The organism is Bacillus sp. FSL M8-0049, from assembly GCF_038593355.1.
Lineage (GTDB): Bacteria > Bacillota > Bacilli > Bacillales > Bacillaceae > Bacillus > Bacillus safensis.
Window position 1 is genome coordinate 170771 of record NZ_CP151986.1, and the last position, 115343, is coordinate 286113.

Here is a 115343-nt window from a genome sequence, read left to right on the forward strand (position 1 = left end):
AATGCCAATCGAACCTGGAGATAGCTGGTTCTCTCCGAAATAGCTTTAGGGCTAGCCTCAAGGTAAGAGTCTCGGAGGTAGAGCACTGATTGGACTAGGGGCCCCTACCGGGTTACCGAATTCAGTCAAACTCCGAATGCCGATGACTTATCCTTGGGAGTCAGACTGCGAGTGATAAGATCCGTAGTCGAAAGGGAAACAGCCCAGACCGCCAGCTAAGGTCCCAAAGTATACGTTAAGTGGAAAAGGATGTGGAGTTGCTTAGACAACCAGGATGTTGGCTTAGAAGCAGCCACCATTTAAAGAGTGCGTAATAGCTCACTGGTCGAGTGACTCTGCGCCGAAAATGTACCGGGGCTAAACGTATCACCGAAGCTGCGGACTGTTCTTACGAACAGTGGTAGGAGAGCGTTCTAAGGGCTGTGAAGCCAGACCGGAAGGACTGGTGGAGCGCTTAGAAGTGAGAATGCCGGTATGAGTAGCGAAAGACGGGTGAGAATCCCGTCCACCGAATGCCTAAGGTTTCCTGAGGAAGGCTCGTCCGCTCAGGGTTAGTCGGGACCTAAGCCGAGGCCGAAAGGCGTAGGCGATGGACAACAGGTTGATATTCCTGTACCACCTCCTCACCATTTGAGCAATGGGGGGACGCAGGAGGATAGGGTAAGCGCGGTATTGGATATCCGCGTCCAAGCAGTTAGGCTGGGAAATAGGCAAATCCGTTTCCCGTAAAGGCTGAGCTGTGATGGCGAGCGAAATTTAGTAGCGAAGTTCCTGATTCCACACTGCCAAGAAAAGCCTCTAGCGAGGTGAGAGGTGCCCGTACCGCAAACCGACACAGGTAGGCGAGGAGAGAATCCTAAGGTGATCGAGAGAACTCTCGTTAAGGAACTCGGCAAAATGACCCCGTAACTTCGGGAGAAGGGGTGCTTCTTAGGGTGTTAAAGCCCCGAGAAGCCGCAGTGAATAGGCCCAGGCGACTGTTTAGCAAAAACACAGGTCTCTGCGAAGCCGTAAGGCGAAGTATAGGGGCTGACGCCTGCCCGGTGCTGGAAGGTTAAGAGGAGCGCTTAGCGTAAGCGAAGGTGCGAATTGAAGCCCCAGTAAACGGCGGCCGTAACTATAACGGTCCTAAGGTAGCGAAATTCCTTGTCGGGTAAGTTCCGACCCGCACGAAAGGCGCAACGATCTGGGCACTGTCTCAACGAGAGACTCGGTGAAATTATAGTACCTGTGAAGATGCAGGTTACCCGCGACAGGACGGAAAGACCCCGTGGAGCTTTACTGCAGCCTGATATTGAATGTTGGTACAGCTTGTACAGGATAGGTAGGAGCCTTGGAAACCGGAGCGCTAGCTTCGGTGGAGGCATCGGTGGGATACTACCCTGGCTGTATTGACCTTCTAACCCGCTGCCCTTATCGGGCAGGGAGACAGTGTCAGGTGGGCAGTTTGACTGGGGCGGTCGCCTCCTAAAATGTAACGGAGGCGCCCAAAGGTTCCCTCAGAATGGTTGGAAATCATTCGCAGAGTGTAAAGGCACAAGGGAGCTTGACTGCGAGACCTACAAGTCGAGCAGGGACGAAAGTCGGGCTTAGTGATCCGGTGGTTCCGCATGGAAGGGCCATCGCTCAACGGATAAAAGCTACCCCGGGGATAACAGGCTTATCTCCCCCAAGAGTCCACATCGACGGGGAGGTTTGGCACCTCGATGTCGGCTCATCGCATCCTGGGGCTGTAGTCGGTCCCAAGGGTTGGGCTGTTCGCCCATTAAAGCGGTACGCGAGCTGGGTTCAGAACGTCGTGAGACAGTTCGGTCCCTATCCGTCGCGGGCGCAGGAAATTTGAGAGGAGCTGTCCTTAGTACGAGAGGACCGGGATGGACGCACCGCTGGTGTACCAGTTGTTCTGCCAAGGGCATCGCTGGGTAGCTATGTGCGGACGGGATAAGTGCTGAAAGCATCTAAGCATGAAGCCCCCCTCAAGATGAGATTTCCCATTCCGCAAGGAAGTAAGATCCCTGAAAGATGATCAGGTTGATAGGTCTGAGGTGGAAGCGTGGTGACACGTGGAGCTGACAGATACTAATAGATCGAGGACTTAACCTATATTCTAATGTGAAGTTTGAATATTGTTATCTAGTTTTGAGAGAACATTCTCTCCATCAGGTTTGGTGGCGATAGCGAAGAGGTCACACCCGTTCCCATACCGAACACGGAAGTTAAGCTCTTCAGCGCCGATGGTAGTTGGGGGTTTCCCCCTGTGAGAGTAGGACGCCGCCAAGCTTTTTATTTATATCCTTCCAATGGAAGAAGTTACTTTATCATTCCGCAGTAGCTCAGTGGTAGAGCTATCGGCTGTTAACCGATCGGTCGTAGGTTCGAGTCCTACCTGCGGAGCCATGCTTCCATAGCTCAGTAGGTAGAGCACTTCCATGGTAAGGAAGAGGTCAGCGGTTCGAGCCCGCTTGGAAGCTTTCCTCTATATGTTGATATGACAAGGTTTCTCGATGATGAGAAGGCTTTTTTTGTTTGTTTACATATATATTGAACTGCTCGATGATCAATAGACTGATGACTTTAGGAAAGCGAATAAAACGGCTTGCACAGCATTGTTGCATCGCTTTTTTACTTATCTCCTTCTTTTTGTTCTTGATTCTTCAGTCTCTTTCTTTTATTCTTACTAAAGTGATATCCTCTATATCAAAAGACTCTGTACGTTCCTCTTTTCCCCCGAAAGTGAAGTATCGTTTGTTTTTCCTTTCTTCATCTCCAGGTATAGTTGATCTTCTTTTTCCATGTACGGAATGTATATAAAAAGGAGTAGATGGTTTGAAAGATTTATTTGCAAAGCAAGAATGGTTTGGACATGTACGTCAGGACGTTCTTGCGGGTATATTAGTCGCACTGGCTTTAATTCCTGAAGCTATTGCGTTTTCGATTATTGCGGGCGTTGATCCGAAAGTCGGGTTGTATGCATCGTTTTGTATTGCGATTGTGATTTCGTTTGTTGGTGGACGCCCAGGCATGATTTCGGCTGCAACAGGGGCTATGGCTCTCGTCATGGTTCACTTGGTTGCTGATCATGGGTTGCAATATTTGTTTGCAGCTACGATTTTGACGGGTTTGATTCAAATTGTGTTCGGATTGTGCCGAGTATCTCGTTTGATGAAATTTATTCCGAGGTCCGTCATGGTTGGCTTTGTCAATGCGTTGGCTATTATGATCTTCATGGCTCAGCTTCCACATTTCGTTGGGGAATCATTAGCCATGTATATGATGACAGGTGGTGCCCTGCTGATCATTTATTTATTGCCTATGGTGATAAAGGTGATACCTTCCCCACTCATTGCCATTATTGTAATGACGATATTGGCTGTATTTGGACATATTGATGTTAGAACAGTTGGAGATATGGGAGAGCTTCCTAGTTCTTTGCCTGTTTTTCTGATTCCTCAAGTTCCGTTTAGCTGGGAAACACTTGCTATCATTTTTCCTTATTCTTTAGCACTTGCGATGGTTGGTTTACTTGAGTCTCTTTTAACCGCACAGATTGTCGATGATATGACAGAGACGTCTAGTAATAAGAACAAGGAAGCGAGAGGTCAAGGGATTGCCAATGTGGTTGCGGGATTCTTTGGCGGTATGGCTGGTTGTGCGATGATTGGCCAATCTGTGATTAATACGAAGGCAGGAGGACGAGGCCGGCTTTCTACCTTTGTAGCGGGTGCTTTTTTAATGGTGCTGATTTTTGTACTAGGTGATGTCGTGGTTCAAATTCCGATGGCTGCTCTTGTGGCTGTGATGTTCATGGTTTCCATTGGCACATTTGATTGGAGTTCCTTTCAGCAGCTAAAAAAGAATCCGAAAACAGATTCTATTGTGATGGTTGTCACGGTCGTGACGGTGGTGTTGACTCATGATTTATCAAAAGGCGTTTTTGCAGGTGTACTGCTTAGTGCGGTATTCTTTGTCGCAAAGATATCGAAGCTTCATATTACGTCTAAAGAAAGCCAGGCAGGTACTTGGGAATATCGAGTTAAAGGACAAATTTTCTTTGCTTCTGTCACTGACTTGATCCAAGCTTTCCATCAGGGGAAAGAACTCCAATCTGTTGTGATTGATTTGTCTGAAGCACGTATATGGGATGAATCAGGTGTATCAGCGATAGAACGTATAAAGGAAAGGTATCAAGCAAATGGCGTCCAGGTGGACGTAGTTGGAATGGATACATCAAGTCAAAAGCTTATGAAACAGGTGAGTGGTTCTTAAAAAGGCCTTTCTGTCTGTTACAATAGAAAAGGCAAGAAAGTGAAGGGATGGAGGTGGCCGGCATGCTTGTGCGTTTGAATCAAGTACTCGGCCGGATGATGCCGCTCATTACACCTTTTAGTGTGTTACTCGGTGTTTTATTGGCGGCCTATTTAAAGGATTTTACGTTTTTAGTGCCATGGGTATTTGCTGTTATGACCTTTGCAGGGAGTTTGTCTTCTACTTTTTCGGCTTTAAAGCATACAGTGATGCACCCATTGCCTTTGATTTTATCGTTTATGATTTTGCACGTGTTGATGCCTCTTTATGCTTGGTCAGCGGGACATCTCATATTTGCGGGTGATGCTATGACGATCACCGGTTTGACACTTGCAATGGTGATTCCCACAGGAGTTTCTAGTTTAATATGGGCGGCAATGTATAAGGGGAATGTTGGGTTAACGTTATCCATTATTTTAATTGATACATTGCTTTCGCCATTGATTGTGCCAGCCAGTTTGTCACTTTTGGCCGGTACACAGGTTCATATGGACATGGCCGCGATCATGAAAGGGCTGTTTGGGATGGTGGTGCTTCCATCTATTTTAGGGATGCTCGTTCGTCAATATGCAAAGCCTGCTGTGACAAAAATGATTAGTCAGACACTGTCACCTTTTTCAAAAATAGGCTTGTTTGTAGTGGTGTCGATTAACAGTTCTGTTGTTGCGCCATACTTGCGTGAACTGGATGCCGCATTTTTTAGCAAGGCAGCGACTGTGTTTCTCATTGCGATGAGCGGATATGCGTTTGCATGGTTGATTGGAAAGACGATGAAATGTACTCAAGGAGAGATTGTGGCCATCGTGTATACGGGCGGTATGAGAAACATTAGTGCGGGGGCTGTGCTTGCCATTAGCTTTTTCCCGCCTGCTGTCGCTGTTCCTGTGGTGATTGGCATGCTGTTTCAGCAAGTGCTTGCTGCCTTGTTTGGTTTCTTACTCAATCGTTTTGAGCTGAAAGCACCTGCTGTGACCAAATCTTTCTCATGAAAAAACCTCCATCCTTTGATAGATGGAGGTTTTTTTGTGATCTTAATAGATGAGATATTTTTTTCGTTTCTTTTCGAATGTTTTGAGGTCGTGATGATAGCGTTTCATCATATGTTTGACGGAAGTTCCTTTATTGATTTCTTCTTTCATCCAGCCATTCCCGATGAGTTTATCAAAGCTGCCTGTTTGAAGGAACTCAAAGTCATTAGGGTATAAATCATGTATTGCTTTGATAATGGATAACCCCGTTTTCACCGCTTCGAAGGATGAGCGGTCTGTGACGTATAACTGCACACCATGAGATAGTGTACCGGCATGTTTAGAAAATGTGGGGGTGAATGACACAGGTCTAAATTGAACGCCTTTTAGTTTTAGCTTATTTAAATGATCTGCCAGCTCGCTGCTATTGATATATGGTGCACCAATGAGCTCGAATGGTTTTGTCGTTCCTCTGCCTTCAGAGACATTTGTGCCTTCAATTAATCCTGTGGCAGGATATACAAAGGTACTATCCACTGTTGGCATGTTAGGAGAAGGAAGGACGAACGGCAGCTTTGTATCATCGAATGTCATGGACCGCTTCCAATTTTTCATTTTGATGACTGTTACATCAGCATTGATATGAAACTCTTTGTTAAACAGTTTTGCAAGCTCACCAGTAGTCATTCCATGTCTTAATGGGATGGGATAGAGCCCTACAAATGAGGCGTGTTCAGGCTCTAAAACAGGTCCTTCTACTTTTAGTCCGCCAATGGGATTTGGGCGGTCTAGGACAACAAAGGGAATGTTGTTTTCTTTAGCGGCTTCCATCGCATAGGCCATCGTGTAAATATAGGTGTAATAACGAGTACCAACGTCTTGAATATCAAACAGCAGGACATCTACATTTTTCAGCATTTCAGGAGTTGGTTTTCTTGTTTTTCCATAAAGAGAGTAAACAGGAAGCCCTGTTTTTTCATCGGTATAGGATTCGACGCCTTCTCCTGCTTGTGCATCGCCGCGTACGCCGTGTTCAGGTCCATATAAAGCAGTGAGCTTGATATTTGGATGTTCAAAAAGGAGATCGACACTGCTTTTCATATTTGCATCGATGCCAGTCGGGTTTGTAATGAGACCAACTCTTTTCCCTTTTAGCCATGAAAGATTGCTTGAGAGTAGTGTTTCGATCCCTGTTTTGACTGATGCTTTTTTCCCTTTTGTGACTGTTCGTTCTTCTGCGGGAGAGGCAGCGGTCAATGTGCTCATCATGAGAAAGCTTGCGAGTATGAAACTGACTGTTTTCTTCAAGAGAATCCCTCCTATTTGATCTGTTTCCCTTTCAAGTTGAGGCCATAGCCGAATGGGTAAAGGGTTTGATTTGGATGAGTGACAGATGGGATATCAACTGGCAGTTTCCCTTTAGGTGATGCAGCTCCAAATATCACTTCTAGTCCAGCAGGAATATTTGGCTGATTGAATTGTCCGTTTGAGTAGCCTTTAAAACCGTACACAGCTAGTAAGGCATCGGCTTCTTCAAAATTTGCCGCATCATAAGGATTTCTAAGACTCATGATGACCATTTTTTTGTTTTGTGCTGCTGCTTCTTTCATGACAGCACGAGGAAAGGCGGTTGCCCATTTTTTCGGATCCTGGACATTGTCATCAATTACGCCATCATTCACTGCTGGATCATTTTGGACAACGTAAGAGCCAGTGATGACATAGTCAGCTTCTTGAATCAGTTTGGCTGTATCTTTGGTGAACGTTTTATCCGCAAAAGCATATGACTGGATGCTTACAGGCTTGATCTTTTTTTGTTTCATGAGAGATTCGACTGTGACAGACATTGCTTTTGTCTGATCTTCGTAAGGTGCCATGACCACGATTTTGTCATTCTTTTTAGGCTTGAAAGGTAAGGTTTTTTTGTTGTTTTTAAGCAGGGTGATCCCTTCACGTGCCATTTTTTGTTCTGCTTTAAGGTGCGACTTTTTCCCAACGACTTGAGTGGCTTTTTTGATTTTTTTCTCAAGATTGATTGGTTTTTTGGAGGAAATAATGCCGCGTTTGATTTTCAATTGAAGAATTTTTTCGACAGATTCGTTGATCTGCGACATCGGAATCTCTTTCTTTAAAATCGCTTGTTTGACAGCATTGAATACATTCTCTAGGTTTTTCTCTGTTTTTAATGAGGTGACTGGTGCTGGCATGAGAGCGATGTCGACGCCTGCTTTAATGGCCATCACGACGGCTTCTTCCTGTCCGAAATTATCTGCAATCGCTTTCATATTTAGAGCGTCTGTCACAACAACACCTTGAAAGCCCATCTCTTCTTTTAATAAGTGTGTGATGACTTTTTTTGATAAGGTTGCTGGAACCATGATGTCCTCGCCATCTTTTTTGCTTCGATACGTTGTGTCATCAATGGCAGGAAATTGCACATGAGCGGTCATGACCATATCTGCACCAGCATTGATCGCTTGTTGGAACGGATACAGCTCAACCTTTTTTAAACGATCTAGGTCATGCTCTACGAGCGGCAAGCCGTAGTGACTATCGACGGCTGTATCACCATGTCCCGGGAAATGTTTTAGTGTGGAAATGGTCTTTTCCTTTTGAAGTCCTTTCATGGTTTGAAGGCCAAGTCTAGAGACAAGAGCAGGATCAGAGCTAAAGGAACGAACACCAATGACGGGGTTGTTTGGGTTATTATTCACATCAAGCACAGGAGAGAAGTTTGTATTGATGCCTAAGGCGTTTAATTCTTTTCCGATGATTTTTCCTGTGTCATATGCATTTTTTTTGCTTCTAGAGGCACCAATCGACATATTTCCTGGGAAATGTGTTCCCTTTTGTAACCTTGTGACGATTCCGCCTTCTTGATCAATGGAAATGAGTAAAGGAATGTTTGGTGATGCTTTTTGAAATTCATGGGTTAGTTTCACGGTTTGTTTTGTATCAACGACATTCTCGGCAAATAAGATGACACCGCCTAGATGATATTTTTCTACTAGGTGAGATACTTCGTTATTCATCTTTGTGAAGCCTGTAGGTGCGGATTCATCTTTTGTTTGCCAATTGCGAAAGTCCGGCATGAGCATTTGACCTATCTTTTCATCCAGTGACATGTCTTGAACCATTTGTTTAGCGGTTGGCAGAGAGGCAGAGCTAACCTTTTCCGTTGGAATGGAAGAGGTTAGCAGGGCTAAAACCAGTGCAGCGGGGAAGAGAGCTTTCAACATCGAATTCCTCCTTTTACTGAAAAGATTCGTAGATTGCGGTCATGATGCTTCCATAAGTACCAGTTGGGAACAGGTCACCTTCAAATTGATTAGGATTTGTTTCTGGTGAAACAACGGGTGAATGTTTCTTATTCGTCAGCAACACGACACCTAAATTGTGTTTAGGATCAATCAACGTCATGGTGCCGGTCCAGCCAGTATGCCCATAGGCTTCGTTACTTGCATATTTTCCAAACATCCATTCCATGTCAGTATGACCGTTTTTCCGCCAGCCTAGCCCGTAAGTTGGGTTCGTATCAGATGAGGCTGTAAAGAGATCGATAGAAGCCTGATCAAAGATGGTTGTTTTTCCATAGCCTCCTTTATTAAGCATCAGCTGAAGCAGCACGGCCATGTCTGAGGTATTCGAGAAAAGTCCAGCGTGGCCGGAGATACCTGCCATTGAGTAATATGCTTTCTCGTCGTGTACTTCACCTAGCAGGGTGTACCGTCGGATGTTTTCAAAATCGATGACACCGTCTCGTGAATTGCCTAAACGTTCAGTTGCTGCAAAATGCTTCGGCTTGAACCCTTTTTGCAGTGGATTGAACATTGTATGTTTGAGACCTAGCGGCCGATAAATCGTTGACTCGACATATTGATCAAGAGGCATGCCTGTTTTCTTCTCGATGATCATGCCTAGCAGCATGTAATCAATGTCACTATAAATGTGCTGAGTACCTGGCTTGTATTGCAGCGGTACCTTTGGCAGCCATTTCATCGTTGTTTTTCTGTCTTGAGAATAAAAAGAGCCAGCTGATTCTTTGCTATAAAATAAAACACTGGAAGGGAGACCCGCAGAATGGGTGAGAAGATCTTTTACCCTGAGCTGGTCTTTACCGGTTACTTTTGCATCAGGTTCATCCTGAAAATCTGGAAGGATGGTCTGTATTTTTTCGTTGACATCAAGTTTTTTCTCGTAGACAAGCTTTTGCAGGGCATAGTTGGTCGCATACATTTTTGTATTGGATGCCAAATCGAATAGTGTATCCTTTTTCATTTTTTTATACGATTTGAGCTCTGTTGTGCCATCGTATTTTTGCCGATAGCCATAGGCTTTTTGATGGACGATCTTTCCGTCCTTGATAATGATGAGAGCGGCTCCTGGAAATCCTGCTTTGATGTCATTTTGAATCATTTGATCAACCTTCCTCAGCTGCCTGGAAGAAAAACCTACTTGTTCCGGTCGTTTTGCTTTTTTTAAAACGGGATATTCTTCAGGTGCTGTTTTAGACAAAGACGATACAGGATGGGAGCTAGTTGCAAATGTTTGTACTGGTAACCCAAGGAGCATGAGCAGACATGTGATCAAAAGAAAACATTTCTTCAAGGTCTAAACCTCCTTATTGATTGTGATCCTCGAATTCAACAGCCATATCATCATGAAATCCAAATAAGTATGTGAAGAAAAATCCAGCAACATATGCGATAAATAGTCCAATTAAGTAAAGAAGCATTTGATGTGTGTGAACAATAAAGGTTAATGGAAGACCGGATACCCCGATGGCTTTCGTCGCAATTTGGAAGTAGGCTTGAAATGCGCCGCCGATTCCTGCACCAAGACAAGCGGTGAGAAATGGTCGTCCCAGCGGGAGTGTGACACCGAAAATGAGTGGTTCGCCAATCCCCAGCATCCCTGAAGGAAGTCCGCCAGCGATGGCTCTTTTGAGCTTTTTCTTTTTTGTTTTCATATAAATGGCGAATGCAGCGCCGACCTGTCCTGCACCGCCCATAGCGAGAATTGGCAGAAGCGGGTCATCTCCAATTGAATTGATGAGTTCCATATGAATTGGTGTCAGCCCTTGGTGAAGTCCTGTTACAACAAGTGGGAGGAAGGTAGCACCAAGAACAAATCCTGCGAAAATTCCGCCCATATTCAATAGATAAGTCAGTCCTGAGGTGATGGCATCAGATATAAATCCGCCGACTGGCATGAAGACAACGTACGTGAAAATGCCTGTAATGAGCAGTGTGATGGTTGGTGTGACGATGATATCAAGTGATTGCGGGACGAAGCGTCTAATTCGGGTTTCCACAAGTGCCATAAAGATGGCGGCTAGAAGAACACCGATGAGTCCGCCTCTGCCTGGTAGAATATTTGTGCCAAATAACATAATGTCTGCGGAGGCTGGGTTAATAATGAGGATACCAGCTAATGCGCCTAATGCAGGAGAGCCTCCAAATTCCTTTGCGGCATTTGTTCCGACTAATATCCCGAGATAAGCGAAAAGTCCAGAACCGATAACCGTTAAAATAATCGCAGCTTGAGATTTTTCGTCAAGCCAGCCTGCTTGCACAATTGCTTTTGTTATTCCGGTAATCAGACCTGAGGCAACTAGTGCCGGAATAATTGGAATGAAAATGCTGGCAATCCGACGTAAGAACAGCTTGAACGGTGTGCGGTTCTTTTGTGAAATGGCTTGCTTGTTTTTTTGTGCTTCGTTGTTTAAATCATAAGAGCCAGAGGCATTTAGCAGCTCTTCAAACGCACTTGATACTTGGTTGACAACGCCAGTGCCTAAAATGATTTGAAGCGTTTCTGCTTCGACGACGCCAATGACGCCATCGAGTTCTTTGATTGCTGTGATGTGAACTTTTTCATTGTCGATCGGTGTAATTCGGAGCCTTGTCATACAATGTGTATGGGAAGAGATATTTTCAGAACCACCACAGAGTGAAAGAATATCTTTCGCCAACTGCTGATATTTCTTTTGATGACTCATGTTGAATCCCCCTTTGATTTTCGTTTCATGGAGCGGATGGCATGCCTTGTCTTGTCAATATATTGCGCTGTCTCTTCATATTGACGAGAAGCTAAACTGAGGAACAAGACATCAATTAAGTAGAGCTGTGCCATTCTAGAGGAAGTGGCAGCACTGCGAAAAGGTGCTTCATTGGAACCGGACGTCGATAGGTGAACATCACATAAAGCAGAAACGCTTGTATGACCTGGATGTGTTAAAGCAATGGTTTTCACTTGGTTGTCTTTTGCAAGCTGAAGGGCTTGAATGATGTCTAACGTTTCTCCTGAAAAGGAGATACCAAACATAATGTCATTCTCTCCCGCATTTGCAATGACCGTAGATGCAATGTGCATGTCAGTGAAGGCTGTCGCTGCATAGTTAATTCTGAGAAATTTCTGCTGGGCATCAGCTGCGACGATGCCAGATGCACCAACTCCGATAAAATGAATTTGATTTGCATGCAGCAGTAATTGAACAGCCTTTTCTAAAGCTTCTGGATTTAAAATAGAAGCGGTGTCCTTGATCGATTGAATTGAGTTTCCTGCTGTTTTTTGAATAATGGATTGAAGCGGTTCATCTTGTTCGATATCTCTGTAGCCTTGTTTATCGTCATGCATCAAGTCTCCAGCGATCCGCATTTTTAAATCGTGATAGCCATCCAGCCCGAGAGATTTACAAAGACGGATGACTGCAGAGCTGCTTGCGCCGGCTGCCTGACTGATTTCGTGTACTGTGCTTTTAATGACTTTGTCAGGATGGGCAAGGATATAGTCTGCAATGATTTTTTCAGATTGGGGAAGCTTTGATTTGATTGTGTGTAGTAGGGTAAGTCCACCTGCTGACATGAGCTCTGCCTCCTTTAGGATTGATAACGTGAGATCGCTTTGTCAATATGGCCATTCGTTTTGTTGAGTAAATCTTTGGCTGTTTTCTTGTCTGTGTTTGTTTGGAGCATGACGATGGCCGTTTTGACTTCTAAGTCTGCTGCTTCAAGAGTCTTCACGGCTTGTTCGTAGGAAGCGTTGGTCACATGTTGAATGATGGTGATGGCGCGTTCTTTTAATTTATGATTGCTGACTTTTACATCAACCATCAGGTTTTCATATACTTTGCCTTGTCTAATCATGACAGACGTGGAAAGCATATTTAAAATCATTTTATGAGCGGATGCTGCTTTCATTCTTGTTGACCCAGTGATGGCTTCTGGTCCTACAATGACCTCAATGGCGCAATCTGCAAGCTCGCTAATTTCTGCTTGTTCATTGCAGCTGAGTGCTACTGTTTTAGCTCCAATCGACTTTGCATAGTTTAAAGCGCCGATGATATAAGGTGTCCTGCCGCTTGCGGCAATACCGACGACTGTATCTTTTGATGTCAGGTGGATGTGTACTAAATCCTGTTTGCCGGCTTCTTCACTGTCTTCCACATCTTCGGCAGCTTGAGAAAAAGCTGAGTCTCCGCCTGCCATGATGCCAACAATGACATCAGGTGAGACGCTATAGGTTGGGGGACATTCGACAGCATCCATTACGCCAATTCTGCCGCTTGTTCCGGCGCCTAAATAAATGAGTCTGCCTCCATTTGAGATGGATTCATAAGCAAAGTCACTTGCTGTTTTGACATGTGGAAGTACAAGGTTGACTGCTTGAGCGACCTTCATATCTTCTTCATTGATCATCTGGAGTATTTCAAGCGGATCTGCTTGAGAAATTCCCATTGTGTTGGGGTTTCTTGATTCTGTTGTCAAAGAACGCAGTTGAGATGGCTGCATGTGACATACCTCCTTATTTCTTCATTTTCAGTATATTGAGTATGATATGAAATTTCAATATTATATTTGAATATTGAAATTATATTTCAGTCAAATTGTTGAACGAATAGGGAGTAAATAGTTAGAAAATAAAAAAAATAAAAATCCCCTTTACAAAAGGGGGACAACCTGTATATAATAACTTTTGTCAGCTTCACGGAAACAACAAACTTGACAAACTGGCCCGTTGGTCAAGCGGTTAAGACACCGCCCTTTCACGGCGGTAACACGGGTTCGAATCCCGTACGGGTCACCATGATGTGGAGGATTAGCTCAGCTGGGAGAGCATCTGCCTTACAAGCAGAGGGTCGGCGGTTCGAGCCCGTCATCCTCCACCATATGCCGGTGTAGCTCAACTGGTAGAGCAACTGACTTGTAATCAGTAGGTTGGGGGTTCAAGTCCTCTTGCCGGCACTGTTTTTTCTTTATCAATTCCATATGTGGAGGGGTAGCGAAGTGGCTAAACGCGGCGGACTGTAAATCCGCTCCCTCCGGGTTCGGCGGTTCGAATCCGTCCCCCTCCACCATTTTTGGGCTATAGCCAAGCGGTAAGGCAACGGACTTTGACTCCGTCATGCGTTGGTTCGAATCCAGCTAGCCCAGTTAAGACACCTTTTTGAAAAAGGTGTTTTTTTTTATGTTGGCAGAGGGACTGTATAACTATTCAAAATGTTGTCGAGTTGAGTCAGAAGGCATCAAGAAAGTAAAATATAAGCATGAACGGAAAGGGGATGTACATATGGGAGAGCAAAAGAAGGTCACGATTATTGGAGTTCCAATGGACTTGGGTCAAACAAGAAGGGGCGTCGATATGGGCCCGAGTGCGATTCGTTGTGCAGGCGTAAAAGAAAAATTGGAAACGCTCTCATTTGATGTGGAGGATCTTGGAGATATTCCAGTTGAACAAAGAGATGATGAGAAAGGTTTATATACAAGTGAAAAGCTGAAAAATTTGACGGAGAATGCTGGTGCAAATCAACTGCTTGCTGAGAAGGTTGACAGTATTGTGCAATCTGGTTCGTTTCCGCTCATTTTAGGCGGTGATCACAGCATTGCGATTGGCACACTTGCTGGGGTAGCCAAGCATTATGAAAACTTAGGTGTCATTTGGTATGATGCACACGGGGATTTGAATACGGAGGAAACCTCTCCTTCTGGAAATATTCATGGCATGCCGCTTGCTGTCAGTCTCGGTTTTGGGCATGCAGATTTAACGAACATTGGTGGTTATTCGCCTAAATTGAAGCCTGAAAATGTCGTTATAATTGGTGCTCGATCCTTAGATGAAGGAGAGCGGGCATTGATTCGGGAAAAAGGTATTAAAGTGTATACGATGCATGAAATTGATCGTTTAGGGATGACAAGGGTGATGGAGGAAGCCATTGCCTATCTAAAGGAAAGAACAGATGGTGTCCATCTATCACTTGATTTAGACGGGCTAGATCCAGCGGAATGCCCTGGTGTAGGTACTCCGGTAGCAGGCGGCATTAGTTACCGGGAGAGTCATCTCGCAATGGAGCTTTTAGAGGAGGCGGGTATTTTAACGTCTGCTGAATTTGTGGAAGTAAATCCGGTTTTAGATGAGAAAAACAAAACAGCAGAAGCGGCTGTTGCGTTAATTGGATCGTTAATGGGTGAAAAGCTATTGTAGAGCGGGACTTGTTCCCGTTCTTTTTTGTTTTGGGAAAATTTAAGGATATGTTAAGGTTTTTACCGGTTGATAAGCGTAACACACTGTCAAAAATTTGTTACACTATTTTTTAGAGGAGAATGAAACCTTTTGGAAAGAGGTTCGTATACATAAAGACCGGTGAAGGCAGAGGTTGAATATACTATGGACACAATGATTAAAAAGAGAATTAAGCAAGTGAAAAAAGGCGACCAGAACGCATTTGCAGACATCGTAGACCTGTATAAAGACAAAATTTATCAGCTGTGCTACCGTATGCTTGGGAATGCACACGAAGCGGAGGATATTGCGCAGGAGGCGTTTATTCGAGCCTATGTGAATATCGAAAGCTTTGATGTGAATCGTAAGTTTTCCACGTGGCTGTACCGCATTGCAACCAACCTGACCATCGACCGTATTCGCAAAAAAAAGCCGGATTATTATTTAGATGCAGAGGTGGCAGGAACAGAAGGATTAAATATGTATTCTCAAATTGCTGCTGATGGCATTTTGCCAGAAGATGAGGTGGTATCTCTTGAATTATCGAGTACCATTCAGCAAAAAATTCTAAGGTTACCCGACAAATATCGTTCGGTCATCGTATTAAAGTATATTGATGAACTCTCGTTAAAAGAAATTAGTGAGATTCTGAATATACCAGTTGGTACGGTGAAAACGAGAATACACAGGGGTAGAGAGGCTCTCCGGAAACAGTTGAGAGACCTTTGAGTGAGGTGATTTTGATGAGCTGTCAAGATAGAATCGTCCAGCTTATGCATCAGTATTTAGACGGGGACATTGAGCCCCAAGACGAAAAAGAATTAAAAAGCCATCTGCAATCGTGTGAGGAGTGCCGTACTCATTTTCAACAAATTGAGAAATCCATCGCGCTAGTGCAGAGTACATCTCATATAGAAGCACCATCTGATTTCACTGCAAAGGTGATGGCAGGTCTTCCAAAGGAGAAAAAGCGTGTGTCGGTTCAAAGATGGATCAAAGCTCACCCGCTGATGGTAGCCGCTGCCCTCTTTCTCATTTTGATGGGAGGCAGTCTGTTTACGAGCTGGAATACCGATCATAATTTCAGTGTGTCAAAGCAGCCGAATCTCGTCGTTGAAAATGATACAGTGACCGTACCTAAAGGGGAAACCGTAAAGGGTGATGTCACTGTCAAAAATGGCAAGCTGATTGTAGAAGGCAAGGTTGATGGAAATGTCACCGTCGTCAATGGGGAACAGTTGACTGCTTCTGCCGGACAAGTCACTGGTCAAATTAATGAAATTAATGAAGTATTTGATTGGATCTGGTACAAAATGAAATCAACAGCACAAAACGTAATGCGGGTCATTGGGCCAGAGGAGCAAAAGTAACTCAATCGGCTTAAAGAGCAGTCTCTAAGGGGGCTGCTCTTTTTCTATACATTGCTGAGATTCAAGCATACTAGCAAGTCAGCCAGATATGGCAACTATTTTCCTTGCTGAAACAAAATGTGGTATAATAGCCACGCTATGTATTGATACATAGGCTCTTTTTTTATTAAAAAATGCATCAAACGAAGAATAACTGAAAATTCTGGAGGACGAGGAAATGGCTTTAGGGGATATTCCTTTTTTGCAGTACCTCGGTAATGCTGTTGATATTCTCGTTGTTTGGTATGTGATATATAAATTAATGATGGTCATCCGCGGAACAAAAGCGGTTCAGCTTTTAAAGGGAATTGTGGTCATTGTTCTCGTCAGGATGGGAAGTGCGTATCTCGGTCTTAACACACTTCAATGGCTGATGGATCAAGCGATTACGTGGGGATTCCTTGCGATCATTATTATTTTTCAGCCAGAGCTAAGGAGAGCGCTTGAGCAGCTTGGGCGCGGCCGTTTCTTCTCAAGAAGCGGGACACCTGTAGAGGAACAGCAGCAGAAAACGATCGAGGCAATTACAAAAGCAATTAACTATATGGCGAAACGCAGAATCGGCGCACTGCTGACAATTGAGCGCGATACCGGAATGAATGATTACATAGAGACAGGAATTCCTTTGAATGCAAAGGTGAGTTCAGAGCTGCTCATTAATATTTTCATTCCGAATACACCGCTTCATGACGGTGCTGTCATTATGAAGCGGGATGAGATTGCAGCTGCAGCTTGCTATTTACCGCTGTCAGAAAGCCCTTTTATCTCTAAGGAGCTGGGGACGCGTCATAGGGCTGCAGTCGGAATTAGTGAAGTGACAGACAGCTTAACTGTCATCGTTTCTGAGGAAACTGGCGGTATTTCTGTCGCAAGGAATGGTGATCTCCACCGAGAATTGACAGAAGAAGCGCTTGAAGAAATGCTGATTGCTGAATTTAGTAAGAACAGCAAAGATGCTTCCTCGACCAAATGGTATTGGAGGGGCAAGAAAAATGGATAAGATTTTGAATAATCGCTGGGCCGTTAAGCTTCTTGCATTGGTCTTCGCTTTATTGCTGTATGGTGCAGTCAATTCAGCGCAAGCGCCCACGCCGAAAAAAATCGGTGAATCCTTTTTCCCAACATCGACGACAGATGAAGCAACTTTAACCGACATTCCTGTTAAAGCGTATTATGATGACGAGAAGTACGTCGTCACTGGTGTGCCGCAGACAGTCAATGTCACGATTAAAGGATCAACTAGTGCTGTGAAAACAGCAAGACAAACAAAGAATTTTGAAATTTACGCAGACATGCAGAACTTATCGACAGGTACACATAAAGTGGAGCTGAAGGCAAGAGATGTATCGAAGGGACTCACACTATCGATTAATCCATCTGTGACGACTGTGACGATACAAGAAAAAACGACAGCTGAATTTCCTGTTGAAACCGAGTTTTATAATCAAAATAAAATCAAAGACGGCTATTCACCTGAACAGCCCATTGTGAATCCGAAAAAGGTCACAGTTACTGGATCAAAGGACGTCATCGACAAAATTTCTGTCATTAAAGCTTTTGTAAACTTAGAGGATGTCGATCAGCAAATTGAAAAAGAAGCGAAGCTCACTGTGTATGATAGCAGCGGGAATGAGCTGCCAGTTGAAGTAAGTCCGTCCGTGGTGGATATTACGGTCCCAATCTCAAGCCCGAGCAAAAAGGTTCCTTTTAAAATTGAGCGGACGGGCAGCTTGCCAGAAGGGATCAGCATCTCAAGCATTGAGACAAGCCCGAGTGAGGTCACAGTGTACGGCTCTCAAAAGGTGCTGGATGCACTTGATTTTATTGATGGCGTCAAGCTGGACTTAAGCAAGATCAAAGATGATACGGAGATTGATGCCGAAATTCCCCTGCCAGATGGTGTGAAAAAGGTATCACCCGAAACCGTTAAGATCAAAGTGAAGGTTGCAACAGCTGAAGAAAAAAAGATCGATAATGTACCGATTTCTGTCGTGGGTTTGAGCAAGGATCTCACATCTGATTTTGTGAGCCCCTCTTCTGGACGGCTCACGTTAACAGCAAAGGGATCAAAGAGTGCGATTGATAAACTAAAGGCTTCAGATGTTGAAGCCTATATCAATGCAGGGGACTTGAACGAAGGAACCCATGAGGTCAAAGTTCAAGTGAATGGTCCTCAAAATGTGACTTGGACATTATCGAGATCAAAGGTCAAAGTGAAACTCACTTCTACTGAAACAGAGGATCAGCCGGCTTCGACGAATGATCGGAAGAATCAAAAAGATCAACAAGATCCATCAACTGATGACGATGATCAGGGTGAGAAGAGTAAAGAAGAATCCACGCAAGATAAAGCAAAGAAAGAATCGAGTCAAAGACAGCGGGTCAAAGAAGATAAAAAAGAGGACGAAGCGTCCTCTTGAATGGTAAAAAAGGAGCGATTGAAACATGGGCAAGTACTTTGGAACTGATGGTGTAAGGGGTGTAGCGAATAGCGAATTAACGCCAGAGCTCGCATTTAAAGTTGGGAGATTTGGCGGCTATGTGCTCACGAAGGATAAAGAACGTCCAAAGGTACTCGTTGGTCGAGACACACGTGTATCTGGTCATATGTTAGAAGGAGCGCTTGTTGCAGGCTTACTTTCAATTGGAGCCGAAGTGATGCGTCTAGGTGTGATCTCAACACCTGGTGTGTCTTATTTAACGAAGGCAATGGATGCTGAAGCGGGTGTCATGATTTCTGCTTCACACAATCCAGTTCAAGACAACGGCATTAAATTCTTTGGCGGTGACGGCTTTAAGCTGTCAGATGAACAGGAAAACGAAATTGAGCAGCTGATGGATCAGCCAGTCGATCAATTACCACGCCCAGTTGGAGCCGATCTTGGAACGGTGAACGACTACTTTGAAGGCGGTCAGAAATACCTGCAATTCTTAAAGCAGACAGCGGACGAGGATTTTACAGGTATTCACGTGGCGCTTGACTGTGCACACGGTGCAACCTCTTCTCTAGCGACACATTTATTTGCAGATTTAGATGCTGATGTGTCCACAATGGGAACATCTCCAAACGGATTGAATATCAATGATGGTGTAGGTTCCACTCATCCAGAGGCACTTTCTGCTTTTGTGAAGGAGAAGGGTGCAGATATTGGTCTTGCGTTTGATGGTGACGGTGACCGTTTAATTGCAGTCGATGAAAAAGGTGATATCGTAGACGGCGATCAAATTATGTACATATGTGCACGTTATTTGAAGGATGAAGGCCGGTTAAAGGATGACACCGTCGTGTCAACGGTCATGAGTAACCTTGGTTTCTATAAAGCGCTTGAGAAGCAAGGCATTAAGAGCATTCAAACAGCTGTTGGGGACCGCTATGTGGTCGAAGCGATGAAAAAAGACGGCTATAATGTCGGCGGTGAGCAGTCAGGTCATTTGATTTTCCTTGATTATAATACGACAGGTGATGGCATGCTTTCTGCGATCATGCTTGTGAATACGCTCAAAGCGACAGGAAAAACATTATCAGAGCTTGCAGCGGAAATGGAAAAGTTCCCGCAGCTTTTAGTGAATGTGAAAGTGTCTGATAAATATAAAGTAGAAGAAAATGAAAAAGTAAAAGCGGTGATCCAAGAGGTCGAAAAAGAGATGAATGGTGACGGCCGCATTCTTGTTCGTCCATCTGGAACAGAGCCGCTTGTACGTGTCATGGCAGAGGCGAAAACAAAAGAGCTGTGTAATGAATATGTGGCTCGAATTACAGCTGTTGTGAAAGAAGAAATGGGTATTGAGTAATAGATGAAAGCAAATCGCTAACAGCGGTTTGCTTTTTTTTCGAATAAGCGACATAAATGGATGGATTTGTACGAATCTTATAAGCGAGGGCAATTTGCCGCTGTCTTCATACATAGGAGAGCACATCAAAGGTAGAACGAGACAAGCCTCATCGCATATAGTGTATGGAGGTCTCACTTTCTCAAATGAAGGGGATTACCCGCACATTGTGATTGACGGAGGTCAGACCTTATAGTACAATCATCCTTGTGTTACTGGATTTTTATTCTATCAGGAAAGGCAGGGTAGATGTTCAGAAACTCTCTTATAATTATAGCGCCCGAACTAAGCGATCGGACGAAAGATGCTTAGTTGACGAGGATGGAGGTTATCGAATTTTCGGCGGATGCCTCCCGGCTGATCAAAAAAAGAGATCACAGCCGTAAGTGTTTCTTTAAAGCAAAGAGGTGACTCTTTGTACAAAGGGAATACACATGATCTCCCAAATTAAACATGTAGAGAGGGACGAAGAAATGTCCCTTCTATTTTAGTAGGCTTTCTTTGTCCCTTTCACATGATCGGGAGGAAGAAAATTTATGTGTGGAATCGTAGGTTATATTGGTCAGAATGATGCGAAGGAAATCTTACTAAAAGGTTTAGAGAAGCTTGAGTACCGCGGGTATGATTCAGCAGGTATCGCTGTGGCAAACGAAGATGGCGTGCATGTGTTCAAAGAAAAAGGACGTATCGCTGAGCTTCGTGAAGTCGTGGATGCAAACGTGGCATCTTCAGCAGGAATCGGACATACACGCTGGGCAACTCACGGTGTACCAAGCCATCTAAATGCGCATCCGCATCAAAGTGTTTCTGGCCGTTTTACGCTTGTTCATAACGGTGTCATCGAGAACTATGTACAATTGACACGCGAATATTTACAAGACGTCACACTAAAAAGCGACACAGATACAGAGGTTGTTGTTCAAGTCATCGAACAATTTGTAAACAGAGGTCTTGATACAGAGGAAGCTTTCCGTCAAACGCTTCTTCAACTAAAAGGCTCTTACGCGATTGCCCTTTTCGATAACGAAAACAAAGAAACAATCTATGTGGCGAAAAACAAAAGCCCATTATTGGTTGGTTTCGGCGAAGATTTCAACGTTGTGGCTTCTGACGCAATGGCGATGCTTCAAGTAACAAACGAATATGCGGAATTAATGGATAAAGAAATGGTCATTGTCACAAAAGACGAGGTTATTATTAAAAACCTTGACGGTGATATCATGACACGCCCTTCTTATATCGCTGAGCTTGATGCAAGCGACATTGAGAAAGGCACATATCCTCACTACATGTTAAAAGAAACGGATGAACAGCCGCTTGTTATGCGTAAAATCATCCAAGAATATCAAGACGAAAACGGCAAGCTGTCAGTTGCTGGCGATATCGCAAGCGCAGTAGCAGAAGCAGACCGCATTTACATTGTGGCTTGCGGAACGAGCTACCATGCTGGACTTGTCGGTAAACAATACATTGAAGACTGGGCAAAAGTACCTGTAGAAGTCCATGTAGCAAGTGAATTCTCTTACAACATGCCGCTTCTATCGAAAAAGCCGTTGTTCATCTTCCTTTCTCAATCTGGAGAGACTGCCGACAGCCGTGCTGTACTTGTTCAAGTCAAAGAACTTGGTCATAAAGCATTAACGATCACAAACGTACCAGGATCTACGCTTTCTCGTGAAGCGGACTTCACATTGCTTCTTCATGCAGGACCTGAAATTGCAGTGGCTTCAACAAAAGCCTACACAGCACAAATCGCTGTACTTTCAATCCTTGCATCTGTTGCAGCTGAATTAAACGGTCAATCTCTTGACTTTGATCTTGTGAAAGAGCTTGGTATTGTAGCAAACGCAATGGAAGCCCTTGTGGATCAAAAGGATGAAATGGAACAAATCGCTCGTGATTTCTTCACAGTGACACGTAACGCATTCTTTATCGGAAGAGGACTTGACTACTATGTGTGCCTTGAAGGTTCACTGAAGCTAAAAGAGATCTCTTACATCCAAGCAGAAGGCTTTGCTGGCGGAGAACTCAAACACGGCACAATTGCTTTAATTGAAGAAGGCACACCGGTCATTGCCCTTGCAACACAAGAGCACGTGAACCTCAGCATTCGCGGTAACGTCAAAGAAGTCGTTGCACGCGGAGCAAACCCATGTGTCATCTCACTAAAAGGCCTAGAAGACGAAGGCGACCGTTTCGTCCTTCCAGCTGTACACCCAGCACTTGCACCACTTGCATCTGTTGTTCCATTACAGCTGATTGCTTACTACGCAGCCCTTCACCGCGGGTGTGATGTGGATAAACCACGTAACCTTGCGAAGAGTGTGACGGTGGAGTAGGGGATATCTTTGCACTAAAAAATAAAACTACCAAATTTTTAAACCTTCATTTACAATAATAAGTAATTGAAGGTTTTTTTATCTATTATTTTAGTTGAAGGAGATATTAGGAATGTATATAGACAATATTTACATTAATAAGTATCGTCGTTTTAAAGATACTGAGATTAAATTAGGTAAATATCTCACATGTTTAGCTGGTCATAATGCCGTAGGTAAATCTACATTGCTTGGACTACTGGGACATTGTGGAGAATATAAAAAAAGTGATGCAATTACGGTTTTTGGACAAAATTTCAGAGCTCATTTAAATGAAATAGTGAAGTTTTCTCCTGAATTTGATTTGTCAGGTAATAATCTATACGAAGTTCATTTTAAAGAATTGCCCGAAAGTATTAATGATTTCGATTTTACTGAAGAATTATCTTTTAGAGCGTATTGGGCTGAGAAGAAAAAAAGGTATAAGTTAGTACCAATGAAAACAGATAAAAGACAAACTGAAAAGAAAATAAAGTGGCCAACGTACTATTTGGGGTTAAGCCGTTTGTATCCTATTGGAGAGTCTAGTGAGGTAAATGAAATAAAAAACACAAAAAAACTAGATGAATCAGATAAGAGTTATTTATATAATCATTATAAAATGATCTTATCAAGTGAAGAAAAATACACAAATTTAACTTCTCTAAGTATATCAGAAGTGGATAAAAAGAAATCAATAGGAGTTTCTACTGAACATTATGACTACTTGACTAACTCTGCTGGACAAGATAATTTAGGACAAATTTTAATGAGTGTATTATCTTTTAGAAAATTAAAAGAAGAGGATGAAGAGAAATGGAATGGTGGATTGCTTTTAATAGATGAAATAGATGCTACTCTTCATCCAGCTGCACAAAATAAGTTAATAGACTTCTTATATAAAGAAGCAAAAACTATAGGTATTCAAGTGGTTTTTACAACTCATAGTTTAAGCCTACTGGAACATATAAATAAAAAAATTCAGCATAATAAAGTTGAAGTAAACAATAACATTGAACTGTGTTATTTAACAGTAGCTAATTCGATTCTCGAAATTCATAGAAATCCCAAAATGAGTGGAATATATTATGATTTGACCAACACATATCAAGGTTTAGAATCTAGTAAACAAATATTAATATATTCTGAGGATGAAGAGACACGTTGGTTCTTTAATAAAATAATGGAATATGCAGAAATAAAAGATATCTATAGATACAGTTTGATATCACCCTATTTAAAGATGTTAAAAACAAAAATCGGTTCAAATCAACTACTTACATTATTAACACAGGACTTTGATTATTTCAGTCAATGTATATTTTTATTAGATGGAGATGTTGATAGTAATGTTATAAATAATAAAATAAGGGAATTGCCTTTTGGATATAATGATCATGCCGAAAATAATCAAGTAATTGTTAAATTACCTTGTTCAGAGTCACCCGAAGCAATTTTATATGATTATATTGAAAAATTAGATGATGATACTAATATATTTAATGATTTCTTTCAGTATGGATACTCTAAACGTTCATTAGTAAATAACGGCCCAAAATCAGAAAAATATTCTCGTTTTAAAAAAGATAGAGAGAAATACAAAGAGTGGTTTAAAGATAATAAAATTATACTAGAAGTTATCATAGAGCATTGGATGAAAGACAATTTTAATATCGTTGTAGAATTCTTAATTCAATTTTCACGAACTTTTAATAATGCGGCTAAGAAAAACAATTTGTTAGTGACATCTAATGAGAGTAGACTTATAGAGTACAAAGAAAATAATCTTAATAAAAAAGGCGAAGAAATGCCTGTTTGACCTTAAAATGTAAGTTGTACTATAGGAAGTGAAAAAATGACAAATCCCTCCCCTTTAAGGTATCCGGGTGGAAAATTTAAGACATATAAATACGTAGAACAATTAATAGAGATTAATAATAGTAATATATATATAGAACCATTTGCAGGTGGGTCTGCAGTTTCTTTACAGTTGTTAATTAATAATAAAGTTAAACAAGTGTATTTAAATGACTATGATAGATCAATATATGCCTTTTGGTATTGTGTGTTGTATAAAAATCAAGAATTTATAGACTTAATAAGAGAAACACCTATTAGTATGGATAATTGGTTTAAACAAAAAGAGATACAAAAAAATAAGCATCAAGAATCTTTATTAAGCTTAGGCTTCTCTACATTCTTTTTAAATAGAACAAACAGGTCTGGTATTATAAAGGCAGGAGTTATAGGTGGCATAACTCAAAGCGGTAATTATAAACTTGATTGCAGATATTCTAAAGAAAAGCTTATAGAAAAAGTTAAAATTATAGGTGATAATAGAGACAAATTTAAAATATTTAATGTGGATGCAACAGAATTTATTAGCGATGTGATTGTCGATACAAAGGGCGCGTTTACTTTCTTCGACCCTCCTTATTATCAAAAGGGTCCAGGTCTTTATACAAATTTCTTTAAACATGAAGATCACTATAAATTATCTAAAGTAATTCAGGAAGCTTTAAACGATCAAAAGTGGATAGTTACTTATGATTATAATGAAGAAATAAAAAAGATGTATTCTTCATTATCATATAAAACTTATATATTGAATTATAGTGCTGACAGAAAGAGACAAGCATCGGAGTATATGTTTTTTTCTAATAAAACTAATATACCTGAATCAAAGGCGCTTAAATTTATTGATTGAGCCTATTTAAGCTCTGTAAGAAATTTGCAAAAAGAATTTTTTGTGTATGCTATCATCAGCATCTATAAACCAGTAAGCCCAGTGAACAACCTTCACTGGGCTTTTTTATATTTATAGACCATTCGACCAATAAAAATAAAATCCATTTGAACGAATTCATTCTCCATGTCGTCAAAAGAAGTGATACCAAAACAAATTGGCGTTTGAAAAGGGAGTGGCGTGGATGGATATGAAGATGATATTACCTCTTATTTTGCTGCAAGCGATTTTGATGGTGATTGGTTTGTTTGATTTGCTGAAAAGAGATCCATCGAGGGTCAGAGGAGAGGTGAAGTGGATTTGGGCTTTGGTGATTGTGTTTGTGGCAAGTGCCGGTCCTATTGCGTATTTGATTTTTGGTCGTAAACAATCTTAGTAGGGGGGATTCGTTTGAATATGTTGGAGTGTCACGGGCTGACGAAATCGTATGGACGGCATGAAGTGTTAAAAGAGGTTTCCTTTTCTGTTGGGGAGGTTGGATGTGTTGGTTTTTTAGGGGGCAATGGAGCGGGGAAGACAACGACGATTCGGATTCTGACGGGGCTTGCTCGTCCTACTTCTGGGGTCGTGAAGGTGGCTGGTTTGGATGTCGCAAAGGAGATGGACCAAATCAGTCATGTGATTGGGTATTGTCCGCAGCACCCTGCATTTTATCAGGATATGACGGGGCAGGAGTGGATGCATTGGGTTGGCGGGTTATTTCACTTAGAGAAAAAAATCATTCGCTCCAAAACAGAGGAGCTGTTGAAGCTTTGCCGGGTGTATGAGGCGAAGGATCGTGCCATTGGCAGCTATAGCGGAGGCATGAAGCAGAGGCTTGCCATTGCGCAGGCGCTTATCAACAGCCCGAAGGTTCTCATCTTGGATGAACCTGTGTCTGCACTTGATCCCATGGGGAGAAAAGACGTTCTGACATTGATTGAGCGTCTGAAACAAGAGATGTTGATCTTTATGTCGACCCATATTTTAGATGACATTGAACGTGTGGCAGATCATATTATCATGATCAACAGTGGCAAAATTGAGATGTCTTCTTCCATGAAACAGATCAAAGAAGACTATATCCAGCCAGTGATTGAATTTCAATTAGAACAACAGGATACGAAATTATTGGCTTTGTTAAAAGAGCGGGATTGGGTGGAGGAATGCTTTGAGACAGGAGATGCTTATCAGCTGCGAGTGAACGATCAACAAATAGCATTGAAGGAGCTGCCTCGTCTCATCACTGAATCTGGCGGTGTTCTCCTCCATTATCGACTATCTAAGCTGACGCTTGAAGATATTTTCATGAAGGTTGTGAATGCATAATGATGTTGAAAAAGGAATTTAGGGAGTTATTCACTAGTTATAAAATGTTGTTTGTGCCAATCATTTTTACGATTTTAATGATTACGCAGCCTATTACGCTCAAAATGCTGCCGGATCTTCTATCGAAATCAGCTAATTTACCTGAAGGGTCTACATTTTATATACCAGAGCCTAGTGCAGGAGAGGCTTTGGCGAGTGCATTGAGTAAATTTGATTCGCTAGGTGTGTTTATCCTGATTATGATCGTGATGGGGACGATCGCTGGAGAGCGTGCCTCTGGAGTGACGGCGATGATTATGGTGAAACCGATCAGTCGAACGAGTTATTATGTCTCGAAAATATGCGCCTATGCCTGTTTGACTTTGTTTAGTTTGGTGGTGGCGGTGCTTGCCTCTGTTTATTATGTGGACATTCAATTTGGGCATGTGAATTGGGTCAATGTGTTAAAAGGAACACTTCTTTATTATCCAAATTTATTGCTGATTGTGGTATCGACCATTTGTGCTTCGGCGTTCTTTCAACGTTCTGTCACAGCTGGCGGTGTGTCGCTTTTGATCAACCTTATTCTGTTTACCGTCCCTTCATTTTATGAAGAGACATTAGGGAAGTTTGCGCCTAAAGGCGTGACAAGTGCAGCCGAAGAGATGATTCATAAGGGGACTTATTCGGATCAGGTACTTACAAGTTTTTTAGGTGTATCGGTATTGATTGTTTTCTTTTTTCTCATCGGATGGTTTCTTTTTAGAAAACAAGAATTATAGCAGGCTGTTGCGATTGCTTCTTCAGGTTTACTATGAGCATAAAAATCTGAATAAGGTAGAAAGTTTGATATGATGATAAAAATTGACTGTTTTTTCAGAAAAGGGGTTTTTATTCATGAGAATATCACGTAATCCTGAGACCATTCACCCGCCAGTTGCACCATATACCCATCAAATAGAGACAACAGGGCCACAGCGGTGGTTAACCTTATCAGGTCAAGTGGGGATGGAGGTGGATGGAACAATTCCCGAGAGCCCGTTGGAGCAGCTCGAACTAGCATTAGAGAATGTGAAACGAAATGTAGAAGCGGCAGATATGGCCGTCGAAGATATAACGAAACTAGTTTTTTATCTCGTGGGAGAGTTCGATGCTGAGAGCAGGAAACGAATCATGGGGCAGTTTTTAGGCGATCATCTGCCTTGTATGACAATGATTTATGTGGTGGCATTGGCTTCTCCTGCTTTAAAGGTAGAGGTGGATGCTTGGGCGTGTCAGGAGATCGTTTTGGGTTAATAGATAAAAGATTGGGATACTGCAACCCAATCTTTTTTTATTTTGTACATAATCTATTTTCTTTTTCCGTTGTATATAGAATAGATTACCTCATTCCTATTACCTTGTTATTCTCTATATGGTAATATTAGGGTTAGGGGTTAGTAGGTCTAATGACATTCGTTTTTTGATTTTATAACACACCATAGATAAGCATACATCACTCTAATCAAAGGGAGAGATTTGATGCCATTCATGGAGGTTCAGAATGTAAGCAAACGATATAGCAATGGTGATGGGATAGAAGGTCTGTCGTTTTCCATCGAAGCAGGTGAGGTTGTGGCACTGCTTGGGCCTAATGGTGCCGGGAAGACGACAACGATTCGATGTTTAACGGGTCTATATAAACCAGATGGAGGGGAGATTCTCATTGAGGGTTTCCCGCCTGGTCATGCCCATGTTCAAAAACAAGTCGCGCTTATTCCTGATCACCCCTATTTGTATCCAGACCTAACGGCTGCTGAACATGTTCAATTCCGTGCTCGTGGATATCATAAAGGCTTAAAACAGATCAAGGAAAAGGTATATGAAGCGTTGAAAGAAGTACATATGAAAGAGAAGATGAATGAACTGTGCGGAAGGCTTTCAAGAGGCCAAAAGCAGCGTGTCGTCTTAGCAGGAGCGATTGTTCAAGATGCCTCCCTTTTTATATTAGATGAACCGACTGTCGGGTTAGATATTCCGTCTAAACAGTGGCTGTCGGATTGGCTGAGACAAAAAAGCAGTCAAGGTGGGTCGGTCTTTGTGTCGACTCATAGTCTGGAGTTCGTTCTCGATACAGCCAGTAGGGTGGTATTGATTCGAGACGGTGCCATCATGAAGAGTATGGATGTTCCTCAAATAAAGGAAGAACAGGTTGAGTGGAGGGCAGAAGTCATTCAACTTCTGGGGGAGTGGTCAAGTGAATAACACACTCTCCCTTTTATGGATGAAATCTCAAAGGCGCTTGATCAGTAAAAATCAAGAAAAGAAAATGCCTTTTCTGATCTTACTTCTTTTCATAGCGGCAATTGGTTTTCAGCTAAGCGCAGTTTCAAGTATGGGTGATTGGGATACAAGTGCAGCAGGATGGATTATTGTCTGTTTGTTTGTTCTTTATACGGGTTTTGGTTTGTTTACGAATCGGCTGCCTAGTCAGATGAACGATATCATTTGGTTATATGGAAATGGCGCTTCTTTATGGACGGTTGTTATCAGTGTGTGGATGTATCACATTTTCTGGCGAGGGGCTCTTCTCATTATCTCTGCTTTGGCTGCGGACCTTCTTCTGTTTTTTATGACGCAGCAGTACCCGTTTCTGCTTGGCAAATCACTCATCCTGACAGGGCTGTTATGTATGGTCGAAACTTGGATGATTGCGGTGTCTTGTGCTAGAACCATTCGAGTATACAAGCGTTTGCTCTTACTCGGTTTTGTCTTGATGTTTTTCAGCTTTGCACTGCTTGTTTTGAATCAATTGGTGATGAAACAGCCTTCATTGATGAACATTGCTGATTCTTTGATGTTTCAAGCTGGACGTATGATCGAAGAGTTCTCCATTCTTTCTGTCTTTATTTTTATTGGAGTGATGTTTCTATCTTTCATGATGATGTACAGGGCTAGTCATCGTTTAGAGATGAAGGAGTCTTTAGTCAAAGAGGCAGTATTTTGGGAGGAATTTGAGGGGAAACATATTCAATCAAGTCCAATGGTTCAAAAAAAGGGCAAGACATGGTGGGGACTTCCAGCATTAACGGGCATCTGGGCTTTTCTTTGGATTGAATTATTGCTGATCAAAAAGTATAGGACCTTCCATTTGTTATCTACCATGCTGTTAATTAGTACTTACTATGTCGTCTTTACTTATTTTTCAGATTGGCTGAATCTATTCTTGATCGTCATGGCGGCATCCGTTCTTTTTAGTTCATATTATGCAGGGATTGTAAGACACGCACAAACAGGAGTGCTCTACCTTTTTCCAGGAGCTTTATATCAAAAAATCATTCTGTTAGAAGTGTTTCAAACCTTTTGGCTGTATGCTTTCTACTTGATTTCTCTTTATTTGGTTGAGATTCAGGATGTATTGTATTGGATCTTATTTGGTGGAGGAGTTTATATATGGTTTTTGGCCATACGGCTCTTTGCCTTTATGCAGCCTCTGAGACGAGAAAGGAGTTTTGCTTTGGCCATCTATTATCGATCCTTGCTATTTGCGTCTGTGATCAGTGCTATGGTCATTATTATCGTTCATCTCATCACTGATGGCTTGTTGACTACAATTGTATCCCTAGTGGCTGGGGCTGGATTTTATGTGCTTTGTTATCGATACCGTGCGGTTCATTAAAAAGAGGAGTTGATTGTAAATGAAACCAGAAAATAAGCTGTCTCAATCAGTTCAACAATTGGCCAATACAAATGAAGTAACGATCGTTCAAGCAATAGGAGATTTAAGAAAATATGGAAAAGATGCAGTGCCCGTCCTTGTTGAGGCTTTAAAAGAAAAAGGCTCTCTGCGGAACATTGCAGCAGCTGTACTTGGTGAATTTGGAGCAGATGCGGGGGACGCAGCAGAACCGCTAGCTCGGCTATTAGAAAGTGACGAAGAAGATACAAGAATGGCCGCTGCCATGTCACTCATGAGGATTGGGCAACCTAGCTTGCCATTTCTTCTGGCACTTGCTAAACGTTATGAGGGACCTACTTGTTTCTGGGCATCATGGTGTATCTCTTGGATTGATCCATCAAAAATTGAAAAAAACATGTACGAGTGCTTAAAACAAGAACAAGAAAATCCAACAGGCAGCGTCACTCCTTTTGCTGCTGAGGAAGCATTAGGAAAAATCATCGCCTTTCACCTAAAAGATAAGGGGGATGTATAGTGGGAACGCAGAAACTCAACTGGCCTGAGAATCTTCCTTGGATTTACCCTTCAGATCAAAGGAGTGTACCTAAGGGACAGCATCAGCTTCTTTATTTTTGGTCAGTCAATTGTCCTCATTGTGAAGAATTAACCAATCATATCCTACAACGTGTGAATGAGCTGGGTATTCATTTAACCTGTGTCCATGTTCCATATACAGAAGAGGAAAAATCGGCAGGTGTTGTTTCAGAGTATGCAGAGGAAAAGAATATGAACGCTCCTATTGTATTGGATCAAGATTATGAGATTGTTGCAAAGTATAAGATTCAAGGATTACCTAGCTTTTGCCTCTTTGATCAAGAGGGGCAGTTAATAGATCGAAAAATGGGAGATACCGGCTGGGAAAGAATATTGAAAAAGTTAGAAAAACATTCAATTGGATAAACAGTGGAGGAGAGAGTGTTGTTTCAATCAAACAAAGAATTAAAAAGAAACGTCATTTTTTTCGCAGGTGTTGGAGCGGTTTTGCTGGTTTTAATGATGCTGAAATGGCTGCCGATTTCTGCAGACTTGGAAATGGCGTTGATTTTATTCGGTTTGGGAATTTTGTTTTATTTGAAGCGTGTGTTGCGGGAAGAAGAAAGTCATAAGTTATAAGTATTCAGTATGATACCTAGAATATAGATTCTAGGTTTTTTTATTAAATTTACCTTAAAACGCACTTTTTCACATGGGGATGGAAACCATTTTTTTAAAAGTGTGGTAGGATAAATATGCTTTATCTTTATATTGTCCGAAGGAGCTGTCGTGTTGAAGGGATCTAGAATTGAGTTGATTGATAGTTTACGTGGTTTTAGTTTATTAGGTATTTTGATTGTGAATATGCTTAATTTCCAATATGATTATGATTTTGAGAGAATGTTTGATTCGAGTTTTTGGGGACAGGAATTCGGTGTATATGTGACGGAAATTTTGTTCCAAGGGTCTTTTTATCCGATCTTTTCCTTTTTGTTTGGGTATTCTTTTATCAAGCTGATTGAATCGACGAAGGCCAAGGGATTAAATACGAATGCCATAGTCGTTCGCCGAGGTTTTGGTCTGATTGTGCTTGGGATGCTGCATTACATCTTTATTTGGAATGGTGACATTCTTCTTTATTATGGAGCTTGTACGTTTTTCTTAATGATGTTTTTGAGAAGCCGGATTAAAACAATGCTTATTTGGTCTGGTGTGTTAGGGGCGTTATCTTTAGTCGTTGTGCCATATATGATGAACCTCGTTTATGGGACCGATGAGCTTTTAACTGATGTGTATGCGAAGGGGGCTTATGGGGATATTTTGCTCAGCCGGATTACGGTTGAAGACGATATGATGATTGTGACTATTATTCTGGCGATCGTGACCATTATGTTCATGCCAATACTAGGGTTTCTTTTCGGTACTATGATGGTGGGACCGTTCACCTTGCTAGGCATGGTGATTGGTAAACGAGGGCATCTCACAGAAGAAGATCGAGGGATGACCTATCGCAAAGGCTGGGTCTGGGTCATTGTCGTCGGCCTTGCACTAAAATGTGCGACGTTCATTGATGCGCCTTGGAGTGAATTTGTGATGATTCTTGGTGGTTATGTGCTGGCGATTGGGTATATTCAGGCTTTTATTGTTTTCTACTATTCGAAGGCAGCCGACGGCCTCAAACGTCTGCTTGCAGGACTTGGCCGTTTGTCTCTCTCAAACTATTTGGCGCAGTCGATTATTTGTACAACGATTTTCTATTCTTATGGACTTGGTCTATTTGGACAATTGGGGTCAATGTTTGGGCTGCTGCTTGCTGTCGGGCTGTACACAGCACAGCTGTTCTTCAGCTATCTCTATTTGAAAAAATGGAGAAGAGGTCCTGTGGAGTGGCTAATGGGAAAATGGGTATATTGGAAATAAAGCATTTTGTTAAAGAACCGCATGGCTTAAGGGCTGTGCGGTTTTTTATTTTAAAAAAATGAGGAGAACACTTTTTAAAATGCTTGAATATTCTTTTAGTGTGTATATAATGTATATATAGTGTATATACAATATTTTGTTTCAACTATCTGAAAAAAGAGGTTTTTATATGCAAATTACGATTTCAAACCATTCTAAGGAGCCTATCTATGAGCAAATTACGAATCAAATCAAATCGATGATTTTAACGGGTGAGCTTGCGGAAGGTGCAGCGCTGCCGTCTATTCGAAAACTGGCGAAGGATCTACAAATTAGCGTGATTACAACAAAGCGAGCGTATGAAGAGTTAGAGAAAGCGGGATTTATTTATTCGATTGTAGGCAAGGGATCTTTTGTTGCGGAACAAAACTTAGAAGTGATGAGAGAGAAGAAATTGAAGGTGATCGAGGAACAGCTTGGAGCGGTTGTTACAAACGGGAAAGAATTAGGCTTATCTTTTGATGAATTGCAGCAGTTATTAAAGTTCTTATATGAGGAGTGAGATGAGTGGAGCATGTGATTGAATTCAAAGGAGTATCGAAACGATTCAAGGACTTTTCCGTTCAGGATCTTGATTTACGGGTTAAGAAAGGCTTTGTTACAGGGTTTATTGGAGAGAATGGAGCGGGTAAGTCGACCACCATTAAAATGATCATGAATTTGTTAAAACCCGATTCAGGTGACATAAAGGTCTTTGGATTGGATTATCATACTCATGAAAAAGAGATTAAGGAACGAATCGGATTTGTTTACGATGCCAATGTTTTTTTTCCAGGATTGAATTTAAAGGACATCAAACGGATTGTGGCTCCTGCCTATAAACGTTGGGATGACCAGCTTTTTGATCAATATATTGAACAGTTTGGTCTGCCGCTGAATAAAGCGATTAAAACATTTTCAAAAGGGATGCAGATGAAGGCTTCACTTGCGATTGCGCTGTCACATCATGCAGAGCTGATTATCATGGATGAACCAACTGCTGGTTTAGATCCGGTTTTTAGAAGAGAGCTGCTCAGCACGTTACAAGAATTGATGATTGATGGAAATAAGACGATCTTTTTCTCGACGCATGTGACGACTGATTTAGACCGGATCGCGGATTATATTGCGTTTATACAAAATGGAAGATTGGTCTTTCAACAGTCGATTCATGAAGTGGCAGAAAGTTATACGCTTGTGAAAGGGAGCCTGGAGTTATTGGATCGAGACACAGAAAAGGCGTTTATCCATATTCAGCGTACATCAGCAGGTTTTGAAGCATTATCAGATCGGATTGATGAGGTGAAACTTATTTTTGGGGATGCTCTTGTGATTGAACCGGCGTCGCTTGAGGATATCATGTTTTATTTGAAAGGCGGGGTTGCGCATGTTTCATTTAATTAAGCGTGATGTGATTTTGCAAAAGAAGCAGTTACTTATTTTTATTCCGTTTATCTTATTTTTTATTTTCATGGATGTCCATCCAGTATTGACGTTTCTAGTCGCTAGTGTCTTCATTCCATTTAACACATATGCGTATGATGAAAAGGCAGAAACGAATATTCTATTAAACTCCTTGCCCTATACACGTAAAGAAATTATCGCATCACGTTATCTTGGCGCCATTTTCTATATGAGTATTGCGATCGTGCTGACAAGCGCTGCATTATTTGTGTTTGGGAAGCTGTTTTCGCTGTCAGATATTGCGATTGGCAGCGGGTTGTTTTTATTGTTCGCGGCGTGTACGTTTCCATTGTTTTATATCTTAAAGTCTGGTTATATCACAACGGCAGTGATCATTGGCTTTATCGTATTATCTGCTATGGGACCGCCTGTTGTTCTCTATTTAGCAGAGCAATTTAGTGGGATCACTGATTTTATTATGAATTTATCGATCCCTGTTTTATATACGGGGTCAGCTGTGCTGATTATGATCTTCTACTTGCTGTCTTGGGGACTTTCTACTGTGATTTATCAGAGGAAAGTGTTTTAGGAAAGCAATTGCTGATGTTCCTATAAATTTACAGTTTGAGCTTAGAAGACCGTGTGAGCGGTCTTTTTTTGAAGATTTTTCTGGTTATTGATTATATCAATATAAAACAATTTGAACTTAATTTTATGTCGGAATATTTTGTTAATAGTGTTTTCCTCAAAAAAACAATTGTTTTTTAAGGGTAGATTTATTATGATAATATACATCGAAAGATTGATGTTTCTCAATCAGAATGAAAATTCTGATTTTTATTTTTTATGTTGTTTGTTGATGAGGGGGAAGAAAAGTGGCTCAAAAGGAATTAAAGAGAGGGTTAAGTGCCCGCCATATTCAAATGATCGCTCTTGGCGGCACAATCGGTGTTGGCTTATTTATGGGGTCAGCGAAGGCCATTCAGTGGACAGGTCCATCGGTTCTTCTAGCGTACGCAGTGTGTGGTATTTTTATCTTTTTTATTATGCGTGCGATGGGAGAAATGTTATATCTTGAGCCGAGTACAGGGTCGTTTGCTACATTCGGGCATCAATATATTCATCCGCTTGCAGGGTATATGACGGCTTGGAGTAACTGGTTCCAGTGGGTCATTGTCGGAATGTCTGAAATTATTGCGGTTGGGGCTTATATGAAATATTGGTTCCCAGAGCTGCCTGCGTGGATTCCAGGGTTAATTGCGATGATCATTTTAGGAGCGGCCAACTTGATTTCGGTTAAGTCATTTGGTGAATTTGAATTTTGGTTTGCGATGATCAAAATTGTGACGATTATCTTGATGATTGTTGCAGGTTTAGGCATTATTTTCTTCGGTTTTGGAAATGGCGGAACTCCTATTGGGCTGTCTAACCTTTGGGCGCATGGCGGGTTCTTTACAGGTGGGTTTAGCGGATTCCTGTTTGCATTGTCTCTAGTTATTGCTGCTTATCAAGGTGTCGAGCTGATTGGGATTACAGCGGGTGAGGCGCAAAATCCGCAAAAGACGCTGACAAATGCCATCAAAAGTATCATCTGGCGTATTTTGATTTTCTATATCGGTGCGATCTTTGTCATTGTGACTGTGTATCCTTGGGATCAGCTGAATACCCTTGGCAGTCCATTTGTGGCGACGTTTGCGAAGATCGGGATTACAGCAGCTGCTGGTATTATTAACTTTGTTGTCATTACAGCAGCGATGTCCGGCTGTAATAGTGGTATTTTCAGTGCGGGCCGTATGCTTTATACATTAGGTGTGAATGGTCAGGCGCCTGCTTTCTTTACGAAAATTTCGAAGAACGGTGTACCGTATTTTGGGACATTCGCTGTGCTGATTGGTTTAGCGATAGGAGTGGTCCTGAATTATGTTTCTCCGCCAAACATTTTCGTCTATGTGTATAGTGCGAGTGTCCTTCCTGGGATGGTGCCTTGGTTTGTCATTTTGATTAGTCATATTGGCTTCAGAAAGGCAAAGGGGGCAGCACTTGATCAGCACCCGTTCAAGATGCCGTTAGCACCGTTTTCGAATTATCTCACAATCGGTTTCTTACTGATGGTGCTTGTGTTTATGCTCATTAATCAGGATACTCGAATTTCTCTCATTGTGGGAATTGTGTTCTTGATTGTAGTGGCACTTAGCTTTTTTGTATTTGGGATTGGAAAACGGAAGCCGATTGAAACAGCTTCTACTGATCAAGCGGTGAAATAATCAAAAGCCTTGCGTGATGGACCGCAAGGCTTTTTTTATTTAGAGTGAAGCTTTTACACGGTTAAAGACATCTGGATAGTTGGTGAAAAGACCGGTGACGCCGTATTGCAGTAGACGGGTCATGTCTGCTTCGCTGTTGACTGTATATGGATGAAGGAGGAGTCCGTGGCTTCTGACCTGCTGGACGTTTTCAGGTGTTAATGCTCTGAAATTCGGTCCAACACCCACGGCGTACGTTTTGATAAAGTCGAGCTGATCGTCTGTGATGGATGTCATTTGGTTTCTGTCTAATAGCTGTACTTTTGGCAGGCGTGGAGCTAATTTCTGCAGCTTTATCAGGCTGTCCTGACTAAAGGATTGTATGATAACCTGCCCTTTTCTTGTGTGTTTCCCAAGAAGATGATGTTTCTTTAAGGCGGCCAATAGTTTTTCTTCCATTTGCGGATAAAGGTCTGGTTTTTTTGTTTCAATATAATAATTCTCTCGTTTGCCGAAATAGCGCAGCACCTCATCTAATGTAAGGACTCTCTGTCCGATATAGTTGGCATTTTGTCTGTCGGGATTGGCTTCGTTAAACCATGTACCAGCATCAAGCTGTTTAATTTCAGCAAGTGTGAGGTCTTTGACCCAGCCTGTTCCGTTTGTGGTCCGGTCAACGGTTTCATCATGCATCACGATGAGATGCCCATCCTTTGTCATTTGAAGGTCGAGTTCGAGGTAATCTGCATTCATCTTTGTGGCGAGCTTGTAGGAAGCCAGGGTATGCTCTGGTGCATACCCTGATGCTCCGCGGTGTGCAACGGTTAAGATGCGATCTGGAGATAAAAGGTTTTCATGTGCCGATACGGTGGCCGGCACCCACGCAAAAGACAGTAAAGCAAAAGAGAGCAACACGAAAGCAAGTAATCTACTTTTCTTCATATTTTATCCTCCTTTTACGGTAACTGCCTCCATCATAAGAAATAGATGTAAAGAGCATGTTGGGCGGATATGAATCTTTTATGTGATTTTCATTAAGCTTGCTCTACGCGCTTTCCTGTATTCCATGTCATGGCGAGGAAAACAATCGCAAGCACACAAGAACCAACCAGTAAAATGAAGCCTCCTGTCCAGTCATAGTGATCCACGACGACACCCATCATGGCATTGGCAAAGGCAGAGCCGCCAATGTAGCCGAAGAAGCCTGTCAGTCCGGCTGCAGTGCCAGCCGCTTTTTTCGGAGCGAGATCAATGGCTTGAAGTCCAATGAGCATGACAGGTCCGTAAATCAAAAAGCCGATGCTGATAAGGGCAATGTTATCGACCATTGGATTGCCTGCAGGATTTAGCCAGTAAACAAGAACGGCAATTAACACCCCGGCCATAAAGATGACGCCAGTTGGTGCGCGGCGGCTTCTGAAGAAGCGGTCACTAATCCAGCCGCACAATAATGTACCGGGAATGCCTGCATATTCATAAAGAAAATAAGACCAGCGTGAATGCTCTGGTGAAAAGCCTTTTGCTTCTGTTAAGTAGGTCGGCGCCCAGTCAACAACACCGTAACGGACGAAGTATACAAACACGTTGGCAATGGCGATATACCATAGGAATTTATTGTTGAGTACATATTTAAATAAAATTTCTTTCACTGTTAATTCTTTTTCTTGATCCTCATAGTTTTGTGCCGGATAGTCATTTCGATATTCCTCGATTGGCGGAAGACCAGTGGATTGCGGGGTATCCCGTACAAGAAGAATGATCACGAAGGAGACGATAATGGCAATGATGGCAGGGAAGAAAAAGATGCTTTTCCACGTCGCAAACAGTACAATCCCTAATGTGATAAGCGGTGCGAGAATCCCCCCGCCGATATTGTGAGCGACGTTCCAAATGGACATTTTCGTACCACGTTCACTAACCGAAAACCAGTGCGCCATCGTACGTCCGCATGGCGGCCACCCCATGCCTTGAAACCAGCCGTTTAAGAACATGAATAAAAACATGATCCATACACTGGATGTGACCCATGGAAATGAGACAAATAGGATATTGATAAGAGCTGATAAAAAAAGTCCGGCAGCTAAAAAGTATCTGGGGTTACAGCGGTCTGAGATCATCCCCATGATGAATTTACTAAAGCCATAAGCAATGGATACGGCTGCGAGTACAAAGCCTAATTCACTTTTTGTGAACCCCTCTTCCTGTAGATATGGAATAGCAAAAGCGAAATTTTTGCGCAGCAAATAGTAGCCCGCATACCCGATAAAGATGCCTAGAAAGACTTGCAGCCGCAGCCGCTTATACGTCTCGTCTGTTTTGGCATCATCAAGCCTGTCGATATGCGGAGCAGGTTTAAACCATTTGAACATAATGATCCTCCTTTTGTAGATGTCCGATTGACTGAAGCAAAAGTACGAGAATTGCTTTTGATCCTGTACCTTTTCAGAGACAAAAGAATTGTTAGCGCTTTCTTTTGTACTCCCATCATATCGGATGGAAGAGACGTTTATGATGAGGCTTTTGTCATAAATTTGGAAAAATAGTTCATGAAGTAACAAAAAAATCCGCCATTGTGCGGATTTTTTCTTAGCGGTTATAGAGAAACATTAATTTTCGCAGATTTCTTTAGTTTTTCAATTTCTTTTTGGACTTCTTTTTGCTTTTCTTGAGATTCTAGCTGTTTTTTAATTTGTGATTTAACCTCTTTGTATTCTGGTGCTTTTTGCTTTTGTTTTTTCATTTGGTCTGCGTATTGATCATAGTACGCTTTGACGTCTTTCTCAGAGACGGAGGCTGATTTGATTTCTTTATCGACATATTGGCTGTATTTGATGCTGTCGGCAATGTCACTCTTCAGCTGATCCAATGTGAGTCCGCTCTTTTTAAGTGCTTCTTCGAATTGAGCGTTGTCTTTGAACTGTTTCTTTTCTTCCTTTAGCTGCTTATCTACCTCTTTGTCAGAGGCTTTGAAGCCCTTCTTCTCAGCATCTTGCAGGATGAGCTCTTGTCCTACGAGCGCATCAATGGTTTGTTTCTTGACTGCTTTCTCGCCTTCTTTAGAAGTTGGGTCTTGCCCGGATTGCTGAAGCTGGCCTTGAATGGTAGATAAGGCGCTATTGTATTCACTGCCTGTGATTTTGTCTTTGTTGACGGTCGCAACGACCTTTTGATCATCGATTTTTTGTGCGTCTAATTTCTTTTGCATTTCTTCCATTTGCTTTTGCTGCTCTTTTTGATCAGCCTGTGTTGTTTCCTTGTTTTTGGCTGCGTCGTTTTGCTTATCTTGTTTGGCATCGTTTGACGAGCAGGCTGCAAGTCCAACAGATAACAAACAAGCGATGAGTGTGTATGATACCTTTTTCATCATTTTCTCTCCCTTCGGTATGAGAACGTCTAGTGCGCATTCTAACCGTTTTTTAGGAAAAATAAAACCGTACAGACAATTTGTTAGCGGATTGACATGTTTTTTATCTGTTTGTCCTCATTTTGTCTTCTCATAGTCATCTCATGACAAACTCAATTGTGGAATAATTGTTCCATCACTTCGTCGATATCGGTGATTGGCTGGCGGCAGCTGTAGTTTTCACAAATATACACGGTGGTTTTGCCATCGATTGTTTTGTAATCTTTTGTAAAGGGCGCGAGCTTCGCTAATTCTTTCCCTGTTTCGGCAGTCAATATGATATCAAATGGAACGAAGCGTTTTTGAAGCACCTGTAAAAGCTGTTCTTTTTGAGGGTCGCCGTTTTTTCCGAGAATGATGATTTCTCTTTTCGCCGCATATTGACTTAGGAGCCCTTGTAGAAATGCTGTGTGTCCGCTTGGGTAGGAAGAGACATCCACATAAAAGGCTTTGAACATCTGTTCTAATGTTTTCAGCCAGTCTTGACGTCCTGTCATTGTGCTGAGTTTCAAAAGCTGATGGAGTGCGGTGCTGTTACCAGAAGGCATGGCGCCGTCGTACACTTCTTTTTCTCGAACGAGGAGCGCTTCCGCATCTGATCCCGAGAAGAAAAAGCCCCCTTTTTCCTTGTCCCAAAACAGCTCAAACATGTTCTCGGCAATGGCTGCCGCCTTTTCCAGCCACGCTAACTCAAAGGTCGCTTCGTATAAAGACATATACGCTTTTAGCATATGCGCATAATCCTCGATAAAGCCGAGATGCTTCACGTCACCTTCTCTGTAGCGGACCATGAGCCGCTCATGTTGAACAAGATGTGTTTCTAGAAAAGACATCGCCTGCTTCGCCATATGGATCGCTTCCTCTGCATCAAAGACCCTTCCTGCTTTGGCGAGAGCTGCGATCATCAGCGCATTCCAAGATGTAAGCACCTTGTCATCGACAAATGGTGCGGGTCGCTGCTGTCTGACTGATTGTAGAATTTGCTGGGCTTCTTGCAGCTTGGATTGAAGGGGTTTATCGTTGATCGAAAAAGAGGCCTTGATATCCTCAAAGGAGGTGGAAATGGTATGAGGGATGTTCTCCCCTTCAAAGTTCCCCTCTTCTGTGATGTGATAGACGTCGCAAAATAAAGCGCCAAGTTCCTCCCCTAAATGGGTGATGATCTCATCTTTTGCCCAGACGTAATATTGTCCTTCTTTCCCTTCGGAATCTGCGTCTATCGCTGAATAAAAGGAGCCGCCCTGATTCATCATATCTTGTTTAATGAATTGGATCAGGCGTTGGACAAGTTTTTCATACTCAGGTTTTGAGGTGAGCTGATACGCTTCTGTGTAAGCTTCCATCAGCAAGGCGTTATCATACAGCATTTTTTCAAAATGCGGCACAAGCCATTTTTCATCCGTCGAATAACGAGAAAAGCCCGACCCAATATGGTCATATATACCGCCATTTGCCATGCCATCTAACGTTTTCGTGACTGCATACAGCGCATTCTCCTGCCCTGTCCATTCGTGATAGCGCATCAGAAATGAGAGCATATGAGGTGCAGGAAATTTCGGTGCGGAGCCGAATCCGCCATACAGTGTATCAAAGCTGCTCATGAGCTGGTAATAGGCTTTGTGAATTGCCTCTTGTGACAGCGTGTTTTCTGTCTGCCCTGCTGCTTTGATCCGCAGGTTATTTGTCGCCTTCTCTGCCAATGATTCAATATGATCTCGGTCATTATGGTACGCATCCAGCAATTGTGTCAGTGCTTCGATGAAGCCAGGACGCCCGTATGCACTTCTTTTTGGGAAATATGTCCCAGCATAAAAAGGCTTTTGATCTGGCGTCACAAACACGTTCAACGGCCAGCCGCCTTGCCCCGTCATCATCTGACAAACAGACATATAGATCGAGTCGATATCTGGACGCTCCTCATGATCGACTTTGATTGAAATGAAATGCTCATTTAAGATGTCAGCGACTTGTTGATCTTCGAAGCTTTCGTGTGCCATGACGTGGCACCAGTGACAAGTGGCATAGCCAATGCTGACAAGCACTGGTTTATTTTCACGTTTCGCTTTGTCGAATGCTTCTTGCCCCCACGGGTACCAGTGAACTGGGTTGTGAGCGTGTTGAAGTAAATAAGGAGACTTCTCAGCGATTAATCTATTGGGCTTATTGTTAGTGGGCATTGGATCACCTTCTTTCACTTTTCATTATTTGTTTTTATGTTTACTGTACCATAGTGCAGTTTAGTTTATATCTTATTAGATTATCTAGATTAGATTTTATCTACTGGACTAAGGATCACCAGTCATTTTGCGCACAATTTTTTTGAAAAATAAAGACTTAAAAACATTTTTGGTTTCTTGTAAAGTTCTACTTAATAAAGATTTAGTGAAGTAAACCTATAAAGGTTTAATACAGTTTTTTAAGTCGTTGATTATTTATACAGGAGGAGAGAGTAACAATGGCATATTTATATTTATTGCTCGCAATTATTGGTGAACTTATTGGTTCTTCTATGCTCAAGGCTGCAGAAGGCTTCTCAAAACTTTACCCTACTATTGGTACAATTATTTCTTTTATAGGCTCCCTGCTCTTCTTATCACTTGCAATGAAGACCATACCTTTGAATACCGCCTATGCACTTTGGTCTGGTATAGGTATTATTCTTACTACAATAATCTCGATTTTGATTTGGAAAGAAAAAATTAACGTTGCCAGTGTTACTGGGATTGTTTTGATACTTGTAGGAGTTGTAATATTAAATCTTTTCGGGCCAGGTCATGGTGAAGCACATAGTGTTGAAAACGCAAGCGCTACAACAAACAATGAAGCTGAGTGATTAGAAAAGCATGAACATATATATCAAAGCGGAGGATAACTTTTGTTATCCTCTTTTCTTTTTTTTGCATTTCAACATCTATCATGTCAAGACATGAAAGTATTGCTATTGCAGCAAAGAAATGCAATCAAATTGCTTGCGCGTAGCCAAAATGTACCTAATTGTAAATGGCTTTTTGATCTAATATATTACAATTAATGTAAATATAGTATAATATTATAAATCTGTTGGGTTAATATATCAGATTGAGGCCCTTCATAATTTGTCTGTGAGGTATTCCCAAAATAAAAAAATCAAGGGCTATAAACCCTTGATAGCTACATCAATCGTAATGCTTTAACAAGATGGCTGAATTATGTCCTCCAAAACCAAAAGAATTGGATAGCCCGTATTTCAAAGGAAGCTGTCTCGCTTCTAATACAACATCTAAGTTGCAGTCTGGATCTTGATTCTCTACATTAATAGTTGGCGGAATCATTCCTCGTCTCAAACTTTCCACTAAAGCAATGGCTTCTACTCCGCCGGCAGCACCAAACATATGCCCTGTCATTGATTTGTTTGCCGTTGTTGGAATTTCACCTGAACGTTCACCAAATAATTTCTTAATAGCTAGAACTTCTGAACGATCACCTACTTGTGTACTTGTTGCATGTGCACTAATAACATCAATATCATCTGTTGATATGTTTGCACTTCTCAACGCCTTTTTCATGGCTAAGTAGGCACCTTTACCTTCTGGGTGGGATGCTACCATATGATGAGCGTCTGAACTAGCTCCGTACCCCACTACTTCACATAATATCGGCGCATCTCTAAGAATCGCGTTTTCTAATGATTCTAATACTAAGATACCTGCGCCTTCACTCATCACAAAGCCATCTCTATCTGTATCGAATGGACGGCTGGCCCGACTTGGGTCTTGGTTTCTAGTAGATAGTGCATGTGCGTTTCCAAAACTAGCCAAAGATATCTGTGAGACGGCAGCTTCTGCTCCTCCGGCAAATATAATATCTGCATCATTATTTCGGATCGCATTGAAAGCTTCGCCAATAGAGGTGTTCCCAATAGAACAAGCTGTGACTGGTGACAATGATGGCCCTTGTGCCCCTAATTTAATGCTGATTTGGGCCGCAGCTGCATTTGAAATCATCATGGGGACAAGGCTGGGGCTTACTCTTGAGGGACCACGTTTATCTAATACATTGACATTATCAACAAGCGATTGGATTCCCCCGATTCCTGAACCAACATATACGCCTAAACGTTCAAGATCAACTTGATCTAACTGTAATTGCGAATTTTTTAATGCTTGTTCGGCTGCTGCTAAGGCAAACTGGCTAAAACGATCTAAACGTTTTGCTTCTTTTCTTCCCAATATTTCATCTGCATCGAAATCACGAACGATTCCAGCTATTTTTGTTTTATAATCAGTTGTATCAAAAGAATCAATGAGAGATATTCCCGATTGTCCTTTGATTAGTTGATTCCAAAAGCTATTTACATCATTTCCAAGTGGAGAAATAATTCCCATTCCAGTAATGACAACTCTTTTCATGATCATTCCCTCCTTGTTTTTATTAACTTTATCCATTGTGTTATCCTATTACAAGTTGTTGTTTATCCTAGTATAATTAATACTCTTTTAAAGGGAGATCTAAATGAAACCTGAAACTAGACTTCAAGCGTTATCAGAATTTCTAAAAAACCAACGTTCGAAAATTACGCCCCAAATGGTTGGTTTACCTGTAGGAACCCGCAGAAGAACACCAGGACTGAGAAGAGAAGAAGTGGCTCAACTAGCCGGTGTGAGTCTTACTTGGTATACATGGTTAGAGCAAGGCAGAGATATAAAAGTATCTACTTCGGTATTAGATGCGATTTCTCGAGCATTACAATTAAATAACGATGAAAGGAGATATTTGTACGCTTTAGCGTTAGAGGAAGGAGTGAAACAATCCTTTATCATTGAGAATGAGAAGGAAATCAGTCCGGCTTTAGTGAAAATGTTGCAGGAGCTTCGTTATTGTCCAACAATTATATCTGATAGAAGAAGTCAGATTGTTGGGTGGAATCAAGCAGCAGCTAATGTATTTTTGGACTTTGAACAAATCGTCCCAGCAGAAAGGAATATCATCCGCTTACTATTCGCAAGAAAGGAATTTAAAAGTTTAGCGGTGAATTGGGAGCATTTTGTTAGAGGATATATCGCCATATTTAGAACGTATTATGGACAGTATGTGGCGGATGACTGGTATGAGCAATTTATAGAAGAAATGGAGCAGGCATATCCGGAGTTTCGTAAAATTTGGAATGAAAATGAGATCAGCTATGCGCCTGAAGTATTAATTGAATTTCGTCATGCTAAGGCAGGTAAAATGTTGTTTAATCTCACTTCATTACAAGTGTATGGGGATACTGATTTAAGATGCAGCGTCTATACTCCAGTTGAGGATACTGAAACGGAGCTTAAGTTAAAACGTTTAATTGAAGGGTAGATATCGTTTGGATGAAGTTATTGAGTGTATTTAATATAAAATAGATCCTATGCAAATCAGTGACAAGGGGCATAACCGATGCTGACAAGCACCGGTTTATTTTCACGTTTGGCATTGTCGAAAGTCTTTTTGCCCCCAAGCCTATATCGTTTCTGGTAAATGATGTTTATACATCTCAATAGCATCTGTATGTTCTTTTAAAACGCTCATTGTCTTTGGATGTGGTTTAACATATATCAAAGGATAGTCGACTTCATCTAATTCTTGTTGGGTATGAAAAGCTAATCTTTCATGATCAAGTGAAAATTGAGCATCAATTCCTGTTTTGTTGCCGCGTGCATCTAATCGAATCCATTTATTAAGTGAATGAAAAAATACAGCATTTAATGCGTGAATACAATATCCCTTATCTGGCGTATCGAACAACATTAACCGCTGGTAACAAAAACCTGTAGGTATTTCTTGTGAGCGCAATAGAGCAGCTAATAGGTTGGACTTTGCGTAGCAAATTCCCTCTTTAAATGTTAATACCTCTGATGCATGACAAGTCACTCGTTTGGATTGAATATCCCATGTATGGGGAATTTCATCTCGAACAAACTCATAGGCTACTTTTGCTTTTTCTATTTCTGTCTGCAAAGGGTTGAAAAGTTCATTTGATTTTGCTCGAATAAGAGGATGAGAATAATCAACTTCAGCTAGTTCACATAAATAATCATCAAAATTTTTAGATTCACATGTCAAGTTCATTATAATGTCCCCTTTTCTCTATACTTTTACCGCAGGAGGTCTATTTCTTCACCAACACATATTGTAAGTTTTCTAATTCAAACATATCAATCAGTTCATCGATCCCTTTAAAATCAATATGTTTTCCAAATCGTTTTTTGCTTAGGTCAATTTCTACATCCAATTGATCATCCTTTCCTTTCGTTTCGAGTCCATCTACACAAGAATAGATTTCGATGGTTTCTCCTTTTGACAGCACTTTTTCAATGAATTGAAAAAGTGCACGAAGAGAATGAATGATGTCTAATTCATAAACAAAAGGATGCGTGAATTTGTTTCTTACCGCTTCATAGACGGGATCTAGATAATCAATGTGAATGCCTTCGAAATCCTCTTCTGTTTCAAATACTTCTATCAAAAGCTCTTCTTTTTGATAGATTTTGGGCTTTTTTTGTTTTTTATCAAACGTTCTGATATTGAGTTCAGAGAACGGTTTATAGGTAGGATTTTGACCAATGGTACCAAGCGGCAGTTCTTTGTTTGATCCAATATAATGATGTAAAGTCATGGGCTGTCCTCTTTTCTTCAATGATTTCTCGTTCGTTGATTATTTTCTTTTTATCAATAAATGGTGGAATGTGCAATTCTTTTCACATACATTCTCTACAAAAGAGTAGGGCAAGTCGTTTGACTAAATACCTCTTAGGGTATACTATCTGTTCATAGAAAGAATAGGAAGGGGTACTTGTGCATGGAATATAATCAGCAGATGAAGAACCGTCTTCGCCGGATTGAGGGGCAGATTAAAGGGGTTCTTGCAATGATGGAGCAGGGAAAGGATTGCCGCGAGGTGGTGACGCAGCTGTCTGCATCACGCAATGCCATTGATCGGGCGATGGGTGTGATTGTGAGTACAAACCTTGAACAATGTGTCCGTGAAAGCCTTGAACAAGGCAAGGATACGGAGGGGCTTGTGAAAGAAGCGGTTGAGCTATTGGTGAAAAGCCGGTAAGAAATTCCTCAGCCTTTGGAGGTTGACGGATTTTTTTACTTGTTATAATATACCCTTACCGGTATGTGTATATATTTTTTGTTTTTTATATACCCCCATGGGTAATAATGAAGGAGGAGCAGAATGGAAGAACAGAAAAAACGCACAACGATTGTGCTATTTAGTGGAGATTATGATAAAGCGATGGCGGCTTACATTATTGCCAATGGTGCAGCAGCCTATGATCATGAGGTGACGATTTTTCATACCTTTTGGGGGCTGAATGCCTTGCGCAAGGATGAGATGGTGCCAATGAAAAAAGGTTTTTTAGAAAAAATGTTTGGCAAGATGATGCCGCGCGGGGCTGATCGAATGGGCATTTCAAAGATGAATTTTGCTGGAATGGGTCCGAAGATGATTAAGCACGTCATCAAAAAGCACAATGCCATGACCTTGCCGCAGCTCATTGATATGGCGAAGGAACAGGAGATTAATCTCGTAGCATGTACAATGACGATGGACCTTTTAGGGCTGCAGGAGAAAGAATTATTAGATGACATTCAATATGCTGGTGTGGCGGCGTATTTAGCAGAGGCTGAAATCGGGAATGTGAATTTATTTATTTAGTGAGGTGATGAAATGATTCAAACGATTTTGTTCATCCTGGTGATTGGCTTACTCGTGAGCCGGTTCCTACCAGTACGAGGTGTGAACCAAATGGATGCTGCCGATATGAAGAAAAAGCTGAAAAACAAAGGTCAACAGCTCATTGACGTACGATCTCCAGTAGAATTTCAAACAAACCATATAAAAGGATTTCGAAACATTCCTTTACCTCAGTTAAAAGAACGAGCTTCTCAGCTTGAGAAAAATGAAGAGATCTATGTCATATGTCAAAGTGGAATGAGAAGTATGCAGGCAGCGAAAATATTGAAGAAGCAAGGATTTACTCATATTACAAACATCAAGGGTGGTATGAATGCTTGGCATTAAGCACGCATAAAAATATACCCCCACCCCTATATAAAGGAGGACATCACATGCAGCAACCAACAGTCATTTTAGATGCAAAAGGATTGGCATGCCCGATGCCGATTGTGAAAACAAAAAAACAAATGAATGAGCTTTTGCCAGGAGATGTGCTTGAAGTGCAAGCTACCGATAAAGGATCAGCAGCGGATTTAGCGGCTTGGTCAAAAAGTGCCGGTCATGAGTTTTTAGGAACAAGAGTAGAAGGACAGGTGCTTCATCATTTGATTCGTAAGGGCGGAGCGCAAGAAGAAGAGGGGGAGCCCATGATTTCGGAAATATCTTTGAATGCCTTTCAACAGAAGGTAAAAGAAGATCAATCTCTGTTTATTTTGGATGTAAGGGAGCTGGATGAATACGAAGCGGGGCATATCCCAGGAGCCGTTCATATCCCGCTTGGTGAGGTGGAAGATCGTGCAGAGGAGTTAACAAGAGAATCGGATATCTATCTCATCTGTCATTCAGGCAGAAGAAGTGAATTAGCTGCGCAAAAGCTAAAAGAGAGAGGATTTCAACAATTAATCAATGTGGTGCCAGGCATGAATAGCTGGACAGGAGCCATTGAAAAATAGGAGCTGAATAAAACATGACGGTAAAAGCCATGACTGCAGAGCAGTTAACAAAAAAGATCGTGGGCAAAGAGCCGCTCTTTTTGCTAGATGTGCGAAACCAAGCAGATGTGCAGGACTGGAAGATTGAAGGGGAAGCAATCGTTGATATGAATGTGCCTTATTTTGATCTGCTTGACGGAGTAGAGGGCCTTTTACAGTACATTCCTAGTGACCGTGAAGTGCTGGTGGTTTGTGCCAAGGAAGGTTCCTCTATCCTGGTGGCGGAGATGCTGTCAGAGGCTGGCGTGCCTGTTCATTATTTGCAGGGCGGCATGAAGGCATGGAGTGAGCATATAGAGCCAGTGAAAATAGGTGATTTAAGCGGCGGCGGAGAGCTGTATCAATTTGTACGGATGGGCAAAGGGTGTCTGTCCTATATGATCATGTCCAATGGAGAAGCCGCGGTTGTGGATGCAGCTCGAATGACGGAGGTCTATATTGATTTTGCGAAAAAGCATGATGTCTCTGTGACGCATGTGATGGATACTCACCTTCATGCAGATCATATTTCTGGTGGGAAAAAGCTGGCTGAACTAACTGGTGCTGCCTACTGGCTGCCGTCAAAAGATGCAGAAGAGGTAACCTTTGAATATGAACGTCTTGAAGAAGGACAGCGGATAATAATTGGAACAGCTTCTATTGATATTCAACCCATTTATTCCCCGGGACATACGATCGGCTCAACATCTTTTATCGTAGACAATCAATATCTTCTTTCAGGTGATATTTTGTTTATTGATTCAATTGGAAGACCTGATCTTGCTGGAATGGCGGAGGACTGGGTAGATGATTTGAGAGAGACGCTTTATGAACGGTATATGGCGTTTTCAAAGGAATACATCGTTCTGCCTTCGCACTTCATGACCAAAGAAGAAATGAATGAAGACGGCAGTGTTTGGAAGGAGCTCGGCTCACTTTTAAAAGAAAATCATGGGCTTCATATTGAAGATCAACATGTGTTTAGAAAGATGGTGACGGAAGGTCTGCCTGCACAGCCGCATGCTTTTCAAGAGATTCGTCAAGCCAATATGGGGAAGCTGAACCCAGGTGTGGAAAAGCAGCGGGAAATGGAAATGGGTCCAAACCGTTGTGCGATTCGGTAATGTCCAATAAAATAAGAGAAGAGGAACAATCAAATGACATCAGATCAAATTTTAGACGTAACAGGGCTCGCATGCCCAATGCCGATTATTCGAACGAAGAAAAAAATGAACGACTTGGCGGAAGGTCAAGTTTTAGAAATACATGCAACAGATAAAGGGGCTAAAGCTGACTTGGCCGCATGGGCGAAGTCAAGCGGACATGAATTGATCGCGCAGACAGAAGAAGGTCACGTGCTGAAGTTCTGGGTGAGAAAAGGGTCCTAAAGGATGTAGGGGTATCTGCTGAAGATCCCCTTTTCCTTTTGCAAAGGAGGAGACCAGCGTGGATTTTGCGTTATTGATTACACTTTTTATCATCGGATGTATTGGTTCCTTCTTATCAGGAATGGTGGGGATTGGGGGATCTGTGATCAACTATCCCATGCTGCTTTATATCCCGCCTCTTTTTGGTGTGATGGCACTATCAGCACACGAGGTATCAGGGATTGGCGCCATTCAAGTGCTTTTTTCGACGCTGGGTGGTGTACTCGCTTATCGGAAAAGCGGATTTTTACATCGCTCGCTGATTTTATATATGGGAAGCAGTATATTGGCGGGCAGCTTATTAGGCAGTTATGTATCACATTTTATGCCGGAAAAAGGAATGAACCTTATCTATGGATTACTCGCCATTGTGGCGGTTATTCTCATGTTGATTCCGAAAAAAGGACAGCGTGCAGACGCAGAGGGAGAAGTTACTTTTCATAAAGGGCTGGCATCAGCTATTGCCTTTGTGATTGGCAGTGTTTCCGGGGTATTAGGTGCAGGCGGCGCATTTATTTTAGTGCCTGTGATGCTGTCTATTTTAAAAATTCCTGTACGGATGACGATTGCATCGTCACTTGCGATTACGTTTCTTTCTGCGATAGGCGCATCGACTGGAAAGGTATTGACGGGTCAGGTCATGCTTCTTCCTGCGATTGTGCTGATGGCGGCAAGTTTGGTGGCAGCTCCGATTGGTGCGAAGGTCGGTCAGAAAATCAACGCCGTCTACTTGCAATGGGCACTTGCTGTAATGATTACAGCGATAGCGGTCAAAATTTGGCTGGATATTTTATAAAGAAAAGACCAACAGAGCAAACATGTTGGTCTTTTTTATTTGACGTCATCGTGCTCGATATACGTTTCTAGTGCGGGGTGATACTCTTTTTGATAATGAAGGTTGGGACATGTTTTCACGACTTTGCCTTGCAGGGCATTGGACTTTGAGACTTCTAATGCTGTTCTACATTTAGGGCAGCGTTCGGCAAAGAATGAGGGCCAGCGTTTCATATATCACCACTCCAGTTAAAGTCTTAAAAACCGATTATATTAATAAGAATTATAGGGGATCGTGCAGGTGAGGTCAATGGGTGTTTGGGTCTTTTTAACAAAAAAAGAAGCATCATGAGAGATGCTTCTTATTGTTTATATTCTTAATAGGCTTTCGCCCAGAACACCATATCAGATGCAGGTTTTCCGCAGCAGACACATGTGTCAGAAATGGTTTCCTGTTCGAATGGAATACAGCGTGAGGTCGCACCTGTTCTTTCTTTAATGTCGTTTTCACAGGCTTCATCACCGCACCACATGGCTTTAATCAATCGGTTTTCTGCCGCAAGAATTTGCTCGATATCTTCGATTGTGTGGGCGTGTGATGTCTTTTCATGTAATCGTTCTTTCGCTTTTTCGTACATCGTCCGCTGGATGTCTTCAAGCGTTGCTGTGATGGTTTGTTCAAGTGCATCTAACGTGACAGCTTGCTTTTCACCAGTGTCTCGTCGTGCGAGCATTACTTGTCCTTTTTCGATGTCCTTTGGTCCTACTTCTACACGTAGCGGAATACCCTGCATTTCACATTCGTTGAATTTCCAGCCTGGCTGTTTATCGCTTGCATCGATGTCAGCACGTGCGATGCGGGCGAGGCGATCCTTCAATTCGTAGGCATGATCCAGTACCCCTTCTTTATGAGAAGCGATTGGCACGATACGCACTTGGGTTGGCGCAATATTTGGCGGGAGGACGAGCCCTCTGTCATCGCCATGCACCATGATCATAGCGCCGATAATTCTTGTTGTGAAACCCCAAGAGGTTTGCTGGACATGCTCTAGTTTTCCTTCACGGTTTAAGAATTCGATGCCAAATGCTTTGGCAAATCCGTTCCCGAAGAAATGAGAAGTGGCCGTTTGAAGCGCTTTTCCGTCATGCATCAAGCTTTCAACCGTATAGGTGAAGCGAGCGCCGGCGAATTTTTCCTTCTCGGTTTTTCTCCCTTTAATGACAGGAATGGCAAGGAGATCTTCGCAAAGAGAAGCGTAAGTGTGAAGCATTCTTTCTGTTTCTTCAATCGCTTCTTGCTCAGTCTCATGGCACGTGTGTCCCTCCTGCCATAGGAATTCAAGGGTTCTAAGGAAGGGACGTGTTGTTTTTTCCCATCGGACGACATTGGCCCATTGGTTATATAGCTTTGGTAAATCGCGGTAGGAATGAATAATGTTTTTGTAATGCTCAGCGAACAGCACTTCAGAGGTTGGTCTGACGCAGAGCCTTTCTTGTAATTCGGATTCACCGCCATGTGTGACCCACGCCACTTCAGGAGCAAAGCCTTCGATATGATCTTTTTCCTGCTGCAGCAGGCTCTCTGGGATAAAGAGCGGCATATAGACATTCTCATGACCCGTTTCTTTAATCTGGCGGTCAAGTTCGTCGCGAATATTCTCCCAGATTTTAAAGCCGTACGGCTGAATGATCATACTGCCTCTTACGCTTGAATAATCGACGAGCCGCGCCTTTGTGACAACATCTGTATACCACTGGGCAAAGTCGTCTTCCATGCTTGTAATTTTCTCAACAAATTGTTTTTTTGACATTGCAGGTTCCTCCTTTTTTAAAACAAAAAAGCTGTACTTTAAGTTAGGGACCATTCCTGGTGGTACCACCCTAATTTAAAGCACAGCTTTACACTCAATCATGATAACGGTATGAACCGCTGTATGAAACAGAACTAAATCGGCAGGTTCACTTGAAGATGTCAGTAGGAACTTCTCAGCACCGTTCCCTCTCTGTTAAAGATCGATTCAAGCTACTATTCCAGATCTACGTTGATCCTTGTTCGTTGATTTTTCATCAGTTTACCTGTAAATGGGGGAGAAAGCAAGCTGTTCTGATTCCTTTTACAGCGCCTTTTGTTTAGGTAACGGAATGGCAGTATTTTTCTATTTTTACAGCTTGCGAGTTATGTAAGGCTGTGCTAATATATGTGAAGAAAAAAATAGACTTGTATAACCTCAATAATATGGTTTGAGGGTTTCTACCAGGATCCGATAAATCCTGATTACAAAAGCGCGCTTTCCTTTTTTGTAATCAGGGTTTTTTTGTTTGTCTGCACCCTGTATCAAAAGTGAAAGCGATGATATACAGAAGGGATGTTAGACATGAACTGGAGAGTATATTTATTAGCCGTTTCTACTTTTGCGGTTGGATTAGTTGAGCTTGTGGTTGGTGGCATTCTGCCAAGTCTTGCAGAGGATTTGAATGTGTCTCTTGCAACAGCCGGACAGCTCATTACGGTATTTGCGATTGTGTATGCCATTTCAGCACCCGTGCTGCTGACTGCGACAGCCAAAATCGAACGAAAGCGCCTTTACTTAATCGCGTTATTGGTGTTTACAATAGGAAATGTGTTCACTTATTTTAGTTCGACCTTTGCCCTTGTCATGATATCTAGGGTGTTGATTGCGATGAGTACAGCGCTTGTGGTGGTGTTGTCTTTGACGATCACTGCCAAATTGGTGGAACCAGCACATCGTGCGAAAGCATTAGGGCTGATTTTTATTGGTATTAGCTCCTCACTTGTTCTCGGTGTACCGATCGGTATTTTTATTACAGAGAGCTTTGGCTGGAGAGTGATGTTTTTAGGAATCAGTATTCTTTCTGCCATATCGATGGTGCTGATCTATTTTCTATTGGAAAAAATGCCTGTTGAAAAAGTGACGCCTCTTAGAGAACAGATTCGTTCTTTAGGGCATCCGAAAATTTTTAGTGCACACTTGATCAGTTTGTTTATGCTTGCAGGCCATTATATGCTTTATTCTTATTTCACTCCATTTCTGATGGAAGTTCTGCATATGACCCCGTTTTGGATTAGTATTTGTTATTTGATCTTCGGACTTGCGTCTATAGGCGGGAATGGGTTTGGCGGCTGGCTCAGTGACAAACTGGGTTCAGGAAAAGCCATTTTGCTTGTGACTATGGCGTTTGCGATCGTCATGTTTATCCTTCCTTATACAGCGGGGGTGTTCGCGCTCTTTATGGTCATGGTTGTCCTTTGGGGAGCGCTCAGCTGGGCACTGACGCCTGCTTTGCAGAGTTATTTGATTCAAACAGATCCTGTCACGTCTGATATTCAGCAGAGCTTAAATACATCTGCCTTGCAAATCGGCATTTCGATTGGATCAGCGGTTGGCGGAGTCATGTTTACGATGACCGGTTCATCTGTTGATCTGGCTAAATTCGGTGCTGTGTTTGTACTGATTGCCTTTAGCTGTGCGGTGATTTCGCTGAAGAGACCGCCGCTTTATATGGATCGTCAGCATCATGCTGAATAGCTGCCTATCTTTAGGCAGCTTTTTTATGTTCATTTCAAATTCACAAGAAAAGTACCTTTCTATTCAAAGACGGCCATTTCACCGATTGGTTGGAAGCCGGCACGTTGATAAATATTTTTGCCGTCTGCTGATGCTTGTAAGATGACACATTTTTGTTTATTCTCTGTCTTGGTCAAAAGGTAATGAAACATGTCACTGCCAAGTCCTTTGCCGCGGTGTTCTGCCCTTGTTATGACATCATAAATACCGTAGCTGTCGTTTGTCTCGAATAATAAGCCTGTTGTGACCGGCTTATGGTGTTCATATCCCACGAACATGCGAGCTTTTGAGTGTAATTTTTTAATCGAAAAACGCTGGAAATAATCTTCTAAGGCGGCGGCCTCAGTCGATCCTTTGAATAGTTCAATAAAGATATGTGTGTAATCAAATAGTGTCTGCTCATCAAGTACTTCCTTGATTGTAAGTGATGAGGATGTGACTGGATCAATGTCACCTGTATGCTCAAGCATCATGATGGTATTGCGTTCGACCTCTTGAAGGTGATATTCCTTTAATAAATCAGCCCAATCAGGATGGAGTAAACGGTGATCGACCCATGTGCTGAAGATGAGTTTCTGTGACCGCATGTGTTCAATGGCAGCTTTCACCTTTTTCGGATCTTGAATTTGAGCTGATGTCGGTAAGAGCAAATTGAACGTGTCAGTCGATATTTGAGTATTGGATAGAACGAAATCGTCCGATGCAAGGAAGGTTCCGTTCACAGCAGAGGAAAACAGATGTATCTTTTCTTCTAATTGGCGAATGGCCATTAGTTGTTCAGGTTTCATTTAGCTCACCTTTTCATTATGATAATTTGGATGACATCCCCATGATTATAGCATGTGACAGGATGAGGGGAATCTAGTATAAAAGTACATATACAATTTTAAGGTCTGATGACCTATTATTTTACTAACAACCACATTTCTTTTGACTCCTTTCTTCATTATTAGTACCATTTTATTAACCAGTTAAGAGTGGAGGTTCAGATGGAAACAAAAGAGCAGATTGTATTAAAAGCGATTCAAGATCTGATTATGCATAGGGAAAAGAGACGGAATGATCCAACAGATCCACTGATTACCACGACTGATACACTCAAACAAGAATGGACACTCACACAGCTTCACATTTTATCGATGATTCAAGCCAATCCAAACGAATCAAACAATACATTTCTATCTCAACAACTAAAACTATCAAAGCCAGCTATTACAAAGGCTGTGAAAAAACTAATTGAAAAAGGCATGGTGGACTATTGCCACCGGCAGGGTGATAAGAAATCTGTCTATTATTCTTTGACAGAGGAAGGCAAGCAATTGGCAGCGCTTCATGATGAGCTGCATGAAAAAGCAGTCACGTCCTATTTAGAATTTCTTCAGCAGTTTCATGAGGATGAATTACAAGTAATTGAACGCTTCTTAAAAGCTTGGAAAGAAAAGATATAGATAAAAAACCGAAACCATCGTAAAAAGGAGATGGTTTCGGTTTTTTATGGTAAAATTAACATATATTGATGTTGTTTGAAGCCATGATGAAAGGGAGGGAGCTCATTGGAGAAAGAAATGATAGAAAATTATAAAAAATACGTATTCATCATGCCATTTGTGGGATTGTTTGTCAGCGTGCTATTATTTGTTTATTTTTTTGGTATTGCAGGAGCTGGAGAACCGATTTGGGCTGCTGCTTTGTATTGTGCTCTGCCCTTTTTGGTGAATACGATATGTTTCTTGCCTGTATGTATTTATTTTAAAGTCAGCAAAAAAAGTGAGGAACATACATGATTGTCGTCAGTGCTTGTCTTGCTGGATTGAAGGTTCGTTATAATGGCAGCCATCGATTAGATCAGCGAATTGAGGAGCTTGTTGAGGAGGGAAAGGCAGTCACAGTTTGTCCTGAGCTGCTTGGCGGCCTTTCCACGCCAAGACCTCCCGCGGAAATCATTGGCGGAGACGGACATGATGTATTACAGGGCCTCGCCTCCGTGATTGATGTACATGGAAATGATGTCACGGAGATGTATGTAAAAGGTGCGAAGGCCGCGCTGGAACAGGTTCAGTCTTTGAAAGCGACGGCGGTTGTGTTAAAAGAGTACAGCCCCTCCTGCGGCAGCCGGATGATTTATCGCGGAGATTTTAACGGGGGGACAAAAGCTGGAGATGGAGTGACATCCGCCTTGCTTAAACAGCACGGAATTCAGGTATTTTCTGAGGAGGATGATTGGACTTCACTGTTTTTATAAGTGTGGTGTGAATAGAAGGAGGAGTTAGGTTGAAAAAGTGGATGATTGGTTTAGTCGTCATTATTTTATTAGGAATTGGTATTTATTTTCTAATCAATGCAAAAACATACTCTTTTGATGATGTGGCCTCAATTGATCAAAACAAGGTGACTTCGATTCAAATTGAGCATGATAATGAGCGTGTTATGGTGGAAAAGAAAGCGGATATTCAAAAGTTACTCAAGGAATTTTCGGGTATGAAATTAAAGAAAACGAATGAAACTAAAAAAACTTCAAAAGAGTCTTATTGGATCAGAGTGTATGAGAATGAGAAGGAAACATATGGTCTGACTTTTTACGATCAAACATTTTTAGAAACATATGATTTTTCTAAAACAAAAGATCAAACCAGCGAATATCAAATCGTTGACACCAATCAAGTTGATATAGGAAAATATATCAAATAGCTCAGCCAGAATGTCATGCATGATCAATCGAAAATTCGGGTATAGTGCTTGGTAAGTAAAAAGGAAGCGGAGGTTTGTTTGATGAGTGGATTAACAGATACAGTCACATTAGCAAACGGAGTAAAAATGCCGAAGCTAGGCTTTGGTGTATGGCAGGTAAAAGATGGGGATGAGGCTGTAAATGCCGTCAAAGACGCTCTTGAAGCGGGCTACCGCAGCATTGATACAGCAGCCGCCTATCAAAATGAAGAAGGGGTAGGCAAAGCCATTCAGCAATCAGGTATCTCGCGCGATGATCTATTCATTACGACAAAGGTCTGGAATAATGATCAAGGCTATGAATCAACACTCGAAGCCTTTGAAACAAGTATGAACAAGCTGGGATTAGATGTATTAGATCTTTATTTAATTCATTGGCCAGTTGAAGGCAAATATAAAGAAACATGGAAAGCGCTAGAGAAACTATATAAGGATGGACGCGTTCGAGCGATCGGAGTGTGTAATTTCCATCAGCATCATTTAGAGGATTTATTGGAAGAGGCAGAAGTTGTGCCAATGGTGAATCAAATCGAGCTGCATCCAAAGCTGACGCAGGAGCCTTTACAAGACTACTGCAAATCGAAAGGAATTCATGTAGAGGCGTGGTCGCCATTAGGCAGCGGGAAGCTTCTAAACCATCCTGTTCTCCAGGATATCGCGAAAAAACATGATAAGTCAGTAGCGCAAGTGATTCTTCGCTGGGACTTGCAGCATGGCATTATCACCATTCCAAAATCTGTGACGAAGAGCCGAATCATCGAAAACACACAAGTTTTTGATTTCGAGCTGTCCGCACGTGAGATGGGTGTCATTGATCAGCTCAATGAAGATGAGCGCACGGGTCCAGATCCAGATAACTTTGATTTTTAATCGAAGGAAAAGCACAGGTGCGATGCCTGTGCTTTTTTATTTCCATCTTTAGACAGATTTTTGGGGGTGATAGGTCTCAATGATTTGAATGGCGTCAACAATCTGTTCTTTAGAATAGTCTCCAATCAAACAAAAGGTTTCATCTTTACGTGCCGCATGGTTTGCTACCGTAAGTGCCGCTTCTTCCAGTTGAGTTGTCATACCAAGATCGCGCATATTTCTAGGTAATCCGAGTGTTTGGTAGAGTTCAAGTAATTCCTCAACCTCGGACATTCGGTTTTCTGCGGCAAGCTGGACGAGGATGCCATAAGCTACTTTTTGTCCATGTAACACATGATGCGTTTCTTCAATAAATGTCAATCCATTATGAACGGCATGGGCTCCTGCCATTCTTCCATAGCGTCCCCCATAGCCGCCGACTGTTCCTGCTAACGTAATAATCGTATCTGTCACATCCGCGAATGCTTGGGAAAGCTGACCTGTTTTTAAGCTGTTGACAGCTTCTTCACTATGAGAAAGAAGAATGTCTCGAACATATACCGCCTGCTTTAGTGCTGCATGTACCATGAGCGGCAAGGCGCCTTTTGTGTTACGAATAATCGCTTCTGCTTCATACCATTTTGCCAGCGTATCACCAATTCCGCTTTGAAGATAGGAAAGAGGAGAGGAAAGCAAAAAAGTATGATCAATTAAGGTGAGGTAGCTGGATCGTTTATGATAATCAACTCTCATGAAGTTTCCTTTGTCATCATAAATGACGCTGAGAGGTGTAGACGCAGCACATGTGCCGGGAATCGTTGGCACCATGATGACTTCGATTTGAAGAACGTCTGCAACTGATTTTGCGGTATCTAAAATCGTTCCGCCCCCGATGCCGATGATCACATCTGACCCGTTAAGCTCTTCTGCGATCTGTGTGACCGCATTAGGTGAACTGTATCCTTTGTGCTGAATGAAAGGCCACTCGGACGGCAGCTTTGTGTATTGTGAAAAAGCTTGGTATGAATCATATCCTGTCACTACAGCAGGTGACTGAAAAGGAGAAACAAGGGATTCAAGTTCATGATAGATTCCCTTTTGAGAAATAAATTGGTTAGGGCCGCTTCTGACAATATCTTCTGGCTGGATCATGGATCATTGCTCCTTTACACATCATATTGTTCATAAATCATCTCATTTTACAGAAAGTTCTGTCAAATAGTCAAATATATGAGAAGAAAGGCCCTTCCGTTTTATGGAATTGAGCCGCCGACATTGCCTTTAGGTATGTATTTCCTGTATGATAAAGAATGGTATGTTTTGATTAAATTTAAGAGGTGTTTATATAGATGGAAAAACAATATCGCGTTTTACTTTACTATCAATATGTCCCCATTGAGGACCCAGAGACGTTTACAGCAGAGCATTTAGCATTCTGTAAGGAGCTTGGTTTGTTAGGCCGTATCCTCGTATCAGCAGAAGGCTTGAACGGAACGGTTTCTGGAACTATTGAGCAAACGGACAAGTACATGCAAGCGTTAAAAGAAGATCCGCGCTTTGCGTCTATGCCGATCAAAATTGACGAAGCAGATGGTCATGCGTTTAAAAAAATGCACGTCCGTCATCGGAATGAACTAGTGAACCTCAGCCTTGAGGATGATGTGAATCCGTTGGAATTAACGGGGAAACATCTTAGCCCGGTTGAATTTTACGAGCAAATGCAATCACCTGATACTGTTGTGATTGATGCGCGTAATGATTACGAGTTTGATGTTGGTCACTTCAGAGGGGCAGTTCGTCCTGATATTGAGACATTCCGTGAATTACCTGAGTGGATTCGTGACAATAAAGAGATTCTTGAAGGCAAAAAAATCCTGACTTATTGCACAGGCGGCGTACGCTGTGAGAAGTTTTCAGGCTGGTTAAAGCGTGAAGGCTTTGAAGATGTCTCTCAGCTTGACGGCGGAATTGTCACTTACGGAAAAGACCCAGAAGTACAAGGGAAGCTATGGGACGGTCAATGCTATGTGTTTGATAATCGCTTAACAGTACCAGTGAATCAAACAGAGCATGTGGTTGTCGGAAAAGATTTCTTCACTGGTGAGCCTTGCGAGCGTTATGTGAACTGTGCGAACCCTGCATGTAACCGTAAGATGATTGCCACTGAAGAGAGTGAGCATAAGTATATGCGCAGCTGCAGTCATGAATGCCGCACAAGCGAACGGAACCTGTATGTGAAACAGCACAATTTATCTGAAGAAGAAGTTCAAGAAAGACTAGCTGTTATTGAAAAAGAACAAGCGATTTCACAAGGATAGAGGGAACCCCCCTTTATCCTTTTTTTCTTTACATGGCGTGGGTTAGAAGGGAGAGGAAGTCATTTCCTCTATCTTTTTTGTTTTGTTTTTTTCAAAATAAGGGTAAAGGTAGTTATTCAGTCTAATAGATTGAACAGGTAAAAAAGCGCTTTCTTTTGAAATAAGCATGTTCGACTATTTCAGAAAATGAAGAATTGAGAGATAATATAACAGGCGAAAAAATGAACAAGGGTAAATGTTTATTAGAAGAAATATTTGCCAGTAAAATGAAAAGTGAGCTGCTTTGAAAGAAAGACGCTTGCTTGACACATGCTCTGTATTTTAATCGAAAGGTGTTATGAACATGAATCATTTGCATCGTAGGATGGGAACTTTCGCTTTAATGATGGTAGGTCTTGGCTCAATCATTGGTTCAGGATGGCTCTTCGGTGCTTGGCGTGCGGCTCAAATCGCCGGCCCTGCTGCTATTTTATCCTGGTTGATTGGGATGGTTGTGATTTTATTTATCGCTTTGTCTTATAGTGAACTCGGATCGATGTTTCCAGAGGCAGGCGGAATGGTGAAATATACGCAATATTCACACGGATCTTTTATTGGGTTTATTGCAGCTTGGGCGAACTGGATCGCCATTGTCTCGGTGATACCAGTGGAGGCGGTTGCTTCCGTCCAGTACATGAGCTCATGGCCTTGGGAGTGGGCAAAGTGGACATCTCATTTGGTTACAAAAGGGGTATTGACGACAGAAGGTCTTATGGTTGCCAGTGTGCTGCTTGTGATTTACTTTCTGCTTAATTATTGGACAGTTGGGTTATTTTCAAAAGCAAATACATTCATTACCGTGTTTAAAATTGTCATTCCAGGATTAACAATTGGTGCGCTCTTATTCGTAGGTTTTCATAGTGAGAATTTTACTTCTGGAACAAGTATTGCCCCTAACGGCTGGGCGAGTGTGCTGACAGCTGTTGCGACATCTGGGATTGTGTTTGCTTTCAATGGCTTCCAAAGCCCGATTAACATGGCCGGTGAGGCAAAAAATCCAGGCCGGTCGATTCCAATTGCCATTGTCGGATCGATTTTCATTGCGACTGTGATTTATGTCCTTTTACAAGTCGCCTTTATCGGTGCTGTTGATCCATCTATGATCGTGAACGGATGGGGTCATTTGAATTTCAACTCGCCATTTGCGGACCTTGCCATTGCGCTTGGGATTAACTGGCTTGTTCTGATTTTATATGCGGATGCGTTTGTGTCGCCTTCTGGTACAGGAATTACGTATACCGCAACGACGTCTCGTATGATTTATGGAATGGAAAAAAACAAATACATGCCAAGGGTGCTTGGCCGTCTGCACCCTATTTACGGCGTGCCTCGTCCAGCAATGTTTTTTAACTTAGCCGTATCGTTTATCTTTCTGTTTTTATTTAGAGGCTGGGGTGTACTTGCTGAAATTATCTCTGTCGCTACACTCATTTCGTATCTGACTGGACCAGTGACCGTCATGACGCTGAGAAAGACAGGGACAGATTTATATCGACCGCTTCGAATAAAAGGACTCAGCATCATTGCTCCTCTCGGTTTTGTCTTTGCCTCATTGACACTGTATTGGGCAAGATGGCCGTTAACAGGTCAGGTGCTGTTCATTATTCTCATTGGTCTTCCTATCTATTTTTACTATCAAGCAAAAGCGAAGTGGAAAGGCTTCGGCCGCAACTTTAAGGCGGGTGCTTGGATGGTTGTGTACCTGCTTGTGATGATGACGATTTCCTGTCTTGGCAGTGATAAATTCGGCGGTTATAACATCATTCATTATGGCTGGGACATGGCACTGATTACGGTGGTAGCTCTGCTATTTTATATGTGGGCACTCAAAAGTGGATATGAAACAGAGTTTTTAGAGGATGCGAAAAAAATCAATGATGAGCTGCGTGCTTCTCAGAAGGAAGCTGCAGCAACCAAAGAATAAAGAAACGGCTGCCTGAACACTCGGGGCAGCCGTTTTTATTTGGAGGAAAGGTGCATCACATGCCGTTTCAGCCAAGTGGTGACGCCGCGCAAAACGGCCGCTGTGACAAGTGAAATGAGCACATATCTCCAAAGCTGGCCTAAGCCTTGTCCACTCAGCCAGAATACGATGCCTAGAATGATGAGGGTAAACATGAGCAAGAATAAAAATGATGCAGACCAGAAAAAAGATTTCACAGAAGGTCACCTCCTCAGGAGTATTGTATGCAGGCAATTGAAGGAACAGACCAGCTATGAAAGGGTAGAATCATGGTGAAATCTATTGCAAAAGTCAGATAAAAGCACCAAGTGATTTGACAATTGTGTTAAGATGAGAGCATATTTTGAGTAAAGTTGTTGGTCATAGACGGAGGTGTTTGGAAATGCAGATTCAAAAGGTTCTAAACAATAATGTCATTAGTGTCATAGATGAACATGGAAAAGAAATCGTTGTCATGGGGAGAGGCATCGCTTTCCAGCGACGTCCCGGGGACCCGGTGGACGAATCGTTGATTGATAAAGTCTTCCGCCTGGAGGATCATTCCGTTCACGAGCGGATGAAAATGCTGCTTCAAGAGGTTCCGTATGATGTGGTCAAGGTGACCGAGGAAATGATCCAATATGCACATACAAAGCTGAACCGAAGATTAAACGAAAGTCTGCATGTATCGCTGGCAGACCATATTCATTACGCCATCGAACGGCTGAAGAAAAATCATCTGATTGAGAATTCGCTTATTTGGGAGATTAAACGCTTATACAAAGATGAATTTCTTGTGGCAAAGGACTGTCTTGAGATGATTGAAGAGCGTCTTCATATTGAACTGCCTGAGGATGAAGCGGGTTTTATTGCCATGCATATCATTAACGCAGAGCTCAATGAGGATATGAATACGACGGTCAATATCACAAAGGAAGTCAATGCCATTCTCACCATTGTGAAATATCACCTCAACATGGAATTTGATGAGGACTCACTCAACTTCTATCGTTTTCTCACGCATTTGCGCTTTTTCGTCCAGCGTCTGATCAATGAAACACTCCTTGTCAGCGAAGATCAGGACTTATATCAGCTGATCAAAGTGAAATATCCGAAAGCATACGATTGCGCAAAGAAAATCGCAGAATATGTCTATCAAACCTATCACCGGGATCTCACATCAGAGGAGATGCTGTATCTATCAATTCATTTGAATCGACTGATCAAACGAGAAAAATAAAGATAGATTTTAAAAGAAAGCGTTGACATGAGAAAAGGTGAGTGGTACTATTTGCTCATAAACATAAAAGAATACGGTTTCACAATGATCGTCTTAGAGGATTGTGACTGTTCGGCAGGCAAAACCTAAACGTTCACTGAAAAAGCGCAACAGCAAGCTGCGACTATTTTTGGTGCCCGTTTAGGTTTTTATTTTGCCCAAAAACGTATTTTTTTGAAAAAAAGGGGGTTTTTGCATGAGTTATCGTCAATTAGCAGAAGACATTATCAAACACATTGGTACAGAGAAAAACGTTCATTCATTGGTGCATTGCGCCACAAGGCTTCGTTTCACCTTAAATGACAGATCAAAAGCAGATAAAGCGGCCATTGAAAAATTAAATGGCGTCGTTACCGTTATGGAAAGCGGCGGCCAATTTCAAGTGGTCATTGGCAATACCGTACCAGAGGTTTATCGAGAAATTGGAGAGTTTACGAATCTATTAGAGGATTCCGCTGCTTCATCTGCAAAATCAGGTGAAGAGAGCACAAGCCTTTTCGGGAAATTCGTCGACATTGTATCGGGGATTTTCACACCACTTCTCGGTGTCATGGCGGGTGCAGGTATTTTAAAAGGTCTCTTAGGCATCTGTATCAATGCGAAATGGTTATCTCCTGAAGATACGTCGTATCAAATTTTATTTGCTGCATCTGACAGCTTGTTCTACTTCCTGCCATTATTGCTCGCATTCACTTCTGCTAGGAAGTTTAAAGCGAATCCGTTTGTCGCTGTGACGATAGCAGGTGCACTGATTTACCCAACCATTCAAGAATTGTCAAAAGGCGGCGGAGATGTGACATTCTTCGGGATTCCAGTCGTCTTAATGTCTTATACATCTACGGTCATCCCAATCATTTTGGCAGTGTTTGTCATGGGATATATCGAACGTTTCTTTAACAAAGTCATTCATGAAAGTGTCAAAAACTTTATTACTCCACTGATTTTGCTTGTCACGGTTGTTCCGCTGACACTCATCGTATTCGGACCATTTGGTGTGTATGCAGGGAATGGCATTGCAGCTGTTTTGCTGAAAGTATTCTCCTTTAGTCCTACACTTGCAGGTGCTTTAATTGCGATGGCTTGGCAGATTCTTGTCATCTTCGGTATCCACTGGGGACTTGTGCCAGTGATTTTAAATAATATCGCAGTCCATGGGAAAGATCATATCAAGCCGGCCACTGCGCCAGCTGTATTCTCACAAGCCGGTGCTTCAATCGGTGTTATGCTGAAAACAAAGAATAAAAAACTGAAATCACTGGCTGGATCAACAGCAGTTTCTGCTGTGTTTGGGATCACAGAGCCAGCTGTATACGGGGTCACGCTTCGTTTGAAAAAACCATTTATTGCAGCCGTTATCTCTGCTGGGGTCGGCGGTGCGATTATCGGTTATTCACAAAGTATTGCAATTGCGTCAGGCCTTCCAAGTTTACTGACACTGCCGATTTTCTACGGTCAAGGATTTACAGGGTTTATCATCGGAATTTCGGTCTCGTTTGTCCTTTCGATCATCTTAACTTATTTGATTGGATTTAAAGATCCAGTAGATGAAGATGAAACGCCGGCCGCTTCTGCACCGGTAATTGAAAACGAACATGGGGTCAAAGCCGCTCATGTGAAAAGTCCTTTAAAGGGCGAGGTCATCAAGCTGGAGGAAGTGCAGGATAAAGCATTCTCATCTGGTGCACTAGGAAAGGGCGCAGCCATCATTCCATCAGAAGGCAAGCTGTTTGCACCAGTATCAGGAGTCGTGACAACGGTGTTCCCAACAGGCCATGCGTATGGTCTAACTTCTGAAAGCGGAGCAGAAGTACTCATTCACATTGGACTGGATACCGTACAATTAGGTGGAAAACATTTTACCCCGAAGGTTGTTCAGGGGCAAACCATCACAGAAGGCGAACTGCTTGCTGAGTTTGACATAGAAGCCATCCAAGCAGCCGGCTTGTCCGTCACAACACCAGTGATTATTACCAATTCAGGTGAGTTTAGCGATATCATTGAAACAGAAGAGAAACAAATCACACCAGGGCAATCATTTTTACATCTAGTTTAATCAAGAGGAGGAAGAAATCATGAGATATTCAACACTAGCATCATTTCCAAAAGACTTTTTCTGGGGCGGATCTACTTCCGCCTATCAGGTAGAAGGTGCGTGGAATGAGGATGGCAAGGGGCCTTCTGTCATTGACATGAGAGCAAGTTATCCTGAAGGGACAACGGATTTTAAAGTCGCAAGCGATCACTATCACCGTTATAAAGAGGATGTGAAGATGTTTGCGGAAATGGGCTTGAAGGCTTATCGCTTTTCCATTGCGTGGACACGGATCATTCCAGATGGAGATGGGGAGATCAATCAAAAGGGGATTGAATTCTATCATTCTCTCATCGATGAATTGCGCCGCTATGGCATTGAACCAATCGTGACAATGTATCATTTTGATCTGCCTCATGCGCTTCAAGTAAAGGGCGGGTGGTCTAACCGCGGGACAGTGGATGCGTTTGAACGCTATGCAGAGGTGCTATTCAAGGAGTATGGTCAGAAGGTAAACTATTGGCTGACCATTAATGAACAAAACATGATGATCTTACATGGATCAGCGCTCGGTACACTTGATCCAAATTTAGAAAATCCGAAAAAAGAACTGTATCAGCAGAATCATCATATGCTCGTTGCACAGGCAAAAGCCATGACGCTTTGTCATCAAATGCTGCCTGAAGCGAAAATTGGACCAGCACCAAACATCGCGCTCATTTATCCGGCTTCTCCAAAGCCTGAAGATGTGCTTGCTGCGGCGAATTACAATGCGATCCGCAACTGGCTTTATCTTGATATAGCGGTGTTCGGCCGTTATAACAACCTTGCTTGGGCGTACATGAAAGAAAAAGACATTCTTCCTGTCATCGAAGAGGGAGATATGGATATTTTGAAAAGCGCGAAGCCAGACTTCATTGCCTTTAACTACTACACCTCACAAACGGTTGAAGCGAGTAAAGGAGATGGCAACGACGAATTTGCACGCGGCGGAGATCAGCATTTGAAATCAGGTGAAGATGGCGTCTACAAAGGCGGCAACAACCCATTCTTAAGCAAAAATGCGTTTGGCTGGGAGATTGACCCTGTCGGCTTCCGTTCAACAATGCGGGAGATTTATGACCGCTATCAGCTGCCGCTTATTATCACGGAAAACGGATTGGGTGCTTTCGACAAGTTAGAAGAAGATGGATCAATTCAGGATGATTATCGAATTGATTATTTAGAAAAACATATCGAGCAAATCAAATGGGCGATCACAGACGGCGTCGAGGTATTCGGATACTGCCCGTGGTCAGCCATCGACTTAATCAGCACACACCAAGGATGCTCCAAGCGCTACGGGTTCATCTATGTCAATCGCGACGAATTTGACCTAAAAGACCTCAAAAGAATTCGCAAAAAGAGCTCTTATTGGTATGAAACCTTGATTCAGCAAAATGGAGACAACATCGGGAAGTAAATGATGAAAAAGCCAATCACCTTATGCGGGTGGTTGGCTTTTTTTCTGTTCACTTTATTGGCAAGATCATATTGTTCGAGTTGTTCTAACATGATAGTCTGATGATATATTGTAAAAATTGGATAAAAATCCATTATCAGAAAGGGGTTGTTTATATGATGACGATTTTTTTTATGTTCTTCACATTGTTTTTGATTTTTTATGGTTTGAATTATATAGGACAGAAATTAATTGCGAAGGAATATCCAATGAACCATAGATTGATTGTGATACTGTCAGCTGTGGAAGGTATTCTTGTTTTCGTCATTGTTGGTGTGAATGCGAAATTTCCGTTTTTATTTACAGTACTTATGTCTGTTCACATCTAACTCTCTACTATCATTATACCCCGAATTTAATGAAATTTATAGACTGTTTCTCGCCCAGATCAGGCCGTATACTGTTATACGCAAGTCAAAAACGATAAGGGGTGTGGCTGTATGAATGACAAGCAAAAGGTGTTAGATCCCGGGCCGTTTTTTCATGGGACAAAAGCGGAATTGAAGATTGGAGATCTGCTTGAACCGCTTTATTTATCCAATTATCAGGATAAAAAATCGAACCATATCTATTTCACCGGAACACTAAACGCGGCCAAATGGGGTGCTGAATTAGCTAGGTCTGATGCGAAAGAAAGAATTTATATTGTAGAACCGTTAGGCGATTTTGAAAATGATCCAAATGTGACTGATAAAAGATTTCCCGGCAACCCAACACGTTCTTATCGATCGAAATCTCCGTTGAAAATAGTCGCAGAATTAGGTTCTTGGGAAAGACATTCCGATGAAGAAATCAATCATATGCTGAGCTCCTTAAAAAAATTAAGTGAAGAAGGAAAAAATGTCATCTACGATTGATGATGTATATCTAAATAAAAAGGCCGCCTCATGAACTGGGCGGCCTTTTGTTTGATCTTATTGAAATAACGCATCCATCAGCTCATTAAATATTTTGGCTTGCTTGAGGGCGCGAATGCGGTCTGGATTGTCTAGTAAATCGACGGCCTGTTCAAAGAATTGGTTCATGCAGGCAGCGTCATCCTTATGAATCGCTAATAAAAAGACAAGTGATACTTGGTCTCCCTGCCAGTCAATTGGCTGTTTTAAGTGTGCGATGGCTACAGAGGAGGTGCCTTCATTTGTGATAAGCGGGTGCGGCATTGCAATGCCGCTGCCAAGATAAGTAGACGACATTTGCTCCCGCTCAAACACCGAGGACCGAAAAGAAGACGATACTAGCTGATGCGCCTCTAAACGGCTGCATAATATATCTAATACCTCATCCTTGCTGCTTAGATCAGTATTCATGAAAGTCAATCGCTCTTGAAAAAACGCCATCAGCTCTTTTGAGGGTGCCCCGTGCCCATTTAATAAATGAATGACTTCATTCACACGCTGTATATCATGATGTTCAAAAAAGGCGCTGACCTGAATGACTGGTTTCCCCTTTGATGAGAGTGGAACGGTTGTGATGATGACGTCACACGGCAAAGAGGTGCTCATGAGATAATCCTGATAGGAATAGAGCTCAACGATGTCAAGCTCGTGCTGAAAGGCTGCCTTCAATTTAATTTCAAGCAGTCTGGCCGTCCCTAGTCCAGACCCGCATACGATAATAGCTTTCTTTTTTTGCGAGGTGTCGAGCTGACTTCTTTCAATTGAAGCAGCGATATGCAGGGCAACATATGCCGCTTCATCTTCATTTGGCGTCCGCACCAGCTGTAAGGCATTCAGCCCGCTGACAGCCAAATCAAACGGATAAGGATAGGACGTTTTGATCTCATGCAAAAGCGGATTTTGTAATGATACGCCATATTGGATGCGATTTAATAATGGCTTCATATGAAGCATCAAGTCTTGCTGCAGGATGCTGTCATCAGCAAAACGATGGCCGCTTGTTTTTTCAATGTGCTGTAGAAAGACTGTAACCGCCTGTTGAACTTCCACTGTCGTCTGATGCTGGGCGGCTTCTTTCCACGTTTGGTTCGCCAATAGATGCATGACTAAGTAATCTGTTTCATCCTCTGATAAGGTCACATAAAAAGTGTCACTCACCTGCTGTATGATTTTTTGTGCAATTCTCATCAAAACGGGTGATATTTGTGTGCGGACGGTACTGGCGGATATCCGCTGGTTTTTTCGTGTTTGCTGAATCGCAATGGCTAAGTGAATGACTAAATTTTTTAAGGCAATGTCTTTAATGAGCAATGACTCTTGATGCAGGTTCGTCAACACAATAGATCGAATGGTTTCAAGAGATATATCAGGAAAATGGAGCTGCTCCCGCTCGGTGATATGAGAGAGAGCAGGCTCTTCTTCAAGAAGTAAGTCTGCATAGCACGTTCTTTTTTGCAGCTCATCTCCTTCAATCTTTAAGCCAAATCCAGGCTTTGACACAAGGGTCATGCCGTAACGGGCTAACATCTCTCGTCCTTTTTTTAAATCACTGCTGACCGTCATGCGGCTGATAAACAGTTCTTCAGCCAGCTGGTCAATTTTTAAGTAATCTGATTGAAGCAGCAGCTTTCTCATCATAAATCGTACACGCTCTTCTGGCATGACGGGGACAAGAGAGCGGGCAGGAAGCTTTTGCTGATGAAGCCAAAGTAAGAAAGCGTCTTGATCACTCGTTAAAAGAGTATATCCCTTTCCTCGGATCGTTTTAATCATAGCCCCGGCTTCCTTTAAATACTCATTTGCTTCCTTGATTAAATTGCGGATAGAGCGGTCAGATAAGCGAAAAGAGGAAGTGAGCTCCTCCAGCTTCACGAACCCCTTCGTTTCAAAAAGCCGCTGAATCAGCTGATAGGTTCGAGGATCTGCCGTCATCATCATTGCGCGGCTCCTTGCGCCTGCAAGGCATCAGTTCCAAGAGCGATGGCGCCCATTAAACCAGATAATCCATCAAAGGATGGTTTTGTGATAATTTCTTGTAAAGGCTTTGGCAGCTGCAAATAGCCGCGAAGCCGCTTGTCTGTTTCATCAAGAATAAGCGGCAGCATAGCCGGCTGTTTCATCACGCCTCCACCTAGAATGATGCGTTCTAGTGAAAGGGTGAGCAGCAGGTTAGCAGTCATTTGCCCGAGATAGTAAGCATGAAGTGACCAGGCAGGATGATCCTCTGGCAGCATGGGTGCCAGTGTATGATAGCGTCCTTCTATGGCAGGTCCAGATGCCAGTCCCTCTAAACAGTCATGATGTATAGGGCAGCAGCCTCCGTAAGTGTCATGAGGATGCCGCTGAACGGTGATATGACCCATTTCTGGATGCAGCAATCCGTGAATCAGGCGATGTTCAATATAGGCACCGCCGCCTATTCCAGTCCCAACAGTAATATAGACCAAGGAGGCAGGCTTTTCTGCTTCAGTTGAAAAACGGGCTTCTCCGAGTGCTGCACAGTTTACATCGGTATCAAGCTTCATCGGGAGCCCGAGGGCTTGTTTTAAGGTAGAGAGGAAAGGGAATTGGCGCCAGGCTGTTTTTGGTGTGTCTAAAATCGTCCCATAGCTTGGGCTTTGCTCTTTCACATCGACAGGTCCGAATGCCCCAATTCCAATGGCATCGACACGATGCTTTGTAAAGTAATCGATCACTTGCCGGCATGTTTCATCTGGATTCCCTGTTGCAAAGGAAGTCATGTGTTCAATCGTTCCGTCTGTTGTTCCGTAGCCGCAGACAAATTTCGTTCCGCCTGCTTCAATGCCTCCAATTCGCATGATCAATGCCCTCCATTAAAGAGGGGCGGAATCCATTGGATCCCGCCCCTACATGTTCATTTTTTCTTTACAATGTAGGTTTGTACCTGACAAGGTGTAAGCGGTTCAATGTGTAATGATCCATGTTGTGCTTTGAGTATATGTCCTTCAGGTGTTTCTCCTAAATTCGCTGTTTCTCCGTGTTGTAGAGATGAACTATTGATTGAAGCGGCTGTTTGACGCGTTAAATATGGATTGAAGAGACGAATGACAATGCCTGTTCCGTGCTCTTCTTTTTTCAGAGCGCTTAGAATGGCTCCATCTGTCTCGATGTCAAGCAGGCTATAAGTAGATTGTAAGTCTTCTTTTTCATCTCGGAAAGAGAAAATTAAACGACCGTTTAAAAAGTCTGCCCGCTCGTAGCATTGAACAGGTGTGGTATACCGTTTGGCAAGCTGCGCTAAGTGTCCCTCGCTGACTGCATCCTTGCTATAGTGCATACCAAATGTGAATGACAGTGCACCTTGCAGCTGAGCGTCAGGCGTATCCACAATTTTTTCCCCAGATGCGCGTCCTGGACGGTAAAGAAGGTTTTCTTTCCCCATTTTCCCGAAACAGCGGAAGAGCGTATATGCAATCGTTGTATAGCCTTCCCCTGTGATTTGGTATTCTCTCACGCAGTCGGTCAACAGAGCGGCACCATATGCTTCATCACGAAGTGCGACAAAGGATTGCATCGGTTCAATGGTGATCGGTTTTTCTTCCCAATGTTCATTGTTCCACCATTCAAGCTCTTGCGTCAGCTCTGTTGGGCGTTCAATGGTACCAAACTGTTGATCGCTCAGTGATACGTTTGATGCGATGCCTGTATCAAAAAGAACGCGCAGGCGATGATCTAACGCATGGTTGTCCACATCTACATGAAAACGGATGACAGCATCGTCTTTGTTTAATGCCACCTTCGCTGTGATCTGAAGTGAAGTCCCAGCCAATTGCTTAGAGCGCTCCTCTAGGTCGTAAGGGACAGTGAGCTGAAGCTTGATGGTCAGCTCTTGCTGCAGGCCGCTTTTAGCCACTGAGATGTCTGCTGATGAAAGATCCTTGGATGACACATACAGGTCCTCACGAGGGGGTGAATAGTTGTAGGAATCCCCATCATCTCCGTTGTCTTCAAAGATCATTTGCTCAGAGAATGTCCGGCCAGTTTGCTTATCTGTGATGTCCAGTGATCCGTTGTCATTTGCCGCAATGCGGTAATACGTATTTTCAATCACTCGTCCTTCAGTTTGTTCCCATGCCGATTCGCTTGATTCATCGAAGACCATGCTGACCTGTGTATAACCAACTGACGGTAAGTTGATGGCTTCAATCAGCAGAACGGCTTTCCATACTTGCTTTGGCATGTACACTTTTTTACTTGGGTTAAGAGAAATTTGCTGTGCCAGCACATAATCTGTGACATCGGTTTTGCTTTTCACTGTGTACTGAAGCGTTCGTCCATTTGCATCCTTTAGCGTAAATGGACGTTCCGTGATAAAGGTTTCGACTTCAATGACTTCAGAACGTTTTGAAGGCAGTGTATTGAACAACGTGAATGTGATTTCTTGCTCTGTTTGCAGTCGAATAGCGATGAGACGCATGTGCAAGTCCACAAGATTCTCGGCTATTTCCTTTGCCTGTTTGTAGCGGAAGAAGACGTCTTGATTCGTCGTGTCACTATTACAGCCGCCAATGCTGTCATGCGCTGCATTTTCAAACATGAGGTACCAAATATCGCGAACCGTATCATGCGGATAGTCGTGTCCGAGAGAATAGCTGATCGTGAGGATGGGCTCCATCACATTCACGAGATAGTTTTCAATTTGATTGTTTAAGATTTTTAAATCCGCTCGTGTTGAAAAAATAGATTTATGAATCCGCATATGCTTCGCATGAATGAGCTCTCCGTGTAATGTCTCAAAAGATGTCCGCTCTTTTTTCACGGCTGCAATATAATCTTCTAAACTGCTGATTTCATAGTGATGCTCGTCAAGTTCATTGGCTTTTTCTAATAAGTCAGGCAGGTTTTTGCGAATCGGTGCTTGGTCAAAGCCATTCGGGAAATAGACATTCTTTGTGGTTGCCTTTGCTTGCAGCGCACCAATCTTTTCAGATAAAAAGGCTTGTAAGTCCTCATCTTTCTCAGGGATATTTCCACCGTAGTAGTAGCCGAATGGCAGGTTCACAGCAAAGACTTCACTGCCGTCAGCACCGCGCCAATTGAATTCAGTATGGTTCGTCATATGGTCAGAAACGCCGCGCCAAAATGCCGTATCGACAATGCCGAAGCCGCGATAAATTTGAGGCATTTGTGCGGATTGACCGAAGGAATCAGGGACATAGCCGACTTTCATCACGTGGCCGAACTGCTGACAGCGTTCAATCCCATATTGCAGGTTCCGCACAATCGATTCACCTGAAATGACGAGCTGGTCGGTTTGGGTATACCATGGGCCGATGATGAGACGTTTCGCTGTGACAAGCTTTTTGATTCGATTCTCATCCTCTGGACGCCATTTCAAATAATCATCTAATAAGGAAGCCTGGGCATCGAGCATGAAGTAATGGAACCTTTCATCTGTTTCAAGGGTATCTAAGATGTCCATTACGCTTTTCATTAAGTAAATACGGGAGCGGGAGGTGGTGAAATACCATTCCCGGTCCCAGTGAGTATGTGGAATCACATGTACATTGACAGTCATTGATCAACGACACCTTTCTTCGTTCAAATTATCCTTCTAGCACAAGGTCAAAATCGTCTTCTTCTTTCTGCTTCTGATCATGTTCCGGCGTTTTAGGCTCTTTTTTCTCAGAGAAATTCACAAGCAGGTTGGCGCCAATACCGATGACAAGTGCGCCAGTAAGGGCTCCGATTAAATAAGCCCACCAGTTTCCGACTGAGAAGAAGCCGTATAGCCCGCCAATTGGCGGCATGATGTCATGAACTCCTAATAATGCAGCGACCCCGCTTCCAGCAGCACATGCGACAACATTGAGCGGAATCAATTTCAAAGGATTGACGAGGGTAAAAGGGATCGCCCCTTCCGTAATACCGATAATCCCCATGACAAGGCCGCCTCGTCCGGCTTCTCTAAAGGTTGGGGAGAAGTTGCGTTTTCGAATCAATGTCGCAAGCCCGTATCCAAGCGGTGGAATGACAATCGCAATATTGACGAGAATGGCAGGGAGGTAGACACCTGATAGGAAGAGGGCGTTACCAGCCATCCAGGCTGATTTATTCACCGGTCCGCCAAGATCGAATCCAATCATCGCCCCTAAAATGAGAGCGAGCGCGAGTGTGCTTGTTCCATCAGCGACCATGCCTTTGATCCATTCAATTAATGCCGTGTTCAAAGCACCTAATGGTCCGCCCAGCAGAACTGACATAAGAAGCCCGGTTAAGCCAACGGTAATGAGCGGCAGGATGAGCAGAGGGACGAGCCCGGCTGCAGAGCCTTGAATTTGAATTTTTCTTTTCACAAAAAGAGCAACATATCCTGCGAAGAAGCCTGCAATGACGGCACCAATAAATCCAGCATTAGTTGAGCTGGCGAGGGCACCGCCGATAAAACCGGCTGCAAGGCCTGATTTATCCGCTATGGAATAGGCGATAAATCCAGCAAGCAGGACGTTCATTAAGCCAATACCTGTCCAGCCGACCTGCTCCATTAAATAGGCGCCGTGCAGTATGCCGCCAGCTTCCTTATAGGGGTTTAAATCTGAAACGCCAAACCCTAATCCGACCAGTTTTGCTAAACCAACGATAAGTGAGGCGCCGATGATTACAGGAAGAATATAAGAAATACCGGTCATAAGATGGCCTTCAATGACTTTTAATTTTGCTTTCATTTTGCTTTGCTCCTTTCTATATGGCATTGCTCATGTTTATTGAGATTCAGACTTTTTCTTTTCAACAAGTTCTACAGCTTTGGTGATAATTTGCTCAGCATTTTTTAAGGCACGTCCGATCTCGACACGTACAGTGGGTATGCCTGAGAAGCGTTCCGCATCGTTGATATGCTGATTTGAGGCAATGATGCATAGGTCTGCCTGCTGCGCTTCCTCTGCTGTAATGCCGTTCACCTGTCCCATAATCCCCTGCTGTTCGATTTTGATCTCGTGTCCGAGCTGTTTACCTGCATTTTCTAACGCTTTGGCTGCCATTGGAGTATGAGCTAACCCTGCTGGACATGAAGTGACACCGACAATTTTCATTGTGTAATCCCCTCTTTCAATTGTTGTTCAATGACGTCGTAATAGTAATCAGCTGTTTGACCTGGTTGAATCTTCTCGATAAAAGCAGGTTCCATTAGACTGGTCGCAATACCTGACAGTAATTTCAGATGTGTGACATTAGCTTCTTCTAGTGGAACGAGCAGTGTAAATAAATAGCTTGTGGGCAAATCGTCGAAGCTTCCCCATTCAATGGGTTGTTCAAGTTCTAAAAAAAGAAGTGAAGCCGTTTGTACAGCGGAGCTTTTTGTATGTGGAATGGCGAAGCCTTGCTGAAGTCCTGTTGAGACTTCGTCTTCGCGTGTCAACAAATCTGCTAATAGCCCCGCCTGATCGTTTGTAATCTGAAGGTCTTCAGCTTTCTCGGAAATGTATTGTAAAATCTCATTCTTTGATCGTCCGTTTACTTGTGTGAAAACATGATCTTTTTGGAACAAGCTGATCCCTTCTCTCTTGTTTGTTAAGCGCTTACAAGTTGATTGTAATGTACTTTTCAGCATGGTTAAATAGCATCATTTTCCGTTTGAAATGGCAAAAAGTTTATGAAGCTATCCGTCTTGCTGACTGAATATCTCAAATCCTAGCTTAAAACGAGTTTAATTATGTAAAAAACAGATTCTACTAAATGTATTTCTGTGATATTCTTCCAAGGTATCATAAAAGATAAGGGGGTCTTTTCATGTTCAAAAAGCAGGTCAAATCCTGTGTGATCGTACTCATGGCCATCATTCTATGTATGGCAGCATTACCTGGATACGAGGCAGCAGCTGCCACTCATGGAACAAGTGTCAATGAAGCCATTGGGTTAAAAAATGGTGAAGTTATCTCAGGTACATTACAGAACGAAAAGGAAGAGTCGTGGTATCAAATCACGCCATCTGCACAAGAGGTGGCAAAACATACCCACATGCAAATTTCTGTGAAAAGTAAACAAGTGCTGTCCGTATCGGTCTATCCAAGTAAGGACAGAGCGATGAAGGATGACACATATTCAAGATATCGCGTGGACACAGCAAGCGGAGAGACAGAGATCAACTTCCCGCATGCATGGTCAGGTCCCTATTATGTCAAAGTGCTCTACTTAGGGTCGGAGGAAGACAGCCGTGATGAGGAAGAGGATGCGGCATATACAATCGGATATAAAGGAGCTAACCTTCCGCCTTCTGAACCTGTTTTTCCTGAAGAAGATGAGCCTGAAATCATCATTATTGAGAAAAAGTACGGGCGTGAAATTCTTCAATCGATTCGTACAATTGAAGATAAACGATTCAATGAAACGGCAGAAGGTCAAAAGCTTTCACGTCTGTTCCAAAAGACAAAGCCGTTTCTCAAATCAAAGCTCATCAAACATCAAAAAGAGCAGCAAAAGGTATACAACCATCTGCTCACATTAAAAACACTGCTAAGTGACGTAGAGAAAAATGGTGCATTTAGCGGTCATATCGTAACAGAAAAAGAACAACAGGCAATCGGGTCCCTTTTTGATATGCTCAAAGAAGCAAGTCCGGCATATTTAAAAAAGGAATTAGAAGCCGTCAGTCAAAAAATGGGTATCGATCAGCTTGAAGGAAAGTCAGTTGGTTATGTATTAGAGAAACAAAAGCTTGTAAAAGAAGAGAAGGTTAAAACGAATAAGATCATTTTTAAATTAAAGGATGGCCAAACACTTCAATCTGCGAAAAAGAAAATGAAAAGCTACGGCATCCAAGAAAACCGTGTGACCTCACAGTCAGTTAGTCCTTTATTCAAAGGAATGTATGTCTATGATGTGCCAGCAGGGCAAGAATCAGCTGGAAAGACACTAAAAGCAGGCAAAGCGGTCATCAAAAGCACGGCAAGAAAGCTCTCCAGCATGCCGAATGTTGAATTTGCAGAGCCTGTTCAAACCTATCGTGCGCTAAGCAGCGACGCGCAGTATGGTTATCAGTGGCCGCTGAAAAACAGTGCGCAAAACAGCGGGAAAAAAGGCGCTGACGTCAAATTTGAACAAATGAATACACTGATTGGCACAAGCAAAATGAAGCAAACATTAATTGCTGTTGTGGATACAGGTGTAGACAGCCGTTTGACAGATTTAAACGGGACTGTTCGTACAGACTTAGGTGCGAATCTCATTGGACGAAACAAAGATGCGATTGACGACAATGGACACGGTACGCATGTGGCAGGCATCATTGCCGCAAAATCCGATAATCATTACTCAATGGCAGGCCTTAACCAACATACGGGCATCATTCCGGTGAAGGTGCTGGATGCCTATGGCTTTGGCGATACAGAGCATATTGCACTTGGTATCAAACATGCAGTGGACAAAGGCGCAAAGGTGATCAACATGAGCCTTGGCGGCTATTACAGCAGAGTGATTGAATATGCAATGAATTATGCTGCACAAAGAAATGTACTAGTGGTCGTGGCAAGTGGAAATGATGGCGTACCAGAAATGGGCTACCCTGCGACGTCAAAATACGCAATGGCGGTTGGCGCAAGCAACCGTATGGATATTGCCGCTGAGTTTTCAAGCTATGGCAAAGGACTGAGCATGTCAGCACCAGGGTCGGATATTCCGAGCCTCATGCCTGATGGGAATGTCTCATACCTTAGCGGGACATCAATGGCGACACCATATGTGGCAGCAGCAGCAGGGTTACTGCTTTCTAAAAATCCATCCTTAAAGCCAAATCAAGTGAGAAATCTTTTGCAAAGTACAGCAGATGACATCTCATTTAAATCAATCGATGGAAAAGACGACGTTTTCTATGATGAAAACGAGGAGCCAATTGTCGATCCGAAAATCCCAGGAATTGATTGGATGACAGGACATGGCAGACTGAATGCATTTGCTGCATTAAGTGCTGTCGAATTGAATGCATCAGTGAACAAAGTGGAAGATCAGCATCAAAAGGTGACAGGTAAAGCAAAAGCCGGTGCTGCTATTTCTGTGTATAGAGGAAAAACGCTGCTTGGAAAAGGCACAGCAGGCAAAAAAGGAACCTTTAGTGTGAAGATTAAGCATCAGAACAAAAACAAGGTCCTTCACATTAAAATGTCAAAAGGAAAGGCCGCTACGACGCTCAAAACCGTCGTGAAAAAAGGCAAAGCACCAGCTAAGCCGAAAGTGAGCAAAGTAACCATTAAAAGTAAAGCGGTCAAAGGGACTGCGGGTGCAGGCTTGACCATTAAAGTGAAAAACAAATCAAAGAAAGTCATCAAAACAGTCAAAACCAATAGCAAGGGCGCATTTACTGCCCAAATCAAGCCACAAAAAGCCAAAACAGTTTTGTATGTGACCGCATCAGATGTGAGAAAAAGAGAAAGCAAAGCGGTAAAAGTGGTTGTGAAAAAATAAAAAAAGGACTTCCCTTTCTAAAAAAAGGGAAGTTTTTTTGTTTTTAACTGGAAAAATACCAATTAATGTCGATAGTAAAATAGTAGGAAAAAAAAGGAGGATTTATCGATGAAAAAAATCATGTTTGCTTTCGTTCTATCATTGCTTCTCGTATTCCCAAGCTTTGCACATGCTGAAGAAACAGGGGCAGTACCAGCATCCGTTCAAGTAACAAGTGTCACAGCAGCCGATAGTGGAATAGTGAATTACGGCTATGGCAGTAAATATCGCGTGGGTTCTTATTATCCAGCTACGTTTAAAGGAACACTAAAAGATGCAAGCGGGAACCTCATGCCTAATCAGCCGATCAAGCTTTATTTTGAAGCAGCCATCAAATCATATGCTCAAACAGCGACAGGCACAACAGACGAGAATGGACAGTTTTCACTAACGTTTCAAGTTCCTGCAGGTGCAGGCTACCAATCATACAATAATGCAGGCTGGTCAACACATTACTACGATATCGTTCCAGTGACGTTTACGTCAAACGACATCAAACTATCTTCAAATGTCACAAGTGTGTACCATTTGGCATATACATCACGTTATTAATCTCATAGAAAAAAGGATGTCATCAGGTGACATCCTTTTCTTTTTGTTAGCAAACCTGCTGGGCGGCAACCGAAAGAGTCGATAAACAAACACTCATCAGCCGTTATTCCCAGATTCGATCGAGCGTTTAACTTTTCAACTTGAGCTTTGATAGATAAGAACTTTCACACTTGAACTTTGATCCTTGAACGTTCAGCTTTGAGCTTTTATCAAGGATCATCCTAAGATGATCATCAGATGAGGAGGGAATGACCTTTCCCTCGGAGGTGTTTAGTCCTATCGATTTTCGGCTCACTAACAAAATCAATTAATCAATCTGTATTTTCGTTAGTGTATTGCTTTCAGAGAAGGAAAAATCAACTTCCATTTGGAAATCTTCAATTTCTTTCGAAAGCTGTTCAATTTTCACTCGAAGGCGAAGCGGATCGATGATCACCGCCTCATTTTCAGCTAGAAAAGACTTCACGATCTCTTGGTTGGTGGCTGCTTGTGTCTTTCCATCTTTCCCAAACAAGGTCTCTAGATGCTGATCAAGTCTCATTTTCACATCTTCATTCGTTTGTTCAGCTTTGTCGACCAGCTCTTTGTACACCTGTTTCATTTTCCGTAAATAACGAATATCGTAGTCTATCGACGTCTTTCGTTCAATCGCCTCTGCCACCGTCATACGGACACCCGCCACATCAATCATTGTGGTTGCATTTGATACAACTATGGCTGATTTGATGGCATTCCGGCGTTTGATTAAAGCTCGAATCGATTGATCATCAGCCTTTGCCTTTTTTTCAATCTCTTCTTGATTCTGAAATCCGTGCTGTATATGTTTGCCGATCATCAATCCACCGAGTACGGCTTCATCAACGGTTCGGTTGATTCTTTTATCTAACATTTTCAGTTCACTTAATGCTCTTGTAATGGTCATTTCCATATTCACGACAACTCCCTTGGTTCATCCTGAAATCATAGATTCCTATCATATACCAAAGTGTGCTTCTTTTACTAGCGATATCCTTTTTTGTCAGATGAAAAAACCCTGATGTTTATACACCAGGGTTTTCGCGTTTTTTCTGAATCCAAGCTGTCACGTAATAGGCAGCATAGCAGAGCGCAATGAAAGGAATGCTGCAGATGAGGGCAATCCGCTGATTTGGATCAAAGGCAATGCCGATAACAGATGCAAGACATAGGAGGAAGGCTGCAATCGGAACTACTGGATAGAGCGGTGTTCGAAAGGATAAATCATGAAGCTGTCCGCCTTCCTGTAAAAATCTTTTCCGAAACATAAACTGTGAGGCAGCAATCCCCATCCATACGACCACAACGGCCAGTCCAGAGATTGACACAAGGACAAGGTATACCGTTTCTGGTGCGATCACGCTCGATAGCAAAGAAAGAATACCACCGATCATACTTAAAATGAGTGCATTCAAAGGAATGCCTTTTGACGTCAGCTTCGCCAGTTTTTTAGGAAGTGTCCGTTCCTCAGAAAGCGACCAAAGCATACGAGATGATGCGTATAATCCTGAGTTTGCGGCAGATAAGATCGCGGTCAGGATGACAAAATTCATGAAATCTGCGGCATAAGGAATCCCGATACGATCAAATACCACGACAAATGGGCTTTTGATCACCCCGGCTTCTTCTACTGGAATCAAGCCAGCCAACACAACAATCGTTCCAACGAAAAACAGGACGAGACGCAGGACGGTTGTGCGAATTGCTCTTGGAATGGTCTCGTCAGGATTGACGCTTTCACCCGCAGCAATCCCAATCAACTCCGTACCTGAAAAAGCAAAGTTGACCGCAAGCATCGTCATTAAAATTGGTAAAAAGCCGTTTGGGAAAAGTCCGCCTTCGCCAGTGAAATTAGAAAAGAACGGAGCGGCCTCACCGCCCTTTAATGGGATCAAACCAAACATGGCAGCTCCGCCAAGAATAATAAAGAGAATAATAGCCATCACTTTAATACTGGAAAACCAAAACTCTGATTCTGCAAAAAACTTGACTGTAAATGCATTCAGTAAAAAGATGAGAAGAGCAAAAACACCACTCCACATCCAAACTGAAGTGTCTGGAAACCAGCGCTGCATTAATAGTCCTGCGGCTGTAAATTCCGAACCGAGTGCCACTGTCCATGTCAGCCAGTATAGCCAAGCAACCGTATAGCCTGTACCAGGTCCAATGTATTTTGTTGCATACGTATGAAAAGCCCCTGTGACCGGCATTGCGACAGACAGCTCACCTAAACAAAGCATCACGAGGTAGACAATTAAAGCCCCGACAAGATAGGCAAGAATGGTCCCCGCAGGTCCGGCCTGATTGATGGTATACCCAGAGCTTAAAAAGAGCCCTGTTCCAATGACGCCGCCTAGAGAAAGCATGAACAGGTGCCGGCTCGTCATTTTTCGTTGATATTGTTGTGACTGATCTTTTGCTTGTTCCATGTCTTCCCGCCCTTTTGCTTAGAAGTATGTGTGATGATTCATGATGCTACGATGTGGTTCGTTTTAAGATGTCATTGATATCTTCTGGGGTCGTCCGGCAGCAGCCGCCGATGATATGCGCGCCGTCTTTGTACCATTGATGCGCACATTCCCCAAAAGTAAGATGAGACGTATCTCCGTTCCATACTTTTTCTTCAGGATCATATATTTCACCTGAGTTTGGATATACCACAATCGGTTTGCTCGTTCCCTTTTTCATTTCTTGAATAAGAGAAGTAATAAATTGCGGCGGCGTACAGTTCACGCCGACGGCAGCGATTTGTTCATAAGGCTCAAGCGCCTGTACACATTCTCGAATGGAATCACCTTCACTAATGTGCAGGCCATCCTTTGCGCTGAATGTGATCCAAGCAGATACCCCGCTGAATTCATCCTGCAGCAGCTTTGCGATGGCTGTTGCTTCAATCAGACAAGGAATCGTTTCGCATGCAAGAATATCTGCACCCGCTTCTACTAATGCCTGAATTCTTGGTCTGTGAAAATCAATAAGAGCCTGCTCTGAGAGTCCATAATTTCCTTTATATTCTGAACCATCAGATAAATAAGCGCCGAATGGCCCCACAGATCCAGCGACAAATGGTTTTGTCCGTCCTTCACGACGCGCTTCATCCTGCCAAAAAAGGTCGCGTGCCTCTTTCGCAAGAGTGACAGAGCGTTTCATGAGTTCAATCGCTTCTTCTTTTGTATAGCCTTTTTCAGCAAAGCCTTCAATCGTTGTTTGGTAGCTGGCGGTTGTTGCGCAGTCAGCACCTGCTAGGAAGTAGTCCAAGTGTACTTGCTGAATCAATTGTGGCTGTTCAATAAGTATTTTGGCAGACCATAAACGATCGTTTAAGTTACAGCCCTTTCGTTCAAGCTCTGTTGCTAATGCACCGTCTAAAATCAAAGGTGCGTGAGCCTGTAAACGGCTTTGAATAGGATTCATCGGAATCAAACAGCCTCCTTTTTAGATCGGAAATGATGGATATGATATGAGGCAGTAGTTTAAATGACTAAAGTGTTTTTGTCAAGGAGAGGAAAAAGCATCATAGGGCGGAAAAACCCTGAAAACATGCGGGTTTTGATGCATAAAAATGCAGTCAAAATAATAGAAAACCAAGTCATTGACAGCCTCTAAAAAGAGATATATATTATGGAAAGATTGATTTCAGAAAGCTTCATCAAAAGGCGCCGTCTTTTGATTTTTATGTTGTCCAACGACTGTCTTCTTTCGTGCAGAAAGAGGGTTTTTTATATGCTTAAAAAAGGAGGAAAGAAGAAATTGAAAAAATGTGTAAAAGATATAGCGATGATTCTAGTTGGTTCTTTTTTATTTGCCGCAGCAGTGAACATGTTTGTCATTCCGCTTGAATTTGGTGAAGGCGGCGTCACGGGGCTGTCCATTATTTTTTATTATTTGTTTGAAATAGCACCGTGGCTGACGAACCTTGTGTTTAATGCCATCTTACTGCTTGTCGGCTATAAGTATTTAGACAAGAAGACCACGATTTATACTGTGGTTGCCGTCGCAAGTAACTCTCTATTTTTGCACCTGACCACAACATGGGTCGTGAATGTTCATGAATTGATCATTGGAGCGATTTTTGCAGGAATTATCATCGGAATTGGGATTGGTCTTGTGCTCAGAGCAGGTGGAACAACGGCGGGTTCTGCCATTCTCGGAAGAATTGCGAACAAGTATTTAGACTGGAACGTGAGTTATGCCATCTTGTTTTTTGATCTGATCGTTGTATTTGCTTCCTATTTTATTATTGGTGCGGAAAAATTAATGTTTACCATTGTGATGCTGTACGTGGCGACAAAGGTGATGGACTTCGTGATAGAAGGACTTAACACGAAAAAGGCAGTGACGATTATTTCTTCATGCAAAGATGATATTGCGGAAGAAATCAATCACACCTTAGATCGAGGCGTAACGATTTTAAACGGACGCGGTCATTATTCAAAGGAATCGAAGGAAATTCTTTACGCGGTCATTCAAAAGCAGGAGCTCATGCGCCTTAAGAAAATTATTAAGAAAATAGATCGAGACGCATTCGTTGTTGTCCATGACGTACGCGATGTGTTCGGAGAAGGATTTGTGAATATATAAAAATGAAAAGACCCGAAAAAGGGTCTTTTTTTTATTCTCTATACCTCTTGTCACACAATACTATGTAATGTATAGTATGAATAGTTAGGAGTTGTAAACATGAATGCACAATTAAAAAAAGGATTACTGGAATTTTGTGTACTGGCGGTATTAAAGAAAGGCGATTCCTATGGTTATCAAATCATTAAAGATATGTCCCATTGTATTGAGATTTCAGAATCGACATTATATCCGATTTTAAAGCGTTTAGAGCAAAACAATTATGTGGAGACCTATTCTCAGGAACATAACAGTCGATTAAGAAAATACTACCGCATGACAGAAAGCGGGCGGGAGCATATGGCGCAGTTTTTAGAGGAATGGGATCAGGTGATGGCGATTTACGACTTTATTTCTGGAGGACAGGGCAATGAATAAAAAAGAATTTTTGAGCAGCCTAAAGAAGCATCTGCATCTTCTAGGCGAAAAAGACAGTGATCGGTTTATCGAATACTACGATGAAATGATTGAGGATTATCAGGAAGATGGCTACAGTGAACAGGAAGCGGTTCAGCAAGTCGGGCAGCCTGCTATGATCGCTGAAGGGATTATGAAGGAACAAGGTATAAAAACCGTTCAGGTGCCGACGTTTGGAGAAAAAGCGACGAGACTCTCCATTCTCATTTTAGGCTTTCCGTTATGGGGCAGTATTCTAGCAACAGTCTTCCTGCTGATTCTTTCTGTGTATATGGTGATTTGGTGCATTCCACTCGTGACAGGTGCATTGACGCTTACTGGTCTGCTCGGCGGTTTTTGGAGCATCATTGGTTCTCCATTTATTTTTCAGGACGGTTTGCATGTGGTGGTGACGCAGGTTGGCGTTGGTATTCTTCTATTAGGTGTCGGATTATTAAGCGGCATAGCCACGGCGTATTTGACAAAGCTATTTGTGCAAATGACTATTCAAACCACTAAGGCATTCATGGGAATGTTTAAAAAGAAGGTCGTGAGAGTATGAACGTGAATGATTTAAAAAAGCAATGCATCAAATGGGGGATCATCTTCACCGTTGCCGGAGGAATTGTCATGACAATTGGTTTTGGACTATCAGGCTTTGATTTAGATGCATATCACAACAATGACCAGAGTAACGTGTTCCGCACCATCAATTGGAGCAAGCCGTAATAAATGAAAAAACCCGCTTATGCGGGTCTTTTTTTCGCTCGGGTCACAAAGAAGAAATAACAGCAAAGTGCGCCTAGATCACAAAGCATAATGATCAGACCCATTGGAAAGGCTGTTTGGCTTCCGGCTAGTCCGACAAGAGGTGTCATGCAGGCGCCTAGCAGCATTTGCGCCACACCGATCAGTGCAGCTGCACTTCCTGCATGCGCTCCGTGATGCTGCATCGCAAGAGACGGGGCAGAGGTGCCGACAATTCCAACGCTTGAGACAACAAAAAACAGTGGAATCAGAATACCGTACAATCCTGCATCAATTAAGATCATGAAAAATAAAGTGACTCCCCCTAATGCAGCTGTCAGCAATCCAATGCGAAGGACTTTCTCTTCACCAATTTTCGCAGCAACTCGGGCAAATACTTGTCCAGCCGTGATGATCCCAAGACTATTTACCGCAAAGGCCGCACTAAATCCTTGTGGAGAAAGGTTGAAAATATCTTGAAGCACAAACGGTGAACCAGAAATATAGGCAAACATCGCTGCGAAGACTAGACCTTGTGATAGGGCATATCCAACAAAGAGACGATCGCTCGCTAGAATTTTCATCGCACCTAGGATCTGTTTGAAGCCCCCAGTCTGTCTGCGTTCCGCAGGTAAGCTTTCTTTCAATGAAAACATTGATCTTAGGAGCATTAGCGCTCCGAGGATTCCTAGAAGAACAAACACACCCTGCCACGTCGTGAACCGTAACATTTGTCCGCCCACGATAGGTGCCGCTGCCGGAGCAACCCCGTTGACTAACATCAGCAGTGCAAAGAATTTCGTCATTTCTGATCCTTCATAATGATCTCGGACAATGGCTCGTGCAATGACAATGCCAGCTGAACCAGCAAGTCCTTGAATCAATCTAAGAAGAATGAACGTCCAAATCGATGTGACCACTGTACAAAGAAGGGATGCTGCAATAAAAATGATCAATCCAATCATGAGCGGCTTTCTTCTGCCGACTGTATCACTGATTGGACCTGCAATCAGCTGTCCAAGAGCAAGTCCAATCAAACAAGCCATGAGACTTAACTGAGACAGCGCCGTGCTTGCTTCAAAGTCACGGGCGATATTAGGTAAAGCAGGTAAATACATATCCATTGCCAGCGGAGCAAGGGCTGTTAAAGATCCGAGCAATGCGGCAAGGAGAAATCGATTTTTTTTCGATTCTTGGGGATAGGATAAAGAACTCATATGATGACAACACTCCTCGTATACTTCCTCAACACAGCATAATGAATCAAGCGTTCCTTTTCAATGAAAAATTTTCAGAGATGATTCCGTGCAAAATAATTGATCTTTCGAATGAGACTCTTTACATTGAATGAGTAGAGAAAAGAGTAAGGTGATTGCATGCAGAGATTGCATGATACGTATACCCACTAATAGAGAGCAGGAGGTGCTGACATGAAGCAGCAAGAGCTGATTATTCGTCAAGCAGTCAAAGAAGATCATGAGGCCATCACACGCGTGCTGATCAAATCCTATGCACAGTATGAGCCGCAATTTACAGAGGAAGGCTGGCAAAATTATTCTGCCGCGCTTGCAGCAGCTGTAGATAATCCGAACATGGAGCTGATGCTTGTGGCGGAACATGACGGCAAGGTCGTGGGGACGCTTCAAATGTTCCGGTCATCAGAGCAAGCGTATGACAAACCCGAAATGGGCATTACATCAGCCATCGTCCGGTTTTTAGGAGTAGATCCCGATGTGAGGGGAAAAGGCATTGCAGAATCATTGTTGCGTAAAAGTATTGAACTGACGCAATCATGGGGCGAAAATGTCCTGTATCTTCATACATCTGATAAAATGCAGGCTGCCATTCGCCTATATGAAAGAATGGGCTTTGAGCGTGCGCTTGATAAAGAATTTGTGAACCAAAATGGGACACATGTCAAGAGCTATCAATATGTGATCAAGAAAGAACAGCCGGCAGGTTCATCAAATCACGCGTAATAAAAGGAAGAGCAAGTCCTGCACGGGAAGCTCTTCCTTTTTTCAATTTACGCCCACAGTGCCAGCGCCCAATAGGATACCACCCACGAGATGAAACCGAACATGACAAAGAGTTTTAACATGCGTTCATAAGGAGACAGCTTTCGTTCTTTCTTCGTTTTCACCAGCCGCCAATAAAGGACATAGCCGCAAATCATGAGGATGATTTGTCCAAGCTGTGTAAAGTTTTCAAGAATCGTGATTCCGTTCATTTCTTTCACCTCATCATAGGGCTTCCATAAGTAAATGAGGCAATCCTTTATTTCTTCAGAAAAAATCGGTGTATACTGGAAAGAAAAGAGATGTTTAGAGGGAGTTGTGACATGTTGTTTTCGCTGCATGTGGATCGTTGGGATGAAGTCATCGAGAGAAAAATCAAATACGATCAGAAAGTTGTGGAACATACCTGTCAGCTGTTAGATGCACAGGGACAGCAGGCTGTGCTGTTTCATAAGATTGAAGACCCGTTTACGATGAGGGCAGGTGCTGGTTTTCTAACCATTCCAAAAGGGAGCTATACGACCGCTTATTATTGGAAGGATCGTCCATATAACATATATTTCTGGAGAGATGATCAAGGGAAGGAACTAGGATCTTATTTGAATATGGTGGGAGATACACAGTTCAACGCCCAGCTGGTCATGTTTGAAGACCTCATTATTGATCTTCTCGTTCTTCCGAATGGTGATGTCTTTGTGCTGGATGAAGATGAATTGCCGGAGAGTTTAGCGGATTTTGAACACGGTACAGTGCGGCGGGCATTAGAGAGCGTGACAGCTTCGTTAGAAAGCATTCTCAATCAAGTGAGGGCAGATGCCGAAGGGAAATATCATCACAGCTTGTTTGAGCCGATGTTGAGATAGAAAAAAACGATTCCTCGCTGAAAGGAATCGTTTTTTCTATTAAACCTTAATGCGGTTTAATCGTTTTTGTAAATTGGTTTTTGTTTTGGAGGCTTTTAGCTGTTTGACAGCGCTTTGAGCCGCTGCTTTTGTTTTCTTTGTTCGTTTGGCTTCCGCTTTTTTGACCTTTTGTTTAGCGTCTGTCACTTTTTTTTGATAAGCGACTTGTTTTTTGACTTTGTCGAGCCGGTTTTGCAGGCTTGTTTTTTCTTTGCCTTTGTTTAGTTTTTTGATGGCCGTTTGAGCACTTTTAATAGCGCCCTGTGTTTTGTTCTTTTCGGCTGTTTTGACCTTTGCACGTGCTGAGCGGATATCAATGGCTGCTTGGACTTTCTTCACCCGTTCTGTGAGTGCTGTTTTTTGCTTGCTTGCAGTGAGTCGGCCAATTCTTGTTTTGGCTTGATTGACATCTGCCTGCTTTTTAGATGTTTCGGCTGTTTTGACAGCACTTGCCGCAGCCTTTAAAAAGGTGGATTGCGGCACATATTGCACGCGGCCATAGCCGAATTGCGGATCCTTCCCTTTTGCACCAAGATCCACTGTATAGCTGCGCAATAAAGTGCGAAGCTGTGCATTTGTTTTCTTCGGATGAAGCTGCTTTAACAGTGCCAGCATTCCTGTGACATGCGGTGCAGCTTGTGATGTCCCCGTTGCATACCAATATTCATTTTTTAAATAAGTGCTGATGACGTTCTCGCCAGGGGCAGAAAATTCAATCCCTTTCCCTGTATTCGAGATAGATGCAAGTTTGTCTTTGTCAGTCGTTGCAGAAACGGCAATGACACTATTGTAAGCGGCAGGGTAGCTAATATGATTCTTTTTTCCATCATTTCCGCTTGCAGCAACCACGAGCAGTCCTTTTTTATAGGCTTCATCTACTGCTGAACGCAAGATGGGGATATTGTCTTCAAAGCCTAAACTTAAATTAATAATGTCCATCTTGTTGGTAATCGCCCAATCGATGCCTCGAAGCAGACTATACAGGTCGCCTTCTCCCTTTTTATCTAACACTTTCACAGCATACAGCTTCACACCAGAAGCAACGCCGACTGTTCCATAATCGTTATTAAGCGCACCAATCGTGCCGGCGACATGTGTGCCATGTCCTTCATCATCTTTATAAGAGGATGTGTAGTTCACGAATGATTTACCGCCGGATACCTTTAAATCCTCGTGTGAGAAAATGCCAGTATCTAAAACGGCTACTTTTACATTTTTACCAGTGACGCCTTCTTTTATTGCTTGCTTGATATTTAGTTTTTGCAGATTGTAAGATTTTTGTACCAATGCATCCTGATTAGTAGCAGCGGCTGTTTTCTTCACAGTAGAAGCCGCGAGTTTAACCTTTACGTTTTTTGAGACGTAAGCGATGTTTGGGTCTTTTTTGAGTGAGGTGACCGCTTGTTCATCTGCTGTCACAGCGACAGCGGGAAGATGTATGTACTGTGCGTTCACTTTCTCACTTTCCTCAATCGCTGTTTGTTTTCCTTTTTGATTTTTATAGACGATGATGACATCTGTTTCTTTTGGCGGTGCAGCTGCCTGCGAATGGAAGGGCAAAGCAGTTGTCAACGCAAGAAGAAACGCAATGACGATAAGTAATTTCCTTTTCAATGCGTGGCTCCTCTCATCCGATGACCTCGGTCTTTTTTTCTCTATTATATCGGAGAAAGCAGAGGGATGGGATAGTAGAATTGTCGTCTTGTTGAGAAAGTTATTTTTACAAGTAACCTGAAATTGAAATTCATAGAATTCTAGTAGACAATAGAGACATCATGATAAGAGAAAGAAGGACATGCTGATGAACGTAAAAGAGTATATGACGTATGATGCGGCTGGCTTGGCAGCACTTGTGCAGAATAAGCAGGTAAAGCCCGAGGAGCTTATGCAGGCTGCATTTGATAGATTGAATGAGGTCAATCCAGAACTAAACGCTGTGATACGGACGAGACAAGAACAAGTTTTAAAAGACATCAAGGAGTTACATGAGTATCAGCCATTTGCTGGTGTTCCGTTTGTGCTGAAAAATATATCGCAAGGGATTAAAAATGAACCGCTGACAGCAGGAGCTTTGCTGTTAAAGGATGTAAAAGCAAATTCGGATTCGCACTTTGTTGATCGGTTGAAGCAGGCTGGTTTTCTCATGATCGGACATACAAATACACCGGAATTCGGTTTAAGAAATGTGACAGAGCCTGCTTTACATGGTCCAACGAGAAATCCTTGGAATACGGACTATTCTCCGGGCGGCTCAAGCGGCGGGACAGCAGCAGCTGTTGCAAGCGGCATTGTACCTGCTGGCGGAGCAAGTGATGGCGGTGGTTCCATCCGGATCCCAGCATCCTTTACCGGTTTGTTCGGCCTTAAGCCCACGCGGGGAAGAACGCCGGTAGGCCCAGGCGCAGGAAGGCAGTGGCAAGGGGCTTCCATCGACTTTACACTCACAAAAACAGTACGGGACAGTGCAGCCCTTCTTGATCTACTTCAAGTCATTCAACCTGAAGCTGCTTTCCAAACTCCGTTATACGATGGCAGTTACCAAGAGGATCTGGCGAAACGTACATCTTCTATGCGAATTGCTTACAGCGTAGAATCTCCAGTTGGCACGAAGGTCAGTGAGGAGGCGAAGCGGGCGGTTCAGCAGACAGTGAAATGGTTGAGTGAGCAGGGTCATCAAGTAGAAGAAGCCAAGCCAGAAATTGATGGGGTTCATCTCATGCAGCAATATTACGTGATGAACAGCGGAGAAATGTCTGCGTTATTCACTTCCTTGGCTCGTTCGTTAGGGCGTCCAGTAAAGCCGGAGGAAACGGACATCGTGGCATGGGTGCTGGCGGAGGCTGGCAAGAATGTGACCGCTGCTGCTTATACAGAAAGTCTTGATGCCTGGGATCGGGCTGCTGCACAAATGGCATCATTTCATCAAACCTACGATCTCTATGTGACACCAGCTACTGCCTATTCAGCTCCAAAGGTAGGTGAGCTTATGCATTCAGATCAGGAAACAGCCGCACTTTTACGTGTGTCATCCCTTTCAATGCAAGCACAGCAGGATCTTATTTATGACATGTTCCTCAAGAGCTTGACCTACACCCCATTTACACAGCTTGCCAACTTAACAGGTCAGCCATCAATGAGTGTTCCTGTTCATCTGACTAGCGCGGGCATGCCTTTAGGGGTACAGGTGACAGCACCTAAAGGAAAAGAGGACTGGCTGCTCAGGCTTGCGGCGGAAATGGAGACATCCTCGATTTGGAAAGGAACTAGTCAATTAAATCGATAACGCATGATAAGCGACTTTGGTCTATGGAGGGAAAAGAGTGTCACACGTGAGTACGAAGGACAAAATCATTCAAACGGCAGCACTTCTTTTACGTAAACAGGGATACCATGCGACAGGATTGAATCAAATTATCAGAGAGAGCGGCACACCTAAAGGCTCTCTTTATTATTACTTTCCAAATGGAAAAGAAGAGCTGGCTATTGCATCTGTTGAACACATTAGCCAAAAGGTCATTAATCAAATTGAAGAAGGCTTTGCCTATTCGGATGACCCATATATCGCCATCGATCGTTTTATGACAAAGATCATTCGAGGATTTATGGAGAACGAAAGTGAAAGAGGGATTCCAATTGTCTTGCTGGCGGCAGAGTCCAAGCCTGAAAACGCGCAGCTTCATGCTGCATGCAAACAAGAAATGATCTGCTGGCAGGAGCTTGTAAAAGAAAAGCTAATGAACAGCGGGTATGAAGAAAACAAAGCAGAAGAGCTGGCTTCTCTTCTTCACTCAATGGTCATCGGGGGTTTATCGATGACCACTGCACTCAAACAAACGACCCCTTTAGAACACGTAAAAAGTTACCTTAGACACTTATTTATGCGAGAAGAGTAAAATCTCTCGCATATTGTCTATCTATTATATCAATTGGTCTATATAATATAGATAGTCAATTTGTCATGAGGAGTGATGGGATGTCGGAGCAACCGCAATCGATGAAGCAATCCGAAGGTACCTCTTTTTATACCGTGTCTGGTTCCGGAAAGCTGTATGGGCTGGAGAATCAGCTTGTTCATATGCTGGCAGAAGCAAATCAAACGAATCAGCTGTTTGAGCTTGCCTTAATCACAGGGGGGAAAGGAGCTTATTTCCCGCTGCACTGTCATGAGCACTTATTTGAAACTATTTTTGTGCTGGAAGGAAAGCTTGAAGTGATGCTGGACGGTAAAAAATACATGGCCACAGCCTTTGATTATATTCATATCCCGCCCAAAACGATTCATGGCTACAGAATGCATAGTCATAAAACAAGATTTATTTCATATACGCTGGGCGGAAAAATGACAGATGTCTATCAGCAAATTGGAAAGAGGCTTTTTCAGAATGAATGGTCTATGACACATCATGCTTTTGATGCAGCCAGTTTTCAGCAGGCTGAAAAAGAAAGCGATATCATCCTGATGCATGGAATCAGAGAACTGTCTAATACAACGAGGCCCTCCGTTTTATTTCATAGTCAGCTTCCTCACGAGGTACAGCCTTATGTATTAGAGGCTGGTGAAGGGAAGCAATACATCATTGATGGCCAGATTCATGAGCTGATTGCAACAGTAGAAACAACAGGAGGCGGATTCAGTCATTTTGTGGTTGAAGGAGCGAAGGGGAAATATTTCCCGCCGCATTATCATCAAGTTCATACAGAAGCAATCTATTGTGTTGAAGGGAAGATGAACCTTCATTTGAACGGAGAGGATATTTGCTTGATGCCGGGTGACTTTGCCTATATCCCGCCGGATACGATTCACTCTTATGAATTTGTGTCTCATTCAAATAAAATGTTGGTTTTGCTGCTTCCAGGAGAAATTGAGCAGGTGTATGAACAGTTTGAAGAATCTCCAAGCCCAAGTATATGTCCTTATTTTATTCAAGAAGGGAACTTCATGTTCGATCGGGAGACTTCAACTCAATATGATTTGTTTTTTGTCGAAAAAGATTAACTGTGTAACGCGTTACACAACATCATGAGTCTGTCGAAACAATCGACAGGCTTTTTTTGTTTTTTACCTCCTCCACATAAATTGCTCATTTGATGAATGAACCATTCATTCAAGGTGAAGCTATGTAAAGATGATTTGAGCTAAAGGAGGAAGTGCATGTGAGAGCTGTTACTTATCAAGGGAAAAATAGCATTGCAGTGAAGAAAGTAGATGCACCGTCGATTCAAGATCGGGAAGATGTGATCATACGTATTACATCAACAGCAATTTGTGGATCAGATTTACATTTGTATCAGGGGAATTTCCCGCTCCCAATCGGCTATGTAATTGGGCATGAACCAATGGGGATTGTGGAGGAAGTTGGCCCGGATGTCACAGCCGTAAAAAAGGGAGACCGTGTCGTCATTCCATTTACAGTTGCATGTGGTAAATGCCAATATTGCGATCATCACTTAGAAAGCCAATGTGACAACTCAAACCCGCACTACGATTCGGGTGGGCTTTTTGGCTATAGTGAGAAATATGGGAACTATCCCGGAGGACAGGCAGAGTATTTACGTGTACCTTTTGGCAACTACACCCCGTTTAAGATTCCAGAGGATTGTGAGCTGGAGGATGAACAATTGCTCTTCTTATCAGATGTCCTGCCAACCGCCTATTGGAGCGTAGAGCACGCAGGTGTGAAAAAAGGCGATACGGTCATCGTGCTAGGCTGTGGTCCTGTTGGGTTAATGGCGCAGCAATTTGCTTGGCAAAAAGGGGCAGAACGTGTGATTGCCGTCGATTACATTGATTACCGCCTGCGGCATGCAAAACGAATGAGCGGCGTGGAGGTCTTTGATTTTACAGAAGATCCCGACATGGGAGAAACGTTAAAGGAGCTCACCAAGGGCGGAGCCGATGTTGTGATTGATTGTGTGGGAATGGACGGAAAGAAGTCGCCGCTTGAAAAAATTGAGCAAAAACTCAAGCTGCAAGGCGGAACGATCGGACCCATTCAAATTGCCACAAAAGCCGTTCGCAAATGTGGAACAGTGCAGATGACGGGTGTGTACGGCGGCCTGTACAACATGTTTCCATTAGGCGCTTTTTTCGCAAGAAACGTCACCCTGAAAATGGGCCAAGCCCCGGCGAGAGGATACATGTCAAAGCTCTATCAAAAAGTGACAAGCGGTGAAATTGATCCTAGAGCGATTATTACTCACAAATTGCCATTAGATGAAGCTGCTCATGCGTACCACATCTTCAATGACAAACAGGATGATTGTATAAAGGTCGTTTTAAAGCCATAAAAAAGAAGGCTTAGGAGTATTCCTAAGCCTTTAATGTGTGCTCGTCCATCATTTTTTCGATTAATTCAAAAAATGTTTTTTTATCTTCCTCTGAAAGGTGGTTGAACAATTGATTCACAAGCAGCTGGCGATTGTCGATCATTTGTTTAGCAATTTGTTCACCCGATTCAGAGAGTTCAATCCACACAGTACGGCGGTCATTATTATTTCGAGAGCGGATGATCAGCCCTTCGTCTTCTAAGTGATTGAGAGCGGTTGTTGTTGCAGAGGGAGATAATGAAACTTCCTGCAGAATATTTTTCACAGTACATGATTGATGGCGGTAGATGATACGTAAAATAAACCCTTTAACATTCGTGACGTTTTTCGGAATATTTTCTTCATCTATTTGTTTCGTCGCTTTTAAATACTTTGTCAGTGCATGGTCTAACAAACTTGCCTCTAGCTCGAAATGTTGCATTCTCCATACCTCTTTTCCTATTGCATTCGCATTTCCGATCAATTACTAGGTCTATCTTATCATAATAATCAACATGATTTAAACCAAAATGGAAGACGGCTATAAAATTACCTATATTATCAATTAATATAAAGAACAATTCCAAAATGAAATGATTTTACTTTCAGCTGTTTTTATTTTAGAATGTGAATGAGATAAAATCTGCCAACCCAATTCGCTGGAAATTGGCTATTGGAAATCAAACGTTTGGAGATGAAGATATTGAATACTTTACAGGCATTACTCAATGACAGAATGGAACGCTCTTCACAAATTGAGGCGGTAACTGGCGGAGGGGTGTCTTATACATTTGAAGAATATGCAAAACGCATCGACCAGCTTGCTCATTACTTACATCAAAAAGGGATTCGAAAAGGTGACCGCGTTTGCTTTATTTGTCAAAACCATCATCACTTTTCAACGATTATGCTGGCAGCCATTAAAGCAGGTGCAGTCGCAGTTCCGCTTAGCTGGCAGCTTACTTCTTTTGAGCTGGAAGGTATTTTGAAAAAAGCAGAGCCAAAGGCTTTATTTTTTGACCGAGAATTCCGTGACATGATTGCTGCGGTGAATGTGTCTTTAGACAACTGTCTCATGGTGGAATCTGGTGTAAATGCGAAAACAACGCAGCTGTTTGAAGACATATTGGCTTCAAATGATGGCAGTGATCTTGCGGAAGAGGTAACAGAAGAGGATCTAGCGATGATCTTATTTACCTCTGGGACAACGGGGAATCCAAAAGGCTGTATGGTCGGACATGGACGAATCTATCAATTTTTAACAAGACGCGGGAATCGAGGATTTGACTTGAAAGGGAAACGGTACTTGGCGAGTCACCCTCTCTATCATATGAGTTCAATTAATCATCTGATCGCCGCTGCCATTGAGGGGTATACGCTAGTTTTCTTACATGATGCAACACCGAAGCGCATTTTAGAAACGATCGAAAAAGAAAGAATAACGTTCATGATGGCTTTCCCATCAGCTTATACGTACATGCTGGAAGAAATGAAACGCGGTTCGTATGACCTTTCATCCTTTGAAATTGCGATTTCTGGCGGTACGAAGGTGCCGGTCCGTTTGATTAACGACTACAAAGAAGCAGGCATTCAGATGATGCATGGCTACGGAAGCACGGAAGCATGGGTTGTCAGTGCGTGGCACCCTGCGATGGGCGAGGATAAAATGGGCTCTGCTGGTAAAGTGGATCCAGATGTAGAAGTGAAAATCGTTCATCCTGAGACTGAGGAAACACTGCCAGTTGGAGAGATTGGCGAAGTCGTCATGAGAAGCCCATTTTATTTCTTAGGCTATTATCATCAGCCTGATGCTACTGCGAAGGTGTTCAAAGATGGCTGGTTCCATATGGGAGATGCAGGCTATCTAGATAAAGACGGGTTTCTATTTATCACAGGCAGATACAAAGATGTGATTTTATACGGTGGAGATAATATCTATCCTGATCAAGTAGAAGAAGTCATTGAACAAATTCCAGGTGTGATTGAATCAGCTGTCATCGGGGTGCCGGACGAATTGTATGGTGAAGTGCCAAGTGCATATATCGTAAAAGACGAATCCGCCGATTTCTGCGAAGAAGATGTGGTGAACTATTGTCAGGAACGTTTGGCAGATTACAAAGTGCCATCCATTCATTTCATCAGTGAGCTGCCAAAAAACAAGCTTGGTAAAATCATGAAGAAAGATTTACGTGAATTGGTTGTGAATGCTTAGTACCTATTCTGCTATAATGAAATTTGAATGATTTTTTGTTTTTCTAACGTTTTGGAGGGAAAGGGTTTGCGACATATTCTTCGTAAGAAACACATTCACGATTTGTTGGAACAGAGCAGACAGCAAAAGGTAAAGAAAACGCTGGGCGGGCTCGATCTCACGCTTCTTGGTATAGGGGCAGTGATTGGTACAGGGGTTATGGTGTTAACTGGAATTACAGCGGCTAAGGATGCAGGACCAGCTGTCATTTTCTCCTTTGCGATTGCAGCCATTGTGTGCAGTTTGGCAGCACTTTGTTATGCAGAAATGGCTTCAGCGCTTCCTGTATTCGGCAGTGCGTACATTTATTCATATACGACCATGGGCGAGCTTGTAGGCCATTTGATGGGCTGGACCTTATTGTCTGTCTATATGCTGACTGCTTCAGCTGTTGCCAGCGGCTGGTCGAGTTATTTCAACAGCCTGCTCGAGGGATTTGGAATTTCGATTCCGCATCAATTTTTAGCGGGGCCGGAGCAAGGCGGATATATGAATCTGCCGGCGATTATCATTGCTTTACTGATTGCGTGGATCTTATCTAGAGGAACGAAGGAAAGTAAAAAATTTAATAATATCATGGTGTTTGTGAAACTCGGTATTATTGTTCTTTTCATTGTAGTAGGCGGCTTTTATGTACAGCCAGCCAATTGGCAGCCGTTTATGCCGTTTGGCGCAGAAGGCGTCATTGCCGGTGCTGCTGCTGTGTTTTTTGCCTTTTTAGGGTTTGATGCAATTTCTGCTTCAGCAGAAGAGGTGAAAAATCCGCAGCGGAACCTGCCAATTGGGATCATAGGTTCATTACTTATTTGTACGATCATTTACATTGTCGTTTGTTTGGTCATGACAGGCATGGTGCACTATACACAGCTGAATGTCACAGAGGCTATGTCATATGTTCTGCAAAGTGTACATCAAAATAGTGTGGCTGGTATTATTTCGGTTGGTGCGGTCATTGGATTGATGGCTGTGATTTTCGCCAATAATTATGCGGCAACTCGAATTGCCTATGCGATGGGCCGAGACGGACTTTTGCCTAAAGTGTTTTCAAAAACAAACAAAAGTGATACGCCTGTTGCTAGCATATGGATGATTGGCGGAATGACAGCTGTTATTTCAGGCTTTATTGATTTGAAGGATCTGTCCAACTTAGCGAATATCGGTGCGTTATTAACGTTTGCCATGGTCAGTTTATCTGTGCTTATTTTGAGAAAGACACATCAGCAGCTTGAGAGGGGCTTCAGGGTTCCTTTTGTGCCGGTTTTGCCGATTATATCAATGGGCTGCTGCTTGTTCCTTATGCTCAACTTACCAGGCCGGACATGGCTTTACTTTGGGGTTTGGCTGTTAATCGGTGTCGTCATGTATGCAGCGTATTCAAACAAACACAGTGAATTAGCGAAATCTTCATGAGAAAAAGGTGCAAATCCGTTGACGATTTGTGCCTTTTTTCATACGATTTGGGATAAGCTATAAAAGAGATGATGGACGGAACAAGAGGAGGATGAGGGATATGATAAGTGTTAGTCCTTATATTGTTGTAGAAGATGTGAAAGAATCTCTTCAATATTATCAAGGGATTTTTGGTGGGGATATTCAGATCTTAAATGAACATCAGGACCGTGTCCTGCATGCTGAATTGCATCTTGGGGAATCACTGCTTCATTTTTCAGATACATTTGGACGCACGCCAAAGCCAGAGAATCTCAGGTTGATCATGCAGTTTGACAATGAAGAAGAACTAAAGGCTGTCTATGAAGCGCTGGAAGCTGATGGAGATGTACTGGTCGAATTACAGGATACCTTCTTTGGCGCACTTCACGGACAAGTACAGGACCGGAAAAATGGGTTGATCTGGGTGCTGAATTATATGAAATAGACGAAGACCTTCACGAGTGTGAAGTTTCAGCGTGTAGACAAACCCTCGCATTCGGTGTCAGGTCTGCGCTCCGGTGCTCACGAATGTCCAATTCACTCCGCTCCGGTACTCGCCCTTCCTAGACTGCAAAGGTTTTCTATCACGCTGAAAAGAAGACAAAGGGCTAAAATCAAGATCATTTTAGCCCTTTGTCAACAATCTGTACCTTCACGAGTGTGAAGGTTTTTTTGTGAGTGTTTTTATTTTCTGAAAAATGGAAAATATGCTATGTTGGAAGAATAAAAGGACAAGGAGAAGGGTGGCAAAGGAATGGAACAAATTGAGTTTCAATCAATCCAAACAAATGGTGTAACACTTCATACAGCAATGGCTGGACCGGAAAATGGCCCGCTGCTTGTGCTGCTCCACGGGTTTCCTGAGTTTTGGTACGGCTGGAAAAATCAAATCATCCCCTTGGCTGAGGCAGGCTATCGTGTTGTTGTTCCTGATCAAAGAGGCTACCATCTAAGTGACAAGCCAGAAGGAGTCGAATCCTACGTATTAGATAAACTGAGAGATGATATTGTGGGTTTGATCAAGACGCTGAGCCCGAACCAAAAGGCGATTGTCGGCGGACATGACTGGGGCGGAGCTGTTGCTTGGCATTTGGCTTCAACCCGTTCTCAATATGTCGAGAAATTAATCATTGTCAATATGCCGCATCCGCGGGTGATGATGAGGGTTCTTCCTTTTTATCCGCCGCAGTGGAAGAAAAGCTCCTATATCGCTTTTTTTCAGCTTCCGAATGTTCCAGAGGCAGCACTTCAAGAAAATCACTTTCAAAAGCTGGATGAAGCCATTGGGCTGACGGCAAGACCGCATTTGTTCACGAAGGAAGATGTCTCAAGCTACAAGCTCGCTTGGACGCAGCCAGGCGCCTTGACCTCAATGCTGAATTGGTATCGAGCCATCAAAAAAGGCGGCTTTGAAAAGCCGATTTCCAAACGAATTCTCGTCCCTGTTCGCATGATCTGGGGGATGGAGGACAAATTTTTAAGCAGAAAGCTGGCGAAGGAAACGATCAAGATCTGTCCAAATGGCCAGCTGATCTTTGTCGATGATGCCTCTCATTGGATCAATCATGAGAAACCAGAGGTCGTCAACAAACTCATACTTGAATTTTTGACATAAAGAAAAAAGCTCTGATCAGTTGACCAGAGCTTTTTTGATTTATCCGATTTGATTCTTTTTCAATGCCGCAGGTTCATCGTCCCAGCATTCAATTTTCTCATTGTTTGGAACGGCATTTTTATAGAAAACAGGATCTTTACCTTCTTTTTTCTGTCTCGTGTAGTCCTTCAGTGCTGCGAAGGCGACCTTAGACAGCATGGTAATGGCGATGAGGTTGACGATGACCATGAGTCCCATGAAGAGATCGGCTAGACCCCAAACGAGAGGAACAGTGGCAACCGCACCGAACAGAACCATTCCAATAACAGCAATTCGATAGATGTTCAGCCAAATTTTATTCGCTCCAAGGAATTCAATGTTCGTTTCCCCATAGTAATAGTTACCGATCAATGTACTGAACGCGAATAGGAAAATCATGATGGCAAGGAAGCCGGAGGCCCATGGTCCAATGTGCTGACTAAGAGAAGCCTGCGTTAATTCAATTCCTTGCAGGTTTGTTGTTTTATACGCATCAGAAAACAGAACAAGGAAGGCAGTGCTTGTACAAATAATTAACGTATCTGTTAACACGCCGAATGCTTGGATTAATCCTTGTTTAACAGGGTGGCTGGTGACAGCTGTTGCTGCTGCGTTAGGTGCACTACCCATACCGGCTTCATTTGAGAAAAGACCGCGTTTAATTCCTTGTAATAAGGCACCGCCTAGCGTACCGCCAGCGAACTGTTCAAAACCGAAGGCGTGTTTCACAATCGTGCTGATGACACCAGGAAGTTCCGTGATATTTGTGACAATGACAAAGAACGCAATTCCGATATAAGCAACCGCAAGCACAACGACAATGTATTCAGAAGCCTTTGCGATCGCTTGGATTCCTTTGAAAATGATCGCTGCAAAAATGACAGCCATCACAATACCGACGGTTAAACGGTCTAAACCAAAGGAGTTTTTAAAAGCGACAGTGATCGTATTTGATTGAACCGCATTAAAGACGATTCCAAAAGAAATCGTAATCAGGATCGCAAATAAAATCCCCATCCAGCGCTTGTTTAACCCTTTTTCCATGTAATAAGCAGGTCCACCGCGGAAGCCTGTTTTGTCTTTTACTTTATATACTTGAGCTAGTGTACTTTCAACGAAACTTGAGGCAGATCCAATAATGGCTACGATCCACATCCAAAAAATTGCGCCAGGGCCGCCAATGGCAATAGCGATAGCAATCCCTGTGATATTCCCTGTCCCTACACGTGCTGCCATACTGATGGCAAATGCTTGGAACGGTGATATTCCCTCTTTTTCTTTTCTTCCTTCCTTCAGGACACGCAACATTTCTTTGATCATTCTTACTTGCAGGAAGCGTGTTCTATATGTGAAGTACACCCCAACACCAAGTAACAGAGCAATCACAATATAAGTCCAAATAAAATCATTTGTATGTGTTAAATAAGATAGCAAAGCTTTTTCGTTCATAACATCACCTCTTCGAATTCATCACTGTTCTTTTTAAAAAATACTGAGATCCCACTCTTTGGCGAGCTTTTTCAGCATCATGACACCGGTAATACTATTTCCGCAATCGTCAATGGCGGGACCGTAAATGCCAATTCCACAGCCTGTCTGAAACGGGAACTCTCTTCTTGCGCTTGGCGGAACGCAAGCCATAATGCCTCCAGACACACCACTTTTGGCTGGAACGCCTACGAAAGCAGCAAAATTCCCAGACGCATTATACATGCCGCATGTCAGCATCAATGCCTTTGTTAGTCTGGCGATATCCTTTGGGATGACTTGGACTTGTTTAAAGGGATGGTAGCCATCACTTGATATAATCAGTCCAATCAAGGCGATGTCCTCTGTTGTGACCTCGATGGAACATTGCTTTAAATACACTTCTAACGTGTCCTCGACATCCGATTCTAAATAATTGGTTTCCTTTAAATAATAAGCAAGTGCCCGATTTCGATGTGCAGTTGCCCATTCTGATTGATAAACCTCTTCATTAACAGAAGGACGCTTACCTATTAAGTTTTCGATTAAATCGAAAATATATGCTAGCTTTTCTGTAGAAGTCTTTCCGGGAAGGATGGAGGATACGGTAATAGCTCCAGCATTAATCATTGGATTAAAGGGCTTCCCTGGTTTGTGCATCTCAAGACGGTAGATGGAATTAAATGCATCACCAGTTGGCTCTACATCTACCCGATCCAAGACGTAAGGTACGCCTCTTCCTAAACAGGCAGCTATAAAGCTGATGACTTTTGAGATACTTTGCAGGGTAAAGGGAACGTCCCAATCACCATATCGTACAGATGATCCATCTGGGCCTATCACGCTGATACCAAGTTGAGAGGAATTCACTTTTCCAAGTGCTGGAATGTAGCCAGCATTCTGCCCGTTTGTGTAATACGGACGTATTTCTTCTGCCCATTGATCAACAGAAGACTGGCATGCGTGTTGTGTATTTTTAGAAATTGCTGTTTTCATACGATTCCTCCAATCAAAAATCAAAAAGTACCCTATTGAATTGGCGGATGACAAAAAATGCGATCAAATAGGCACGAAAACATGTTACACATCTTCAAAGAACTTGTCATGCGCTGCTTGCACCACTCCTTTACACCTAAATATATGTACAAATGAAGGCATTGTCGGCGGAAAAACAAAAAGGGTTTTTAGTGAAAATTCAGAAAACGCTTACATATAGTTTCACTAAAATTGTTCATTCAATTTATCTTGGAAACTACACAATCTGACGTAAATCTACAGAAAAACTTACAAATAAAAATCAGTCTGTCGATTATTGTCGTCAATGCTCAAAACACTGAATAGCTGAAAGGTCACCTTGCTGCCCCGGAGAATAGTCATAAAAAAGGGTTTTGAGGATAAAAGGAGCAGTGAAAATTATTTTTTTGTACATTGTGGAGAAAAGAGACTCCTTGTATACTGTGGCTATGTAAACAGGGGAAGGGATGTCAGTCATTTGAGTTTAAATCAGCTTGTCAAAAAGGACGCATTCATTTTAATTTTTATGATGGTCATTGTGCCGCTTGCAGGAGAGCTGAAGTTTTATCCTGTGAATGAGACGTTTCGCATCAGCTTTGGCGCACCTGCGTTTTTCTTTTGCTTATTACTCTTAAGAAAATCTAGACCGCTATTGCCGGGATTTTTAACAGGCGCAGCTATTGTACTTTTTCGGGTAGGCTTAGATTTGATTCAGCAGAATGCTGATCTAGCTTCTTCATTTTATCAGCAATTCCCAAGCTTCTTTTTCTATTTCACTTATGCTTTCCTGTTTTTTGCTGTCCGTACAGGACGCTTTAAACAGCGCTCTATTTTCATTGGGATCATCGGTTTGATGATCGAATTAGTTGCTGATTTTGTCGAGCTGTTTGTACAATTTTTAGTGTTTGATACAACGATGACCTTATCAAAGCTGAGCGATATGTTCCTCATTGCGTTTGCTCACAGCTTTGTGGTGATCAGTTTTTTTAATATGATGAAGCTGTATGAGGCGCAATCAAGAGAAAAGCAGATCATGAAACAAAATGAGCATATGATGATGGTCATTTCGAATTTATACGAAGAAACGGTGCATTTAAAGAAAACGTTAAAACATACAGAGCATATTACACAGGAATCATACCGGCTTTACCGTCTGCTGCATGAACACGAAGCAGGGAAAAAATTGAGTCAGGAGCTGTTAAAGCTTGCAGGAGAAATTCATGAAGTGAAAAAGGATAATCAGCGTATTTATGCTGGGCTTTCAAAGCTGATTTCGAAGGAAAATATGCAAGACTATATGAAGGCGGAAGAGCTCGTTCAAATTGTGATCCGCATTCAAGAGAAATATGCTCTATCTCTTGGGAAAAACATCTCCTTTACATCTGATATAAAGGGCATTCATCTGCATGATTATCATGTGTTTATTTTCTTATCGCTGATTAATAATTTAATGGCCAATGCAGTCGAAGCAATAAAAGATACCGGGATGATCTCACTCGAATTGAAAGGAAGTCATGATAAAATAGAGATTCGGATTGAAGATGATGGACCAGGGATTCCTAAAAAAATGAGAGAGATTGTGTTTGATCCAGGGTATACCTCCAAATTTGATGCATTTGGAACACCGTCTACTGGGATTGGCTTATCCTATGTGAGAGAGCTGGTACAAGAGCTTGGCGGTCATATTCAAATCGAACCAAAAGAAACAAAAGGTACAGCATTTCTGCTTGTCCTTCCTATACAAAATTTAATACAGAGAGGGTGAGTGTATGCGATTCTTCATTGCAGATGATGATCGTGCAATACGCTCGATTTTAGGTCAAATCATAGAGGATGAGGATTTGGGAGAGGTCGTAGATGAAGCGGGTGACGGAGTTGGATTAGAGGCACATTCACTGAACCTCAAGAAAGTAGACATCCTTTTGATTGATCTTTTAATGCCTGCTAGAGATGGCATTCAAACCATCCGCCATATCCACCCTGAATTCAAAGGCAAGGTCATTATGATTTCCCAAGTAGAGGCGAAAGAGATGATGGCAGAAGCCTATGAACTAGGGATTGAATATTATATCCATAAGCCTGTCAATCGCATTGAAATCGTCAGTGTGATTCGAAAAGTCATGGAGCGGATCAAGCTGGAAAAATCGATTTACGATATACAAGCCTCTCTTCGCCACGTGCTGCCATTAGAGCCTGTGATTTCTCAAGGTGCGGGCGCTGAGGCGAAGAGAAGGACGATGAAAGAAGCTGGGGAGTTCCTCTTATCTGAGCTGGGAATTGTCGGCGAGAGCGGCTCTAAAGATTTACTGGAGATACTCATCTACTTACATGAAACACAGTCAGCCAATTCTCATGAGGTCAATTTCCCGCCGCTAAAGCAGCTGTTTATCAAAACAGCAGAAAGAAAACTGGCTCATGATGCAACCGATGTAGAGGTGATGCGGGAAGTGAAAGCGGCGGAGCAGCGGATTAGACGAGCTATTCATCATTCCTTGAATCATTTTGCCTCACTAGGATTAACAGATTTCTCAAATCCTAAGTTTGAGCACTACGCGTCGAAGTTTTTCGATTTTACCGATGTCAGCCAAAGAATGAAAGAAATGCAGAAGACATCTTCTCCCGCAGGATCGACGGGCAGAGTCAATACAAAGAAATTCGTACAAATCTTTTATTTTGAGGCAAAGCAGTTATTCGAAGGAATGAGCTGAGGAAAATCTGTTGGTATGATTGGAGAAAATAAACAGAGGAAGTCTGTCTTTCCTATGATCTATCGTGATCTTCAGGTGTTTTTATAATTTAACTGATCATTCTGATTTTTCTTTTTTCTTGAAAATGAAACCCTCCTGTGCAATCGTTTGTTAAAATAGTGAGGTTAGACTAGAATGTCGGAGGTTTTATTTTGGGAAAAATTAAACGAAATGCGCTCTGCCCTTGCGGAAGCGGAAAAAAATATAAACATTGCTGTGGTCAAAAATCAGGCGGAGAACAAACGTCTGAGCTTGTGTTTAAGGAAGCTGTACAAGTCCAAAAGGATTTAATGAATTATGCTTTTTCTAAGCATCAAAGAGCGATCAATCAATTCATTAATGAGTTTTCTTTCCTTGCAGATATGGATAAAGAAACGCAACAAATCTCAGTTTTCCATTTGAGTGTATGGGGCATCTTCTTCCGTCCATTAACTGATCAGAAAGAGACCATTTTCCAAGAATTCCTGACGAAGAAGGCAGAGGATATTACCCGTCCGAAAACAAGACAAGTGGTCCAGTCTTGGACAGACATGGAGCCATCATTGCTTTTATTAAATGAAAAAACGGACGAGTCTCTTTACTTTGAGAATATGATAACAGCGGAGAAGGTTGAAGTAGATGTAAAACCTGATCAAACGGTACTGCCTGAAAAGGGAAGTCTCGTGCTCGGTTTTCCTGTTCAATTTGAAGAAAAGGCAGAGTTTTTCATTCAATATACGATGTTTGCGAAAGAGTTTACAGATACTCTTCTTCTTCAGGTCCGCCAGCTTGTTGACGCATATGAAGCAAATGGAGGAGCGCGCAGCACATTTATGAGAGAATCATTTCCTGATGTGCTGAAGTGTATGTTTGCGAAGCAAGAAGTAGAAGAATCAGAGACACCTGCTCAAACAGAAGGCGATGCAGGTCTATCAGCAGATCGTATGGACTGGGCAAGTGACGTCCAGCTGGAAACTGCTAAGCTGATTGAAGACGGAATGAAGGAGCACGGTGACCAAAGCCTGACAGATGGTGCTTTAACGGTTTGGAAAGCCTACTGTGATCAGAAATCACCTGTGATCCGTAAAGCAGCGTCATTTGCTGCCGGAATCGAATACTACATTCATTCACTTGCAAGCGATGCCCCGCTATCTCAAGCACAAGTAGCGAAAAAGTATGGTATTAGTGCGTCGACTGTATCGAGCCGTTTTAAAGATATCGAAAAAGCGGTGAAAGAAGAGCAAGAGGCGACAGTATAATCTAAAAAAGACGCGGCACCTTCAGAGGCCAGCGTCTTTTTTAGATTATCTCGTTTTAATAAAACCACTCATGTACTGCTCTGTATTATAATCATTGAGGTCAATTTTCCATTGACCCTCCCCATTACGTTTCATTTTCACTTCATATTCAGCTGGGCTGGAAACGGGAGGAAGTTTTTCGAATTCAGATGCGTACATGTTTAAGCTTTTTTTATACAATTCTTCTTTAGAACGGATTTTCCCGTTGTAAAACTCGTCTCTTTGCTTGTCTAGCTTGTCTTTTAAGTTAGAAGCATCAATGCCTGTTACTTGAGCGACAACCTTTGCTTCGTCATCAGAGATGGTTTTCACACTTGTTTCTACTTTGGCTTTATCCTTCATGGTGTTTTGAATGCGTTTGTACATCGACAGAATATCTCGGTCACTCACTTCATTTCCGTATATTCCTGCACTTCTTTTGAAGTCTTTTACAAACATCTCATGGTATTTATTGACGACATCCGATTGGTTGTCACCCGTTAAATCTGCGAATTCATCGTTCTTTTTATCAAAAACAATAATATCGGTATAAGCGGATAACGCTTTTGCTGGGTTATCCAGCTTTTTTGCTGAATCGAGTATTTTGTTTCCATCTAGGTCGATTTGGATGGAATCACTGTTTTTCTTGATGCTGTCCTGATAAACAAACTGATATTTTTTCCCTTTGTCTACTAGGAAATAAAGTGCTCCTGAAAGTGACTTGCCTTTGTTCAATGAACCAAGGTCAAGACGGTCTTTGCTGCCGTAGAATTTTAAATCAGATACTTTGGCATCGTCCTGATAAAGGGAGAAGTCAGAGTTATATAATGAAAGGGCTTTGTCACCTTTATTTGTGATCGTCAGATTGACTTTTAGTACCAATTCATTGTCTCTCAGGGTAGTTGTTGAGTCTTCTGGTAACGTATATTCGTAGCTATTAACTTTTACCTCTGCTGTTTTCGTTGACTTTTGATCAGCGTCGGTTGATTTGGCTGAGCTCTGGCAGGCTGCAGAGATGATCATCACGAATGAAATCATGAGGAGTGCACTTATTTTTTTAAGATTCACAGTTGATGCTCCTTTGCTTTTCTTTCGTCATTTCATTCCCGCTATCTGACTAAGAAAAAAGAAACAGATAGAATGGTATATTCGGGTGTTAAAGGGGAAAATATCCTAATGACGATTTGCACTATTCATTCTATCGAAATTCATTCATGATGAGGAATAGGTTTTAGTCCCTATTTTTGATCATTTTTAACACAATCATCTATAAAATAAGGAATTAAATAAGCACAATATACTAGTTAATAAGTATTGATTTATAGATTTATTTTAGGTTTTAAATGTTTTTTGTATAAAAATCTTGAAGTGAAGGTAGTTTTTATTTCACGAGGCGGTGCCGGATGGCGAAGACGACAGCCTGTGTACGGTCTTGTGCATTGAGCTTTTGTAAAATACGGTGCACATGCGTTTTTACCGTACTTTTGCTGATAAATAATTGATCAGCAATGTCTTCATTCTTTAAGCCATAGGCCATTTGCTGTAATACATCGCGTTCACGTTCTGTGAATGATTCGTGAAGCAGATGAGTGTGATGTGTATCATTTGCCTGCTGAAGAGCTCGTGCCATCATGTGCTCAGAGGCTGCCGTTCGAAAGACAGATTCACCAGCAAAGGCGGTGCGGATGGCCTCAATTAATTCCTCAGGCATTGTATCCTTCAGCAAATAACCGACTGCCCCTGCACGAATTCCGTCAAAGACGTATTCTTCCGTATCAAAGGTCGTGAGAATCACAACTTTTACATCTGGAAGCTTTTTTAAAATGTGCTCTGTTGCTGTGATGCCATCCATTCCAGGCATTTGTACATCCATCAGCAGTACGTCTGGAGTGTTGGTCGAGCAAAGCGTAACCGCCTCCTGACCGTCTGACGCCTCCCATATGACGTTAATATCCTCTTGAGCGCTTGCAATATAACGAAATCCTTGGCGGATCAGCGGCTGATCATCAATAATGCCAATCTTAATAGGGTTTGTCATGCCTTGGAGTCCTCCTTGATAGGAATTTGAATATGAATACAGAAGCCGTGCGGCTCGCGTATGGACGTCTTGAGGGAACCGCCTGCTGCGTCACACCGTGCCTTCATGCCTGACAGCCCAAAGCCAAATGAAAGATCTTTTTCGCTGGTCAAATATCCATCGTCTTCAATGTTCATCATCAGCTCATGCTGGTGGTTATATAGCGTAATGGTCATCGCGGTCGCCTTGGCATGGCGAATTGTATTGGTGATGGCTTCTTGTAAAATGCGGTAAAGCAGTTCAGAAACGGAGAGCGGCCATTTTTTATACGTAAGCTGCTCTGTATGAAAGTGAATGTCAAGCTCACCCGATATCTCTCCTTGCTTGATGAGGCTGCGAAGTCCGGCAAGTCCGAGACCTGCATCATCTGACGCCATATGATGAACCACAGAACGAACTTCGGTGAGACAATTTTTAGAAATATGGATCAGCTCCTGAAACGTCTGCTCCATCTGCTCTGGTTCTTCCTGCTTTAAACGGTAGGGCAAAGACTGCAGCTGGACAATCATCGAGGTTAATTGGTGTCCGATGCTGTCATGCAGGTCACGTGCAATTCTGCTTCGCTCCTCCAGCACTGCAAATTGGAGAGATTGAACGGTCGCTTCTTCAAGCTCCATATGCGCCTTTTTCAATTGTTCATGGGCTTCTGATAATTCCTTGTGAACCAATTGCAATTCTCCGAAGTGTTCTTCCTTTAATTCCTGTTCACGCCGCCGCATTCTAGAAATCAAAACAAGTGTATACACAAGCAGCTGGAATAGCGGGAGAGTGATCACCATGTTCCAAGAAAAATCGTTTACATAATAGCTGATCCCACTAGTGAAAAAGATGATAGCAAATAGATAGGGGTGATGCGCCTCTGAAAAACGAAAAGCGATAAATCCGATCATAAAAAAGGTCAGTCCAATACTGTCTTGAATCTGACCTGTCACCAGCCACAAGAGATGTGTCAGAATCCACATTAAGAAGAGCATAGAAAATTGCTTCTTAGGTGACAGCTTGCTTTTTGGAAAAAGACAAAGGAGAAACACCAAATAGACGAAGGTTCGAAACACCAATTCGCCTATTGAAAGGGGCTCATACATTTGAATATACATATAGATCAATACAAGGCCTAATACGAATTTTCGCCTTATTTGACCTAAAAGCTTGAGTGGCTGCTGAAGGTTCATATCAAAAACTCCTGTCTGTCAGTTAATAGCAGCAGATGCCTTGATGTTCATATATTTTTTTAAAAGAATAAAACGTAATCCGATCATACTGCCGATTGGAAGGAATGTCAGGCCATTTGCGAAAATAATCAGGGAATGACCGCCATCCTGTACAATTGAACCTACTGTCATCCGGATAAGGATGATTCCAATGAAAAAAAGTGTTCCATAGAGTGAGCTGGCGGCGGTGATACGCCCCGACTGTTGATCATATGTTACTTTGTATAGTTTACCTCTCCATAGCCCGATTGCAAAACCTGTGAGTGCAAAGACAATCATTGCAAGCAGGCTCATCGCCGTAATTTCAATATGCTGGGTAAAGGAATAAGAGAGTGTGCCTAATAAAATGAGCGGTCCTATGAGAAGCCTGATGGGGCGGATTTCTTTTTCCTTGCCTGTTCTTAAAAGCAGAATAATCATAATGATGACAATTTGAATGGTCATGAGAAGATCTCCTTTTCGTTTTAGTCTATCTTCATCATACGCATCTTCTATTTTCGCAGCGTCCACCTGCAGGTTGATTTTTAGAGAGCGGTATACTTGAATGTTGGAAATGATTCGTGGGAAAATAAGGATGATTATGTAGATAAGGGAGATGAGCTTTTGAAAAAGGTAACGCTTGGACGAACTGATTTGCAGGTAAATCCGATAGGGCTTGGTACGAATGCAGTAGGCGGGCATAATTTATTCCCGAATCTAAGTGAGGATGCTGGACGGGAGCTTGTGGAGACGGCTCTTGATCAAGGTGTCAATTTCCTAGATTCTGCTTTTATTTATGGGCTGGGCCGTTCAGAGGAATTAATCGGTGAGATCATTGCCAAAAGAGGCGGCAGAGAAAAGCTTGTCCTTGCGACAAAAGGGGCTCATAAGGAAGTAAACGGCCAAATTGAACTTGATAACAGCCGAGATTTCTTAAGAGGGCAGGTCGAAAATAGCCTGAAACGGCTGCAAACTGATTATATTGACTTGTACTATATGCATTTCCCGGATGGACGCACGCCGCTCGAAGAAGTAGCAGGCACATTAAAGGAATTGAAGGATGAAGGAAAAATCAGGGCAATCGGTGCATCAAACCTTGATTTTGAACAGCTTCAAGCCTTTAATCGAGATGGCTACTTAGACGTGCTTCAATCGGAGTATTCTCTGCTGAAACGTCAGGCAGAGCAGGATCTTCTTCCATACTGCGTCGAGCATGGGATCTCCTTTATTCCTTATTTCCCATTGGCATCAGGCTTGTTGACCGGGAAATTTACAAAGGATGCGACATTTGATGATATTCGAGCAAAGGACCCGCTTTTCCAAGGCGATGCATTCCTTTCAAATCTCGAAAAAGTAGACAAGCTGAAAGCCATTGCCCAATCAAAGAATGCAGAAACAGCACACGTCGCACTCGCTTGGCTCTTAGCGCAGGATGGCATTGATGCTATTATTCCAGGGGCAAAACGAGCAGACCAAGTGCTGCAAAACCTAAAAACAAACGATGTTCAATTAACAGAAGAAGAAATCAATCAAATTGATAAAATCTTCTCTTAACACTAAAAAAAGGTGCAGCTATGCACCTTTTTTTTATGACATGGTGAGAGGGATTTTGATGACGAGCCGCAAATTTGGAGAACGGTAAGTGAAATCAAGTGTACCGTCTGCCTTTTCAACAAGCTGTTGAATGATATACGTCCCCATGCCTTGATGATCGCCGCCTTTTGTCGAACGGCCAAAAGTTTTGAATAAATGATCTAGCACGTGTTTTTCCATACCTTTTGTGCTGTTTTCACAATGGATTAAAAATAATCCGCTCCGAATAGAGGTCGTGACCGAGATGCTGCCCTCTTTTCCGGCTTGCTTCGCTTCAATCGCTGCATCTAGGGCATTATCAAGCAGGTTGCCAGTAAAACTAACCTGATCCGCCTTTGAAAAGGGAAGCGATGAAAAGGGTGCTTGAAGGTCTAGTGAAAGTGCAATGTCCTCTTTCTCAGCCCGCTCCAAAAAGGAGTGTAGGGTAGAGGCCAAATAAGCATTTTCGCCTTTCATCCATGGGAAATGTTTGACGTATTGCTGAATCAAATCTTTGATCTCACGCTCGTCGTTCGACGAGGAAAAGGCATTTAAATGTCTGGCTGTTTCATGATGTTTACTGCGCATCTCAAGAAGTAATTCGTTGGTTCTTGATTCTGCTTTTATGAGCTCTTGAAGCCGTCCATTTAACTGTTTTTCTGTCTGCATCACCTTCAATGAGAGGATATCAACTGTCACCATCATGATGAGCGCCAAAAGATAGGTCAGCCCATTCGGTTGCGTTACAAACAGCAAAAGACCTGCGCAGGTGATGAGTAGAAAAGCGCCTAATATCACATCACCACTCGTATGAGGCAAAAATCTTTTGTACATGAAAAATGTATAAACACACATCGCGCAAAAGGTAAGAAGCCACAACACAATGGATGTTAACGGCAGAAAGGCTTCAGCAGCTGCATGAAACGCAAGACCTAACCATATGAGGGCATAAATGCGAAATCCAAGATAGAAAGCGTTCACGTTCGTTCTCCTTAAAAATAGTATTTCTTAAAGAATTCTAATTGCTGCTTGGTCATCATGGCTTTTTTATCTGTACCTTCAAAAGACACGATATACGAATTTTTAGCATACGCCGAGAAATTCTTAATGTAATGAATATTGATGATAAACGATCGGTGGGATCGGATAAAATCCTTTTCAGCCAGATCGCCCTTTAACTCGTTTAATGTCTGATAGGTCTGAATATCTCCTGTCGTTGTCACGATAGTTGTTGAGCGGCCCGTTCGTTCAACAAAAATGACATCCTTTTTCTGCAGCACATGAATATCTGACTGCTGTTTAATGAGAAGCCGTCCATGAATGCTTTTCTCCTGCTTGGTGGACATATAACGCTCTAAAGATTTCGCAATTCGATCAGCTTGGTAGGGCTTCATAATATAATCATGTACATTCAAATCAAACGCATGGACCGCATATCCACTGTTTCCTGTCACAAAGACCACATCGACATTCAGTGCGTGAGAGTGAATGAGGTCCGCTAATTCATAGCCGGACATTCCAGGCATTTCAATGTCAGCAAACAACAGATCAATGTCTCCTTTTTTGACCTTCTCATATGCATCCTCTGCTGACTGCGTGACAAAGACAATGTCCACAGCCTCCATCCTGCCTACAATGGCGTGCAGCTTTTCTAAATCTACTCGGTAATCATCGACGAGACCTACTTTTATCATAAAAATCACCTATGACTATTCTTATTATTTGTCTATTTTACCATTTGTTTTTTTGAAATAGATCATTTCAAGACAGAAAAAGGACGTTTCGCGACATTTTTATATCAGGCAGGCATTATTTTTTCTATCATAGACTTAGAAAGTAAAGTTGAAAGGGGCGAACCAAATGATTACTCTCAGCGATTGCAGCTGCTGGTTTAAAGATAAGAAAAAAGTCGTGAAAGCGATGAAACACATGACGTTCTCCGTGAAGGAAGGGGAAGTCGTTGGCATCCTAGGAGAAAATGGTGCAGGAAAAACGACATTATTGCGCGCCGTAGCCACATTATTAGAGCCTACACACGGAACAGTCACTGTCGCAGGCTTTGATACAGTGAAAGAAGCAACAGAAGTGAAAAAACGAATTGGTGTCTTGTTTGGCGGAGAGACGGGGCTTTACGACCGTTTGACGGCAAGAGAAAACCTTGAATACTTTGGCAAATTATATGGCTTAGATCAGCATGAAATCAAAGCAAGAATAGAGGATTTGGCAAAGCGTTTTGGAATGAGACAATATATGGATCGCAAGGTGAAAGGATTCTCAAGAGGAATGAAACAAAAGGTGGCGATTGCCAGAACGTTAATTCATGATCCTGACATTATCTTATTTGATGAGCCGACAACAGGCTTAGATATCACGTCGAGTAATATTTTCAGAGATTTTATTCATCAGCTCAAACAGCAAAATAAAACGATCCTCTTTTCAAGCCACATCATGGAAGAAGTCAGCCAGCTTTGCGACAGTGTGATGATGATTCATCAAGGAGAGCTTGTGTACAAAGGGACACTTCCAGAATTATATGCACAGGAACAAAGTGAAGACTTGAACTATATCTTTATGTCGAAGCTCGCTAGGGGGATTTCATAATGTGGAAAACCGTCTTTTTAAAAGAAATGACAGATGCGCTGAGGGATCGAAAAACGTTGCTCTTAACTGTACTGATTCCTCTTTTGACGATGCTTGGGCTGGTGTTCTTTTATGAAAGCATGATTGCAGACCCAGGGGATAAAGCCTATACAGTCGCCATCAATGAACAGCTTCCAGCCGAAATGAACCAAATGATCAAAGAGGTCAAAAACCTAAACCTTGAAACATTTGATGATCCGCAGCAAGCCGTCAAGGATGGGGAGGCAAATGCTTACCTGGAAATGCCGAAAGAAGCAGGTGATATGCTCAAGCATCAAAAGCCATTCGCCATTAAAATTCATGGATATACGACAGATGATGATTCGGTGATCACGGTTCAAATGCTGCAATCATTGCTGGAGCAGTATCAAAACCAAGTAGTCGAGAAGCGTTTAGCAGTCGATCAAATCGACACGTCCGTTATTCATCCATTTGAAGTGCAATCCGTTGATGTAGAAGAAGGTGATGAAGGGGAAAATGGAGTGACCGCTATGCTGTTGTCGATTCTCCTTCCGATGATTTTGGTAACCTCCGTCATCTCAGGAGCTTTGCCGGCTGCGCTTGATATTGTAGCAGGTGAAAAAGACCGAAAATCAATTGAAGCCTTATTCCTGACACCGGCCAGCAGACTCCAAATCCTCATCGGAAAATGGCTCGCTGTCTCTATGTTCGGTATTTTAAGTGGGATTGTGGCGATCGGGATGCTGCTTCTATCCACTTTGCTCTTTACAGAAAAGCTGAAGCAAGCTCTGAACTTTGGTGATCAAATGTGGAGCATTATCGCCGTCATGTTTGCGGCGTTAATCATCTTCTCCTTCATGGTATCCATGATTGAATTGCTGCTCAGCGTGATATCGGGCTCAGTCAAAGAAGCGCAGTCGTACATGTCCATGATCATTACACTAGGTGTGCTCCCAATGTTCTTTACCATGAGAGCAGGTGCTACGCAGCTAGATACGTATTACTTTGCCATCCCATTCCTTAATATTCATGCGCTGTGTAAGCAATTGATGTTTGGGATCATTGATCCAATGTCCATCGCCCTGACACTCGGCTCCTCGGCACTGGCAGTCGTCATCCTGTTTGTCATCGTCAGAAGCTTGTTTATGAAAGAGAAATGGATGCTTGCGAAATAAAGAAACGCCCTCTTTGATAGAGGGCGTTTTCAAGTGAATGCCGATCATCGTATTTTTCAGTTTAAGAAACCGAATTGATCCAAGTTCTCTAAATAAAATTGAAAATACTCGTCATGAATACCATCAGGATATTCTTCTAACCCATTTTCGATAAGTGCACCTTCAATTAAAGCATTTATATACCTATTAAGCTTTTCGCAACTATCTCTTACGGTAAATTCTGAAACATATAATCCATCTTTACTTTCTAAAATGATATCAATTCTTCTACCTTCTTGTTCATCAAGCAATAAGTGATTATACTCCCATTCTTTTACTCTTTTAGGGTTTAACGGATGAAGACGATTATGAAGTACTTGTTCACGATGATCCTTTTTTTCCTCATTCGAAAACAATTGAATCAATATACTCGGATCATCAATGACAAAACATTTATATATCTTAGTATATTCAAAGTGATCATCATTTACTAAATCTAAAATCTTTGTTTTTGAAAATTCTCTAGCTTTAAATTTAGACGTTATCATTTCAACGACTTGTTCTTTAGTAAAAATCAATTGATCTTTTTTATATAAATATTGTTTATATAGCTTTTCGTAATTATACATTATTCACCTCTATTAACTATTTAACAGGACCTCCGTAGAATGAATGAGCCTTTGGAGTTCTTTTATAGGGATGCCAGTGATAATAATAACCTTTCTTCGGCTTACCTTTGTATCTATCTACTTCTTTAAATGGTTTACCTTTTGTATTAGCTCCAGCTGCAACAACTTCTGCTTGACTAGAAGAAATAGACCAAATATCCTTTTTTGACTTCATTCTAGCGATTGCTTGCGATTTACTTAGTCCTTTTCCAACATATACTCCGCCTCGGATAACAGCTTCATAATGATTATATTTTTTTTTGCTTTTAGACCTGTGCTTGTTGGCTTCTGTAGCAATTACATAACCAGCTCCTGCAACAACAATCACTGCACCAGTATGAAATAAAGCAGTCATAACTGCAGGTGTTATTGCTATTCCCACCGGTATTAAAAAGGCGAATGAAGCTGTACCTTCCTCTGAATTATAGGTGAAAATTTCCTCTGTTTCAACATCTTCAAAAGTCGCTTCAAACTCATCGTCTTTAAATTGGTTAATTTTTATTTCATATTCCTTTGATATTTCTTCACCAACTTCATTGAATTCTCTTGTAGTTAAATTAAAACTATCTGCACCAGGTTCTACATTGAGAGTAGCTTCAACCTTATTTCCTTCCGCGTCATTCATTGAAGTATCTAAAACCAATTCATC

The 115343-nt window shown here is 42.4% G+C and carries 110 protein-coding genes, 7 tRNA genes, 2 rRNA genes and 1 riboswitch (2 of these 120 running past the window's edge); of the genes, 78 read left to right on the forward strand and 41 right to left on the reverse strand.

Annotated features, from left to right (window positions below; all coding sequences use genetic code 11):
- The 6 genes from NSU13_RS00975 to NSU13_RS01000 form a co-directional block, all read left to right on the forward strand.
- Positions 1-2103: ribosomal RNA gene (locus NSU13_RS00975) — 23S ribosomal RNA — on the forward strand; it begins 828 nt to the left of the window's first position.
- A gap of 61 nt (positions 2104-2164) precedes the next feature.
- Positions 2165-2280: ribosomal RNA gene (gene rrf, locus NSU13_RS00980) — 5S ribosomal RNA — on the forward strand.
- Between the two features lie 42 nt (positions 2281-2322).
- Positions 2323-2397 (forward strand) — tRNA-Asn (locus NSU13_RS00985).
- A gap of 1 nt (position 2398) precedes the next feature.
- Positions 2399-2471: transfer RNA gene (locus tag NSU13_RS00990), tRNA-Thr, on the forward strand.
- A 355-nt stretch (positions 2472-2826) separates the two neighbouring features.
- Entirely contained in the window at positions 2827-4266 is a 1440-nt protein-coding gene (locus NSU13_RS00995; RefSeq protein WP_211043974.1) for a SulP family inorganic anion transporter, read from the forward strand.
- A 62-nt stretch (positions 4267-4328) separates the two neighbouring features.
- Positions 4329-5294, forward strand: a complete 966-nt coding sequence (locus tag NSU13_RS01000; protein WP_231293943.1) for a bile acid:sodium symporter family protein — start codon at positions 4329-4331, stop codon at positions 5292-5294.
- Positions 5295-5336: 42 nt separating this feature from the next.
- On the opposite strand, the gene NSU13_RS01005 is transcribed toward NSU13_RS01000, so the two are convergent.
- Genes NSU13_RS01005 through murQ form a run of 6 tightly spaced genes read right to left on the reverse strand, consistent with a single transcriptional unit; the run spans position 5337 to position 13066 of the window.
- Positions 5337-6581, reverse strand: coding sequence for a DUF1343 domain-containing protein (locus NSU13_RS01005; RefSeq protein ID WP_211043972.1), 1245 nt, complete (start codon positions 6579-6581; stop codon positions 5337-5339).
- Between the two features lie 11 nt (positions 6582-6592).
- Positions 6593-8512, reverse strand: coding sequence for a glycoside hydrolase family 3 protein (locus tag NSU13_RS01010; protein WP_046313584.1), 1920 nt, complete (start codon positions 8510-8512; stop codon positions 6593-6595).
- 13 nt (positions 8513-8525) lie between these two features.
- Positions 8526-9881: a penicillin binding protein PBP4B gene (pbp4b, locus tag NSU13_RS01015; RefSeq protein WP_065215426.1), complete on the reverse strand. Its 1356-nt coding sequence runs from the start codon at positions 9879-9881 to the stop codon at positions 8526-8528.
- A 13-nt stretch (positions 9882-9894) separates the two neighbouring features.
- Positions 9895-11274 (reverse strand): PTS transporter subunit EIIC, encoded by a 1380-nt coding sequence (locus tag NSU13_RS01020; RefSeq protein ID WP_041115368.1) that lies wholly within the window; start codon positions 11272-11274, stop codon positions 9895-9897.
- The gene (locus NSU13_RS01025; protein ID WP_327825411.1) at positions 11271-12140 is read right to left on the reverse strand and encodes a MurR/RpiR family transcriptional regulator; all 870 of its coding nucleotides are present in this window, start codon (positions 12138-12140) and stop codon (positions 11271-11273) included. The genes NSU13_RS01020 and NSU13_RS01025 overlap by 4 nt, the downstream gene beginning before the upstream one ends.
- Positions 12141-12154: 14 nt before the next feature.
- Positions 12155-13066 (reverse strand): N-acetylmuramic acid 6-phosphate etherase, encoded by a 912-nt coding sequence (murQ, locus tag NSU13_RS01030; protein ID WP_041115366.1) that lies wholly within the window; start codon positions 13064-13066, stop codon positions 12155-12157.
- Between the two features lie 220 nt (positions 13067-13286).
- Between murQ and NSU13_RS01035 the strand changes: the two genes are divergently transcribed.
- The 28 genes from NSU13_RS01035 to NSU13_RS01170 all read left to right on the forward strand — a co-directional run bounded on the left by NSU13_RS01035 (position 13287) and on the right by NSU13_RS01170 (position 36202).
- Positions 13287-13361 (forward strand) — tRNA-Glu (locus NSU13_RS01035).
- Between the two features lie 6 nt (positions 13362-13367).
- A tRNA-Val gene (locus tag NSU13_RS01040) sits at positions 13368-13443 on the forward strand.
- 3 nt (positions 13444-13446) lie between these two features.
- Positions 13447-13519, forward strand: a tRNA-Thr gene (locus NSU13_RS01045).
- A gap of 28 nt (positions 13520-13547) precedes the next feature.
- Positions 13548-13632: transfer RNA gene (locus tag NSU13_RS01050), tRNA-Tyr, on the forward strand.
- Between the two features lie 4 nt (positions 13633-13636).
- Positions 13637-13708: transfer RNA gene (locus tag NSU13_RS01055), tRNA-Gln, on the forward strand.
- Between the two features lie 136 nt (positions 13709-13844).
- A complete protein-coding gene (gene rocF, locus NSU13_RS01060) occupies positions 13845-14756 on the forward strand; it encodes an arginase (RefSeq protein ID WP_024424450.1) in 912 nt (303 codons plus the stop codon).
- 183 nt (positions 14757-14939) lie between these two features.
- The gene (gene sigW, locus NSU13_RS01065; protein ID WP_024424449.1) at positions 14940-15503 is read left to right on the forward strand and encodes an RNA polymerase sigma factor SigW; all 564 of its coding nucleotides are present in this window, start codon (positions 14940-14942) and stop codon (positions 15501-15503) included.
- Between the two features lie 14 nt (positions 15504-15517).
- Positions 15518-16144, forward strand: coding sequence for an anti-sigma-W factor RsiW (gene rsiW / locus NSU13_RS01070; RefSeq protein ID WP_024424448.1), 627 nt, complete (start codon positions 15518-15520; stop codon positions 16142-16144).
- A gap of 217 nt (positions 16145-16361) precedes the next feature.
- Entirely contained in the window at positions 16362-17183 is an 822-nt protein-coding gene (gene cdaA / locus NSU13_RS01075) for a diadenylate cyclase CdaA (RefSeq protein WP_008344027.1), read from the forward strand.
- On the forward strand, positions 17176-18603 hold the full coding sequence (locus tag NSU13_RS01080; protein WP_061110477.1) for a YbbR-like domain-containing protein: 1428 nt from the start codon (positions 17176-17178) through the stop codon (positions 18601-18603). Before cdaA ends, NSU13_RS01080 begins: the two co-directional genes overlap by 8 nt.
- A 25-nt stretch (positions 18604-18628) precedes the next feature.
- Complete coding sequence (glmM, locus tag NSU13_RS01085; RefSeq protein ID WP_034284242.1) at positions 18629-19975, forward strand: phosphoglucosamine mutase; 1347 nt, start codon at positions 18629-18631, stop codon at positions 19973-19975.
- A 575-nt stretch (positions 19976-20550) separates the two neighbouring features.
- Entirely contained in the window at positions 20551-22353 is a 1803-nt protein-coding gene (gene glmS / locus NSU13_RS01090) for a glutamine--fructose-6-phosphate transaminase (isomerizing) (RefSeq protein ID WP_326136118.1), read from the forward strand.
- A gap of 112 nt (positions 22354-22465) precedes the next feature.
- Positions 22466-24190: an AAA family ATPase gene (locus tag NSU13_RS01095; protein ID WP_342489754.1), complete on the forward strand. Its 1725-nt coding sequence runs from the start codon at positions 22466-22468 to the stop codon at positions 24188-24190.
- A 36-nt stretch (positions 24191-24226) separates the two neighbouring features.
- The gene (locus NSU13_RS01100; RefSeq protein ID WP_342489755.1) at positions 24227-25078 is read left to right on the forward strand and encodes a DNA adenine methylase; all 852 of its coding nucleotides are present in this window, start codon (positions 24227-24229) and stop codon (positions 25076-25078) included.
- Positions 25079-25301: 223 nt separating this feature from the next.
- The gene (locus tag NSU13_RS01105) at positions 25302-25493 is read left to right on the forward strand and encodes a PLD nuclease N-terminal domain-containing protein (RefSeq protein WP_342489756.1); all 192 of its coding nucleotides are present in this window, start codon (positions 25302-25304) and stop codon (positions 25491-25493) included.
- 14 nt (positions 25494-25507) lie between these two features.
- Positions 25508-26425 (forward strand): ABC transporter ATP-binding protein, encoded by a 918-nt coding sequence (locus tag NSU13_RS01110; protein ID WP_326133436.1) that lies wholly within the window; start codon positions 25508-25510, stop codon positions 26423-26425.
- Positions 26422-27186, forward strand: coding sequence for an ABC transporter permease (locus NSU13_RS01115; protein WP_326133469.1), 765 nt, complete (start codon positions 26422-26424; stop codon positions 27184-27186). The genes NSU13_RS01110 and NSU13_RS01115 overlap by 4 nt, the downstream gene beginning before the upstream one ends.
- Positions 27187-27301: 115 nt before the next feature.
- Positions 27302-27700 (forward strand): RidA family protein, encoded by a 399-nt coding sequence (locus tag NSU13_RS01120; RefSeq protein ID WP_075622216.1) that lies wholly within the window; start codon positions 27302-27304, stop codon positions 27698-27700.
- A gap of 225 nt (positions 27701-27925) precedes the next feature.
- Positions 27926-28648 (forward strand): ABC transporter ATP-binding protein, encoded by a 723-nt coding sequence (locus tag NSU13_RS01125; protein WP_081123894.1) that lies wholly within the window; start codon positions 27926-27928, stop codon positions 28646-28648.
- Positions 28641-30062, forward strand: coding sequence for a sporulation killing factor system integral membrane protein (gene skfF, locus NSU13_RS01130; protein ID WP_342489757.1), 1422 nt, complete (start codon positions 28641-28643; stop codon positions 30060-30062). The genes NSU13_RS01125 and skfF overlap by 8 nt, the downstream gene beginning before the upstream one ends.
- A 19-nt stretch (positions 30063-30081) precedes the next feature.
- Complete coding sequence (locus NSU13_RS01135) at positions 30082-30597, forward strand: HEAT repeat domain-containing protein (protein ID WP_342489758.1); 516 nt, start codon at positions 30082-30084, stop codon at positions 30595-30597.
- Entirely contained in the window at positions 30597-31022 is a 426-nt protein-coding gene (locus tag NSU13_RS01140) for a TlpA disulfide reductase family protein (protein ID WP_342489759.1), read from the forward strand. Before NSU13_RS01135 ends, NSU13_RS01140 begins: the two co-directional genes overlap by 1 nt.
- Before the next feature lie 18 nt (positions 31023-31040).
- Entirely contained in the window at positions 31041-31235 is a 195-nt protein-coding gene (locus NSU13_RS01145) for a hypothetical protein (protein WP_342489760.1), read from the forward strand.
- Positions 31236-31388: 153 nt separating this feature from the next.
- Positions 31389-32516 carry a DUF418 domain-containing protein gene (locus NSU13_RS01150; RefSeq protein WP_342489761.1) on the forward strand — a complete coding sequence of 376 codons (1128 nt, stop codon included), beginning with the start codon at positions 31389-31391 and terminating at the stop codon, positions 32514-32516.
- 169 nt (positions 32517-32685) lie between these two features.
- The gene (locus NSU13_RS01155) at positions 32686-33057 is read left to right on the forward strand and encodes a GntR family transcriptional regulator (RefSeq protein WP_003217079.1); all 372 of its coding nucleotides are present in this window, start codon (positions 32686-32688) and stop codon (positions 33055-33057) included.
- A gap of 5 nt (positions 33058-33062) precedes the next feature.
- Complete coding sequence (locus NSU13_RS01160; protein ID WP_342489762.1) at positions 33063-33938, forward strand: ABC transporter ATP-binding protein; 876 nt, start codon at positions 33063-33065, stop codon at positions 33936-33938.
- Positions 33922-34527: an ABC-2 transporter permease gene (locus NSU13_RS01165; RefSeq protein ID WP_254001536.1), complete on the forward strand. Its 606-nt coding sequence runs from the start codon at positions 33922-33924 to the stop codon at positions 34525-34527. The genes NSU13_RS01160 and NSU13_RS01165 overlap by 17 nt, the downstream gene beginning before the upstream one ends.
- Before the next feature lie 286 nt (positions 34528-34813).
- Entirely contained in the window at positions 34814-36202 is a 1389-nt protein-coding gene (locus tag NSU13_RS01170) for an amino acid permease (RefSeq protein WP_254001537.1), read from the forward strand.
- A gap of 39 nt (positions 36203-36241) precedes the next feature.
- On the opposite strand, the gene NSU13_RS01175 is transcribed toward NSU13_RS01170, so the two are convergent.
- From NSU13_RS01175 to NSU13_RS01190, 4 genes are all read right to left on the reverse strand, one after another.
- Complete coding sequence (locus NSU13_RS01175; RefSeq protein WP_342489763.1) at positions 36242-37123, reverse strand: glycerophosphodiester phosphodiesterase; 882 nt, start codon at positions 37121-37123, stop codon at positions 36242-36244.
- Between the two features lie 92 nt (positions 37124-37215).
- Positions 37216-38550, reverse strand: coding sequence for a glycerol-3-phosphate transporter (gene glpT / locus NSU13_RS01180; protein ID WP_342489764.1), 1335 nt, complete (start codon positions 38548-38550; stop codon positions 37216-37218).
- 224 nt (positions 38551-38774) lie between these two features.
- On the reverse strand, positions 38775-39545 hold the full coding sequence (locus tag NSU13_RS01185; protein WP_039176104.1) for a SurA N-terminal domain-containing protein: 771 nt from the start codon (positions 39543-39545) through the stop codon (positions 38775-38777).
- A 152-nt stretch (positions 39546-39697) separates the two neighbouring features.
- On the reverse strand, positions 39698-41761 hold the full coding sequence (locus NSU13_RS01190) for a thioredoxin domain-containing protein (RefSeq protein ID WP_342489765.1): 2064 nt from the start codon (positions 41759-41761) through the stop codon (positions 39698-39700).
- Positions 41762-42039: 278 nt separating this feature from the next.
- Here NSU13_RS01190 and NSU13_RS01195 point away from each other — a divergent pair, with 278 nt between their 5' ends.
- On the forward strand, positions 42040-42417 hold the full coding sequence (locus NSU13_RS01195; protein ID WP_034284218.1) for a multidrug efflux SMR transporter: 378 nt from the start codon (positions 42040-42042) through the stop codon (positions 42415-42417).
- Positions 42418-42739: 322 nt separating this feature from the next.
- Here the strand turns inward: NSU13_RS01195 and fabF are convergent, their stop codons facing one another.
- Positions 42740-43972, reverse strand: a complete 1233-nt coding sequence (fabF, locus tag NSU13_RS01200; protein ID WP_211043957.1) for a beta-ketoacyl-ACP synthase II — start codon at positions 43970-43972, stop codon at positions 42740-42742.
- Between the two features lie 103 nt (positions 43973-44075).
- Between fabF and NSU13_RS01205 the strand changes: the two genes are divergently transcribed.
- Positions 44076-44912: a helix-turn-helix transcriptional regulator gene (locus NSU13_RS01205; RefSeq protein ID WP_342489766.1), complete on the forward strand. Its 837-nt coding sequence runs from the start codon at positions 44076-44078 to the stop codon at positions 44910-44912.
- A 141-nt stretch (positions 44913-45053) separates the two neighbouring features.
- Here the strand turns inward: NSU13_RS01205 and NSU13_RS01210 are convergent, their stop codons facing one another.
- On the reverse strand, positions 45054-45662 hold the full coding sequence (locus NSU13_RS01210) for a transglutaminase family protein (protein ID WP_211043955.1): 609 nt from the start codon (positions 45660-45662) through the stop codon (positions 45054-45056).
- A gap of 40 nt (positions 45663-45702) precedes the next feature.
- Entirely contained in the window at positions 45703-46209 is a 507-nt protein-coding gene (locus NSU13_RS01215) for a hypothetical protein (protein WP_211043954.1), read from the reverse strand.
- A gap of 183 nt (positions 46210-46392) precedes the next feature.
- Between NSU13_RS01215 and NSU13_RS01220 the strand changes: the two genes are divergently transcribed.
- From NSU13_RS01220 to NSU13_RS01250, 7 genes are all read left to right on the forward strand, one after another.
- Positions 46393-46653 (forward strand): metal-sensitive transcriptional regulator, encoded by a 261-nt coding sequence (locus tag NSU13_RS01220; RefSeq protein WP_003217059.1) that lies wholly within the window; start codon positions 46393-46395, stop codon positions 46651-46653.
- Between the two features lie 123 nt (positions 46654-46776).
- On the forward strand, positions 46777-47259 hold the full coding sequence (locus tag NSU13_RS01225; RefSeq protein WP_041088802.1) for a DsrE/DsrF/DrsH-like family protein: 483 nt from the start codon (positions 46777-46779) through the stop codon (positions 47257-47259).
- A 12-nt stretch (positions 47260-47271) separates the two neighbouring features.
- Positions 47272-47625, forward strand: a complete 354-nt coding sequence (locus NSU13_RS01230; protein ID WP_211043953.1) for a rhodanese-like domain-containing protein — start codon at positions 47272-47274, stop codon at positions 47623-47625.
- Between the two features lie 47 nt (positions 47626-47672).
- Positions 47673-48233, forward strand: a complete 561-nt coding sequence (locus NSU13_RS01235; protein WP_061110451.1) for a sulfurtransferase TusA family protein — start codon at positions 47673-47675, stop codon at positions 48231-48233.
- 14 nt (positions 48234-48247) lie between these two features.
- Positions 48248-49375 (forward strand): MBL fold metallo-hydrolase, encoded by a 1128-nt coding sequence (locus NSU13_RS01240; protein WP_061110450.1) that lies wholly within the window; start codon positions 48248-48250, stop codon positions 49373-49375.
- 33 nt (positions 49376-49408) lie between these two features.
- Positions 49409-49639 carry a sulfurtransferase TusA family protein gene (locus tag NSU13_RS01245; RefSeq protein WP_061110449.1) on the forward strand — a complete coding sequence of 77 codons (231 nt, stop codon included), beginning with the start codon at positions 49409-49411 and terminating at the stop codon, positions 49637-49639.
- Positions 49640-49697: 58 nt separating this feature from the next.
- Positions 49698-50474 carry a sulfite exporter TauE/SafE family protein gene (locus NSU13_RS01250; RefSeq protein WP_061110448.1) on the forward strand — a complete coding sequence of 259 codons (777 nt, stop codon included), beginning with the start codon at positions 49698-49700 and terminating at the stop codon, positions 50472-50474.
- Between the two features lie 35 nt (positions 50475-50509).
- On the opposite strand, the gene NSU13_RS01255 is transcribed toward NSU13_RS01250, so the two are convergent.
- Both NSU13_RS01255 and proS read right to left on the reverse strand, forming a co-directional pair.
- Positions 50510-50686: a hypothetical protein gene (locus NSU13_RS01255; RefSeq protein ID WP_164512187.1), complete on the reverse strand. Its 177-nt coding sequence runs from the start codon at positions 50684-50686 to the stop codon at positions 50510-50512.
- Between the two features lie 143 nt (positions 50687-50829).
- Positions 50830-52263, reverse strand: a complete 1434-nt coding sequence (proS, locus tag NSU13_RS01260; RefSeq protein ID WP_176967366.1) for a proline--tRNA ligase — start codon at positions 52261-52263, stop codon at positions 50830-50832.
- A gap of 387 nt (positions 52264-52650) precedes the next feature.
- A riboswitch (purine riboswitch) is annotated at positions 52651-52750 on the forward strand.
- A gap of 77 nt (positions 52751-52827) precedes the next feature.
- Here proS and NSU13_RS01265 point away from each other — a divergent pair.
- Entirely contained in the window at positions 52828-54000 is a 1173-nt protein-coding gene (locus tag NSU13_RS01265; RefSeq protein WP_041115248.1) for an MFS transporter, read from the forward strand.
- 59 nt (positions 54001-54059) lie between these two features.
- On the opposite strand, the gene NSU13_RS01270 is transcribed toward NSU13_RS01265, so the two are convergent.
- Complete coding sequence (locus NSU13_RS01270) at positions 54060-54827, reverse strand: GNAT family N-acetyltransferase (protein ID WP_176967365.1); 768 nt, start codon at positions 54825-54827, stop codon at positions 54060-54062.
- A 201-nt stretch (positions 54828-55028) separates the two neighbouring features.
- Between NSU13_RS01270 and NSU13_RS01275 the strand changes: the two genes are divergently transcribed.
- From NSU13_RS01275 to NSU13_RS01295, 5 genes are all read left to right on the forward strand, one after another.
- Positions 55029-55487, forward strand: coding sequence for a MarR family transcriptional regulator (locus NSU13_RS01275; RefSeq protein WP_034283105.1), 459 nt, complete (start codon positions 55029-55031; stop codon positions 55485-55487).
- A 105-nt stretch (positions 55488-55592) separates the two neighbouring features.
- Positions 55593-55823 carry a hypothetical protein gene (locus NSU13_RS01280; RefSeq protein WP_041115244.1) on the forward strand — a complete coding sequence of 77 codons (231 nt, stop codon included), beginning with the start codon at positions 55593-55595 and terminating at the stop codon, positions 55821-55823.
- Complete coding sequence (locus tag NSU13_RS01285) at positions 55820-56281, forward strand: DUF523 domain-containing protein (protein WP_081123919.1); 462 nt, start codon at positions 55820-55822, stop codon at positions 56279-56281. Before NSU13_RS01280 ends, NSU13_RS01285 begins: the two co-directional genes overlap by 4 nt.
- 29 nt (positions 56282-56310) lie before the next feature.
- Positions 56311-56727 carry a DUF5301 domain-containing protein gene (locus NSU13_RS01290; protein ID WP_046313670.1) on the forward strand — a complete coding sequence of 139 codons (417 nt, stop codon included), beginning with the start codon at positions 56311-56313 and terminating at the stop codon, positions 56725-56727.
- Between the two features lie 81 nt (positions 56728-56808).
- A complete protein-coding gene (locus NSU13_RS01295; protein WP_098677699.1) occupies positions 56809-57636 on the forward strand; it encodes an aldo/keto reductase in 828 nt (275 codons plus the stop codon).
- 48 nt (positions 57637-57684) lie between these two features.
- Here the strand turns inward: NSU13_RS01295 and NSU13_RS01300 are convergent, their stop codons facing one another.
- On the reverse strand, positions 57685-58767 hold the full coding sequence (locus NSU13_RS01300; protein WP_098677750.1) for an iron-containing alcohol dehydrogenase family protein: 1083 nt from the start codon (positions 58765-58767) through the stop codon (positions 57685-57687).
- 197 nt (positions 58768-58964) lie between these two features.
- Here NSU13_RS01300 and NSU13_RS01305 point away from each other — a divergent pair, with 197 nt between their 5' ends.
- Entirely contained in the window at positions 58965-59933 is a 969-nt protein-coding gene (locus tag NSU13_RS01305; RefSeq protein WP_039176148.1) for a rhodanese-related sulfurtransferase, read from the forward strand.
- Between the two features lie 343 nt (positions 59934-60276).
- Complete coding sequence (locus tag NSU13_RS01310) at positions 60277-61896, forward strand: APC family permease (RefSeq protein WP_098677751.1); 1620 nt, start codon at positions 60277-60279, stop codon at positions 61894-61896.
- A gap of 35 nt (positions 61897-61931) precedes the next feature.
- Here NSU13_RS01310 and NSU13_RS01315 read toward each other — a convergent pair whose 3' ends face one another.
- Entirely contained in the window at positions 61932-62132 is a 201-nt protein-coding gene (locus NSU13_RS01315; protein WP_034283125.1) for a hypothetical protein, read from the reverse strand.
- Between the two features lie 185 nt (positions 62133-62317).
- Here NSU13_RS01315 and NSU13_RS01320 point away from each other — a divergent pair, with 185 nt between their 5' ends.
- From NSU13_RS01320 to arr, 5 genes are all read left to right on the forward strand, one after another.
- Positions 62318-63154: a PRD domain-containing protein gene (locus NSU13_RS01320; protein ID WP_024424409.1), complete on the forward strand. Its 837-nt coding sequence runs from the start codon at positions 62318-62320 to the stop codon at positions 63152-63154.
- Positions 63155-63389: 235 nt separating this feature from the next.
- The gene (locus NSU13_RS01325; RefSeq protein WP_034283128.1) at positions 63390-65246 is read left to right on the forward strand and encodes a beta-glucoside-specific PTS transporter subunit IIABC; all 1857 of its coding nucleotides are present in this window, start codon (positions 63390-63392) and stop codon (positions 65244-65246) included.
- 19 nt (positions 65247-65265) lie between these two features.
- Positions 65266-66687, forward strand: a complete 1422-nt coding sequence (locus NSU13_RS01330) for a glycoside hydrolase family 1 protein (protein ID WP_342489767.1) — start codon at positions 65266-65268, stop codon at positions 66685-66687.
- A 155-nt stretch (positions 66688-66842) separates the two neighbouring features.
- Entirely contained in the window at positions 66843-67055 is a 213-nt protein-coding gene (locus NSU13_RS01335) for a hypothetical protein (protein WP_326133447.1), read from the forward strand.
- Between the two features lie 111 nt (positions 67056-67166).
- The gene (gene arr / locus NSU13_RS01340; protein WP_034283133.1) at positions 67167-67583 is read left to right on the forward strand and encodes an NAD(+)--rifampin ADP-ribosyltransferase; all 417 of its coding nucleotides are present in this window, start codon (positions 67167-67169) and stop codon (positions 67581-67583) included.
- Positions 67584-67640: 57 nt separating this feature from the next.
- Here arr and NSU13_RS01345 read toward each other — a convergent pair whose 3' ends face one another.
- From NSU13_RS01345 to NSU13_RS01370, 6 genes are read right to left on the reverse strand one after another with little or no spacing between them, the layout of a single operon-like run.
- Complete coding sequence (locus tag NSU13_RS01345) at positions 67641-69560, reverse strand: PRD domain-containing protein (RefSeq protein WP_342489768.1); 1920 nt, start codon at positions 69558-69560, stop codon at positions 67641-67643.
- Positions 69557-70441 (reverse strand): ROK family protein, encoded by an 885-nt coding sequence (locus tag NSU13_RS01350; protein ID WP_342489769.1) that lies wholly within the window; start codon positions 70439-70441, stop codon positions 69557-69559. Before NSU13_RS01350 ends, NSU13_RS01345 begins: the two co-directional genes overlap by 4 nt.
- A gap of 56 nt (positions 70442-70497) precedes the next feature.
- Positions 70498-73161 (reverse strand): mannosylglycerate hydrolase, encoded by a 2664-nt coding sequence (mngB, locus tag NSU13_RS01355; protein WP_342489770.1) that lies wholly within the window; start codon positions 73159-73161, stop codon positions 70498-70500.
- A gap of 28 nt (positions 73162-73189) precedes the next feature.
- The gene (locus NSU13_RS01360) at positions 73190-74308 is read right to left on the reverse strand and encodes a PTS fructose transporter subunit IIC (protein ID WP_046313686.1); all 1119 of its coding nucleotides are present in this window, start codon (positions 74306-74308) and stop codon (positions 73190-73192) included.
- Between the two features lie 36 nt (positions 74309-74344).
- Positions 74345-74674 (reverse strand): fructose PTS transporter subunit IIB, encoded by a 330-nt coding sequence (locus NSU13_RS01365; RefSeq protein WP_041116503.1) that lies wholly within the window; start codon positions 74672-74674, stop codon positions 74345-74347.
- The gene (locus NSU13_RS01370; RefSeq protein WP_041116505.1) at positions 74671-75129 is read right to left on the reverse strand and encodes a PTS sugar transporter subunit IIA; all 459 of its coding nucleotides are present in this window, start codon (positions 75127-75129) and stop codon (positions 74671-74673) included. Before NSU13_RS01370 ends, NSU13_RS01365 begins: the two co-directional genes overlap by 4 nt.
- A gap of 242 nt (positions 75130-75371) precedes the next feature.
- Between NSU13_RS01370 and NSU13_RS01375 the strand changes: the two genes are divergently transcribed.
- Together NSU13_RS01375 and NSU13_RS01380 are read left to right on the forward strand one after the other, a co-directional pair.
- Positions 75372-78038 (forward strand): S8 family serine peptidase, encoded by a 2667-nt coding sequence (locus NSU13_RS01375; protein WP_342489771.1) that lies wholly within the window; start codon positions 75372-75374, stop codon positions 78036-78038.
- A 108-nt stretch (positions 78039-78146) separates the two neighbouring features.
- Positions 78147-78629, forward strand: coding sequence for an Ig-like domain-containing protein (locus tag NSU13_RS01380; protein WP_081123932.1), 483 nt, complete (start codon positions 78147-78149; stop codon positions 78627-78629).
- Positions 78630-78936: 307 nt separating this feature from the next.
- Here the strand turns inward: NSU13_RS01380 and NSU13_RS01385 are convergent, their stop codons facing one another.
- From NSU13_RS01385 to mmuM, 3 genes are all read right to left on the reverse strand, one after another.
- Complete coding sequence (locus tag NSU13_RS01385; protein WP_342489772.1) at positions 78937-79557, reverse strand: hypothetical protein; 621 nt, start codon at positions 79555-79557, stop codon at positions 78937-78939.
- 112 nt (positions 79558-79669) lie between these two features.
- Positions 79670-81073, reverse strand: a complete 1404-nt coding sequence (gene mmuP, locus NSU13_RS01390) for an S-methylmethionine permease (protein ID WP_342489773.1) — start codon at positions 81071-81073, stop codon at positions 79670-79672.
- A 46-nt stretch (positions 81074-81119) separates the two neighbouring features.
- Positions 81120-82058, reverse strand: coding sequence for a homocysteine S-methyltransferase (gene mmuM, locus NSU13_RS01395; RefSeq protein ID WP_041116822.1), 939 nt, complete (start codon positions 82056-82058; stop codon positions 81120-81122).
- 336 nt (positions 82059-82394) lie between these two features.
- On the opposite strand from mmuM, the gene NSU13_RS01400 reads away from it, so the two are divergent.
- The 4 genes from NSU13_RS01400 to NSU13_RS01415 all read left to right on the forward strand — a co-directional run bounded on the left by NSU13_RS01400 (position 82395) and on the right by NSU13_RS01415 (position 84389).
- Complete coding sequence (locus tag NSU13_RS01400; protein ID WP_034283328.1) at positions 82395-83225, forward strand: YitT family protein; 831 nt, start codon at positions 82395-82397, stop codon at positions 83223-83225.
- A 99-nt stretch (positions 83226-83324) separates the two neighbouring features.
- A complete protein-coding gene (locus tag NSU13_RS01405; RefSeq protein ID WP_024424392.1) occupies positions 83325-83642 on the forward strand; it encodes a PadR family transcriptional regulator in 318 nt (105 codons plus the stop codon).
- The gene (locus tag NSU13_RS01410) at positions 83635-84222 is read left to right on the forward strand and encodes a DUF1700 domain-containing protein (RefSeq protein ID WP_070326637.1); all 588 of its coding nucleotides are present in this window, start codon (positions 83635-83637) and stop codon (positions 84220-84222) included. Before NSU13_RS01405 ends, NSU13_RS01410 begins: the two co-directional genes overlap by 8 nt.
- Positions 84219-84389 (forward strand): hypothetical protein, encoded by a 171-nt coding sequence (locus NSU13_RS01415; RefSeq protein ID WP_167364606.1) that lies wholly within the window; start codon positions 84219-84221, stop codon positions 84387-84389. The genes NSU13_RS01410 and NSU13_RS01415 overlap by 4 nt, the downstream gene beginning before the upstream one ends.
- Before the next feature lie 17 nt (positions 84390-84406).
- Here the strand turns inward: NSU13_RS01415 and NSU13_RS01420 are convergent, their stop codons facing one another.
- On the reverse strand, positions 84407-85624 hold the full coding sequence (locus NSU13_RS01420) for a multidrug effflux MFS transporter (protein ID WP_342489774.1): 1218 nt from the start codon (positions 85622-85624) through the stop codon (positions 84407-84409).
- 213 nt (positions 85625-85837) lie between these two features.
- Here NSU13_RS01420 and NSU13_RS01425 point away from each other — a divergent pair, with 213 nt between their 5' ends.
- Positions 85838-86386 carry a GNAT family N-acetyltransferase gene (locus NSU13_RS01425; RefSeq protein WP_342489775.1) on the forward strand — a complete coding sequence of 183 codons (549 nt, stop codon included), beginning with the start codon at positions 85838-85840 and terminating at the stop codon, positions 86384-86386.
- Between the two features lie 47 nt (positions 86387-86433).
- Here the strand turns inward: NSU13_RS01425 and NSU13_RS01430 are convergent, their stop codons facing one another.
- Positions 86434-86637 (reverse strand): hypothetical protein, encoded by a 204-nt coding sequence (locus tag NSU13_RS01430; protein ID WP_125587555.1) that lies wholly within the window; start codon positions 86635-86637, stop codon positions 86434-86436.
- A gap of 111 nt (positions 86638-86748) precedes the next feature.
- Between NSU13_RS01430 and NSU13_RS01435 the strand changes: the two genes are divergently transcribed.
- The gene (locus NSU13_RS01435) at positions 86749-87288 is read left to right on the forward strand and encodes a DUF402 domain-containing protein (RefSeq protein WP_342489776.1); all 540 of its coding nucleotides are present in this window, start codon (positions 86749-86751) and stop codon (positions 87286-87288) included.
- Between the two features lie 39 nt (positions 87289-87327).
- On the opposite strand, the gene NSU13_RS01440 is transcribed toward NSU13_RS01435, so the two are convergent.
- Positions 87328-88941, reverse strand: a complete 1614-nt coding sequence (locus NSU13_RS01440) for a S8 family peptidase (RefSeq protein WP_052470339.1) — start codon at positions 88939-88941, stop codon at positions 87328-87330.
- A 187-nt stretch (positions 88942-89128) separates the two neighbouring features.
- Here NSU13_RS01440 and NSU13_RS01445 point away from each other — a divergent pair, with 187 nt between their 5' ends.
- From NSU13_RS01445 to NSU13_RS01460, 4 genes are all read left to right on the forward strand, one after another.
- Positions 89129-90610 carry an amidase gene (locus NSU13_RS01445; RefSeq protein ID WP_034283336.1) on the forward strand — a complete coding sequence of 494 codons (1482 nt, stop codon included), beginning with the start codon at positions 89129-89131 and terminating at the stop codon, positions 90608-90610.
- Positions 90611-90647: 37 nt separating this feature from the next.
- Positions 90648-91220, forward strand: coding sequence for a TetR/AcrR family transcriptional regulator (locus NSU13_RS01450; protein WP_340891399.1), 573 nt, complete (start codon positions 90648-90650; stop codon positions 91218-91220).
- Positions 91221-91300: 80 nt separating this feature from the next.
- Positions 91301-92323 (forward strand): quercetin 2,3-dioxygenase, encoded by a 1023-nt coding sequence (locus NSU13_RS01455; protein WP_342489244.1) that lies wholly within the window; start codon positions 91301-91303, stop codon positions 92321-92323.
- 158 nt (positions 92324-92481) lie between these two features.
- Positions 92482-93615 (forward strand): zinc-dependent alcohol dehydrogenase, encoded by a 1134-nt coding sequence (locus NSU13_RS01460; RefSeq protein ID WP_024424382.1) that lies wholly within the window; start codon positions 92482-92484, stop codon positions 93613-93615.
- Between the two features lie 22 nt (positions 93616-93637).
- Here NSU13_RS01460 and NSU13_RS01465 read toward each other — a convergent pair whose 3' ends face one another.
- Positions 93638-94075, reverse strand: coding sequence for a MarR family transcriptional regulator (locus tag NSU13_RS01465; RefSeq protein WP_012008812.1), 438 nt, complete (start codon positions 94073-94075; stop codon positions 93638-93640).
- Between the two features lie 261 nt (positions 94076-94336).
- Here NSU13_RS01465 and NSU13_RS01470 point away from each other — a divergent pair, with 261 nt between their 5' ends.
- The 4 genes from NSU13_RS01470 (at position 94337) to NSU13_RS01485 (ending at position 98930) form a co-directional block, all read left to right on the forward strand.
- On the forward strand, positions 94337-95845 hold the full coding sequence (locus tag NSU13_RS01470) for an AMP-binding protein (RefSeq protein ID WP_342489777.1): 1509 nt from the start codon (positions 94337-94339) through the stop codon (positions 95843-95845).
- A gap of 66 nt (positions 95846-95911) precedes the next feature.
- The gene (locus NSU13_RS01475) at positions 95912-97294 is read left to right on the forward strand and encodes an amino acid permease (protein ID WP_101677007.1); all 1383 of its coding nucleotides are present in this window, start codon (positions 95912-95914) and stop codon (positions 97292-97294) included.
- A 100-nt stretch (positions 97295-97394) separates the two neighbouring features.
- Entirely contained in the window at positions 97395-97760 is a 366-nt protein-coding gene (locus NSU13_RS01480) for a VOC family protein (RefSeq protein WP_025092526.1), read from the forward strand.
- 309 nt (positions 97761-98069) lie between these two features.
- Positions 98070-98930, forward strand: a complete 861-nt coding sequence (locus NSU13_RS01485; RefSeq protein ID WP_041116522.1) for an alpha/beta hydrolase — start codon at positions 98070-98072, stop codon at positions 98928-98930.
- Positions 98931-98969: 39 nt separating this feature from the next.
- On the opposite strand, the gene NSU13_RS01490 is transcribed toward NSU13_RS01485, so the two are convergent.
- Together NSU13_RS01490 and NSU13_RS01495 are read right to left on the reverse strand one after the other, a co-directional pair.
- Positions 98970-100397, reverse strand: coding sequence for an alanine/glycine:cation symporter family protein (locus NSU13_RS01490; protein ID WP_024427211.1), 1428 nt, complete (start codon positions 100395-100397; stop codon positions 98970-98972).
- 33 nt (positions 100398-100430) lie between these two features.
- Positions 100431-101411, reverse strand: a complete 981-nt coding sequence (locus NSU13_RS01495; RefSeq protein WP_024427212.1) for a glutaminase — start codon at positions 101409-101411, stop codon at positions 100431-100433.
- A 496-nt stretch (positions 101412-101907) separates the two neighbouring features.
- On the opposite strand from NSU13_RS01495, the gene NSU13_RS01500 reads away from it, so the two are divergent.
- From NSU13_RS01500 to NSU13_RS01510, 3 genes are all read left to right on the forward strand, one after another.
- A complete protein-coding gene (locus NSU13_RS01500; protein ID WP_034283184.1) occupies positions 101908-103194 on the forward strand; it encodes a sensor histidine kinase in 1287 nt (428 codons plus the stop codon).
- 4 nt (positions 103195-103198) lie between these two features.
- Positions 103199-104137: a response regulator gene (locus NSU13_RS01505; RefSeq protein WP_034283187.1), complete on the forward strand. Its 939-nt coding sequence runs from the start codon at positions 103199-103201 to the stop codon at positions 104135-104137.
- A 191-nt stretch (positions 104138-104328) separates the two neighbouring features.
- Positions 104329-105414: an SEC-C metal-binding domain-containing protein gene (locus NSU13_RS01510; RefSeq protein ID WP_034283189.1), complete on the forward strand. Its 1086-nt coding sequence runs from the start codon at positions 104329-104331 to the stop codon at positions 105412-105414.
- A 45-nt stretch (positions 105415-105459) separates the two neighbouring features.
- On the opposite strand, the gene NSU13_RS01515 is transcribed toward NSU13_RS01510, so the two are convergent.
- The 4 genes from NSU13_RS01515 to NSU13_RS01530 form a co-directional block, all read right to left on the reverse strand.
- On the reverse strand, positions 105460-106500 hold the full coding sequence (locus NSU13_RS01515; protein WP_034283192.1) for a DUF4352 domain-containing protein: 1041 nt from the start codon (positions 106498-106500) through the stop codon (positions 105460-105462).
- A 313-nt stretch (positions 106501-106813) separates the two neighbouring features.
- On the reverse strand, positions 106814-107470 hold the full coding sequence (locus NSU13_RS01520) for a response regulator transcription factor (protein ID WP_034283194.1): 657 nt from the start codon (positions 107468-107470) through the stop codon (positions 106814-106816).
- Positions 107467-108681: a sensor histidine kinase gene (locus tag NSU13_RS01525; protein WP_211043929.1), complete on the reverse strand. Its 1215-nt coding sequence runs from the start codon at positions 108679-108681 to the stop codon at positions 107467-107469. The genes NSU13_RS01520 and NSU13_RS01525 overlap by 4 nt, the downstream gene beginning before the upstream one ends.
- Positions 108682-108699: 18 nt before the next feature.
- A complete protein-coding gene (locus NSU13_RS01530; RefSeq protein ID WP_231293948.1) occupies positions 108700-109164 on the reverse strand; it encodes a DUF1453 domain-containing protein in 465 nt (154 codons plus the stop codon).
- Between the two features lie 159 nt (positions 109165-109323).
- Between NSU13_RS01530 and NSU13_RS01535 the strand changes: the two genes are divergently transcribed.
- Positions 109324-110253, forward strand: a complete 930-nt coding sequence (locus NSU13_RS01535; RefSeq protein ID WP_034283198.1) for an aldo/keto reductase — start codon at positions 109324-109326, stop codon at positions 110251-110253.
- A gap of 33 nt (positions 110254-110286) precedes the next feature.
- On the opposite strand, the gene NSU13_RS01540 is transcribed toward NSU13_RS01535, so the two are convergent.
- Both NSU13_RS01540 and NSU13_RS01545 read right to left on the reverse strand, forming a co-directional pair.
- Positions 110287-111252, reverse strand: coding sequence for a GHKL domain-containing protein (locus NSU13_RS01540; protein ID WP_046313731.1), 966 nt, complete (start codon positions 111250-111252; stop codon positions 110287-110289).
- Between the two features lie 11 nt (positions 111253-111263).
- Complete coding sequence (locus tag NSU13_RS01545) at positions 111264-111965, reverse strand: LytTR family DNA-binding domain-containing protein (RefSeq protein WP_046313733.1); 702 nt, start codon at positions 111963-111965, stop codon at positions 111264-111266.
- A 166-nt stretch (positions 111966-112131) separates the two neighbouring features.
- On the opposite strand from NSU13_RS01545, the gene NSU13_RS01550 reads away from it, so the two are divergent.
- The gene (locus NSU13_RS01550; RefSeq protein WP_025092774.1) at positions 112132-112872 is read left to right on the forward strand and encodes an ATP-binding cassette domain-containing protein; all 741 of its coding nucleotides are present in this window, start codon (positions 112132-112134) and stop codon (positions 112870-112872) included.
- The gene (locus NSU13_RS01555; RefSeq protein WP_081123944.1) at positions 112872-114047 is read left to right on the forward strand and encodes an ABC transporter permease; all 1176 of its coding nucleotides are present in this window, start codon (positions 112872-112874) and stop codon (positions 114045-114047) included. The genes NSU13_RS01550 and NSU13_RS01555 overlap by 1 nt, the downstream gene beginning before the upstream one ends.
- A 56-nt stretch (positions 114048-114103) precedes the next feature.
- Here the strand turns inward: NSU13_RS01555 and NSU13_RS01560 are convergent, their stop codons facing one another.
- Positions 114104-114655 carry a hypothetical protein gene (locus tag NSU13_RS01560; RefSeq protein WP_025092776.1) on the reverse strand — a complete coding sequence of 184 codons (552 nt, stop codon included), beginning with the start codon at positions 114653-114655 and terminating at the stop codon, positions 114104-114106.
- A 16-nt stretch (positions 114656-114671) separates the two neighbouring features.
- Positions 114672-115343, reverse strand: the 3' portion of a protein-coding gene (locus tag NSU13_RS01565) for an SAR2788 family putative toxin (protein ID WP_073978645.1). Its footprint extends 195 nt past the window's final position; the window shows 672 of its 867 coding nt (coding positions 196-867); its start codon lies beyond the right edge, outside the window; it ends in the stop codon at positions 114672-114674.

Coding starts and splice junctions, on each gene's coding strand:
- NSU13_RS01220 (WP_003217059.1), top strand. CDS start 46,393: ATGGAATATAATCAGCAGATGAAGAACCGTCTTCGCCGGATTGAGGGG.
- NSU13_RS01425 (WP_342489775.1), top strand. CDS start 85,838: ATGAAGCAGCAAGAGCTGATTATTCGTCAAGCAGTCAAAGAAGATCAT.
- NSU13_RS01320 (WP_024424409.1), top strand. CDS start 62,318: ATGCAGATTCAAAAGGTTCTAAACAATAATGTCATTAGTGTCATAGAT.
- fabF (WP_211043957.1), bottom strand. CDS start 43,972: ATGAAAAGAGTTGTCATTACTGGAATGGGAATTATTTCTCCACTTGGA.
- NSU13_RS01345 (WP_342489768.1), bottom strand. CDS start 69,560: ATGATGATGACGGCAGATCCTCGAACCTATCAGCTGATTCAGCGGCTT.
- rocF (WP_024424450.1), top strand. CDS start 13,845: ATGGGAGAGCAAAAGAAGGTCACGATTATTGGAGTTCCAATGGACTTG.
- NSU13_RS01430 (WP_125587555.1), bottom strand. CDS start 86,637: ATGAACGGAATCACGATTCTTGAAAACTTTACACAGCTTGGACAAATC.
- NSU13_RS01455 (WP_342489244.1), top strand. CDS start 91,301: ATGTCGGAGCAACCGCAATCGATGAAGCAATCCGAAGGTACCTCTTTT.
- NSU13_RS01210 (WP_211043955.1), bottom strand. CDS start 45,662: ATGAACTTGACATGTGAATCTAAAAATTTTGATGATTATTTATGTGAA.
- NSU13_RS01505 (WP_034283187.1), top strand. CDS start 103,199: ATGCGATTCTTCATTGCAGATGATGATCGTGCAATACGCTCGATTTTA.
- NSU13_RS01350 (WP_342489769.1), bottom strand. CDS start 70,441: ATGCGAATTGGAGGCATTGAAGCAGGCGGAACGAAATTTGTCTGCGGC.
- glmS (WP_326136118.1), top strand. CDS start 20,551: ATGTGTGGAATCGTAGGTTATATTGGTCAGAATGATGCGAAGGAAATC.
- NSU13_RS01310 (WP_098677751.1), top strand. CDS start 60,277: ATGAATCATTTGCATCGTAGGATGGGAACTTTCGCTTTAATGATGGTA.
- NSU13_RS01415 (WP_167364606.1), top strand. CDS start 84,219: ATGAACGTGAATGATTTAAAAAAGCAATGCATCAAATGGGGGATCATC.
- NSU13_RS01330 (WP_342489767.1), top strand. CDS start 65,266: ATGAGATATTCAACACTAGCATCATTTCCAAAAGACTTTTTCTGGGGC.
- NSU13_RS01550 (WP_025092774.1), top strand. CDS start 112,132: ATGATTACTCTCAGCGATTGCAGCTGCTGGTTTAAAGATAAGAAAAAA.
- NSU13_RS01530 (WP_231293948.1), bottom strand. CDS start 109,164: ATGACCATTCAAATTGTCATCATTATGATTATTCTGCTTTTAAGAACA.
- NSU13_RS01230 (WP_211043953.1), top strand. CDS start 47,272: ATGATTCAAACGATTTTGTTCATCCTGGTGATTGGCTTACTCGTGAGC.
- NSU13_RS01495 (WP_024427212.1), bottom strand. CDS start 101,411: ATGAAAACAGCAATTTCTAAAAATACACAACACGCATGCCAGTCTTCT.
- NSU13_RS01120 (WP_075622216.1), top strand. CDS start 27,302: ATGAGAATATCACGTAATCCTGAGACCATTCACCCGCCAGTTGCACCA.
- NSU13_RS01380 (WP_081123932.1), top strand. CDS start 78,147: ATGAAAAAAATCATGTTTGCTTTCGTTCTATCATTGCTTCTCGTATTC.
- NSU13_RS01020 (WP_041115368.1), bottom strand. CDS start 11,274: ATGAGTCATCAAAAGAAATATCAGCAGTTGGCGAAAGATATTCTTTCA.
- NSU13_RS01545 (WP_046313733.1), bottom strand. CDS start 111,965: ATGATAAAAGTAGGTCTCGTCGATGATTACCGAGTAGATTTAGAAAAG.
- mmuM (WP_041116822.1), bottom strand. CDS start 82,058: ATGAATCCTATTCAAAGCCGTTTACAGGCTCACGCACCTTTGATTTTA.
- arr (WP_034283133.1), top strand. CDS start 67,167: ATGAATGACAAGCAAAAGGTGTTAGATCCCGGGCCGTTTTTTCATGGG.
- NSU13_RS01335 (WP_326133447.1), top strand. CDS start 66,843: ATGATGACGATTTTTTTTATGTTCTTCACATTGTTTTTGATTTTTTAT.
- NSU13_RS01190 (WP_342489765.1), bottom strand. CDS start 41,761: ATGCCCACTAACAATAAGCCCAATAGATTAATCGCTGAGAAGTCTCCT.
- NSU13_RS01445 (WP_034283336.1), top strand. CDS start 89,129: ATGAACGTAAAAGAGTATATGACGTATGATGCGGCTGGCTTGGCAGCA.
- NSU13_RS01270 (WP_176967365.1), bottom strand. CDS start 54,827: ATGAAACCTGAACAACTAATGGCCATTCGCCAATTAGAAGAAAAGATA.
- NSU13_RS01295 (WP_098677699.1), top strand. CDS start 56,809: ATGAGTGGATTAACAGATACAGTCACATTAGCAAACGGAGTAAAAATG.
- NSU13_RS01010 (WP_046313584.1), bottom strand. CDS start 8,512: ATGTTGAAAGCTCTCTTCCCCGCTGCACTGGTTTTAGCCCTGCTAACC.
- NSU13_RS01025 (WP_327825411.1), bottom strand. CDS start 12,140: ATGTCAGCAGGTGGACTTACCCTACTACACACAATCAAATCAAAGCTT.
- NSU13_RS01080 (WP_061110477.1), top strand. CDS start 17,176: ATGGATAAGATTTTGAATAATCGCTGGGCCGTTAAGCTTCTTGCATTG.
- NSU13_RS01105 (WP_342489756.1), top strand. CDS start 25,302: ATGGATATGAAGATGATATTACCTCTTATTTTGCTGCAAGCGATTTTG.
- NSU13_RS01155 (WP_003217079.1), top strand. CDS start 32,686: ATGCAAATTACGATTTCAAACCATTCTAAGGAGCCTATCTATGAGCAA.
- NSU13_RS01000 (WP_231293943.1), top strand. CDS start 4,329: ATGCTTGTGCGTTTGAATCAAGTACTCGGCCGGATGATGCCGCTCATT.
- NSU13_RS01555 (WP_081123944.1), top strand. CDS start 112,872: ATGTGGAAAACCGTCTTTTTAAAAGAAATGACAGATGCGCTGAGGGAT.
- NSU13_RS01420 (WP_342489774.1), bottom strand. CDS start 85,624: ATGAGTTCTTTATCCTATCCCCAAGAATCGAAAAAAAATCGATTTCTC.
- NSU13_RS01560 (WP_025092776.1), bottom strand. CDS start 114,655: ATGTATAATTACGAAAAGCTATATAAACAATATTTATATAAAAAAGAT.
- mmuP (WP_342489773.1), bottom strand. CDS start 81,073: ATGGAACAAGCAAAAGATCAGTCACAACAATATCAACGAAAAATGACG.
- NSU13_RS01480 (WP_025092526.1), top strand. CDS start 97,395: ATGATAAGTGTTAGTCCTTATATTGTTGTAGAAGATGTGAAAGAATCT.
- NSU13_RS01490 (WP_024427211.1), bottom strand. CDS start 100,397: ATGAACGAAAAAGCTTTGCTATCTTATTTAACACATACAAATGATTTT.
- NSU13_RS01265 (WP_041115248.1), top strand. CDS start 52,828: ATGAACTGGAGAGTATATTTATTAGCCGTTTCTACTTTTGCGGTTGGA.
- NSU13_RS01100 (WP_342489755.1), top strand. CDS start 24,227: ATGACAAATCCCTCCCCTTTAAGGTATCCGGGTGGAAAATTTAAGACA.
- NSU13_RS01175 (WP_342489763.1), bottom strand. CDS start 37,123: ATGAAGAAAAGTAGATTACTTGCTTTCGTGTTGCTCTCTTTTGCTTTA.
- NSU13_RS01185 (WP_039176104.1), bottom strand. CDS start 39,545: ATGAAAAAGGTATCATACACACTCATCGCTTGTTTGTTATCTGTTGGA.
- NSU13_RS01405 (WP_024424392.1), top strand. CDS start 83,325: ATGAATGCACAATTAAAAAAAGGATTACTGGAATTTTGTGTACTGGCG.
- NSU13_RS01215 (WP_211043954.1), bottom strand. CDS start 46,209: ATGACTTTACATCATTATATTGGATCAAACAAAGAACTGCCGCTTGGT.
- NSU13_RS01245 (WP_061110449.1), top strand. CDS start 49,409: ATGACATCAGATCAAATTTTAGACGTAACAGGGCTCGCATGCCCAATG.
- NSU13_RS01385 (WP_342489772.1), bottom strand. CDS start 79,557: ATGGAAATGACCATTACAAGAGCATTAAGTGAACTGAAAATGTTAGAT.
- NSU13_RS01435 (WP_342489776.1), top strand. CDS start 86,749: ATGTTGTTTTCGCTGCATGTGGATCGTTGGGATGAAGTCATCGAGAGA.
- NSU13_RS01465 (WP_012008812.1), bottom strand. CDS start 94,075: ATGCAACATTTCGAGCTAGAGGCAAGTTTGTTAGACCATGCACTGACA.
- NSU13_RS01205 (WP_342489766.1), top strand. CDS start 44,076: ATGAAACCTGAAACTAGACTTCAAGCGTTATCAGAATTTCTAAAAAAC.
- NSU13_RS01125 (WP_081123894.1), top strand. CDS start 27,926: ATGCCATTCATGGAGGTTCAGAATGTAAGCAAACGATATAGCAATGGT.
- NSU13_RS01195 (WP_034284218.1), top strand. CDS start 42,040: ATGGCATATTTATATTTATTGCTCGCAATTATTGGTGAACTTATTGGT.
- NSU13_RS01525 (WP_211043929.1), bottom strand. CDS start 108,681: ATGAACCTTCAGCAGCCACTCAAGCTTTTAGGTCAAATAAGGCGAAAA.
- NSU13_RS01410 (WP_070326637.1), top strand. CDS start 83,635: ATGAATAAAAAAGAATTTTTGAGCAGCCTAAAGAAGCATCTGCATCTT.
- NSU13_RS01300 (WP_098677750.1), bottom strand. CDS start 58,767: ATGATCCAGCCAGAAGATATTGTCAGAAGCGGCCCTAACCAATTTATT.
- glpT (WP_342489764.1), bottom strand. CDS start 38,550: ATGTTCAAATGGTTTAAACCTGCTCCGCATATCGACAGGCTTGATGAT.
- NSU13_RS01285 (WP_081123919.1), top strand. CDS start 55,820: ATGATTGTCGTCAGTGCTTGTCTTGCTGGATTGAAGGTTCGTTATAAT.
- NSU13_RS01485 (WP_041116522.1), top strand. CDS start 98,070: ATGGAACAAATTGAGTTTCAATCAATCCAAACAAATGGTGTAACACTT.
- NSU13_RS01165 (WP_254001536.1), top strand. CDS start 33,922: ATGTTTCATTTAATTAAGCGTGATGTGATTTTGCAAAAGAAGCAGTTA.
- NSU13_RS01225 (WP_041088802.1), top strand. CDS start 46,777: ATGGAAGAACAGAAAAAACGCACAACGATTGTGCTATTTAGTGGAGAT.
- proS (WP_176967366.1), bottom strand. CDS start 52,263: ATGTCAAAAAAACAATTTGTTGAGAAAATTACAAGCATGGAAGACGAC.
- NSU13_RS01305 (WP_039176148.1), top strand. CDS start 58,965: ATGGAAAAACAATATCGCGTTTTACTTTACTATCAATATGTCCCCATT.
- NSU13_RS01325 (WP_034283128.1), top strand. CDS start 63,390: ATGAGTTATCGTCAATTAGCAGAAGACATTATCAAACACATTGGTACA.
- NSU13_RS01365 (WP_041116503.1), bottom strand. CDS start 74,674: ATGAAAATTGTCGGTGTCACTTCATGTCCAGCAGGGTTAGCTCATACT.
- mngB (WP_342489770.1), bottom strand. CDS start 73,161: ATGACTGTCAATGTACATGTGATTCCACATACTCACTGGGACCGGGAA.
- murQ (WP_041115366.1), bottom strand. CDS start 13,066: ATGCAGCCATCTCAACTGCGTTCTTTGACAACAGAATCAAGAAACCCC.
- NSU13_RS01135 (WP_342489758.1), top strand. CDS start 30,082: ATGAAACCAGAAAATAAGCTGTCTCAATCAGTTCAACAATTGGCCAAT.
- NSU13_RS01255 (WP_164512187.1), bottom strand. CDS start 50,686: ATGAAACGCTGGCCCTCATTCTTTGCCGAACGCTGCCCTAAATGTAGA.
- glmM (WP_034284242.1), top strand. CDS start 18,629: ATGGGCAAGTACTTTGGAACTGATGGTGTAAGGGGTGTAGCGAATAGC.
- NSU13_RS01235 (WP_061110451.1), top strand. CDS start 47,673: ATGCAGCAACCAACAGTCATTTTAGATGCAAAAGGATTGGCATGCCCG.
- rsiW (WP_024424448.1), top strand. CDS start 15,518: ATGAGCTGTCAAGATAGAATCGTCCAGCTTATGCATCAGTATTTAGAC.
- NSU13_RS01275 (WP_034283105.1), top strand. CDS start 55,029: ATGGAAACAAAAGAGCAGATTGTATTAAAAGCGATTCAAGATCTGATT.
- NSU13_RS01375 (WP_342489771.1), top strand. CDS start 75,372: ATGTTCAAAAAGCAGGTCAAATCCTGTGTGATCGTACTCATGGCCATC.
- NSU13_RS01240 (WP_061110450.1), top strand. CDS start 48,248: ATGACGGTAAAAGCCATGACTGCAGAGCAGTTAACAAAAAAGATCGTG.
- NSU13_RS01095 (WP_342489754.1), top strand. CDS start 22,466: ATGTATATAGACAATATTTACATTAATAAGTATCGTCGTTTTAAAGAT.
- sigW (WP_024424449.1), top strand. CDS start 14,940: ATGGACACAATGATTAAAAAGAGAATTAAGCAAGTGAAAAAAGGCGAC.
- NSU13_RS01360 (WP_046313686.1), bottom strand. CDS start 74,308: ATGAAAGCAAAATTAAAAGTCATTGAAGGCCATCTTATGACCGGTATT.
- NSU13_RS01520 (WP_034283194.1), bottom strand. CDS start 107,470: ATGACAAACCCTATTAAGATTGGCATTATTGATGATCAGCCGCTGATC.
- cdaA (WP_008344027.1), top strand. CDS start 16,362: ATGGCTTTAGGGGATATTCCTTTTTTGCAGTACCTCGGTAATGCTGTT.